The sequence below is a fragment of the Pseudomonas sp. S3E17 genome, assembly GCF_024168685.1.
Taxonomy (GTDB): domain Bacteria; phylum Pseudomonadota; class Gammaproteobacteria; order Pseudomonadales; family Pseudomonadaceae; genus Aquipseudomonas; species Aquipseudomonas marginalis.
Genome location: NZ_JALJWE010000001.1, coordinates 4,847,501 through 4,962,843 on the forward strand (window position 1 = coordinate 4,847,501; position 115,343 = coordinate 4,962,843).

At 59.7% G+C, this 115,343-nt stretch carries 100 protein-coding genes, 1 tRNA gene, 3 rRNA genes and 2 pseudogenes (2 of these 106 running past the window's edge); 75 read left to right on the forward strand and 31 right to left on the reverse strand.

Annotated elements, in window-relative coordinates; genetic code table 11:
• From J3D60_RS21950 to J3D60_RS21965, 4 genes are all read left to right on the forward strand, one after another.
• A 23S ribosomal RNA gene (locus tag J3D60_RS21950) occupies positions 1-1,729 on the forward strand (it extends 1,163 nt beyond the left edge of the window).
• 152 nt (positions 1,730-1,881) lie between these two features.
• A 5S ribosomal RNA gene (gene rrf, locus J3D60_RS21955) occupies positions 1,882-1,997 on the forward strand.
• Between the two features lie 109 nt (positions 1,998-2,106).
• Positions 2,107-2,222: ribosomal RNA gene (gene rrf / locus J3D60_RS21960) — 5S ribosomal RNA — on the forward strand.
• Between the two features lie 377 nt (positions 2,223-2,599).
• A complete protein-coding gene (locus tag J3D60_RS21965; protein WP_027608051.1) occupies positions 2,600-4,480 on the forward strand; it encodes a methyl-accepting chemotaxis protein in 1,881 nt (626 codons plus the stop codon).
• A gap of 38 nt (positions 4,481-4,518) precedes the next feature.
• On the opposite strand, the gene J3D60_RS21970 is transcribed toward J3D60_RS21965, so the two are convergent.
• From J3D60_RS21970 to J3D60_RS21990, 5 genes are all read right to left on the reverse strand, one after another.
• Positions 4,519-4,983, reverse strand: a complete 465-nt coding sequence (locus tag J3D60_RS21970) for an SRPBCC family protein (RefSeq protein ID WP_065940988.1) — start codon at positions 4,981-4,983, stop codon at positions 4,519-4,521.
• Positions 4,984-5,002: 19 nt separating this feature from the next.
• The gene (locus J3D60_RS21975) at positions 5,003-8,380 is read right to left on the reverse strand and encodes an amino acid adenylation domain-containing protein (RefSeq protein WP_253492736.1); all 3,378 of its coding nucleotides are present in this window, start codon (positions 8,378-8,380) and stop codon (positions 5,003-5,005) included.
• The gene (locus J3D60_RS21980) at positions 8,377-9,315 is read right to left on the reverse strand and encodes a diiron oxygenase (protein WP_253492737.1); all 939 of its coding nucleotides are present in this window, start codon (positions 9,313-9,315) and stop codon (positions 8,377-8,379) included. The genes J3D60_RS21975 and J3D60_RS21980 overlap by 4 nt, the downstream gene beginning before the upstream one ends.
• Positions 9,312-10,070 carry a DUF3050 domain-containing protein gene (locus tag J3D60_RS21985; RefSeq protein ID WP_065940991.1) on the reverse strand — a complete coding sequence of 253 codons (759 nt, stop codon included), beginning with the start codon at positions 10,068-10,070 and terminating at the stop codon, positions 9,312-9,314. The genes J3D60_RS21980 and J3D60_RS21985 overlap by 4 nt, the downstream gene beginning before the upstream one ends.
• A gap of 337 nt (positions 10,071-10,407) precedes the next feature.
• Positions 10,408-11,115, reverse strand: a complete 708-nt coding sequence (locus J3D60_RS21990) for a GntR family transcriptional regulator (protein WP_065940992.1) — start codon at positions 11,113-11,115, stop codon at positions 10,408-10,410.
• Positions 11,116-11,380: 265 nt separating this feature from the next.
• Here J3D60_RS21990 and J3D60_RS21995 point away from each other — a divergent pair, with 265 nt between their 5' ends.
• From J3D60_RS21995 to J3D60_RS22045, 11 genes are all read left to right on the forward strand, one after another.
• A complete protein-coding gene (locus J3D60_RS21995) occupies positions 11,381-12,274 on the forward strand; it encodes a TauD/TfdA family dioxygenase (protein WP_065940993.1) in 894 nt (297 codons plus the stop codon).
• Positions 12,275-12,288: 14 nt separating this feature from the next.
• A complete protein-coding gene (locus J3D60_RS22000) occupies positions 12,289-13,314 on the forward strand; it encodes an ABC transporter substrate-binding protein (RefSeq protein ID WP_065940994.1) in 1,026 nt (341 codons plus the stop codon).
• 1 nt (position 13,315) lies between these two features.
• A complete protein-coding gene (locus J3D60_RS22005; protein ID WP_253492738.1) occupies positions 13,316-14,167 on the forward strand; it encodes an ABC transporter ATP-binding protein in 852 nt (283 codons plus the stop codon).
• 12 nt (positions 14,168-14,179) lie between these two features.
• Positions 14,180-15,028 (forward strand): ABC transporter permease, encoded by an 849-nt coding sequence (locus tag J3D60_RS22010; protein WP_253492739.1) that lies wholly within the window; start codon positions 14,180-14,182, stop codon positions 15,026-15,028.
• Between the two features lie 59 nt (positions 15,029-15,087).
• Positions 15,088-16,008, forward strand: coding sequence for a LysR family transcriptional regulator (locus J3D60_RS22015; RefSeq protein ID WP_027608061.1), 921 nt, complete (start codon positions 15,088-15,090; stop codon positions 16,006-16,008).
• Positions 16,009-16,242: 234 nt separating this feature from the next.
• Positions 16,243-17,778, forward strand: a complete 1,536-nt coding sequence (locus J3D60_RS22020; protein ID WP_253492740.1) for an MFS transporter — start codon at positions 16,243-16,245, stop codon at positions 17,776-17,778.
• Positions 17,779-17,793: 15 nt separating this feature from the next.
• Positions 17,794-18,852, forward strand: a complete 1,059-nt coding sequence (locus tag J3D60_RS22025; RefSeq protein ID WP_253492742.1) for an HlyD family secretion protein — start codon at positions 17,794-17,796, stop codon at positions 18,850-18,852.
• The gene (locus J3D60_RS22030; protein ID WP_065940999.1) at positions 18,849-20,294 is read left to right on the forward strand and encodes an efflux transporter outer membrane subunit; all 1,446 of its coding nucleotides are present in this window, start codon (positions 18,849-18,851) and stop codon (positions 20,292-20,294) included. The genes J3D60_RS22025 and J3D60_RS22030 overlap by 4 nt, the downstream gene beginning before the upstream one ends.
• 73 nt (positions 20,295-20,367) lie before the next feature.
• On the forward strand, positions 20,368-20,877 hold the full coding sequence (locus J3D60_RS22035; RefSeq protein WP_141605216.1) for a sigma-70 family RNA polymerase sigma factor: 510 nt from the start codon (positions 20,368-20,370) through the stop codon (positions 20,875-20,877).
• Positions 20,874-21,824: a FecR domain-containing protein gene (locus J3D60_RS22040; RefSeq protein ID WP_253492744.1), complete on the forward strand. Its 951-nt coding sequence runs from the start codon at positions 20,874-20,876 to the stop codon at positions 21,822-21,824. The genes J3D60_RS22035 and J3D60_RS22040 overlap by 4 nt, the downstream gene beginning before the upstream one ends.
• Positions 21,825-21,916: 92 nt before the next feature.
• Complete coding sequence (locus J3D60_RS22045) at positions 21,917-24,367, forward strand: TonB-dependent siderophore receptor (RefSeq protein ID WP_253492747.1); 2,451 nt, start codon at positions 21,917-21,919, stop codon at positions 24,365-24,367.
• A 105-nt stretch (positions 24,368-24,472) separates the two neighbouring features.
• Here the strand turns inward: J3D60_RS22045 and J3D60_RS22050 are convergent, their stop codons facing one another.
• Together J3D60_RS22050 and J3D60_RS22055 are read right to left on the reverse strand one after the other, a co-directional pair.
• Complete coding sequence (locus J3D60_RS22050; RefSeq protein WP_141605219.1) at positions 24,473-25,177, reverse strand: DUF3142 domain-containing protein; 705 nt, start codon at positions 25,175-25,177, stop codon at positions 24,473-24,475.
• Positions 25,174-27,336, reverse strand: coding sequence for an outer membrane assembly lipoprotein YfiO (locus J3D60_RS22055; protein ID WP_253492749.1), 2,163 nt, complete (start codon positions 27,334-27,336; stop codon positions 25,174-25,176). The genes J3D60_RS22050 and J3D60_RS22055 overlap by 4 nt, the downstream gene beginning before the upstream one ends.
• 179 nt (positions 27,337-27,515) lie before the next feature.
• On the opposite strand from J3D60_RS22055, the gene J3D60_RS22060 reads away from it, so the two are divergent.
• The 23 genes and pseudogenes from J3D60_RS22060 to J3D60_RS22170 all read left to right on the forward strand — a co-directional run bounded on the left by J3D60_RS22060 (position 27,516) and on the right by J3D60_RS22170 (position 50,987).
• Positions 27,516-29,120 (forward strand): glycosyltransferase family 39 protein, encoded by a 1,605-nt coding sequence (locus tag J3D60_RS22060; protein WP_253492751.1) that lies wholly within the window; start codon positions 27,516-27,518, stop codon positions 29,118-29,120.
• Between the two features lie 33 nt (positions 29,121-29,153).
• Positions 29,154-29,399 (forward strand): DUF2789 domain-containing protein, encoded by a 246-nt coding sequence (locus J3D60_RS22065; protein WP_253492752.1) that lies wholly within the window; start codon positions 29,154-29,156, stop codon positions 29,397-29,399.
• Positions 29,400-29,499: 100 nt separating this feature from the next.
• Positions 29,500-30,993: a Fic family protein gene (locus tag J3D60_RS22070; protein WP_253492753.1), complete on the forward strand. Its 1,494-nt coding sequence runs from the start codon at positions 29,500-29,502 to the stop codon at positions 30,991-30,993.
• A 74-nt stretch (positions 30,994-31,067) separates the two neighbouring features.
• Positions 31,068-31,295, forward strand: a complete 228-nt coding sequence (locus J3D60_RS22075; protein WP_253492755.1) for a hypothetical protein — start codon at positions 31,068-31,070, stop codon at positions 31,293-31,295.
• A 624-nt stretch (positions 31,296-31,919) separates the two neighbouring features.
• Entirely contained in the window at positions 31,920-32,330 is a 411-nt protein-coding gene (locus J3D60_RS22080; RefSeq protein WP_065941015.1) for a MarR family winged helix-turn-helix transcriptional regulator, read from the forward strand.
• Complete coding sequence (locus J3D60_RS22085) at positions 32,327-34,405, forward strand: FUSC family protein (RefSeq protein ID WP_253492756.1); 2,079 nt, start codon at positions 32,327-32,329, stop codon at positions 34,403-34,405. Before J3D60_RS22080 ends, J3D60_RS22085 begins: the two co-directional genes overlap by 4 nt.
• The gene (locus J3D60_RS22090; RefSeq protein WP_012721577.1) at positions 34,402-34,611 is read left to right on the forward strand and encodes a DUF1656 domain-containing protein; all 210 of its coding nucleotides are present in this window, start codon (positions 34,402-34,404) and stop codon (positions 34,609-34,611) included. The genes J3D60_RS22085 and J3D60_RS22090 overlap by 4 nt, the downstream gene beginning before the upstream one ends.
• Positions 34,608-35,498 carry an efflux RND transporter periplasmic adaptor subunit gene (locus tag J3D60_RS22095; protein ID WP_065941017.1) on the forward strand — a complete coding sequence of 297 codons (891 nt, stop codon included), beginning with the start codon at positions 34,608-34,610 and terminating at the stop codon, positions 35,496-35,498. The genes J3D60_RS22090 and J3D60_RS22095 overlap by 4 nt, the downstream gene beginning before the upstream one ends.
• Entirely contained in the window at positions 35,495-36,937 is a 1,443-nt protein-coding gene (locus J3D60_RS22100; protein WP_253492757.1) for an efflux transporter outer membrane subunit, read from the forward strand. The genes J3D60_RS22095 and J3D60_RS22100 overlap by 4 nt, the downstream gene beginning before the upstream one ends.
• An 81-nt stretch (positions 36,938-37,018) precedes the next feature.
• The gene (locus J3D60_RS22105) at positions 37,019-37,651 is read left to right on the forward strand and encodes a hypothetical protein (protein ID WP_027608077.1); all 633 of its coding nucleotides are present in this window, start codon (positions 37,019-37,021) and stop codon (positions 37,649-37,651) included.
• A 148-nt stretch (positions 37,652-37,799) separates the two neighbouring features.
• Positions 37,800-39,296 (forward strand): YdgA family protein, encoded by a 1,497-nt coding sequence (locus J3D60_RS22110; RefSeq protein ID WP_253492758.1) that lies wholly within the window; start codon positions 37,800-37,802, stop codon positions 39,294-39,296.
• Positions 39,297-39,596: 300 nt separating this feature from the next.
• A complete protein-coding gene (pgaA, locus tag J3D60_RS22115; protein WP_065941020.1) occupies positions 39,597-42,077 on the forward strand; it encodes a poly-beta-1,6 N-acetyl-D-glucosamine export porin PgaA in 2,481 nt (826 codons plus the stop codon).
• Positions 42,078-42,089: 12 nt separating this feature from the next.
• Positions 42,090-44,087: a poly-beta-1,6-N-acetyl-D-glucosamine N-deacetylase PgaB gene (gene pgaB / locus J3D60_RS22120; protein WP_253492760.1), complete on the forward strand. Its 1,998-nt coding sequence runs from the start codon at positions 42,090-42,092 to the stop codon at positions 44,085-44,087.
• A 2-nt stretch (positions 44,088-44,089) separates the two neighbouring features.
• The gene (pgaC, locus tag J3D60_RS22125) at positions 44,090-45,430 is read left to right on the forward strand and encodes a poly-beta-1,6-N-acetyl-D-glucosamine synthase (RefSeq protein ID WP_027608081.1); all 1,341 of its coding nucleotides are present in this window, start codon (positions 44,090-44,092) and stop codon (positions 45,428-45,430) included.
• A gap of 2 nt (positions 45,431-45,432) precedes the next feature.
• Positions 45,433-45,915, forward strand: coding sequence for a poly-beta-1,6-N-acetyl-D-glucosamine biosynthesis protein PgaD (gene pgaD / locus J3D60_RS22130; RefSeq protein WP_065941022.1), 483 nt, complete (start codon positions 45,433-45,435; stop codon positions 45,913-45,915).
• Positions 45,916-46,372: 457 nt separating this feature from the next.
• Positions 46,373-46,849, forward strand: a pseudogene (locus tag J3D60_RS22135) (POTRA domain-containing protein); the annotation flags it as partial.
• 7 nt (positions 46,850-46,856) lie between these two features.
• Positions 46,857-47,525 (forward strand): hypothetical protein, encoded by a 669-nt coding sequence (locus tag J3D60_RS22140; protein WP_253492762.1) that lies wholly within the window; start codon positions 46,857-46,859, stop codon positions 47,523-47,525.
• A 233-nt stretch (positions 47,526-47,758) separates the two neighbouring features.
• Positions 47,759-48,238: a hypothetical protein gene (locus tag J3D60_RS22145; RefSeq protein ID WP_090401192.1), complete on the forward strand. Its 480-nt coding sequence runs from the start codon at positions 47,759-47,761 to the stop codon at positions 48,236-48,238.
• 52 nt (positions 48,239-48,290) lie between these two features.
• Complete coding sequence (locus J3D60_RS22150) at positions 48,291-48,752, forward strand: Imm6 family immunity protein (protein WP_065941025.1); 462 nt, start codon at positions 48,291-48,293, stop codon at positions 48,750-48,752.
• A gap of 22 nt (positions 48,753-48,774) precedes the next feature.
• Positions 48,775-49,224 carry an SMI1/KNR4 family protein gene (locus J3D60_RS22155; RefSeq protein ID WP_253492764.1) on the forward strand — a complete coding sequence of 150 codons (450 nt, stop codon included), beginning with the start codon at positions 48,775-48,777 and terminating at the stop codon, positions 49,222-49,224.
• Positions 49,225-49,263: 39 nt separating this feature from the next.
• Positions 49,264-50,049: a signal peptidase I gene (gene lepB, locus J3D60_RS22160; RefSeq protein WP_253492767.1), complete on the forward strand. Its 786-nt coding sequence runs from the start codon at positions 49,264-49,266 to the stop codon at positions 50,047-50,049.
• Positions 50,046-50,462 carry a hypothetical protein gene (locus J3D60_RS22165; RefSeq protein WP_253492771.1) on the forward strand — a complete coding sequence of 139 codons (417 nt, stop codon included), beginning with the start codon at positions 50,046-50,048 and terminating at the stop codon, positions 50,460-50,462. Before lepB ends, J3D60_RS22165 begins: the two co-directional genes overlap by 4 nt.
• 90 nt (positions 50,463-50,552) lie before the next feature.
• Entirely contained in the window at positions 50,553-50,987 is a 435-nt protein-coding gene (locus tag J3D60_RS22170; protein ID WP_253492772.1) for an RDD family protein, read from the forward strand.
• A gap of 33 nt (positions 50,988-51,020) precedes the next feature.
• On the opposite strand, the gene J3D60_RS22175 is transcribed toward J3D60_RS22170, so the two are convergent.
• Positions 51,021-51,278: a hypothetical protein gene (locus J3D60_RS22175; RefSeq protein WP_253494027.1), complete on the reverse strand. Its 258-nt coding sequence runs from the start codon at positions 51,276-51,278 to the stop codon at positions 51,021-51,023.
• 502 nt (positions 51,279-51,780) lie between these two features.
• Between J3D60_RS22175 and J3D60_RS22180 the strand changes: the two genes are divergently transcribed.
• Complete coding sequence (locus J3D60_RS22180) at positions 51,781-52,173, forward strand: DUF2846 domain-containing protein (RefSeq protein WP_174562754.1); 393 nt, start codon at positions 51,781-51,783, stop codon at positions 52,171-52,173.
• Between the two features lie 212 nt (positions 52,174-52,385).
• On the forward strand, positions 52,386-53,006 hold the full coding sequence (locus tag J3D60_RS22185) for a hypothetical protein (RefSeq protein WP_253492773.1): 621 nt from the start codon (positions 52,386-52,388) through the stop codon (positions 53,004-53,006).
• 91 nt (positions 53,007-53,097) lie between these two features.
• Here the strand turns inward: J3D60_RS22185 and J3D60_RS22190 are convergent, their stop codons facing one another.
• Positions 53,098-53,685: a hypothetical protein gene (locus J3D60_RS22190; RefSeq protein WP_253492774.1), complete on the reverse strand. Its 588-nt coding sequence runs from the start codon at positions 53,683-53,685 to the stop codon at positions 53,098-53,100.
• 16 nt (positions 53,686-53,701) lie between these two features.
• A complete protein-coding gene (locus J3D60_RS22195; RefSeq protein WP_083236476.1) occupies positions 53,702-54,313 on the reverse strand; it encodes a hypothetical protein in 612 nt (203 codons plus the stop codon).
• Positions 54,314-54,486: 173 nt separating this feature from the next.
• On the opposite strand from J3D60_RS22195, the gene J3D60_RS22200 reads away from it, so the two are divergent.
• From J3D60_RS22200 to J3D60_RS22230, 7 genes are all read left to right on the forward strand, one after another.
• Positions 54,487-54,849 (forward strand): hypothetical protein, encoded by a 363-nt coding sequence (locus J3D60_RS22200; RefSeq protein WP_065941033.1) that lies wholly within the window; start codon positions 54,487-54,489, stop codon positions 54,847-54,849.
• 43 nt (positions 54,850-54,892) lie between these two features.
• Positions 54,893-55,573, forward strand: coding sequence for a CsgG/HfaB family protein (locus J3D60_RS22205; protein WP_253492775.1), 681 nt, complete (start codon positions 54,893-54,895; stop codon positions 55,571-55,573).
• Positions 55,574-55,602: 29 nt separating this feature from the next.
• A complete protein-coding gene (locus J3D60_RS22210; protein ID WP_253492776.1) occupies positions 55,603-55,965 on the forward strand; it encodes a DUF4810 domain-containing protein in 363 nt (120 codons plus the stop codon).
• Entirely contained in the window at positions 55,962-56,612 is a 651-nt protein-coding gene (locus tag J3D60_RS22215) for a DUF799 domain-containing protein (RefSeq protein ID WP_253492777.1), read from the forward strand. Before J3D60_RS22210 ends, J3D60_RS22215 begins: the two co-directional genes overlap by 4 nt.
• 121 nt (positions 56,613-56,733) lie before the next feature.
• Positions 56,734-58,356: a VWA domain-containing protein gene (locus J3D60_RS22220; RefSeq protein WP_253492779.1), complete on the forward strand. Its 1,623-nt coding sequence runs from the start codon at positions 56,734-56,736 to the stop codon at positions 58,354-58,356.
• Between the two features lie 92 nt (positions 58,357-58,448).
• Positions 58,449-59,021 (forward strand): RNA polymerase sigma factor, encoded by a 573-nt coding sequence (locus J3D60_RS22225; RefSeq protein ID WP_253492783.1) that lies wholly within the window; start codon positions 58,449-58,451, stop codon positions 59,019-59,021.
• Positions 59,018-59,623 (forward strand): hypothetical protein, encoded by a 606-nt coding sequence (locus J3D60_RS22230; RefSeq protein WP_253492785.1) that lies wholly within the window; start codon positions 59,018-59,020, stop codon positions 59,621-59,623. The genes J3D60_RS22225 and J3D60_RS22230 overlap by 4 nt, the downstream gene beginning before the upstream one ends.
• A gap of 181 nt (positions 59,624-59,804) precedes the next feature.
• Here J3D60_RS22230 and J3D60_RS22235 read toward each other — a convergent pair whose 3' ends face one another.
• Complete coding sequence (locus tag J3D60_RS22235) at positions 59,805-60,440, reverse strand: LysE family translocator (RefSeq protein ID WP_027607878.1); 636 nt, start codon at positions 60,438-60,440, stop codon at positions 59,805-59,807.
• A 649-nt stretch (positions 60,441-61,089) separates the two neighbouring features.
• On the opposite strand from J3D60_RS22235, the gene J3D60_RS22240 reads away from it, so the two are divergent.
• A complete protein-coding gene (locus J3D60_RS22240; RefSeq protein ID WP_227451536.1) occupies positions 61,090-62,154 on the forward strand; it encodes a 2,3-butanediol dehydrogenase in 1,065 nt (354 codons plus the stop codon).
• 109 nt (positions 62,155-62,263) lie between these two features.
• Here the strand turns inward: J3D60_RS22240 and J3D60_RS22245 are convergent, their stop codons facing one another.
• Complete coding sequence (locus J3D60_RS22245) at positions 62,264-63,169, reverse strand: DMT family transporter (protein ID WP_253492788.1); 906 nt, start codon at positions 63,167-63,169, stop codon at positions 62,264-62,266.
• Between the two features lie 103 nt (positions 63,170-63,272).
• Positions 63,273-64,049, reverse strand: coding sequence for an AraC family transcriptional regulator (locus J3D60_RS22250; RefSeq protein WP_253492790.1), 777 nt, complete (start codon positions 64,047-64,049; stop codon positions 63,273-63,275).
• Between the two features lie 652 nt (positions 64,050-64,701).
• Here J3D60_RS22250 and J3D60_RS22255 point away from each other — a divergent pair.
• The 4 genes from J3D60_RS22255 to J3D60_RS22270 all read left to right on the forward strand — a co-directional run bounded on the left by J3D60_RS22255 (position 64,702) and on the right by J3D60_RS22270 (position 71,054).
• Entirely contained in the window at positions 64,702-65,952 is a 1,251-nt protein-coding gene (locus J3D60_RS22255; RefSeq protein WP_253492793.1) for a lysozyme inhibitor LprI family protein, read from the forward strand.
• A gap of 561 nt (positions 65,953-66,513) precedes the next feature.
• Entirely contained in the window at positions 66,514-67,089 is a 576-nt protein-coding gene (locus tag J3D60_RS22260; RefSeq protein WP_253492795.1) for a mobilome CxxCx(11)CxxC protein, read from the forward strand.
• A 264-nt stretch (positions 67,090-67,353) separates the two neighbouring features.
• Complete coding sequence (locus tag J3D60_RS22265; RefSeq protein WP_253492798.1) at positions 67,354-68,313, forward strand: hypothetical protein; 960 nt, start codon at positions 67,354-67,356, stop codon at positions 68,311-68,313.
• A gap of 224 nt (positions 68,314-68,537) precedes the next feature.
• The gene (locus J3D60_RS22270; protein WP_253492801.1) at positions 68,538-71,054 is read left to right on the forward strand and encodes a tetratricopeptide repeat protein; all 2,517 of its coding nucleotides are present in this window, start codon (positions 68,538-68,540) and stop codon (positions 71,052-71,054) included.
• Positions 71,055-71,196: 142 nt separating this feature from the next.
• On the opposite strand, the gene J3D60_RS22275 is transcribed toward J3D60_RS22270, so the two are convergent.
• Entirely contained in the window at positions 71,197-71,919 is a 723-nt protein-coding gene (locus tag J3D60_RS22275) for a hypothetical protein (RefSeq protein ID WP_253492804.1), read from the reverse strand.
• A gap of 1,155 nt (positions 71,920-73,074) precedes the next feature.
• Here J3D60_RS22275 and J3D60_RS22280 point away from each other — a divergent pair.
• Complete coding sequence (locus J3D60_RS22280) at positions 73,075-73,623, forward strand: SMI1/KNR4 family protein (protein WP_253492807.1); 549 nt, start codon at positions 73,075-73,077, stop codon at positions 73,621-73,623.
• Between the two features lie 366 nt (positions 73,624-73,989).
• On the opposite strand, the gene J3D60_RS22285 is transcribed toward J3D60_RS22280, so the two are convergent.
• From J3D60_RS22285 to J3D60_RS22295, 3 genes and pseudogenes are all read right to left on the reverse strand, one after another.
• Positions 73,990-74,625 (reverse strand): hypothetical protein, encoded by a 636-nt coding sequence (locus J3D60_RS22285; protein WP_253492808.1) that lies wholly within the window; start codon positions 74,623-74,625, stop codon positions 73,990-73,992.
• 71 nt (positions 74,626-74,696) lie between these two features.
• Positions 74,697-75,559, reverse strand: a pseudogene (locus J3D60_RS22290) (DUF927 domain-containing protein); the annotation flags it as partial.
• Between the two features lie 206 nt (positions 75,560-75,765).
• Positions 75,766-75,842: transfer RNA gene (locus J3D60_RS22295), tRNA-Arg, on the reverse strand.
• A 370-nt stretch (positions 75,843-76,212) separates the two neighbouring features.
• Between J3D60_RS22295 and gabD the strand changes: the two genes are divergently transcribed.
• Positions 76,213-77,655 carry an NADP-dependent succinate-semialdehyde dehydrogenase gene (gene gabD / locus J3D60_RS22300; protein ID WP_027607874.1) on the forward strand — a complete coding sequence of 481 codons (1,443 nt, stop codon included), beginning with the start codon at positions 76,213-76,215 and terminating at the stop codon, positions 77,653-77,655.
• A gap of 181 nt (positions 77,656-77,836) precedes the next feature.
• A complete protein-coding gene (gene gabT / locus J3D60_RS22305) occupies positions 77,837-79,114 on the forward strand; it encodes a 4-aminobutyrate--2-oxoglutarate transaminase (RefSeq protein ID WP_065926318.1) in 1,278 nt (425 codons plus the stop codon).
• A gap of 410 nt (positions 79,115-79,524) precedes the next feature.
• Here gabT and J3D60_RS22310 read toward each other — a convergent pair whose 3' ends face one another.
• On the reverse strand, positions 79,525-80,526 hold the full coding sequence (locus tag J3D60_RS22310) for a sensor domain-containing diguanylate cyclase (protein WP_065941053.1): 1,002 nt from the start codon (positions 80,524-80,526) through the stop codon (positions 79,525-79,527).
• A 188-nt stretch (positions 80,527-80,714) separates the two neighbouring features.
• Positions 80,715-81,899, reverse strand: coding sequence for a delta-9 fatty acid desaturase DesA (desA, locus tag J3D60_RS22315; protein ID WP_253492809.1), 1,185 nt, complete (start codon positions 81,897-81,899; stop codon positions 80,715-80,717).
• A 166-nt stretch (positions 81,900-82,065) separates the two neighbouring features.
• On the opposite strand from desA, the gene dibA reads away from it, so the two are divergent.
• From dibA to J3D60_RS22345, 6 genes are all read left to right on the forward strand, one after another.
• On the forward strand, positions 82,066-83,976 hold the full coding sequence (dibA, locus tag J3D60_RS22320; protein ID WP_253492810.1) for a phosphodiesterase DibA: 1,911 nt from the start codon (positions 82,066-82,068) through the stop codon (positions 83,974-83,976).
• 238 nt (positions 83,977-84,214) lie between these two features.
• A complete protein-coding gene (oscA, locus tag J3D60_RS22325; protein ID WP_003170956.1) occupies positions 84,215-84,397 on the forward strand; it encodes a sulfur starvation response protein OscA in 183 nt (60 codons plus the stop codon).
• Positions 84,398-84,463: 66 nt separating this feature from the next.
• Positions 84,464-85,474, forward strand: coding sequence for a sulfate ABC transporter substrate-binding protein (locus J3D60_RS22330; protein WP_027607869.1), 1,011 nt, complete (start codon positions 84,464-84,466; stop codon positions 85,472-85,474).
• A gap of 140 nt (positions 85,475-85,614) precedes the next feature.
• Positions 85,615-86,433: a sulfate ABC transporter permease subunit CysT gene (cysT, locus tag J3D60_RS22335; RefSeq protein WP_027607868.1), complete on the forward strand. Its 819-nt coding sequence runs from the start codon at positions 85,615-85,617 to the stop codon at positions 86,431-86,433.
• 13 nt (positions 86,434-86,446) lie between these two features.
• Positions 86,447-87,319, forward strand: coding sequence for a sulfate ABC transporter permease subunit CysW (cysW, locus tag J3D60_RS22340; RefSeq protein ID WP_027607867.1), 873 nt, complete (start codon positions 86,447-86,449; stop codon positions 87,317-87,319).
• A gap of 3 nt (positions 87,320-87,322) precedes the next feature.
• Entirely contained in the window at positions 87,323-88,303 is a 981-nt protein-coding gene (locus tag J3D60_RS22345; protein WP_253492811.1) for a sulfate/molybdate ABC transporter ATP-binding protein, read from the forward strand.
• Between the two features lie 126 nt (positions 88,304-88,429).
• Here J3D60_RS22345 and J3D60_RS22350 read toward each other — a convergent pair whose 3' ends face one another.
• Positions 88,430-88,957, reverse strand: coding sequence for a DUF962 domain-containing protein (locus J3D60_RS22350; protein WP_253492812.1), 528 nt, complete (start codon positions 88,955-88,957; stop codon positions 88,430-88,432).
• Positions 88,958-89,040: 83 nt separating this feature from the next.
• On the opposite strand from J3D60_RS22350, the gene J3D60_RS22355 reads away from it, so the two are divergent.
• Both J3D60_RS22355 and J3D60_RS22360 read left to right on the forward strand, forming a co-directional pair.
• A complete protein-coding gene (locus J3D60_RS22355) occupies positions 89,041-89,727 on the forward strand; it encodes a Crp/Fnr family transcriptional regulator (RefSeq protein ID WP_253492813.1) in 687 nt (228 codons plus the stop codon).
• Positions 89,728-89,765: 38 nt separating this feature from the next.
• Positions 89,766-90,131, forward strand: a complete 366-nt coding sequence (locus tag J3D60_RS22360; RefSeq protein ID WP_253492815.1) for a response regulator — start codon at positions 89,766-89,768, stop codon at positions 90,129-90,131.
• A 127-nt stretch (positions 90,132-90,258) separates the two neighbouring features.
• Here J3D60_RS22360 and J3D60_RS22365 read toward each other — a convergent pair whose 3' ends face one another.
• On the reverse strand, positions 90,259-91,263 hold the full coding sequence (locus J3D60_RS22365) for an AraC family transcriptional regulator (protein ID WP_253492818.1): 1,005 nt from the start codon (positions 91,261-91,263) through the stop codon (positions 90,259-90,261).
• A gap of 101 nt (positions 91,264-91,364) precedes the next feature.
• Between J3D60_RS22365 and J3D60_RS22370 the strand changes: the two genes are divergently transcribed.
• Positions 91,365-92,444, forward strand: a complete 1,080-nt coding sequence (locus J3D60_RS22370) for a fatty acid desaturase (RefSeq protein ID WP_253492820.1) — start codon at positions 91,365-91,367, stop codon at positions 92,442-92,444.
• On the opposite strand, the gene J3D60_RS22375 is transcribed toward J3D60_RS22370, so the two are convergent.
• The 3 genes from J3D60_RS22375 to J3D60_RS22385 are packed head-to-tail and all read right to left on the reverse strand — an operon-like array spanning position 92,416 to position 96,447.
• Positions 92,416-94,026 (reverse strand): arylsulfatase, encoded by a 1,611-nt coding sequence (locus tag J3D60_RS22375; RefSeq protein WP_253492822.1) that lies wholly within the window; start codon positions 94,024-94,026, stop codon positions 92,416-92,418. The two genes, J3D60_RS22370 and J3D60_RS22375, sit on opposite strands and share 29 nt — an antisense overlap.
• Before the next feature lie 16 nt (positions 94,027-94,042).
• A complete protein-coding gene (locus J3D60_RS22380; RefSeq protein ID WP_065941060.1) occupies positions 94,043-94,858 on the reverse strand; it encodes an ABC transporter ATP-binding protein in 816 nt (271 codons plus the stop codon).
• Positions 94,855-96,447, reverse strand: a complete 1,593-nt coding sequence (locus J3D60_RS22385; RefSeq protein WP_253492824.1) for an ABC transporter permease — start codon at positions 96,445-96,447, stop codon at positions 94,855-94,857. The genes J3D60_RS22380 and J3D60_RS22385 overlap by 4 nt, the downstream gene beginning before the upstream one ends.
• A 288-nt stretch (positions 96,448-96,735) precedes the next feature.
• Here J3D60_RS22385 and J3D60_RS22390 point away from each other — a divergent pair, with 288 nt between their 5' ends.
• The gene (locus tag J3D60_RS22390; protein ID WP_253492827.1) at positions 96,736-97,737 is read left to right on the forward strand and encodes an ABC transporter substrate-binding protein; all 1,002 of its coding nucleotides are present in this window, start codon (positions 96,736-96,738) and stop codon (positions 97,735-97,737) included.
• Positions 97,738-97,790: 53 nt separating this feature from the next.
• Here the strand turns inward: J3D60_RS22390 and J3D60_RS22395 are convergent, their stop codons facing one another.
• Entirely contained in the window at positions 97,791-98,711 is a 921-nt protein-coding gene (locus J3D60_RS22395) for a LysR family transcriptional regulator (protein WP_253492830.1), read from the reverse strand.
• Between the two features lie 179 nt (positions 98,712-98,890).
• Between J3D60_RS22395 and J3D60_RS22400 the strand changes: the two genes are divergently transcribed.
• On the forward strand, positions 98,891-99,796 hold the full coding sequence (locus J3D60_RS22400) for a TauD/TfdA family dioxygenase (protein WP_065948532.1): 906 nt from the start codon (positions 98,891-98,893) through the stop codon (positions 99,794-99,796).
• A 258-nt stretch (positions 99,797-100,054) separates the two neighbouring features.
• Here J3D60_RS22400 and J3D60_RS22405 read toward each other — a convergent pair whose 3' ends face one another.
• Together J3D60_RS22405 and J3D60_RS22410 are read right to left on the reverse strand one after the other, a co-directional pair.
• Positions 100,055-101,662, reverse strand: coding sequence for an alkaline phosphatase family protein (locus J3D60_RS22405; protein WP_253492833.1), 1,608 nt, complete (start codon positions 101,660-101,662; stop codon positions 100,055-100,057).
• Between the two features lie 100 nt (positions 101,663-101,762).
• A complete protein-coding gene (locus J3D60_RS22410; RefSeq protein ID WP_065941066.1) occupies positions 101,763-102,707 on the reverse strand; it encodes a LysR family transcriptional regulator in 945 nt (314 codons plus the stop codon).
• 155 nt (positions 102,708-102,862) lie between these two features.
• Here J3D60_RS22410 and J3D60_RS22415 point away from each other — a divergent pair, with 155 nt between their 5' ends.
• A complete protein-coding gene (locus J3D60_RS22415) occupies positions 102,863-105,178 on the forward strand; it encodes a TonB-dependent receptor (protein WP_253492836.1) in 2,316 nt (771 codons plus the stop codon).
• Here the strand turns inward: J3D60_RS22415 and J3D60_RS22420 are convergent.
• On the reverse strand, positions 105,149-106,336 hold the full coding sequence (locus J3D60_RS22420; RefSeq protein ID WP_253492838.1) for a CynX/NimT family MFS transporter: 1,188 nt from the start codon (positions 106,334-106,336) through the stop codon (positions 105,149-105,151). The genes J3D60_RS22415 and J3D60_RS22420 overlap by 30 nt on opposite strands.
• 108 nt (positions 106,337-106,444) lie before the next feature.
• On the opposite strand from J3D60_RS22420, the gene J3D60_RS22425 reads away from it, so the two are divergent.
• The 4 genes from J3D60_RS22425 (at position 106,445) to J3D60_RS22440 (ending at position 109,528) form a co-directional block, all read left to right on the forward strand.
• Positions 106,445-107,311, forward strand: coding sequence for a LysR family transcriptional regulator (locus tag J3D60_RS22425; protein ID WP_253492840.1), 867 nt, complete (start codon positions 106,445-106,447; stop codon positions 107,309-107,311).
• A gap of 224 nt (positions 107,312-107,535) precedes the next feature.
• Complete coding sequence (locus J3D60_RS22430; RefSeq protein WP_012721645.1) at positions 107,536-108,351, forward strand: energy transducer TonB; 816 nt, start codon at positions 107,536-107,538, stop codon at positions 108,349-108,351.
• A gap of 51 nt (positions 108,352-108,402) precedes the next feature.
• A complete protein-coding gene (locus J3D60_RS22435; RefSeq protein ID WP_092358687.1) occupies positions 108,403-109,125 on the forward strand; it encodes a MotA/TolQ/ExbB proton channel family protein in 723 nt (240 codons plus the stop codon).
• Position 109,126: 1 nt separating this feature from the next.
• A complete protein-coding gene (locus tag J3D60_RS22440) occupies positions 109,127-109,528 on the forward strand; it encodes a biopolymer transporter ExbD (RefSeq protein ID WP_010565408.1) in 402 nt (133 codons plus the stop codon).
• A gap of 84 nt (positions 109,529-109,612) precedes the next feature.
• Here J3D60_RS22440 and J3D60_RS22445 read toward each other — a convergent pair whose 3' ends face one another.
• From J3D60_RS22445 to J3D60_RS22455, 3 genes are read right to left on the reverse strand one after another with little or no spacing between them, the layout of a single operon-like run.
• Entirely contained in the window at positions 109,613-110,560 is a 948-nt protein-coding gene (locus J3D60_RS22445; RefSeq protein ID WP_065941069.1) for a LysR substrate-binding domain-containing protein, read from the reverse strand.
• Positions 110,560-111,408 (reverse strand): EamA family transporter, encoded by an 849-nt coding sequence (locus tag J3D60_RS22450; RefSeq protein ID WP_065941070.1) that lies wholly within the window; start codon positions 111,406-111,408, stop codon positions 110,560-110,562. Before J3D60_RS22450 ends, J3D60_RS22445 begins: the two co-directional genes overlap by 1 nt.
• A 53-nt stretch (positions 111,409-111,461) precedes the next feature.
• Positions 111,462-112,409, reverse strand: coding sequence for a TauD/TfdA family dioxygenase (locus tag J3D60_RS22455; protein ID WP_253492842.1), 948 nt, complete (start codon positions 112,407-112,409; stop codon positions 111,462-111,464).
• Positions 112,410-112,868: 459 nt separating this feature from the next.
• Between J3D60_RS22455 and J3D60_RS22460 the strand changes: the two genes are divergently transcribed.
• The 4 genes from J3D60_RS22460 to J3D60_RS22475 form a co-directional block, all read left to right on the forward strand.
• The gene (locus tag J3D60_RS22460) at positions 112,869-113,117 is read left to right on the forward strand and encodes a hypothetical protein (protein WP_065941072.1); all 249 of its coding nucleotides are present in this window, start codon (positions 112,869-112,871) and stop codon (positions 113,115-113,117) included.
• 142 nt (positions 113,118-113,259) lie between these two features.
• Positions 113,260-113,841, forward strand: coding sequence for an alpha/beta hydrolase (locus J3D60_RS22465; protein WP_024072766.1), 582 nt, complete (start codon positions 113,260-113,262; stop codon positions 113,839-113,841).
• Between the two features lie 49 nt (positions 113,842-113,890).
• Positions 113,891-114,811, forward strand: a complete 921-nt coding sequence (locus tag J3D60_RS22470) for a sigma 54-interacting transcriptional regulator (RefSeq protein WP_253492844.1) — start codon at positions 113,891-113,893, stop codon at positions 114,809-114,811.
• A gap of 150 nt (positions 114,812-114,961) precedes the next feature.
• Positions 114,962-115,343, forward strand: partial view of a MetQ/NlpA family ABC transporter substrate-binding protein gene (locus J3D60_RS22475; RefSeq protein ID WP_027607851.1) — the 5' end (the start) only. The gene runs 401 nt beyond the window's last position; the window shows 382 of its 783 coding nt (coding positions 1-382); its start codon is at positions 114,962-114,964; the stop codon falls past the right edge of the window.

Consider the following 115,343-nt stretch of genomic DNA (forward strand, 5'->3'; position numbering starts at 1 on the left):
TAAGTGATGCGGTAGAGGAGCGTTCTGTAAGCCTGTGAAGGTGAGTTGAGAAGCTTGCTGGAGGTATCAGAAGTGCGAATGCTGACATGAGTAACGATAATGGGTGTGAAAAACACCCACGCCGAAAGACCAAGGTTTCCTGCGCAACGTTAATCGACGCAGGGTTAGTCGGTCCCTAAGGCGAGGCTGAAAAGCGTAGTCGATGGAAAACAGGTTAATATTCCTGTACTTCTGGTTATTGCGATGGAGGGACGGAGAAGGCTAGGCCAGCTTGGCGTTGGTTGTCCAAGTTTAAGGTGGTAGGCTGAGATCTTAGGTAAATCCGGGATCTTAAGGCCGAGAGCTGATGACGAGTTAACTTTTAGTTAACGAAGTGGTTGATGCCATGCTTCCAAGAAAAGCTTCTAAGCTTCAGGTAACCAGGAACCGTACCCCAAACCGACACAGGTGGTTGGGTAGAGAATACCAAGGCGCTTGAGAGAACTCGGGTGAAGGAACTAGGCAAAATGGCACCGTAACTTCGGGAGAAGGTGCGCCGGTGAGGGTGAAGGACTTGCTCCGTAAGCCCATGCCGGTCGAAGATACCAGGCCGCTGCGACTGTTTATTAAAAACACAGCACTCTGCAAACACGAAAGTGGACGTATAGGGTGTGACGCCTGCCCGGTGCCGGAAGGTTAATTGATGGGGTTAGCTAACGCGAAGCTCTTGATCGAAGCCCCGGTAAACGGCGGCCGTAACTATAACGGTCCTAAGGTAGCGAAATTCCTTGTCGGGTAAGTTCCGACCTGCACGAATGGCGTAACGATGGCGGCGCTGTCTCCACCCGAGACTCAGTGAAATTGAAATCGCTGTGAAGATGCAGTGTATCCGCGGCTAGACGGAAAGACCCCGTGAACCTTTACTATAGCTTTGCACTGGACTTTGAATTTGCTTGTGTAGGATAGGTGGGAGGCTTTGAAGCGTGGACGCCAGTCTGCGTGGAGCCAACCTTGAAATACCACCCTGGCAACTTTGAGGTTCTAACTCAGGTCCGTTATCCGGATCGAGGACAGTGTATGGTGGGTAGTTTGACTGGGGCGGTCTCCTCCTAAAGAGTAACGGAGGAGTACGAAGGTGCGCTCAGACCGGTCGGAAATCGGTCGTAGAGTATAAAGGCAAAAGCGCGCTTGACTGCGAGACAGACACGTCGAGCAGGTACGAAAGTAGGTCTTAGTGATCCGGTGGTTCTGTATGGAAGGGCCATCGCTCAACGGATAAAAGGTACTCCGGGGATAACAGGCTGATACCGCCCAAGAGTTCATATCGACGGCGGTGTTTGGCACCTCGATGTCGGCTCATCACATCCTGGGGCTGAAGCCGGTCCCAAGGGTATGGCTGTTCGCCATTTAAAGTGGTACGCGAGCTGGGTTTAGAACGTCGTGAGACAGTTCGGTCCCTATCTGCCGTGGACGTTTGAGATTTGAGAGGGGCTGCTCCTAGTACGAGAGGACCGGAGTGGACGAACCTCTGGTGTTCCGGTTGTCACGCCAGTGGCATTGCCGGGTAGCTATGTTCGGAATAGATAACCGCTGAAAGCATCTAAGCGGGAAACTAGCCTCAAGATGAGATCTCACTGGGACCTTGAGTCCCCTGAAGGGCCGTCGAAGACTACGACGTTGATAGGTTGGGTGTGTAAGCGCTGTGAGGCGTTGAGCTAACCAATACTAATTGCCCGTGAGGCTTGACCATATAACACCCAAGCAATTTGCGTCGAAAGGCCAGATTGCGGTGTGTGAAGACGCAATGAACCGAAAGTTCGAGATTTCACAAAACACCGACAGCTGTCACATACCCAATTTGCTGAAGCGAGGCCCGCTGGCCACGACTCAGTACCCGAATTTCTTGACGACCATAGAGCATTGGAACCACCTGATCCCATCCCGAACTCAGCAGTGAAACGATGCATCGCCGATGGTAGTGTGGGGTTTCCCCATGTGAGAGTAGGTCATCGTCAAGATTAAATTCCGAAACCCCTGTTTGCTAACGCAGACAGGGGTTTCGTTTATGTAGAAGTCCATGAATTTCATCGGCACGTTGCTAAAGCAACGCTCCGGTACACAGAATTTCTTGACGACCATAGAGCATTGGAACCACCTGATCCCATCCCGAACTCAGCAGTGAAACGATGCATCGCCGATGGTAGTGTGGGGTTTCCCCATGTGAGAGTAGGTCATCGTCAAGATTAAATTCCAGAACCCCTGTCTGCTTATGCAGACAGGGGTTTTGTCGTTTAGAGGGTTTATGAACTCTGTAAGCGAACAGCAACTACGCCTACCCAACTCCCAAATCATGTTCATGGCACTGATCTGCTTTAAGAGCACGACACAGGTAGTAGGAAAGAATTTTTTACTTTTAAATCTTGTACGACAACCTTTGGTCGGTTTCCAACGTAAAAGGGCAATTCATCCCACAATTTTCTAAGCTTTCCTCCCGCTTGGCCGAAAGCCTGATGAGCCATGCGTGCACCGAAATAGAGCGGCTCGAGACGCCGCCTATACCGTTACATGGAATGTTCCTCTCGGCACGCTCACCCCCATTTGGCAAAAAGAAGTCGATGAAATGAATCTCAAATTCAGTCATAAAATTCTGTTGGCCGCGTCAGGCGTTGTGGTTCTGGCCTTCGCGTTATTCACGCTTTACAACGATTACCTGCAGCGCAGCACCATCAAACAGAATCTGGAGTCGTCTATCCAGCAGTCCGGTGAGCTCACCGCGAGTAGTGTGCAGAACTGGCTTAGCGGTCGAATACTGGTGCTCGAAAGTCTGACGCAAAACGTTGCCCATCAGGGTAGTGCTGCTGATCTCCCAGGGTTGGTCGATCAACCGGCGTTCACCTCGAACTTCCAGTTCACCTACGTTGGCCAAACCAACGGTGTGTTCACCCAGCGCCCGGACGCAAAAATGCCTGACGGCTACGACCCTCGTCAGCGTCCTTGGTACAAGCAAGCCGTGGCTGCCGATAAACCCATGCTCACGCCGCCCTATATGGCCGCCGTAGGTGGGCAGATCGTAACTATTGCTATGCCGGTGAAAAAGAACGGCGAGTTGCTCGGCGTGGTCGGCGGAGACCTGAGCCTGCAAACCCTGGTAAAAATCATCAATTCGGTGGACTTCGGCGGCATCGGCCATGCGTTCCTGGTCAGCGGCGACGGCCAAGTCATCGTAAGTCCTGACGAAGACCAGGTGATGAAAAACCTCAAGGACATCTACCCAGGCACTAACGTCCGTATTGAGAAAGTTAATCAGGACGTAGTTCTCAAGGGCCAGGATCGCATCCTGTCGTTCACACCTATCAGTGGCTTGCCCGGTGCAGATTGGTATATCGGCCTGTCGATTGATAAAGACAAAGCCTACGCACCGCTGGGCAAATTCCGTACGTCTGCATTGATCGCCATGCTGATCGCCGTAGTCGCGATTGCCGTGCTCTTGAGTCTGTTGATTCAAGTGTTACTGCGGCCCCTGACCACCATGGGCATTGCCATGCAGGACATTGCCCAAGGTGAGGGCGACCTGACCCGCCGCTTGACGGTCACCAGTAAAGACGAGTTCGGTGAGGTGGGTAGCGCGTTCAACCGGTTCGTGGAGCGTATCCACGCCTCGATTTCCGAAGTGTCTTCTGCAACACGTCAGGTGCATGACCTGTCTCAGCGTGTGATGGCATCATCCAACGCCTCGATCATCGGCTCTGATGAGCAAAGCGCGCGCACCAACAGTGTGGCCGCTGCAATCAACGAACTGGGGGCTGCCACCCAGGAAATTGCGCGTAACGCCGCCGATGCTTCACAGCACGCCAGCGGTGCCAGCGAGCAGGCCGATGATGGGCGTAAAGTGGTCGAGCAAACCATCCTGGCAATGTCGGAGCTGTCGCAGAAAATCAGCCTGTCCTGCACTCAGATCGAAACCCTGAACGCCAGCACCGACAATATCGGCCACATCCTTGATGTGATCAAAGGCATCTCCCAGCAAACCAACTTGCTGGCACTGAACGCTGCGATTGAAGCAGCACGTGCCGGGGAAGCTGGACGTGGGTTTGCCGTGGTCGCCGACGAGGTGCGTAACCTGGCTCACCGTACCCAGGAGTCGGCTGAGGAGATTCATAAAATGATCACTTCGCTGCAAGTGGGGTCGCGTGAAGCAGTGACCACCATGAATGCCAGCCAGACCTCCAGTGAGGAAAGTGTCCAGGTGGCCAACCAGGCCGGTGAGCGCCTGGTCAGCGTAACGCAGCGAATTGTCGAGATCGACGGCATGAACCAGTCCGTCGCTGCGGCCACCGAGGAACAAACTGCCGTGGTGGAAACCCTCAACGTCGATATCAACCAGATCAACCTGCTGAACCAGCAGGGCGTGACCAACCTCAACGAGACCCTGAAAGACTGCGATGCGTTGTCGCAACAGGCCAATCGGTTGAAGCAACTGGTCGATAGCTTCAAGATCTGAGCCGCTGAGTGTACGGGTAGGAGCGAGCCGTTTCGCTCCTACTGCTTACCCAGCAAACGGCGAACATTGTCCAGCGCGCTGTCTGCGAAGCCTTGTACAAACTGTTCAAATCCTTCCTGTGCCGTCTCCAGGGGGTCGGCAATGATGGTCCAGGTTACCTTGGAGCAGTGTGCTCCAAGCGCTTCCACTTTGATTGCGGCCCACAACCTGGCCACGCCCAGGGTGTTGTAGATCGTGGTCCAGGTCATGTGCATCGCTTGCTCATCCCGGCTATTGAGTTGTTCTACGACGCGGTTGCCATCGCGGAAAAATTTCGTGCGTAAAGCGCCCACTCCGGTGCCGATCATTTCGATATGCGTCAAGGAAGGGATGAACGCATCGAAGCCTGCAAACTGCCCCACCATGTTCCATAGACGATTGGCATGGCAGTCGATCACCACAGAGGACACTATCGGCTGGCCGTTCGGGTTATGAATTAACGTATCGGGTTGCAGCGGTTTCATGAAGTTGTCCTGAAGCGGTTCAAAGAAAGCCGATGGCCTTGAGGTAGTTGCAGCCTTTACTCAGCAGTGCCGGGTCTTTTTCGGGGTATTGCTCACCCATCTGCTGAACGCCGCGTTGCGCGTTGTGATGGAGGATCATCGAGGTGTCACCGATGTCTTCATCCAGTCGATCAAGGTAAAACCCGAGGACACCAAACATCGCATTGTCCTGGCTTACCGTTCGCAGCGCCTGCTGCCAATGCGCAGTACTTACCCGCTCGAACCGGTGGCCCGCCCGGTTGAATGCATCCAGGTAGTGCTCCCAGCTCAGTGGTTGTGGGTTATGCAGGTTGAATACGCTTCTATCGGCTTGAAAGCGATTGCAGTGGAACGCAATGAAGCGAGCCAGAAAGTCCACGGGCATCAGGTCGAAATTCAGGTCCAACCTCGGCAGCAAGCCCAACTGCAGCGACCCCTTGAGCATCAACATCAGGCGATTCTTTTGTGGCTGGCAGATACCGTTATGGCTGTTGAAGCTGATATTTCCAGGACGATGGACGTTCACCCAGGCTCCTTGCTCCACTGCACGTCCCAGGACCCGCTCGGCGACCCACTTGGACAGGTTGTAGCCATTTCGGATGTACAGCGGCAGGGTGGCTGCCGCCGGAGCTTCGAGCACATGCCCCGTCGTGCCGATGCTGCTGGCGGCCGACAACGTCGAGACAAAGTTGAAGACTTTCTTGCAGCGGGTTTCGCACAGGCGCAGGCATTCGAATATGGGGTCGACGTTGTCCCTGGTCAGTGAGGCGTAGTCCAGCACGTGGTTGACCCGTGCTGCGTTGTGCACCAGGGCGCCAAAGTCTGTGGCGAGTGCGTCATACGCGTCACCGGCCAAACCCAATCGTGGCAGGCTGACATCGGCGGCGAATACTCGCACCCGGCTCAAGTCCAGATGTTCCAGTTGGTAGTCACGCAACGCCTGGGTAAAACGAGCCATCGCAGGACTCCCCGGCAAGTCACGCACCAGGCAGGCCACCTCGGTGGCACCGGCGTTCAACAACGCCTCGACAATATGGACGCCGACGAAGCTGTTCGCCCCCGTCACGATCACCTTGTGCGGATTGCCTGCGCGGTCCCCTCGCAACGGATTGATTTCCCACTCCCGTTGAGCGTCCATGGCCGCTTGGGCAGAGGATGCGTCTGGCAGTTCACCATCCTCCATCAGCGTTGCGAGCGTACGAATAGTCGGTACTTCAATGAAATGGCTCAACGCGAAACTACGGCCAAATTGCTCGCGAACGCGCAACAACAGCGTCGACAGCAAAATCGAATGGCCGCCCAGTGCAAAGAAGCTTTCATCGATGGGCAACTGGCTGGTGGGCAAGCCCAGCAGCTCACCCCAAAGGTCGCTCAATCGCGCTTGAAGCGGCGTATGTGCGGCGCGGGGAGTGGCCTGCAAAATGGGAAGGAAGGGTCGCAACAGCAGCCCCTTGCGGTCAACTTTGCCGTTGTCGCTGTGCGGCATGGCTGGCAGTTCCACCCAGAAACCAGGTTGCATGTAGTCCGGTAGCCACTGGCGCGCATGCTGCTGCAAGGCCACCAGCGAAGCGTTGGGTTCGGGCTGGGCGACAAAGGCGCAGATCCTGCTTCCATGGTCGATCACCACGGCCAGCTCGCGATACAGCCTGCTGCTGCGCAGGCATTGTTCAATCTCCCGAGGGTCGACCCGAAAGCCGCGGATCTTTACCTGATCGTCGCGACGCCCACCCAGCACAATCCCTTCGGCGGTCCACTGCGCCAAGTCACCGCTGCGGTAGGCCCGAAGCGTTTGGCCGCCCGGCACCAGCAGTTCGACGAACGGGCTGTCAGCCTGCGGCGGCGCATTCACATATCCCAGGCTTACTCCGGGCCCGACGATGTATAGCTCGCCCATCACCCGCTCATCCACCGGTTGCAGATCGTCATCAAGGATCAGCACCTGGCTATTGGCGATGGGGTGGCCGACATTGCGATTATTGTCGTCGGGGGCGAACGTCCGGTGCGTAATCAATACTGTGGTTTCGGTGGGGCCATAGAGGTTGTGCAACTGACACTGTCCTGCCAGCCGCTCGATTACATGGGGTTCGCAGGCATCGCCACCGGTGAGCAGGTGCGTCAGGCCCAGAGGGGGAACCAGCGGCAGGATGTTGAGCAGTGCAGGCGGCAGGAAGGCATGAGTGACGCGCTGTCGGCGGAGCAGTTCCACCAGTTGCCCAGGGTCGCGTCGCTGTTCCTCACTGGGGACGATCAACTCGGCGCCAGCAATCAGGGCGGGGAAGATTTCGATCAATGACGAGTCGAAACCCAGGGGCGAAAACTGCAGGACGCGGCTCCGTTCATCCAGTGTCATGCAGGACCCGAACCAAGCGGTGAAATGCGCCAGGTTACCTTGGCTGAGCAGCACACCCTTGGGCTGGCCCGTACTGCCCGATGTATAGAGCACCATGCACGGCATATCCGAGCAGGGGCGATCGTGCATCAGCGAGGATGGGGAGCTGGCGTTGTGCGGCTCGACTGTGCTGACATCCAGTGAAATGAAACGCTCCCGTAATGGATGTTGGCCGGCATCCAGCAATACGCGGGCCCCGGCGTTTTCGAGCATGACCCGATGGCGTTGTGTGGGTTGATCAGGTCCCAGTGGCAGGTACACCGCGCCACTGCCCAGTATGGCAAGAATGCTGGCATACAATTCCACGGATTTTTCCAGGCATACAGCGATCACCGGTGGCGCCTCAAGCGCCTCCAGCAGCGGGCGCAATCGCAGCTGAATCGCCATGGCCTGCAGGTGCAGTTGGCGGTAGGTCACGGTGTGCCCCGCAATGTTCAGCGCCTGCCGGTCGGCGAACAGGTGAAGGCTGGCCTGCACCCGTTCGATCACCGGTACCTGGGCTTCCTGGATCAGGGCAGGGTTTGCCGTACGATTGAATCGATGCATAAATGCCAACGGCTCAAGCTCGTGCAGGCCGTGCTCGGGCCAGTCAGTGGCAATCGCGCGTGTAGACAGAGACTCGGGGTCACGTGAGAAGCCACTGACCAGCAGCGCGATCCAATCCACCAGCGCGGTTGTTGCCTGCCGACGCAATCGCTGGCCGTTGCCACTGGGCTCCTCGGCGATGTCCAGCAAGGCGAACAAGCGTCGGCCATGGCCATAGGCGCGCACTTGCAGCGCAGGCAACCCACCGTCGCTCAACGGGCCTATCCCCAGGCGCAGACTTATACAGGTGGTTTCGCCCACGTCATCCGGCAACGGCAGGCTGCCGTCTTCAATCCACAGGTCGGTGGCCTCATGCCCTGAAACATGGCCGTACTGTTCCAGCATTGGCCTGATTTCGCCCAGTGCCTTGCTTGTGCCGCACCAGCCGATGGTCAGGCACCTCATGGCGACACCGACAGGTAGTCGTTCAGCACTTGCCCCACACTCGGCGTTTGCAGCAAGCCGCTGTGTTGCAGGAAGCCCATGATGTTGCCCATCAACGGGTGCTGGCGGGTGATGGGGAACGCCAGCGCTGATATTTCATCGCGCAGCACACCGCGCAGGCGCTCGTTGATGTCCAGGTGTTCGATCAGGTGCAGGTCGAAGTTTTTCTGCAGGTCGTTGGTCAGGTAATGTGCCAGGAATGTCGGCAGTACGTGAGCGATGCTGTCACGGTCCTCCGGGCTCGCGGCTTGCCAGTAGATGCGCACCAGCCGCGTCCAGAACTGCGCGTGGCGACCTTCGTCAAACAGGTGGTCGTCCATCAAGCCTCGTATGGAGGCCTTGACACTGAGGTCCTTGGAAAACGCTGCGACATCGTGGGTCACGGTGTTTTCGGCGATGGCTACGCCAATCAGCTCCACAGCATCGCTCAGGTGTTCCGGAGCTTGCGCCTGCGCCGCCGGCAGCGCGCGACTCAGTTCGATATGCCCGGGCAGGTCAATCGGTTGTATGCCCGTCATTGCGACAGTCTGTTGCATGAAATCCAGGGCCACCAAGGCGTGGTAGTCCTCGTCTACCACAACCGTCATCGCATCAACGCGACAGGCAAGCGGGAAGGGCACCGAGAAGCGATTCTTGGCAATGCTGCGCGCGGTCTTGTCGACGATTTCGGTTTCGAAAATCACCACATCGTGGATGAACTTATAGAAGCTTTGCACCAGCACGAAGTCGCGCCATTGCGAGCAATGTTCCATGAAGGTCGCGTTGAGTACCAAGGGCTGACGGCACAGTGGGTAGATCAGCTTGTCGTCGTCTTCCAACAGGCGACGAGGACGGGTTCGGATGGTGGCGCGGCGTTCCCAGTCGTCGGCGATGGTGGTGTAGCCGGCGGTATTCATGGGTACACCTCGTGCAGCGCGGCGCGCACCTCGTCCCAGAACGTGATACGGCTTTCTACGGCGGCAAGGGCTGCGTCATGGGCCTGTTGCGGATAAGCCGGGTCTGCACCCACCAGGCGTTCGAGCAGTTCTTCAGCTGCTGGCCCGTGATGTTCAGTGTCCAACTCGATGTGGCGCCTGAAGTAGCCACACAAGGCCGGTGCCTGGCGATGGATGAGCGTATCGGGCTGCAGGAGGTGTTCGAACATACTTGGGATGACACGCTCACGCCCATGAAGGAATGCGGCTGCTACGCAATGGGTAGGGGCTTGCAGCGCAATGTGCAGCGTGTCGCTGACGAAGCGCGCGGCCCCAGCAGGAACATCGGCCATGCGCAGGGCTGTGCTTGCTTCCACCTCCTGGTGCAGCAGTGCAATGAAACGGTGTATCGCCGAGGTGCTGGCGCCGACTTCGACCATGGCTTCCAGGTACCATTCGAAGTGGCTGCAATGGCCTTGCCTGGGGTGTGAGTCTGATTCTTCGCCCAGCACAATCTCATTGATCAGGCGTGCAGCTTGCGGGTCGGCCGGTGGCAGCCAGGGTAGCCGAGTGCAGGTCAGGTCCTGCTGCAGGCGTTTGGTGAGCGTCATGAAGTCCCAGACAGCGAATACATGGTTTTCCATGAACAGTCGTAACTTTTCCAGCGAAGTTATTTCCAGAAATAACGGATGGCTGCACAACAGCCGTTTTCTTTGTTCCAGTAAAGGTGGGTACATAGTTGATGCCTATAAATTATTGCGTCGCCGCTAAAACAACGTTGGGCTTTTGTGTGCCGCAGAAGATAAAAAAGATGTAAACCAGGCTTTGCGCGCACGAGCGCTCACGCAAGTGGGACTGCACGGTCGAATTAAGTGGCTGGTTTAGTGATGAAAGATAATAAGCGGGTTAAACAAGTTGGCCAGTATATGAATGCATTAGATGTTTTTCTAAATAATATAAGCTGTCGGCAACTTACTTTATAAGAGTGGGAAGTTTCTTCTGCGCGGGGCGCTACTTGGCCAGGTAGGGCACCCCGCAGTGCTCGACGGGCAAGCCGAGCGACCTGACGCCTTGTTAAAGCGTCTTCTTTGCGGCGGCGTCGAGATTATCGAGATAGGTTGTGATCACGTCCATCCCGCGCATCAAGTGATTACGCAGCGTCAGGATGCTTTCCTCGACCTTCTTTTGTGTCACCAGGTTCAGCAGTTCACGGTGGTCTTCCTGGGAGGTCTCGCCGAGTCCCATCGCCTCGAGGTTGAAACGCAGGAAGCGCTCCTCCTCATTCAGCCCGTGCTCCACCAGCTTGAGCAGCCGCTGGTTGGGGGCCTTGCCATACAGGGTCATGTGGAACAGGCGATTGAGACGACCAATCTCGGTGTAGTCTTTTTCCTGTTCCAGGGCACAGATGAGCGTGTCTGCCTCGGTGATATCGGCTTCGGTCAGCAAGGGAATCGACAAACGCAGGGCTTCAGACTCCAGCAACATTCGCAGCTCATAGGTCTCAGCCGAATTGTCTTCGATCAACGGTGCAACCACGGCGCCCTTGTGGGTGACCACATGCAGCAGTGACTGCGCCTCCAACTGGCGCAAGGCTTCACGCACCGGCATGCGGCTGACCCCGAACAGGCTGGCCAGCTCCTGCTGACGCATGGCGGTACCGCAGGGCAAGCGGCCATCAAGGATGGCATTGCGCAAGGTTTCTTCAATCACGGAGCGAGCAAGATGGGCAGGAATAGGGCCGGTGATCTTGATGCTGTTCAACGGGTTCGGCTTCTGCGTCACGGTTACGCTATCCTCCTTATTAAAATAGGGTGGCTAATTGGATCCAATGCACACTAGAGGCTGCCCATAGGCTTGTCAAACGGGCACGGTTTCGGCTTGTAAGCGTTTCAACGTGCGACTCCGGCGGCCCACGCGCGGGTTTTGCCAGGTCTGACACGCCGCTGACGTATTGCGACATTACCGCATATATATATTCCCTAACGGTATTTAAATTACCGTTCTTATGCCTATAAAGTCACTCTCCTGTCTGACCGGGAGTGAACTCATGTCCGCCACCTCTACTGTTCCAACAGCGACCCTTGCCACTCAAACGTTCGAGATTCGACCACTGCCCGGCAGCGTCGGTGCCGAGATTGTCGGCCTGGATTTGTCCCGGCCAGTCAACGACCAGGATTTCGCCCGCATTCATCGCGCGCACCTGGATCACCACGTCGTGGTGTTCCGCGACCAACGCATCACCCCCGAACAACAGATCGCTTTCAGCCGCCGCTTTGGCGTCCTGCAGATCCACGTGCTCAAGCAGTTCCTGCTGGCCAACCACCCGGAGATCCTGATCGTCTCCAACATCATCGAAAACGGCCAATCCATCGGCCTGGGTGACGCAGGCAAATTCTGGCACTCGGACCTGTCCTATAAAGAGCTGCCGAGCTTGGGCTCGATGCTCCACGCCCAGGAGCTGCCGTCCGAAGGCGGCGATACCCTGTTTGCCGACATGCACAAAGCCTGGGACCAACTGCCCGAGCACCTGCGCAAAGCCGTGGAAGGCCGCAGTGCCGCGCACTCTTATACCGCGCGCTACAGCGAAACCAAATTCGAAGGCAACTGGCGCCCGACGTTGACGCCCGAGCAGCTTGCCCAAGTCGCGGAAGTGGTTCACCCCATCGTGCGCACCCACCCGGAAAACGGCCGCAAGGCGCTGTTCGTCAGCGAAGGGTTCACCACCCGCATCGTCGGCCTGCCGGAAGACGAAAGTCGCGACCTGCTGGCCCAGCTCTACGCCCACAGCGTGCTGCCGCACAACATCTACCGCCACCAATGGCAGCCCCACGACCTGGTGTTCTGGGACAACCGCTCGCTGATCCACCTGGCCGCCGGTTGCCCGAGCCATCTGCGCCGCAAGCTGTTTCGCACCACCATCCAGGGCGACGCGCCTTTCTGATTCGGAGCATGACCATGTCCAGGAAAACCCCATTTGCGCGGCTGGCCGCGACCGTCGGCCTCGGTATCAGCCTGTTGGCCGGCAGCCTGCTGGCGCCGACGGCTGCGCAGGCCGAAGGCGAGATCCGCATCGCCGAACAGTTCGGTATCGTCTACCTGCTGCTTAACGTGGTGCGCGACCAGAACCTGATCGAAAAATACGGCAAGCAGGAAGGTCTCGACATCAAGGTCGATTGGACCCAGCTGTCCGGCGGCGCAGCGGTCAACGACGCACTGCTCTCCGGCTCGATCGATATCGCCGGTGCCGGCGTCGGCCCGCTGTTGACCATCTGGGACCGCACCCGTGGCAAGCAGAACGTCAAGGCCGTGGCCTCCCTGGGCAACTTCCCCTACTACCTGGTCAGTAACAATCCCAAGGTCAAGACCATTGCCGACTTCACCGACAAGGACCGTATCGCCGTGCCGGCGGTGGGCGTGTCGGTACAGTCGCGCTTCCTGCAATACGCCGCCGCCAAGCAATGGGGCGACAAGGAATTCAATCGCCTCGACAAGTACACCGTCGCCGTCCCGCACCCGGATGCCACCGCTGCCCTGATCGCCGGCGGCACCGAACTGACCGGGCACTTTTCCAACCCGCCGTTCCAGGACCAGGCCCTGGCCAACCCGAACGTGCATGTGGTGCTGAACACCTACGACCTGCTGGGGCCGAACTCGCCAACGGTGCTGTTCGCCACCGAGAAATTCCGTAACGACAACCCGAAAACCTACAAGGCATTTGTCGAGGCGCTGACCGAAGCCGCGCAATTCGCCCAGAACGATAAAGGCGCGGCGGCCGACACTTACATTCGCGTCACCAAGGCCAAGATCGACCGCGCTGAGTTGCTGAAAATCATCGACAACCCACAATTCGAATTCAGCGTCACGCCGAAAAACACCTACCCGCTGGCGGAATTCCTCTACCGCGTCGGCGCCATCAAAAACAAGCCTGAATCGTGGAAGGACTACTTCTTCCAGGACGCCAAGCCCCTGCAAGGAAGTTGAGATGAACGCGCCCTTGCAAGGCCACACGGCCAGCAACCTGCACACCCCCTTGCCATTGCTGGCAGTGGACAACGTCAGCCTGGAATACCGCACCCCCGAGCGCGTGGTGCGCGCCACTCACCAGGTCAGTTTCGAAATCGACCCGGCGGATCGCTACGTGTTGCTCGGCCCCTCGGGTTGCGGCAAATCCACGCTGCTAAAGTCAATTGCCGGGTTTATCAAGCCCTGCGAAGGCGAGATCCGCCTGCTGGGGCAAAAGGTCGAACAGCCGGGCCCGGACCGCATCGTGGTGTTCCAGGAATTCGACCAGCTGCCGCCGTGGAAAACCGTCAAGCAGAACGTGATGTTTCCGCTGCTGGCGTCGAAGACCTTACCGCGGTGCGAAGCCGAAGAACGGGCGCTGCACTACCTCGACAAAGTCGGCCTCAGCGCCTTTGCCGACGCTTACCCGCACACGCTGTCCGGCGGTATGAAAGCCCGCGTGGCCATCGCCCGCGCCCTGGCCATGCAGCCGAAGATCCTGCTGATGGACGAACCCTTCGCCGCCCTCGACGCCCTGACCCGGCGCAAGATGCAGGAAGAATTGCTGCTGCTCTGGGAAGAGGTGCGCTTCACCCTGCTGTTCGTCACCCACTCCATCGAAGAAGCGCTGGTGGTGGGCAATCGCATCCTGTTGCTGTCGCCGCACCCGGGGCGCGTGCGCGCGGAAATCCACAGCCATCAATACGACCTGCACAGCCTCGGTGGCGTGGAGTTCCAGGCGTCGGCGCGGCGGATTCATCGCCTGTTGTTCGATGAAGCGCCCGAGGCCGAACGTGAGTTGGGTTTCGCCGACATCCGCATCGCTTACTAAGGGGACAACCCAATGCGCCAGGAATACGAAGTTACCCTTGAGCCGCTGCTCAGCGTCCCCGTTGAACGCGAACTGCCCCTGCGCCAACGCCTGTGGCAGCAAGGCTGGCTGCGCAAGGGCCTGATCCTGATCGTGCTCGCGATCCTTTGGGAAGCCGTCGCGCGCTACCAGAACAACGACCTGCTGCTGCCCAGCTTCCTGCAGACCTTTCACGCGCTCTATGACGGCCTGCTCAGTGGCGAACTGCTGGGCAAGGTGAGCATCTCGCTGGTGGTACTGATCAAGGGCTACCTGATCGGTATCGTGCTGGCGTTTGCCCTGACCACCCTCGCGGTGTCGACGCAACTGGGTCGTGACCTGCTGAGCACCCTGACCTCGATGTTCAACCCGCTGCCGGCCATCGCCTTATTGCCGCTGGCGCTGCTGTGGTTCGGCCTGGGCCAGAACAGCCTGATTTTCGTGCTGGTGCATTCGGTGTTGTGGGCGCTGGCGCTCAACACCTATTCCGGGTTTCTCGGCGTGTCCGAAACCCTGCGCATGGCCGGTCGCAACTATGGCCTCAAGGGCATGCGTTTCGTGTTGTTCATCCTGATCCCGGCGGCACTGCCGTCGATCCTCGCCGGGCTGAAAATCGGCTGGGCCTTCGCCTGGCGCACCCTGATCGCCGCCGAGCTGGTGTTCGGTGCGACCAGCGGCAAGGGCGGCCTGGGCTGGTACATCTTCCAGAACCGCAACGAGCTGTACACCGACAAGGTATTCGCCGGCCTGGCGGTGGTGATCCTGATCGGCCTGCTGGTGGAAAACCTGGTGTTCGACACCTTCGAGCGGCTCACCGTGAAACGGTGGGGCATGCAGCGCTGATACCCCCAGCCTGCTACGATTGCGGCCAGCTCACTCCCGACTGACCACGAGTGCTTGGCATGCAACTACCCGACATGAACCTGTTGGTCGCCCTCGACGCCTTGCTCGACGAGGGCAGCGTGGTGGGCGCCGCGCGGCGGATGAACCTCAGCCCGGCGGCCATGAGCCGTACCCTCACACGTATTCGCGAAGCGGTAGGCGACCCGATCCTGGTGCGCGCCGGTCGCGGCCTGGTGCCGACGCCCAAGGCCTTGCAGCTGCAAGGCCAGGTGCGCAACGTGGTGGAGCAGGCCGCGCTGTTGTTTCGCTCGGCGGATCAGGTTGACCTGAGCACCCTGCGCCGTCGCTTCAGCGTGCGCGCCAATGACTTTTTCATCGGTGTGTATGGCGGTCGGCTGTTCGACACAATGGAGCGCATGGCGCCCCTGTGCGAGCTGTGTTTCGTGCCTGAAGGCGACACCGATGATGAAGCCCTGCGCGAAGGGCGGCTGGACCTGCGCGTGAGCAACACCATGCCGGTCACTCCGGAAGTGAAGGTGCAGAACCTGTTTTCCACCACCTTCGTGGGCCTCGCGCGGGAGGACCATCCGTTGTTTGACGACGAGATCACCGCCGCGCGCTTCGCCAGCTATTCCCATATCAGTATCTCGCGGCGTGGCATCGCCCGTGGGCCGATCGACACCGCGTTGAATGCCCAGGGCCTGGAGCGGCGGGTGGCGATGATCGCCCCGGGGTTTCACGGTGCGATGTTCATGTTGCCCGATTCCGACCTGATTCTGCCGGTGCCCAAGGAAGCCCTGTTGAGCGCCAACCGCTTGAAGCTGCCACTGCGCGCGTTTGCGCTGCCGATCTCGCTGCCGACGTTGGTATTGGCTCAATCCTGGCACCCGCGCTTCGACAAAGACCCGGCTCATAAGTGGCTGCGCGAAACCATGCGCGAAAGTTGCCACGCCACCTGGCTGGAAGCCCAACCCACCTGATCTACAAGCCATGCACGGTAAAAATGTGGGAGGGGCTTGCTCCCGATTGCGGTGGATTAGATAGAAAATCTGGGTCTGGCACACAGCAATCGGGAGCAAGCCCCCTCCCACAAGGGTTCTATAGTGAATCCAGGATTGCGCCTGGCGCACTTATACCCTGCCAACATGTAACTTTTTGTCATGCATGTGTCTGATTAAACTGCTCGGGTATTTCTAATTCCGAGCTGCCTGTTCATGACTTCCCTCGCTGCCCCCACCCTTGCGGCCGCAGCCAGACCCACCGCCATCACCCCGCCTGTATTTGGCCCGCGCATCATCATCGGCCTGGTCGGCGTGTTGCTGGCGGTGCTGGTGTCCGGCCTCAACGAGATGGTCACCAAGGTGGCCCTCGCGGATATTCGCGGCGCGCTGTACATCGGCTTTGACGAAGGCACCTGGCTGGTGGCCGCGTACACGGCCACTTCCGTGTCGGCCATGGCCTTCGCGCCCTGGTGTTCGGTGACGTTTTCCCTGCGGCGCTTCACCCTGTGCGCCATTGGCCTGTTCACCGTGCTCGGGATCCTGTGCCCGTTTGCGCCGAACTACCAAAGCCTGCTGCTGCTGCGTACCGTCCAGGGCCTGGCCGGCGGTGCCTTGCCGCCGATGCTGATGACCGTGGCGCTGCGCTTCCTGCCGGCCAACGTCAAGCTGTATGGTCTGGCTGGCTACGCACTTACCGCCACGTTCGGGCCGAGCCTCGGCACGCCGTTGGCGGCGCTGTGGACCGAGTATGTCGGCTGGCAGTGGGCGTTCTGGCAGATCGTCGGGCCGTGTCTGTTGGCCATGGCCGCCGTGGCCTACGGTTTGCCGCAAGACCCGCTGCGCCTGGAGCGCTTCAAGCAATTCAATTGGCGCGGCCTGCTACTCGGGTTTCCGGCGATCTGCATGCTGGTGATCGGCATTCTGCAGGGCAATCGCCTGGACTGGTTCGAGTCGGGCCTGATCACCTTCCTGCTATGCGGCGGCAGTGTGCTGCTGGTGCTGTTCATGCTCAATGAATGGCCGCACCCGATGCCGTTTTTCAAATTGCAGATGCTCGGCCTGCGCAACCTGGCGTTTGCCCTGGTCGTGCTGGCAGGCGTGCTGATGGTGCTGACCTCGGTGATCATCATCCCCTCGAGTTTCCTCGCCCAGGTCCAGGGTTATCGCCCATTGCAAACCGCGCCGGTGATGCTGCTGATGGCGCTGCCGCAATTGATCGCGCTGCCGCTGGTGGCGGCGTTGTGCAACCTGCGCTGGGTCGATTGCCGCTGGGTTTTGGGGATCGGGCTGGGGATGTTGGTGCTGTGTTGCGTGGGCAGCGCGCACCTGACCTCGGCGTGGATTCGCGATGATTTCTACGGCCTGTACCTGCTGCAAATCTTCGGGCAGCCCATGGCGGTGTTGCCGCTGCTGATGCTCTCCACCGGCAGCATTCAACCGGCGGATGGGCCGTTCGCTTCGGCCTGGTTCAACACCGTCAAAGGCCTGGCTGCCGTGATTGCCACCGGCGTGCTGGATGCGCTGACCACCCAGCGCCTGCACTTTCACTCGACCATGCTGGTGGACCGCCTGGGTAACTCGCCCCTGGCCGACGGCGATGCGCCGGGCCTGGCCCACCGCCTGCACGAGCAGGCCGTGGTGCTGACTTCTTCGGACCTCTATTACGTCATGGCCGCTGTCGCGGTGGCGTTGATCCTGCTGATTTTCTGGATGCCCACGCGGATTTTTCCGCCTCGCGCACCGACCTAGCCACAAGGACTTCCCATGAAACGCAAAGACAAAATCTCCGTCTCCGTTATCGCCGTGTTTGCCGTCGGGGTGCTGGTGTACCTGGTCGCGCCCGGCCTGTTGGGCAACAAGCGCCAGGCCACCAACGACGCCTTCGTCGCCGCCGATTTCACCCTGGTGGCGCCACGTGTGGCAGGCTTTATCAAGGAAGTGCTGGTGGAAGACAACCAGCGCGTCAAGGCCGGGCAACTGCTGGCGCTGATCGACGACCGCGATTTTCGCGCCGCCGCCCAGGCCGCCGACGCCGACACCCTGGTCGCTCAGGCCCAGCTGAAAAACGCCACCGCGACCCTGGAGCGCCAAAGCTCGGTGATCGCCCAGGCCCAGGCCACCGTGGCGGCAGACCGCGCCGAAGTGGCCTTCGCCGAACATGAACTGAACCGCTACAACCACCTCGCCGGCGTGGGTGCGGGTACCGTGCAGAACGCCCAGCAAGCCAAGACCCGCATCGACCAGGCCACCGCGCGCCTGGCTAACGCCACGGCGGTGTTGGCGGCCGAGCGCAAGCAGGTGGAAATCCTCACGGCCCAGCGCGATGCCGCTGAAGGTGGACTCAAGCGTGCCCAGGCCGCGTTGGAAATGGCCAGCTATCAGCTGTCCTACACGCGCATCGTCGCGCCGGTGGATGGCATGGTTGGTGAGCGCGCGGTGCGGGTCGGTGCCTATGTGACCCCGGGCAGCAAGATCCTCGCGGTGGTGCCGTTGGCCGAGGCCTACGTGGTCGCCAACTTCCAGGAAACCCAGCTGTCCCATATGCACGCCGGCCAGGCCGTGCAGGTGCGGGTCGACAGCCTCGACGGGGAGTTGCTCAACGGCCACCTGGAGAGCCTCGCACCTGCCACGGGTGTGACCTTCGCATCGGTCAAGCCGGACAACGCGACCGGCAACTTCACCAAGGTGGTGCAGCGTATCCCGGTGAAAATCGTCCTCGAACCCAACCAACCGCTGACCGAGCGCCTGCGGGTCGGCATGTCGGTCGAGGCCAGCGTCGACACCCAGCCGGTCGCGCCGCAGCGTGAGGTGGCCCAGCAATGAGACACCTTGCCTGGCTCACCCTGAGTGTTATCAGCCTGAGTGCCTGCACTGTCGGGCCGGATTTTCAGCGCCCGCACACGCCGCAAGCCACGCGGTGGAGCGAACCTCAAGGGCGACAAGCCGCCAGCCGAGCAGTGAGTGATCCGCTGCAAGAGCGCTGGTGGGACGTGTTCCACGACGAGCAACTGTCGGCCCTCACGCGCCGCGCGCTGACCGATAACCTCGACCTGAAACTGGCCAGCAGCCGCCTGCAACAAAGCCGTGCGGTGCGCCAGGTGACTACCGCCGAGCGTTATCCCACTGTCGACGCCACGGGCGCCTACCAGCGTAAACGCAACAGCGGCAAAGGCTTGAACGACCCCTCCGGCGAAAACGGGCGTTCCGCGTTCAACCAGTGGGACGCGGGCTTCTCGGCGTCCTGGGAGCTGGACTTCTGGGGGCGGGTCAAACGCGAAACCGAAGCCGCCGACGCCACCCTGCAAGTGGCGGAAAACGATCGCCGCGCCGTGTTGTTATCGGTACTGGCCGAGACCGCCCAGGACTACATCCAACTGCGTGGCGTGCAAAATACCCGCGCGGTGACCGAGCAAAACCTCGACGTCGCCCGCCACAGCCTCAAGCTCTCGCAACTGCGCCTGGCTGACGGCGTGGCCACCGACCTGGACGTCGCCGAAGCCGCCGCCCAGGTCGCCGCCATCGAAGCGCGCCTGCCGGATCTGCAGCAACGCCAGGACCAGTTGATCAACGCCCTCAGCCTGTTGATGGGCGAGCCACCCCAGGCCCTGCACGCGCAATTGTCCAAGGACGCCGCCGTACCGCAGACCCAACGCCAGGTCGCCATTGGCCTGCCATCGGAACTCGCCGAACGCCGTCCGGATATCCGCCAGGCGGAAGCGCGGCTGCACGCCGCCACCGCCAGCATCGGCGTAGCCAAGGGCGATTTTTACCCGCGTATTACCTTGTCCGGCAGCCTCGGTTCCCAGGCCATGCAACTGTCGGATTTCGGCTCCTGGGGCTCCCGCGCGTTTGCCTTCGGCCCGCAAGTGAGCCTGCCACTGTTCAACGGCGGCCGCCTGCAAGGCATGCTGGACCTGCGCGAAGCCCAGCAACAGGAAGCGGCCCTGGCCTACCAGCACACCGTGCTGCGAGCCTGGCATGAAATCGACGACCAACTGACCCGCTACAACGCCAGCCAACTGCGTCGCGACAGCCTCGCCGAAGCCGTGCGCCAGAACCAGATCGCCCTGACCACCGCGCAGCACCAATACGTTGAAGGCGTGGTGGATTTCGTCAACGTGCTCACCGTGCAGAGCGCGCTGCTGGCCACGCAGGAGCAGTGGGTGGAGAGTTCCACCGGCGTGTCGTTGGCCATGGTCGGCCTGTACAAGGCGTTGGGCGGGGGGTGGGAATCGGTGTATCCGCTGCAAACCGCCGAGCGCTGAACCACAAAGAGTTTTGCCAGCCGCGAAACAAGGTGTAATGATAATTGCTCTCAATAATGCATCTGAGCTTTTCATGGACACCGCGACTGACGGCCAGCAACAGCTTCACCTCCTGTACCGCGACCATCACGGCTGGCTGCAAGGCTGGCTGCGCAAGCGCCTGGGCGACCGCGAACACGCCGCCGATGTGGCGCAGGACACCTTCCTGCGCCTGCTGGTCTCCGGTCGCTACCCCGGTGACAAGGAAAGCCGCAGCTACCTGGTGCAGATCGCGCGCAACCTGGTGATCGACCAATGGCGCCGCCTGCGTATCGAGCGCGCCTATCTGGAAAGCATCGCGCACCTGCCCGAGCCCGAGTCGCCGAGCCTGGAAACCCGTGCGCTGATCCTCGAAACCCTGATGCAGATCGACGCCATGCTCGACCGCATGCCCGACAACGTACGTCGCGCGTTCCTGCTCTCGCAGTTCGAAGGCCTGAGCTACGCGCAGATCGCCGAGCGCCTGGGCGTCACGGTCAGTTCGGTGCAGAAGTACATGACCCGCGCGATCATCGCCTGCTACCAGGTGGCGTACGCAGAATGAGGCCCGACGCCCCCATCTCCCCGGCCATTGTCGAGCAAGCCAGCGAATGGCTGATGCTGCACTGGAGCGGCGAGCTGCAAGACGAGCAACGCCTGGCGTTTGTGCAATGGCAGGCGGCGGATCCGGAACACCGTCGCGCCTGGCAACGTCTGCAGCACCTGCAACAAACCCTTGGCAGCGTGCCCATCGACAGCGCCCGTGCGGTGTTGCGCGACACCCCGGACACCCAGCGCCGCGCCGCGTTGAAACTGCTCGGCCTGCTGCTGGTGGCGGGTGGCAGCGGCTACCTGGTGCAGCGCAGCGAACCCTGGCAGGCAGCCTTTGCCGACTACCGCACCACCACCGGCGAGATTCGCCACATGACCCTCAGCGACGGCACGCGCCTGGACCTCAACAGCGACAGTGCAGTGGACCTGCGTTTCAGCGCCAGCGAGCGGCGCATTCGCCTGATCCGTGGCGAGATCCTGTTGACCAGCGGACACGACCCGGTGCGCCCTTTGATCGTCGAAACCCCGGCCGGTGACGTGCAGGCGCTGGGCACCCGTTTTGCCGTGTGCGAACTGCCCGATGGCAGCCGCGTCGACCTGTATGAAGGCCGCGTGCGGGTCACCCCGTTGCAGGGTCCTGCGGTGCAGATGAATGCCGGCGACAGCCTGTGGTTCAACTCGCGCCAAAGCTCGGCGTTGCCTGCGGTAAGTGCCAATGCCAGCAGTTGGACCGCGCATCGGCTGATCGCCGAGCGCCAGCCATTGGGCGAGTTTGTCGCGCAACTGAGCCGCTATCGTCCAGGCCTGTTGCGTTGTGATCAGGCGGTGTCAGGCCTGCTGCTGACGGGGGTGTTCCCGTTGAACGATACCGACGCGATCCTCGCGGCCCTGGAGCGTTCGCTGCCGGTGCAGGTGCAGTCGGTGACGCGCTACTGGGTGACCATCAAGGCGCGGGCCTGAAAATTTTTTTATCGATGCTTGTCGGTTTGCGCGCCCCGTTCGGGATACCTCTTGAAAGCCAATCAAGAAGCGTTCTCACGGGGAGTCCTGCAATGCCGCACCACCCAATCCAACCCTTGGCCCGCGCCTTGCGCCGTGGCCTGTTTGTCAGCCTGCTGGCGACGGTGCCGCTGCTGCCGACCCAGGTGCATGCCGAAGACAGCACCGAAGCGCTGCGTGCCTACAACATTCCGGCGGGCAGTCTCGATCAGGCCTTGAACCAGTTCGCCAGCGCGTCGGGCATCTTGTTGTCGGTCGATGCCTCCCTTACCCAAGGCAAGCGCACCACAGGCTTGCAGGGAAGTTATGGCGTCGGGTCCGGTCTGGAGCGGCTGCTGGCGGGCAGCGGCCTGGTGGCGGTGCAGGCCCAGGGCGGTTGGTCGTTGCAGGCGATGCCATCCGCCGGGCCGTTGCAGCTCGGCGCGACTCAGATCAGCGCCCAGCAGGCCGAGGAAAGCGCCTGGGGCCCGGTGGACGGCCTTGTCGCCACGCGCAGTGCGTCCGGCAGCAAGACCGATTCGGCATTGGTGGAAATCCCCCAGACCATCAACGTGATCACCGCCGCCGAGATCAAGGCTCGCGGCGCCCAGAGCGTCACCCAGGCGTTGCTCTACACCCCAGGCATGACCGCCGGTGGCTTTGCCGACCGGGTCAAGTTGTTCGACGAACCCACCTCGCGCGGCTTCACCCCCACGCCCTTGTACCTTGACGGTTTGCACCTGCCCTACGGCGGCGGCAGCACGGGTGGAGCGCTGCAGATCGAGCCCTACTCCCTGGAGCGCATCGAAGTGCTCAAGGGCCCGGCCTCGGTGTTGTATGGGCAGAACCAGCCGGGCGGTATCGTCAATATGGTCAGCAAGCGCCCCAGCGAAACCCCGGTGCACCAGGTGGTGCTGGAAGCGGGCACCTACGAGCACAAGAGTGCGGCCATCGACCTCAGCGGCCCGCTGGATGAACAGGGGCAATTCCTCTACCGCCTCACCGGCCTGGCCAACGACGGACAGGACGAGATCAACTACGTCGAGAACAAACGCCAGTTCATTGCCCCCAGCCTCACCTGGCGCCCCAACGACGACACCCGTGTGACGCTGTTCGCCCAATACCAGAAGGACAAGGGCGTGCCCGAGGCCCAAGGGTTGCCGGCGTCCGGCACCTTGTGGGCCAACCCCAACGGCAAGATCAAGCGCGATGTGTTTATCGGCGAGCCCGGCGTCAACCAGTACAACCGCGAGCAGTACGTGCTGGGCTACGAGATTTCCCATCGCCTCAACGATACCTGGACCCTCAAGCAGAACGCGCGCTACGCCGAAGTGGACGACCGCTACACCGCACCGCTGCACGGCTACCGCTTCGTCGCCAACCCGGCCACCGGCGTGCAGGACCAACGCTACCTGCAACGCTTCGGCGTGGACTGGGCGCAGAACAACAAAGTGTTTGGCGTGGACAGCATCGCCCAGGCCGAATTCGACACCGGTGCGTTGTCCCATACGGTGATCGTCGGCCTGGATTACTACCACTCCGGCTCGCTGTTCCATGGCCTGTATGACCGCAACCCGCCGGTGATCGACCTGTTCAAGCCGGTCTACGGCCAGCGCCTGAATTTCGGCCAACCGTACCGCTGGGACCGCACCCTGAGCCAGACCGGCCTGTATGTGCAGGACCAGATCAAACTGGATAAGTGGGCCCTGGTGCTCGGTGGGCGTTATGACTGGGCCAGCGTGGTGAACAAGGAGCCGCTGCAAGGCACCCGCTTTGCCAGCAAGGACGAGGCCTTCACCGGCCGTGCGGGCCTGGTGTACCTGTTCGATAACGGCCTGGCGCCTTTTGTCAGCTATTCCGAATCGTTCCTGCCGCTGACCGGCACCGACGCCCAGCGCAAACCGTTCGACCCCTCCACCGGCAAGCAATACGAAGTGGGCATGAAGTACCAGCCGCCGGGCCAGAAGAGTTTCGTGCAGGTCGCGGTCTACCAGCTCGACCAGGAAAACGTGCTCACCACCAACCCCAACGACACCTTCAGTACTCAGAGCGGCGCCATGCGTTCCCGCGGCGTAGAGCTGGAAGCCAAGGCCGCCCTCAGCGACGCCTGGGAGATCATCGCTTCGGCTGCGCGCAACGACATCAAGTACACCAAGGACGAAGAAGGTCGCCAAGGCCGCCACCCCGCTGGTATCTCGCCGCTCACGGCGTCGATGTGGGTCAACTACACCGTACTGGGCGACACCCCGCTCGCCGGCCTCGGTGCCGGCCTGGGCGTGCGCTACGCACGCCAAAGCCTGGGCGACTACTACGAAGGCGCGTTCAGCGTGCCGTCGTACAGCGTCTACGACGCCAGCCTGAACTACGACCTGGGTACCTCGCCGCTCAAGCTCAAAGGCGTGAAACTGGCGATGAACGTGCAGAACCTCACCAACAAGACCTATGTCTCGCAGTGCACCAGCGACCTGGATTGTTACTACGGGGAAGGGCGTACGGTGGTGTCCAGCCTGACCTATGACTGGTAACCACCTTCCAATGTAGGAGCGAGCTTGCTCGCGAAAAACGTTAACGATGACGCGGGTCTTTCTGAATGCTCGCGGCAATCTCAGGTTTTCGCGAGCAAGCATCCATCAAGGATTGCGTAAAAACACCACATACCCCCGAAACCACTCACTCCCCTGCAAATACCCCGGCTCCTCCCACTCTCCACCCTGAATCAAACCGATCTTGAACGGCAGCCCCATCCGGTTCATCCGTGGCAGATACGCCGCGTAATCCGGGATGCTCTGGCGGCCCTGATAGGTCTGCACCACCACCTCATCCACCACGCCTTTGAGCTGGCTGATGGCGGTGGGGTCGGCGTTGCTGCTCCAGTCCATCAGGCCGGTGATGCTCAGTTTCAGATCGGCCGGCAGGCGCTGGCGCAGGTCGCGCAGGAAGTCGGCGTATTCGTGCAGGTATTGGGTGCGGGCGTCGAAGTCGATCTGGATGCCGACCACCGGGTTGCCTGCGTCGCGCCAGCGTTGTACCTGGCCGAGCAGTTGGGTGTAGACCTGTTCGGGCCAGCGCAGGGTGTGGGCGCGGTAGACCACCCAGACGTCGCCTCGGGTGAGGCGCGGCACGCTGATGCCTTGGGCGATCAGTTGCACACCGCGCTGGGGCGCGCGGCGGGTGGCGTTGATCTGGCCCTGGAGGATGTACAGGGTCTTGGCCTGCTTGAGTACCGGCTGGGGCGTGACGCCGCTCCACAGCCAGAAGGCGTCGTAGTCGCGGGCATCGACGGCACCGAATGCCGGGCTTGCCAGCAACAGCACGCCCAGCCACAGGTGTTTCACCAGTAGTACTGCAGCGATTTGCCCCACTGGGTGTCGGCGAAACCACTTTTCAGTTGGCGGAACCAGGCTTTGCGCACGCCGGGTTCGATGTCCTTGCCTCCGCAGCTGTTGTAGCCGGCCGGCGCGTAGCAGTTGATGGCGCGGAACAGGGCGTAGGCCTTGTCGTTTTTCGGCGCCTTGGCGTTGCCGATGACCTGCTGGTAACCGTCGAGCCGCGAGAAGGTTTCACCCTTGAAGTCCGAGGCGGTGCTGCCCAGGCTGCCGGCGGCGCGGGCCTGCTCCAGAGGCATGCCGTCCAAGTTGTTGCGCAGGATGAATTCGCCGAAGCAGTTCAAGGCCTGGGGGTTCTTCGCGTCGGTCTGCAAGGTCGCTGCGGTTTGCGCGATGCTCGGGCAGGCGTAGCCGGATTCGGCCTTGTCGCCGTTCCACTGGAACAGCTTAAGCGTCTGGCTGGCGCTGTAGACATAACCCAGGCTGGTGCCCAGTTTGTCCTCGGGGGCCTGGGCCGGGAGCTGCTTGAGGTCTTCGGCGAAGGTGGCGAACTGGCCGTGCAGCAGGTCTTTGTAGAGCAGCACGAATTGCGCGGTCTGGCGTTCCAGCGGATCGCTCGCCTGGGCAATCTGCTGGCGCAGCAGTTCAGGCCCGGCAACGTTGCGCAGCAGGATGTAGCGCACCTGCCTGGCACCGATCGGCGAATCGCTGGCGAACACCTTGGCCAACTGGCCGCTGCGCTCGTAGTTCATGGCCAGGGCCAATTCCAGCTGGTCGCGTTGCAGCGGCAGTTTTGCCAGCGGCAACAGTTGCAGCCACAGCGCTTCGGCGCCTTTCCAGTCCTGCTTGGCTTCCAGGGCCAGTGCGCGCAGGGTCTGTTGGCTGAAGGCGAAGTAGTTGAGGCTTGCCGGCACGTTTTGCGGCAACTGCTTCAGGGCAGCATCCGGTTGATGCTCGATGTACAGCGCACACACGGCCAGCAAGTACTCATAGAGCTCCGGCTCGCTGGCGAACGCGGCTTTTTGCTTCTCGAGGTCTGCGCGGCTGAGGGCCGGCTGGTTGCCGCCGCGCATCACCATCAGGTCGCTGACGAGCTGGATCATCGGGGTCTTGACGGTATCGCTGTTGACCATCAACAGCTTGAGGTCAGCTTCTTCTACCAGCTCATCCTCAGACACATTGCGCTGCTCGTCGGTGGCCGTCAGTGCCCAGGCGAACGCGTCGGCGAGCTGGGTGTTGTCGTCGGCCAGCCAGTACACCCGGCGCAGCAGACCGTGGGCCGAGGCCGCGTATTCGCCCTGTGGATAAGTCTTCAGGTAGGCCTTGAAGCCCTGCTCGGCCGTGGCCAATGCGGGTTTATCCACACGGTCCAGGTGCGGTACGCCGTCTTCGTCATAGGTGTCGGCCTGGGCCTGGTTGAGCGCTGTGCGGGCGGTCATGTACAGCGCGGTTTCCTTCAGCCACGGCGACTGTGCACTGTCGACGCCAGCAAAGCCTTGCGCGGCCTCGGCGAAGCGGCCGCTGTAGAAATCGGCGGCGGCTTGCAGGTAGGTGCGAAACAGTTGGCCGTCGGCTGACTGGATCTGCTGCGGCTCGGCGATCACCGGGCCATCCCAGGTGCAGGTGGTGAGCAGTTGCAGCCGCGCCTTCGCCAGCAGCGCGCGCTCGGCCGCCGGCATGTCGGCCTTGACCACCTGGCGGATAAACGCCGTGGCGCTGTCATCGTCGTTGCTGCGGCAGCGGCTGCCTTCGCCATTGAGGAAGGCTTCGCCGGCGGTTTTGTACGCCTCGCGCTTGATGCCCAGGGGCGTCAGCAGGGTGTCCAGCTCAGCGGTAGGCGAATCGTCCGAGTCGGGCTCGGTCTCTGCACTGGAGGCAGCGGCCAGGCGATACACCGGGAACGGCACCGGGCCGAAACCCTGGGCCAGGTCATCTTCGCTCAACGCCTTGGGCGCCAACGGCGCGGCCTTTTTGTCCGCCAGCAACAGGCGCAGGTTGGCCCGGCTGTCATTGCCCGGGCTCAGGAACGGCACGTTGTTGCAAGGGTCGAGGCTGTCACGCGAGACACGCCAATCGGGGTAGCACGAATCGTCGGAACTGGCCTGGGCCTGCTGGGAAATACCGGCCAGCAGGGCCAGTGCCAGGGGGGAGAGAAAACCGATGCGCATGACGTGTCCTTGATCCTGGGTCCTTGGAGGGCGGCAATCATAGCGTGTTCCTGTGGGCGCTTCGGTGAAGCCCTACACAAATTGCTGATTTGTCCGATTCCAGAAGCGAACCGGGGGCTTTTGTCCTAGAGTGGCGGTGTTTGCGCTGAGGCACTCAAGGCAACAGCGGGGGAATCGAGGTGCGCCGGTCTGTGGTAGAGCAAAACGAAAAGGTCGGGGCGTTGCCCGCATTCAATCGTCTTACGTGGGAACGCGTCGGTTGGCTGAGCCAACTGTGGTGGGTGCCGATCCTGGGACTGGCCATGGCCCTGCGGTTTTACCGCCTGACATCGGCGGCGATCTGGGGCGACGAGGGCTCCAGCCTGCTGCTCAGTGAATACGCCGCTGCCGACCTGTGGTTTCACGCCGCTCACGATGTGCACCCGCCGTTGTACTTCTTCATGCTGCGCGGCTGGATCGAGCTGTTCGGCGACAGCATCTGGTCGATTCGTGGCATGAGTGCCATCCCCGGCGTGGTTGCCGTGGGCCTGGGTGTCTGGCTGACACGGCAACTGTCTACCCGGCGTGCTGCCGTGCTGGCGGGGATCCTGCTGGCGCTGCTGCCCACGGCGGTGCGCTACAGCCAGGAAGTGCGCATGTATTCGCTGCTGGGCGTGTGGCTGCTGGGGGCCACGCTGGCGCTGGTGTACTGGGTACGCCAGCCCGAGCGGCTGCGCTACCTGGCCATGTATGTGGCGTTGATGAGCGCCGGGTTCTACACCCATTACTTCACCGCCCTGTGCGTGCTGGTGCATTGGGCTTACCTGGGGGTGCTGTGGCAGGCGCAGCCGCGAGGCCGACGGCTGATCGCACGCCCGGCCTGGTGGGTAGCCAATGCCGCGATTGTGCTGTTGTACGTACCGTTGCTGCCGAACCTGCTGGACCTGGTGCAGCACGTCGAACAACTCAAGGTAGGCGGAGACATAGGCTGGGAAGAACCGGTCAGCCTGTTTTCCCTGCCTTCGATGGTCTGGCAGTTCGTGTTACAGGATGAAGGTATCGGCTTCTGGCCACCGCTGTTCTGGTTTGTCCCGCTGTTACTGATGGCCGTGGTCGTGATGACTGCCGCGCGAGACCGCGAACGCCATCGGCCCGCTTGCCTGCTGGCGCTGTTTTTCCTGCTGCCGTTGTTGCTGGTCTACGGGGTATCGTTTATCTCCCCGGTGTTTATCGAGCGCTACCTTACGGTGTACGCCTTGGGTTTGCCGATCCTTGTCGCCATGGCTATCGACCGCCTGCCTGCGCGCTTGTCGCTGCTGGGTGCGGCGCTGTTCGTGCTGTTTGTCGGCGTGGAGCTGGTGGGCCTCAAAAACAACTTCACGGTGGATGAGCACGACCAATTCAACGTGCCGGTGGAGTTCGTCAATCGCAATTACCAGGAAGACGATCGCATCGTCCTCAGCGACATGATGTGGTACCTCAGCTACGTGTATTACGACCAGACCGACGCCCAACTGCAGCTCTACACCCCGCCCAAGCCCGATGGCACGCCGACCCGGCCCAACGCCTACGGCTTCGGCACCCTGGTGGACCAGGACGGCGGGCGCATTTACCTCGACCGTCTGTCGGCACTGCCCGCCGACACCCGCCGCGTATGGCTGATCAGCAGCAACGAAGCGCCGGACGATTTTGCGCCACTGCCCCAGGGCTGGCGCGAACTCAGTCGCCAGGACGGTGGTGGTGCCAGGGCGCGTTTGTTCGTGTTGTGCAACGTGCCGCCACCACAACCCGAGGACTGCCGCTAGACTCGGTTAAATACCTTTTTTCAGGAGCCCGTCATGGAATCGCCCGTGCACAGTTTGCCGTCTTTGTTCAAACAGCTTGGCCTGGAGCATGACCCGGTCAGCATTGATCAGTTTGTGACCGCCCACTCGCCACTCAAGCCGGATTTGAAGTTGGCAGAGGCGTTTTTCTGGACAGACAGCCAGAAAGTGTTTTTGCGCGAGGAAATCTTGGACGATGCGGATTGGGCGGAGGTGGTGGATGAGTTGAATCTGATGTTGCGGGGTGGGCGAGGGGTGTAAAAAAATCTTTTGAAAATCGTGTTTTTGTAAAAAAAAAAGGTGAGCAGTAAAAAAAACTGGGCTCTAATCGCCTGAGTTATTTTTTCTTGGGGGATTCACCTTGGCAACAGTCGGATATGCCCATCTATGTGAAGTCCTGGACCTAAAGATTATTGCGCCCTCCCGTGTTGCGATGATTAAACCCGTGACCAGAATCACTCGAATCGGCACTTGTCTGGCTGTGCCGGCCGCTGTGGCGCCCGCGCATGCTGCGTTATTTGAGCATGTGCTATTTGCTCTCAAGCATGAAGGCGTGAACCTGGCGGTGCTCGCCCAGGTTTTTGAACGGCTTGGTCCTGAGCCCTTTTTGGTTGCCTTGGCGGATTCGCCCAATGGTGCGTTCATTCGCAAAGCTTGTTTTCTATGGGAGGGATTTACCGGGCAGGCCCTGGATTATTCAAAGCCCGTTCGAGGCCGCGTCGTTGCCTTATTCGATCCCGAGCGCTACGTAACCGGACCCAGCATCCGCAACAGCCGCTGGCGCGTGGATTTCAACGGCTTGGGTTCTTTGCATTACTGCGCCACCGTGGAGCGAACGCCTGAGCTGGACGCGTTGTTGGCGCTCAATGTGCTGGCCCGCGCCAAATCCTTCATGGCCACCCTCCCACCCGAAATGATGGACCGTGCCATCCAGTGGGCCTACCTCCACGAAACCCGTGATTCGTTTGCCATCGAAAAAGAACAACCCAGCGAAGAAAAATCCCGCCGCTTCGTTCAACTGTTACGCCAGGCCCACGAAGGCCGCTTGCTGACCGAGGAATACCTGGTAGACCTGCAGAACAGCACCGTCTCCAACCCCTTCGACAAAGCTGTCGCGTTTCGCCATGAGCAGAATCATCTGCACAACGGCCTGCGCGGCGCGGCGGGCGTCAGCTATGTTCCTCCAGCCCCTGAACTTTGCCAGGAACTGATGGAAGAGCTGATGGCCTTCGCCAATCAGCCAGTACGTGAAGTCGACCCCCTGGTAGCGGCGGCAGTCACTGCCTTCGGCTTCGTATTCCTGCACCCGTTTATGGACGGCAACGGGCGATTGTCGCGCTTCCTGATCCATCAGACGCTCTGCCATTACGGTGCACTGGAAAACGGCCTGCTGCTACCGGTGTCCGTCGCGATGAAGCACGAAGAGCAAGCTTATCTGGCGGCTCTCAAAGCCTTTTCCCAGCCGACGCGGGAATTCTGGAACGTCACGTGGCTGGACGGCGATCAAATGGCCTTCGACTTCATCGGCCACCCCTCGATCTACCGCTACTGGGACGCCACCCACTGCGTCGAATTCACCCTGCAAATGGCCCGCCGCGCGTTGGAAGTGGAACTGCGCGAAGAAACCGAATTTCTCGACCGCTACGACCGCGTGATCAAGGCCGTGAACCAGCGCTTTGATGTGCGCGGCAGTGATCTGTCGAAGCTGGTGATGATGTGCCTGGATAACGAGGGCAAGGTTTCCAAGCACCGACGCAAGCAGTTTCAGTACAGCGTATCGGAGGAGGTGTGTGAGTTTATTGAGGAGGAGGTGGGGCGTGCTCTGCGCGAAGTAGGGGAACGTTCTATCGACTAAACGGAAGTGGACGATAGTGGCCGGTGGGAGGAGCTCGCTATTAACAGGCGCTAACTCCCTGCTCTGGACACAACATGAAACGGCTGGTTTTTTGGTTTTGGGGAGCCATGGATGCCCTTTATCTGATTCGGTATGCAGTGGCCAGCACACTAGAGGGAAGGATTCCTTATTTAAGCGATTTTGAAAGTGCTTTATGGGTGCTGCGTGATCATAGTGTTGTGCAGTTATACATGTTCGGCTTTGCCATGCTGCTGCAAGTTTCCATCGTAATCTCGTGCCTTCTGTTTCGCTGTTGCTGGTAGGTGCTCAGTTTTTCCCTAACTACAACTTGGTGTTAATGGCTGCGTTAGTCGTTGCGTCCGAGGCAGTGAAAATTTGGAGCGTCTGGCGGTGGAGCAAAAGGTGCTGACGTTTACCAGCAGGGCCGCTTAGGAGAATGAGCGGTCAATAAGCCGGGTGCACAGACCCAACCATCCACTTGGTCACGGCCACACGGATCCCCCTGCACGATGTGATGGGCCAAAACCAGCGCCGCCTGGATGGCCAGGCCGCACAGCAACCCTGAAGCCGACACCGATCCGATTGTGGGAGGGGGCTTGTCCTAATGCCAGTCAGTTAAGGCTTTTTGTAGGAGCGAGCTTGCTCGCGAAAAACTCATAGGCGCCGCGTTCATTCAGGAAGCACGCGTTATCGTTGGCGTTTTTCGCGAGCAAGCTCGCTCCTACAGGAGGCGATGTACGCCTAACTGACTGGCCTTAGGGCAAGCCCCCTCCCACATTCGTCCTGCGGCGTTGCCACTGAATCGCTCCACCCATCCGCTAAATTGTTTCAAAACTTGACGCAATTCGATCCCTCGGCCATATTGATAGTTAGCAAACTAACTGTATGCGAACTATCCAGTGCCTCAATCCCTCGAACAACTTCAGATGAACCTCAGCAGCAGCATGGTGGTGGGCGCCCGTAACTGGCGCAAAATCTGCCAGAGCACGCTGGTCAGCTATGGCATCTCCGAAGCCTGCGCCGTGCCGCTGCTGATGATCGGCCGCCTGGGCGACGGGGTGCATCAGGTCAAAGTGGCCCAAGCGTCGGGGATGGAAAGCCCGTCCCTGGTGCGTCTGCTCGACCGGCTGTGCCATGACGGCTATGTGTGCCGTACCGAAGACATCCACGACCGCCGCGCCAAGGCCCTGAGCCTCACCGAGCGTGGTCGCGAGTTGGTGCAGGCGGTGGAGGTGCAACTGGTGCGTCTACGCCGCGAAGTGCTGGCGGACCTTCCGACTGCCGACATGGAAGCCGCGCTGCGCGTACTGCGGGCCTTTGAGGCGGCGACGCTTTGAACGGATTTTTTACCGGCTTTCCGCCCGCCCGTGACTGGTTCTATGGGGTTCGTACCTTCGCCGCGTCGATGATCGCGTTGTATATCGCCATGCTGATGCAAATGCCGCGTCCGTACTGGGCGATGGCCACGGTGTATATCGTCTCCAGCCCATTTGTCGGGCCTACCAGTTCCAAGGCGTTGTACCGCGCCATCGGCACCTTGATGGGGGCGGCGGCGGCGGTGTTTTTTGTGCCGATGTTCGTGCAGTCGCCGTACATCCTGGTGGTGGTGATCGCACTGTGGACGGGCACCTTGCTGTTCCTCTCCATGCACCTGCGCACCGCCAACAACTATGCCTTGATGCTGGCCGGCTACACCTTGCCGCTGATCGCCCTGCCGGTGGTGGATAACCCGCTGGCGGTGTGGGATGTGGCCGAGGCGCGGACCGAGGAAATCTTCCTCGGCATTGCGGTCGCGGCGGTGGTGGGCGCGATGTTCTGGCCGCGGCGGCTGATGCCGGTGTTCGATGGTGCGGTGGCCAAGTGGTTTGGCGACGCCCAGGTCTACAGCCAGCGTTTTCTTTCCCGCAATGTGCAGCCGGAAGAAGTCAGCGCCCTGCGCGGCGGCATGGTCGCCACCTTCAATACCCTTGAATTGATGATCGGCCAGTTGCCCCACGAAGGCGCGCGGCCGCAGACGGTGCGCAATACCAAGGAATTGCGCGGGCGCATGATCCACCTGCTGCCGTTGGTGGAGGAACTCGACGATGCGCTGTATGCCGTCGAACAGCGTGCGCCGCAGTTTCTCGAGCAACTGACGCCGCTGCTGGAAGCCACCCGGCAGTGGCTGGAAAACACCACCGAAAGCGCACCGCTGGAACGCTGGCGTGCCCTGCGTGACCAGGTCGACGCCCTGCAACCCCACGGCGAAGTGCTGGACGAGCGCCACACGCTGCTGTTCTCCAATGCCCTCTACCGCCTGGGCGAGTGGATCGACCTGTGGCAGGACTGCCGCAGCCTGCAAGCCGCCATCCAGTGCGAAAGCCAGGACACCTGGCGTGCCGTGTACCGTCACTGGCGCCTGGGCCGGCTCACGCCGTTCCTCGACCATGGCCTGATGCTCTACTCGGCGTTTTCCACCGTCACCGCGATCATCGTCGCGTCGGTGCTGTGGATCCTGCTGGGCTGGACCGATGGCGGCAGCGCGGTGATCCTGGCAGCCGTGGCCTGCAGCTTTTTCGCTTCTATGGACGACCCGGCGCCGCAGATCTATCGGTTCTTTTTCTGGACCGCCATGTCGGTGCTGTTCGCCAGCCTCTACCTGTTCCTGGTACTGCCCAACCTGCACGATTTCCCGATGCTGGTACTGGCGTTCGCGGTGCCGTTCATCTGCATCGGCACGCTGACCGTGCAGCCGCGTTTTTACCTGGGCATGCTGCTGACGCTGGTGAACACCTCGTCGTTCATCAGCATCCAGGGCGCCTACGACGCGGACTTCCTCAACTTCGCCAACGTCAACCTGGCCGGGCCCGTGGGCCTGCTGTTCGCCTTTGTGTGGACGTTGATCGCACGGCCCTTCGGCGCCGAACTGGCGGCCAAGCGCCTGACCCGTTTCAGCTGGCGTGACATCGTCGGCCTGACCGAGCCCGCCACCCTGAACGAACACCGGCACCTCGCCGCACAGATGCTCGACCGCCTGATGCAGCACCTGCCGCGCCTGGCGATGATCGGCCAGGACACCGGCATCGCCCTGCGCGACCTGCGCGTGGCGCTCAACCTGCTCGACCTGCTGGCCTATTCGCCGCGCATCCTCGGCGTGCCGCGGGTGCTGCTCAACCAGGTGGTGGAAGGTGTGGGCGGTTACTTCAAGGCCTGCCTCAAGGCGGGTGAACGCTTGCCCGCGCCCAGCGGTCTGCTGATGACCCTCGACCGCACGCGCCGCGCCCTCAACGGCCAGGGCCTGCAAGACGAAGACGATACCCGCCTGCACCTGCTGCACGCGCTGGCCGGCCTGCGCCTGGCACTGCTGCCGGGTGTGGAATTCATTGGCGGCACTGAGATGGAAGCGCCGCTACCCGATGGAGCGCCTTTATGATCGGTGATCTGGATATCAGCGGGGTGTTCCTGCCCACGCTGCTGGTGCTGATGGGCATTACGTACGTGTTATTCCTGGTGGTGCACGGGCTGTTGACCCGCGTCCACTTCTATCGCCTGGTCTGGCACCGGGCATTGTTCAATGTGGGGCTCTACGCGCTGTTGCTGGGCGCGGTGGACTCACTCAGTCGATACCTGATGACATGAAAAAACCTTTTTTGACCATCGGCCGTGTAGTCCTGACGTTGTTGATCGTGAGCTTCGCGGTCGTCGTTGTGTGGCGCATGGTCATGTACTACATGTTTGCGCCCTGGACCCGTGACGGTCACATCCGTGCCGACATCGTGCAGATCGCGCCGGACGTGTCCGGGCTGATCCAGCGCGTCGATGTGCACGACAACCAGCTGGTGACCAAGGGCCAGGTACTGTTTGCCGTCGACCAGGACCGCTTCAAGCTGGCCCTGCGCCAAGCCCAGGCCGCCGTGGCCGACCGCCAGGAAACTCTGGCCCAGGCAAGCCGCGAGTACAAGCGTAACCGTGGCCTCGGCAACCTGGTGCCCAGCGAGCAGTTGGAAGAAAGCCAGTCCCGTGTTGCCCGCGCCCAATCGGCCCTGGCCGAAGCGCAAGTGACGGTGGATTCGGCCCAACTCAACCTCGACCGCTCGGTAATCCGCAGCCCGGTGGACGGCTACGTCAACGACCGCGCACCGCGTACCCAGGAGTTCGTCACCGCCGGGCGGCCGGTGCTGTCGGTGGTGGACAGCAATTCCTTCCATATCGACGGCTACTTCGAAGAGACCAAGCTCGACGGCATCCACGTCGGCATGGGCGTGGACATCCGTGTGATCGGCGACAACGCTCGCCTGCACGGGCATGTGCAGAGCATCGTCGCCGGTATCGAAGACCGCGACCGCAGCAGCGGCTCGAACCTGCTGCCCAACGTCAACCCGGCGTTCAGCTGGGTGCGCCTGGCCCAGCGGATTCCGGTGCGTATTGCCTTTGACGATGTCCCGGCGGACTTCCGCATGATCGCCGGGCGTACGGCCACCGTATCGATCATTGGCGACAAACCCAATGAGGGAGCCAAGCCATGAAGCAGTTGTGGGCAACCGCTGCGCTGGGGTTGTTGCTGTCGGCCTGCCAAGTGGTGGGGCCGGATTACAAGCTGCCGCAAACGTCTGCCGTCAACCGCGCTGACCTGCAAGGGCAACTGGCGGGCAAGGGCAACGACGTGGTGTCGGCGCCGGTGCCGGCCGACTGGTGGAAGCTGTACAAAGACCCGCGCCTGGACGAGCTGGTACGCCAGGCCATGGCCTCCAACACCGACCTGCGGGTGGCTGCGGCCAACCTGCAGCGCGCCCGTTATCAGACCCAACAGGCTGAATCCGCCGGCGGCTGGAGTGCCGGCGCCAAGGCCGAGGTGCAGCGCCTGCAGGAATCCGGCGAAGCGTTTTTGCAGGCGGACAAAGTGCCGGTGGATAACATCGGCAGCGTCGGCATTACCACCTCGTATCAATTCGACCTGTTCGGCACCTTGCAACGTGGTATCGAAAGCGCCCAGGCCAGCGCCGATGCGGCCCAGGCCGCCGCCGATACCGCACGCATCACCCTGGTGGCCGATGTGGTGCGCTCCTACACTCAAGTCTGCGCGGCCAACGAAGAACTGGCGATTGCCAACGAGTCCCTCGACCTGCAAGCCCAGAGCACCAAACTGACCCAACGCCTGCGTGACGCGGGCCGTGGCGATGAAACCCAGGTCACCCGCTCGCAAACCCAATACAAATCCTTGCGCGCCGACATGCCGCGCTACGAAGCGGCGCGCCAGGCCGGGCTGTTTCGCCTGTCGATGCTGCTGGCCAAGCCAGTGGACCAACTGCCGGCGGGCACCGGCACCTGCGCCGAGCTGCCGCACATCGCCCAGCTGTTGCCGGTGGGCGATGGTGCGGCGCTGCTGAAACGTCGCCCCGACGTGCGCCAGGCCGAGCGCCAACTGGCCGCCGCCACCGCGCGTATCGGCGTGGCCACCGGCGCCTTGTACCCGGACATCGCCATCGGCGCCACGGTGGGCACCGTGGGCCTGCTCGACAACCTCGGCCAGCCCGCGACCAACCGCTGGGGCTTCGGCCCGATGATCAGTTGGACGGTGCCGACCAACGGCGCCCGTGCGCGCATCCACGAGGCCGAAGCCGCGACCCAGGGTGCCCTGGCGCATTTCGACGGGGTGGTCCTCAACGCCATCCGCGAAACCCAGACCGGCCTGGCGCAATACACCGCCGTGCTGCAACGGCGCGCAGCGCTGGCGGACGCCGAGCAATCGGCCCAGGAGGCGGCAGACCAGACCCACCGCTTCTTCCAGGCCGGCCGCGAATCGTTCCTCGCCGACCTGCAAGCCACCCGCACCTACACCGCGATGCGCGCGCAACTGGCGGCGGCGAATACCCAGGTTGCCATGAGCCAGATCGATCTGTTCCTGGCCCTGGGCGGCGGCTGGGAAAGCGGACGAACGCAAGCGTCACAGCCCGGCAAACCCTGAGCGAATAGCTATGCTTGGACAGGCGGGTCGCCGTGACGACTCGCCTGACACTGCTCGCGTTTGCTCATGGGGATTCCAATAATGAAAAACCCTTATGCTCCCGCTTTCTGGTGCGTGCTCTTCGCACTGGTGTTGTTATCGGCCGCGTATTTCTACGGCGTCATGCTCGCCCATCAACTCGACAAGGCCATGGTGTTCCTCGACAGCGCCTGCCTGGTGATCGGCTCCCTGTCCATCGGCGTGGTGGCCTGGGCGTCCTACCAGAACCAGCGCGTGAAGAAAAAACTCCTCGAACAAGGCAAGACCCGCGTCGCGATCTGGGACACCAAGGTCGCCCTGCGTCGGGTCGAAACCGTGTTCGACCGCTATTTCTGGGGCAGCTATTGGCAGCCGGGGCGCACCTTCCAGGAAGTCATGGGCGACCTTACCGGCACGCCCCTGGAAAAAAGCCTCGAAGTCCTGAAAAAACAGTGTGTGGCCCTCGATCGGCAGGTCGCCGATGGCCGGCATTGGCTGAATAACGCGCGGGAATTGTCCGACGTCGCCACGCAGATGGCCCGGGAGCGCTACCAGCTGGACTTCTGCGACCCCAAGTCCGACACCCCCGGCAATGCGGTGATACACCGCGAGTTTGAGGTGCTGGTGTACACCTGGACGGCGCGCCTGAAGAGTTTTGACCACCAGCTCGACGAGATCGAGTTGGAGTATTCGTGAACCAACTGCACGCCTGACCCCTCTGAGAAAGCTGGGCCGTTTGCGGCCGCCAGTGCTAATCTTCCCCCGTTTTCGGCGGGCTTGAGCCAACCCTTTCGGGGTTCAAGGAAGACAGCCCACTTCTCACAGGATTTGATCAGGTCACTTCATGAATAAGCCAGCAGTCGTTCTTTTGGGTTTAGTTGTCGCCGTAGGCGTCGTCAGTGCAGGCGGCGCCTGGTACACCGGTAAACAACTGGAACCGGTGCTGCAAACCGCGATCCAGAACGCCAACAAGGAACTGCAGACCTCCATGGCCGGCGTCGACGGCACCGTGGCCCTGGAGCTGGTGTCCCTGGAGCGTGGCGTGTTCAGCAGCACCGCCCACTACCGCCTGAAGGGCCAAGGCTCGGTGTTCGGCGAAGAAAACCCTAATCCGGAATTGCTGTTCGTCGACCATATCGAGCACGGCCCGCTGCCGTTCTCGCGCCTGGTGACGCTCAAATGGCTGCCGGTCATGGCCACCAGTCACTACGAACTGGAAAAGAACCCCACCACCGAGAAGTGGTTCGCCGCCGCCAAAGACGTGTCGCCGCTCAAGGGCGTGGCCAATATCGGCTACAGCCGCTCGGTCAACGGCAACATCGAATTGCTGCCCTTGACGTTCAAGGACGACACGTCTTCGGTGAACTTCTCCGGCGCCAACCTGAATTTCGACAGCACCGCCGAAGGCCAGAAGGTCAAGGCCGACGGCTTCATGAACAGCCTCAAGATCGCAGCGGTAGATGCCAAGGGCGACGCCTTCGAGGCCGAACTGGCTGGCCTGACCATCGCCAGCAACCTGGAAAAATCCACCTTTGGCTTCTACACCGGGCAAAACACCGTTGAGCTGACCGACAGCACGTTCACCTTCGGCCCGCAGAAATCCGTGCTGACGGTCAAAGGCTTCGAGCAGAAAGACTCCAGCGAAACCAAGGACAACAACCTGGCCGGCCGTGTCGACTACAAGATCGACGAGATCGGTTACCAGGGCAAACCCGTGGGTTCGGCGGCCATGGCCCTGAGCATGAAGAACGTCGACATCCCGGCCATGCTGGTGTTGACCAAGCTGTACCAGGACAAGATGCAGCCGGTGCAAGCCGCTGCCGCAGCGGGCCAGCCCGCGCCTGAGCTGCAACTGACCGAAGCCGAGCAGGCCTTGGCCGAAGCCAACGTCAACCAGGTATTGGCCGCCAAGCCGCAGATCGCCGTGGAAAACCTGTCGCTGAAAACAACCCATGGCGAAAGCAAATTCAACCTGCTGGTGGACCTGGCCAAGCCGGCCTCCATGGAGTTGCCGCCGGTTGAGCTGGGCAAGCAGATGATTGCATTGCTGGATGCCAACCTGACCCTGTCCAAGCCGATGATCGGTGACGTGGCTGCCCTGCAGGCGCAACTCGGTGGCGTGACCGACCCGAAAGCCATCGAGCAGCAGTCCCAGATGGCCGCCGAGATGGTCAGCGGCATGGCGGTCGGCACTCAGTTGGCGACCCTGGTCGGCAGCGATGTGGTGTCCAAGTTGCACTACGCCAACAATGAAGTGACCTTCAACGGCCAGAAGATGACCGTCGAGCAGTTCATTGGGTTTGTGATGGCCAAGTTCGGCGCGGTCAGCGGCGCCCAGTAAAGCGTTCGCCATCGCCCGGAAATAAATAATGTGGGAGCGCAAGTGCCCGCGATAAGGGTCAAACAGTCGACGCACGTACTGACTGGCACCCCGTTATCGCAGGCAAGTCCGCTCCCACATTCCCATTTCAGGCGGGCCGCGCAATTCTGAACAATTGTTCCGGATTGGTCTTTTCCCTACTTTCCTGAGAGATAGTTCACACAGGAAAGCTAGGCCGGGTCATTGGACGCCGGCACCCTGCGGCAATTCGCTCAGGACCACCTATCGTTACAGCTTTCCGTGTGTAAGGAAGCTCACGATATGTTGCGAAACCCACCACTCAGTGCATCAGGCCGGTTGCGACTGCTCGTCGGGGCCGCCTTATGCAGCCAATTACTGATCCCCGCCTTCGCCATGGCCGATCCGGCCTATGACGCGCTGATCATTCAGGCGCGCAACGGCAACTTCACCCCGGCCCTGACTCAATTGCGCCAACTGTCCGCCGAGCGCCAGACGCCAGGCCAGGTCAGCGATCATGTGGTGATCGCCGGCTGGGCCGGCCAGGACGCCGAAGTGCTGAAGGTGTACGAGGCCCAGGGTAAACATCGCAACCTCAGCACCCAGGCGCTCGCCACCGTCGCGCGGACCTATCGCAACCAGAAGCAATGGGCCCAGGCTGAGGCCGTCTATCGCCAGGCGTTGCTGCGTGAGCCGAATAACGTTGACCTGCAACTGGGCCTGGCCCTGACCCAGGCCGACGGCGGCAAGGCGGACGAAGCGGTACAACGTACCCGCGCATTGGTCGCCGCCAAGCCCGATGACCCCAACCGTCGCATGGCCCTGGGCTATGCACTGACCCGCGCCGGCTTGAACTACGACGCGCTGTTCGAGTTCGACCAGGCGTTTATCCGCGCCGGCGACAAGCCTGACGTCGCCCGCGAATACATCGTCGCCCTGCAAAAGGCCCGCCTGCCGGAAGCCGCGTTGCGCCTGTCGGCCCAGCGTCCTGGCCTGCTGGACCCGGTGACCCAGCGCCGCCTGGAAGGCGACCTCGCTGCCGAGCGTGTGCGCATGGCCGAGTTCGCCACACGCAGCGAAAAAGAACGCTACGTGATTGCCGACCGCGCCCTGGCGGATTACGACAAACTGCTCGCCCGCTGGACCCCGGACGCCAGCGCCCATGACGATGTGGTGCGCTGGCGCATCGACCGCCTCGGTGCACTCAAGGCGCGGGCGCGTACCGCCGAGGTGATCCGCGAATACGAGACGCTTAAGGCCGAAGGCGTGCAACTGCCGACCTACGCCGTGCGTTGGGTGGCTGCGGCCTACCTGGACCAGCGCCAGCCGGAAAAAGCCGAGCCGCTGTATCGCCAGGCCCTGAGCGCCCCCGACGCCGAGCCCGATGATCGGGTCGAAGACACCACTGCGCTGTTCTACGCCTTGCAGGAAAGCGATAAAGCCGAGGACGCCAACGAGGTCGCCAAGAGCCTCGCCAACAGCCAGAACCCGCGGGTCGAGCTCAAGGGCTTGCCCATCGGCAACCCCAACGATGCGTGGATGGACGCCCAGCAACTGTCGGCCCAGGCCGGCGTCTACGGCGGCGACCTGCCGGGCAGCGAAGCCGGCCTCGAAGCGCTGGTGGCGAAAGCCCCGGGCAACGTTGGCCTGCGCCTGGCCCAGGCTGACATGTACCGCGCCCGCGAACTGCCACGGCGTGCCGAAGGCATTCTGAAGGAAACCGAAGCCCAGGCCCCTCGGGATATCGGCCTGGAAGTGAGCCAGGCCTACACCGCCATGGACCTGCAGGAGTGGCGCCAGCTCGACGTGCTCACCGATGATGTGCTCGCCCGCAACCCGGACAATCGCCAGGTGCAGCGCTTGAGCCGCCTGCGCGACGTGCATGACATGGCCGAACTGCGCGTCGAGGCGTACACCGGCAAAAGCTTTGGCGGCGGCAATGACAGTGACGCGGGTGCCGTCGCGGGTAGCCGCGATTGGGGCATTGAGAGTCGGATCTACACGCCGCCCATCGACGAAGACTGGCGTGTATTCGCCGGCGCCGGGTACGCCAAGGCCGATTTCAGCGAAGGCACGGGCCAGCATCGCTGGCAGGTCGTGGGCGTGGAGCGGCGTACCCGCGACATGACCATTGAAGCCGAGGTGTCCAACCACTCCTACGGCGATGGCTCCAAACAAGGCGCCGCGGTGTCGATTGCCCGCGACATCAACGACAACTGGCAATACGGCGGCAGCCTGGGCTACCTCCTGAGCACCACGCCGCTGCGGGCGTTGAATGACGGTGTCACGGCCAACGGTGGCAGCGGCTTTATCCGCTGGCGCGCCAACGAAAGCCGCGAATGGAAACTGACCCTCAGCCCCTCCCATTTCAGCGATGGCAACGACCGCTTCGAAGCCTTGCTCAGCGGCCGCGAAGGCCTCTACAGCTCACCGAAGGTGCAAGTGGACCTGGGCCTGGAAGTCGGCGCCAGCCGCAACAGCAAGGAGGACACGGTGTACTTCAACCCGAAGTCGGATTTCACCGTGCTGCCCGTCCTCAACATCAACCATGTGCTCTATCACCGCTACGAGACCCAGTGGAGTCAGCAGTTCCAGGTCGGTGCGGGTACCTATAGCCAGCGGGATTATTCCACCGGTGGCATCGGTCTGGTGGGCTACGGCCAACGCTTTCGCTGGAATGACGTGCTGGACGCCGGCGCCAACCTGAGCCTGATCAGCCGACCTTATGACGGGGATCGCGAACGCGATCTGCGTCTGCTCGTCGACCTCACTTACCGTTTCTAAAAGAGCCTGACCATGACCTTCCTCAGCCGTTGCTTGTTGGTTCTGGGCGTATTGCTGGCCAGTGCCTGCGCCCAGCAACCCGCGCCTTTCACTCCACCCGCCGAGCGGCCGACACCGGCCAACGAGACGGCGTGGCCGAAAAACCATTTCCTGGGCATTGCCTACCATGACGTGTCGGACCGTGACCCTGACCAGGCCGTGGTGGCGGTACGCACCGAGCGATTGATCGAACAGTTGGCCTGGCTGCGGGAGAACGGCTACCAGGCGGTCAGCGTTGACCAGATCCTGGCTGCCCGCAGTGGCGGCCCCGCGCTGCCGCCCAAAGCCATCATGCTCAGCTTCGATGACGGCTATTCGAGTTTCTATACCCGCGTGATGCCGATCCTGCGCGCCTATCGCTGGCCGGCCTTGCTGGCGCCGGTGGGCTACTGGATCGACACGCCGATGAACAAACCGGTGGACTTCGCCGGCTCGCCACGGCCGCGCGGCGAGTTCCTCACCTGGCAGCAGATCCGCGAAGTGTCCCAGTCCGGCCTGGTGGAAATCGCCGCGCACACCGATGCCAGCCACACCGGGATCCTCGCCAACCCCCAGGGCAATCTCGAGCCGGCGGCGACCTCGCTGCGCTATGACCCGGCCACGGGCCGCTATGAAAGCCAGGCCCAGTTCCAGGCGCGGATGCGGGCGGATGTCTCGGCGATCTCCAACAAGATCCAAACCGTGACCGGCAAGAAACCACGGGTATGGGTGTGGCCGTACGGCGCCGCCAAGGGCACCTCGCTGGCGATCGTCAGCGAGCAGGGCTACCAGATGGCCCTGACCCTGGAAGACGGCCTCGACAGCTCCAGTGACCTGATGAACAGCCCCCGCTTCCTGGTGGCCTCCGACCCGGACGGTGAACATTTCGCCAACAGCATCGTCGCCGTGCAAACCCCGGCACCGCTGCGGGTGCTGCATGTGGACCTGGACAACGTCTACGACCCGGACCCGGCCCAGCAGGCGCGCAACCTCGACCAACTGGTGCAGCGCGTGGTGGACATGGGCGCCGGTACGGTGTTCCTGCAAGCCTTCGCCGATCCCAAGGGTGATGGCCTGGTGCACGAACTGTACTTCCCCAACCGTCACTTGCCGGTGCGTGCCGACCTGTTCAACCGCGTCTCCTGGCAGTTGCACACCCGTGCCCATGCCGCCGTGTATGCGTGGATGCCGGTGTTGAGTTTTGCCCTCGATCCCAAGCTGCCCCGCGTGACGCGCTGGGACCCGCAAACCGGCCAGGTCGCCACCGACCCTGACCAATACAAACGCCTGTCGCCGTTCGACCCGCAGGTGCGCAAGATCATTGGCGAGATCTATGAAGACCTGGCGCGCAACAATGCCATCGACGGCGTGCTGTACCACGACGACGCAGTGCTCTCGGACTTCGAAGACGCCAGCCCCGCCGCGCTCAAGGCCTATGCCGCCAACGGCCTGCCGGGCAGCATCCAGGCCCTGCGCGCCGACCCGGCGGTGATGCAACGCTGGACGCGCTTCAAGAGCCGCTACCTGATCGACTTCACCAAAGAGCTGACCGCCAAGGTCCACGCCATCGGCGGGCCGCAGGTGCAGACCGCGCGCAATATCTTCGCCGAGCCGATGCTCAACCCGGCGAGCGAGGCCTGGTTCGCCCAGAACCTCGATGATTTCCTCCAGACCTATGACTGGACCGCGCCGATGGCCATGCCGCTGATGGAAGGCCAGGAGTACAAGACCTCCAATGCCTGGCTGGAGAAGCTGGTGGCGACGGTCAAGGCGCGTCCCGGCGCGATGGAACGCACCGTATTCGAACTGCAGGCCAAAGACTGGCGCACCAAGACCGCGCCGGATATCGACGCTGTGCAGATGGCGGAATGGATGGGTGTGCTCAAGCGCCAGGGGGTCACGAGTTTTGGCTACTACCCGGACAACTTCCTGGAAAATTCCCCGGACCTGAAGACTGTGCGTCCGGCCCTTTCCAACCAATGGAATCCTTGACCATGTTCGACAGAATCCTGGCGTTATTCGTGCTGGCACTGGTATTAGGCGTGCCCCTGGGCCTGATCTTCCTGGTCACCGGGCAGTTCCTGATGGACTTCGTGTTTTTCTACCCGCTGTTCATGTCGGCGCTGTGGATCGCCGGCGGTTTGTACTTCTGGCTGCATTGGGAGCGCCACTGGCCCTGGGAGGAAGACACTCCGGCACCGACCCTGGCCGGCAACCCGCTGATCTCGATCATCATCCCTTGCTACAACGAGGGCGATAACGCCGCCGACACCATTCATGCGGCGCTGGGCCAGCTGTACCCGAACATCGAAGTGATCGCGGTCAACGACGGCTCCAAGGACAACACCGCCGCCGTCCTCGATGCCCTGGCACTGGAGCATCCGCGCCTGCGGGTGCTGCACCTGGCGCAGAACCAGGGCAAGGCCGTGGCCTTGCGCATGGGTGCGGTGGCCTCGCGCAGCGAATACCTGGTGTGCATCGACGGCGATGCGCTGCTGGATAAAAACGCGGCGGCCTACATGGTCGCGCCGATGCTCGACAACCCGCGCCTGGGCGCCGTGACCGGCAACCCACGCATCCGCACACGCTCGACCTTGATCGGCCGCGTGCAGGTGGGCGAGTTCTCCTCGATCATCGGCTTGATCAAGCGCACCCAGCGCGTGTTCGGGCGGATCTTCACGGTGTCGGGTGTGGTGGTGGCGTTCCGTAAAAAGGCGCTGGACCGCATCGACTACTGGAGCACCGACATGATCACCGAGGACATCGATGTCAGTTGGAAGCTGCAGCTCGATCACTGGAGCATCTTCTACGAGCCGCGCGCGCTGTGCTGGATCCTGATGCCCGAGACCGTCGGCGGCCTGTGGAAACAGCGCCTGCGCTGGGCCCAGGGCGGTGCCGAAGTGCTGTTCAAGAATATCCGTGGCATCTGGCAATGGCGCCATCGCTACCTGTGGCCGCTGCTGTTCGAATACTGCCTGTCCACCGGTTGGGCCTTCACCTTCCTGCTCTCGGTGATTTTCTGGGGCCTGGGCAAATTCATCGTGCTGCCGCCGGCAATCACGGTGGACTCCCTGGTCCCGCCGGCCTTTACCGGCCTGGTGCTGGCGATGGTGTGCCTGGTGCAGTTCGCGGTGAGCATCCTGATCGACCGCCGCTACGAGAAAGACCTGTGGAAAACCCTGTTCTGGACCGTGTGGTACCCGATGGTGTTCTGGCTGGTCAGCCTGTTCACCACCCTGGTCAGTTTCCCCAAGGTGCTGTTCAACCAGCACCAGAAGCGCGCGCGCTGGGTCAGCCCGGATCGCGGTATCAAACCTGTTGAAGAGGAGGCGTGAGCATGAAACTGGTCAGAACTCGCCAAAGTACCGTGATGTGGATCATCGACGTGATCCTGACCTTGATGGCCTGGGCCGGACTGGTCTGGCTGCTGGCGCGCGGGATCACTTCGATGCTTGAAACCCACGGCGGCCCGCGTATCGAGGCGCCGATTTTCGCGGCGCTCAATACCTTGCAGATCTACCTGTGGATCGCACTGTTCAACGCGGTGATCCTGGTCACCTGGGCACGCTACCAGCAACGCAAGGGGCGCAAGTTCGCCCAACGCCGCGCCGAGGCCAAGGCCCTCACCGACCAGAACCTGAGCGACAGCTTCAGCCTCGCCGAGGGCGACCTGGAGCAACTGCGCCGGCCTGGTGTGCTGGTGATCCACAACGACGAAGACGGCGGCGTGTCGGAAGTCAAAGCCCACGTCTCCCGCGACGTGGAAAAACCAGGCTTGACCCTCGTGCCTGGCGCGTCTCAGAACAAAGACGCCAGCTAGTGGTGTAAACCACAATCCAATGTGGGAGGGGGCTTGCCCCCGATTGCGGTCGATCAGCTAATGAATACTTGGCTGACACCCCCCTATCGGGAGCAAGTCGAATCGTCGCACCGCCCCCCACATGGGACTCTTACCCTGCCGATCCCGATTATTGGGATCCAATTCACAAAACTCCCGCGAACTTATCTGTTTTTTTCGGTACTAACTTATCTCGGAAAGAACTTGATGGCCAAGTAATGGCAACTTATAAGTTCTCCGACGAATCGCTATCAGAACAGCTGCCGCCTGTCGGAATAATATTTTCAGTTTCAGGTCGTGTATCTTTTTTATGATTTTTTATTGTTATTAATCAACGTGTTGCGTGAATAGCTGGCGCGGACATGCAACTGACTCTGTTTCTTGGGTTACTGCTAGTTCGATGTTAGTTTCGCGGCCCCTGATTTTCGACGGACCGAACATGTCTTTTTTATTGCCACGGACTCGGTATTTGCTATGCACTTTGCTGCTTGATTATTTGAGCGGCAACAGTGCCTTGGCCGCCCCTACGCCGGGGGATCAGGACCTTATCCGCGACCGCCAGAACCGGCTTCTCGAAGAGCAGCGTCGGCGCCTGGAAGAGCTCCAGGGCCTGCCCGGCAAGAGCAATCAGCCACAGGCCTCGGCACAACCTGCGGACTCACGCTGCTTCCCCATCCAGGACATCGAACTCAAGGGCGCCGACAGTCTCTCCGCTGCCGACCGTAACCGCCTGCTTAAACCCTATATCGGCCAATGCCTGGGCGTTACGCAGCTCAATGAACTGCTCAAGGTCATCACCGATTGCTACATTGCCCAGGGCCGCGTCGCCAGCCGTGCTTACCTGCCGCAGCAGGACCTTTCCAGCGGCCACCTGCAAGTGCTGGTGGTCGAAGGCAAACTCGAAGGCCTGAAGGGGCACCCTGATGACTACGCATAAGCTTGAATTTCGTCACAGGCCAAAATTTTCAGAGCCTATTGAAAAGCGGCACCAAAATTTTCTGGAAAAGTTGTCCTGCTTAGGCAAGCCCTGGGACTTGGCCGGTGCTGTAGAAGTTTCCGATATTGAAGGCGAGCTTGTTGTTGCTGTTTCTTTAGATAAGTTTCTTCCCAAGGGAATAAAAGGCCGAATTGCATATGCTCTTAGAAGTGAGAAATATCTAGAAGATGATGCTCAATTTGATGACTCTCTATTCGTTGAGTTTTCGAATGCTAAAGTTGATTATTCCGACTTGTTGAAAAGGATTTTCCCTGCATACGTACATGCTTTTGGTGCCTATAGAGCTGCACTGCATGATTGGTCGGTTACTAGACGCGACTGGCCGGAAGTAGTAGCTGCATGCGATGCTACAAAAAAAGATGTTAACGGGAGAGATGGTGTTTTTCGTATAAATGCGGTTAATTATTTTGATGAGGCATTGTGCATTCGCGCATTTGGGAAAAGTCCTCAACAGATTATTAGCTGTCTCAAGGGGCACGTTGAGGAGGCGTCGGAACTGGCCGGAGGTGTGCTGATTGTTGTTAGCTATACACCGCTGTCCACCAGTGAGATAACTACTGCTGGAGAACGATTAAAAAAACTTTTGGTTGGGTGATGCGAGGGGCTAGGAGCAAAAGAAGTACGTGTTTCAACTCTAGCCTCAGAGCTTGCCGGTGTACTTCATCGCGCACCAATAGCTCCATATCCGCCAATCTCGAGCGGGACAATCCGGTGGGAATTCCTCAGGGTCAGGTCCCTCTTTCCTCTGAGTGTCGGAGGCGGTATGACGAATCGTCGCATGTATGTTCCCATCGAGATAATTGGAAATCGCAACAGGAGTGTTTGGTGATGACTGAATGGGCACTGTTACGCGAGCTTAAAAAGGGTGATGCGCTTGCTGTGCCCGAAGCAGGACTTTTACTCATCGATGAGGGAGTGTACAAGATTTCGGTCACTCAGTACTGCTTGGCAGATGCGATTAAAGAGGACGGGCAGGATAAGCTGAAAGTATTGTCATTTTACTGGGCGGCCAGTGACGCAGCATTTCAGCGAGCCTATTACAGAGACGTCGAAAGTGATGATGGGGCTGTTTGCCCTCCGCCCTTTGAGTTGATGCCAGAGGAGGCAGGGGCGACCTATATTGAAATAAAGCGAGCGTTGGAGACTGCCGGTAATATTCGAGAGTATGCCTCTTATCGTGTGATGTCTGATGGCGCTTTTGTTCATAAGAGTTTGGAAGGTCCGTCAGCGGTCTATTATTTTCGCTCATTGGGGTTGTTGAATGATGAGGTGCCTTACGCAATTTTGTGGAAGTGTCAGGGAGTTTGATAGAAGTGAGCTTAATTGTTTTCTGTGTTTGAGCTAAAAAGGATCGGGTTCTATGAGTTACTCGGAAAGTCTGTCTGTTTTAGAGGGGCAAATGTGGGTTAAAAGAGCGGCTATTTTTCTTTTGATTCTCGATCAAACTTTAGATAATCTATCGTCAGCTCCCGCTACCTATACTAAATGTAGTGAGGCTATTGAGTTGTGCTGGTCATGGTTAACCGATAGAAGTTTAAGCCCTGAGCAGTTGGCCTACTATTTAGACTCGGATGAAATGCAAAATGGTCCTTTGGGAGAGCATCATTTCATTACGGAAAGCTTAGAGCAAGACAGCTTGATTCTGATACTTCTGGTCATTGGCTTTTTTGCACATCAGGCTTATAAGGTTTCAGGTCGGCAAGAAAGAATGTCCGCCTCAGTCAACGAGGCAGGTGAGCAGGCTGTTGAATACATAGTCGAATATATCTATAAGGTCGGAGCGGGTGGCGTGTTAGACGTTTATCTATCTAAAAAGGGTTAATGTTCAGATGCAAGGAGTGGCGATGAAAGGCGCGTCGGAAGTTGGCGTTCTTATAAGAGAAATAGTGTCCGGTGCGTTGTATGAAGGTGATTATGGAAGCTGCATAAGTAACCGTGAATTAGTCTTGAGAGGTGTTGAGGTTCTCGACCGCGTAGGTGTGCCACTCGACTATCTTGAGTTCCTTGAACAGTTTGGATTTGGTGAGCTGGATAGCGCACTTTACATCGAGGATGGTCCAACAAAGTATTCAGTTGTTGCCGGATGTGATGTGGTTGCTTATCGTAATATGTATGTATTTGCCAGCACCGGGAGCGGTGTCCTTTATGCATTCGATGCTGCGAATAATTGGTCAATTGTCGAAATTGATCCTGAATTGAATGATGCGGAAGTCTTATATGAGGATTTTTCCAGCTTCATCCTTAGCCAGTTAACGGTGATTAAAGGTTATGTGGATTGGCGAGCCCAGCAGTAATATGCGCGGCGCCAGCATTTGCATTATTAAGGACGATCAATGAAACCCGCAAAATTCTCCCTCCAGGCCTTCCTGATGGCCTGCCTCATACCCGGCTGGGGTTTGGTGTATGTAGGCCGTACGCAGTGGGGTATCCGGGTCGCAGCGTTGTTGCTCGGCGGGGTCGCGCTGATGGGCGCCTTGGGGTTGGTCGCTACGCCCCTTGGGCTGTATGCATTCTTCGCTTTCGTCATCACTGTCAAACTGACCTCTGCCATCGTGTCCGCCGTGTTGGCCCGTCGCTACAGCGGTCCGCCCAATGTGCCGCGTAAACGCTTCCATGCTCTTTACGTCGGCGTGGTGCTGATCCTGGTGCTGACGCTCGACGTCTTTCGGGTGCCGTTGCTGGGCTTCAAAAACTATTACATTCCATCGGGGTCGATGGTGCCGACGTTGTCGATTGGCGACTACATCATGTCTGACCTGCGGGCTGGCGTGCCCAAAGTGGGGGATATCGTGGTGTATCGCTGGAACGGCACCGAGGCGGTCAAACGGGTGGCGGGAATCGGTGGTGACACTCTGGCCATCGTCCATGGCGAGGTGATCCGCAACGGTGAGAACCTGGGTTTGTTTCACGCACCGGCTGAGCGCGTCAAAAAGGACTACTCCCTTGAGTTGGCGCCACTCCAGGTAGCGCCGGGGCATGTGTACCTGTTGGGCGACAACCGTGATGTCAGCAACGACAGCCGCTTCATGGGGCAGGTCGCGGTTGAGGATGTGGTGGGCAAGGTCACCGGCATCTGGTTCTCGAATGAACGAGCGCGTATCGGGACGACGTTTCCATGAGCTTTTCGAGTATCGGCTGTCGGATCGCCCAGTGGCTGTGCCTGCTGCTGATGTGCGTCAGCGCCATCGCGTTCATCCTGGCCTGGGCCTACCTCGATCGTGATTCGTCTTGGTTGGGCACGGCCGCGGCGGGTTTCGTCTGGGGTGGGATCGGGTTGTTGTTCGCGTGTGTGTTTGAACGGTCTCGAACCGCCGCGGCGATGCTGCGATTCATGCTGACTTGGACATCGGCGTTGCTGGTGCTTGCAGCGGGGGTGGCCTATCTGGTTGGCCTGCTGTGGGTCGGGCCGGAGCAGGACTTTATGGACGCTCAACTAAAGGGCGCGTCGTGCGGTAAGTACACGGGCACGATTGAGAAAGGGTGGGAGCAAATCTGCGCCCGTTCACATTCAGAACCGCCACAAACGCCGTGAGGTTAGAGCCACCGCGTATGGACACGAGCGGGCATGTACAACGTGTGCCGTCCTCGATGACATCTCTTCGACTTTTGGATAAATGATTGTATGAGCGAATCAGTATCGGCCGCCGGTACCTGGAACCTCGCCAGCCCAGGCAAGCGCCTGCTCGGCTATTTCATCGATATGGCCGTGGTGCTTTCCCTGCTGTTTTTGAACCGAAACCTGGACTATGCCTATTTCTATCTGGGCTCTGCAGGAGGCCCGGCATTGTTTGATGGCCTCCACTATGTGCTGCTGTTTTCAGCCTTCGGGTACTACCTGTTTTGCGATGCCTTGCCCAAAGGCCAGAGCCTGGGCAAACGGGTGTGCCGCACGGCCGTGGTGGGTTACCCGTACCCCACGAACTGCACGCTGTTCCAGTCGTTCCTGCGCAATGTTCCGAAGCTGCTGTTCAGTGTGTTGGACGGTCTTTTTGTACTGTTCGGCCTGCGTCGTCGCTTGGGCGATATGTTGGCCAAGACGATTGTCATCAATACCTGAGCAGGGCGGCCTGGCCGGGCCGCCCGGTTTAACTCAGGACGGGTTGGCGTTCAGCCTGCGACTGATCGCATCCAACAAATCACAGCCGTCGCGCAGCGGAATCGCCAGCAGATGGGCGAAGTCCTGCAGCACCACGGCATCGCTGCTGAGCTGATCGCGGAAGGCCAGGTTTTCCAGCAATTGGGTGACGGCTTGGATGCGGTGCACGGCGGCGTCTTGGAGAACGTCGAGGGGGGCTTGGGTGTCGATGAGCAGGGCGGGGACGGTGCAGTCGTGGCCGGTCAGGGGCATGTAGCGGTTCATAGGTAAAACCTCGGTCAGTAGAGTGAGGCTGTCACCTATCGTCGCCAAACGAATGGGTGACAGCTGTACGCAGGTTGGCGAACCGGGACCGAGTTCCGGCAGACCCGAAGGTCTCCCGCGCACAACTGCCATAAAGCAGCGATGCGGGTACGAAAGCCCCTGCAAGCAAGCAGAAAGCTTTCGCATACGGTCAACGGATCGCCAAATCCGATCGCCCTGTTGGACGACGGCCGGACTATAAGCCCCTCACCCAAAACCGCGCAAGGCATCAGAGTAATGGCACAATGCCTCATGCAATGCCACCCACTGCCGACACACTGGCGATGCCCAGACGCATCAAAAATCTGAATCGGCCTTCGCCAGCGTTTTCGAAACCGCCCCACCGCTACCCACAAGGAAGAAATACATGATCAAGTTGTTCTGCAAAGCCGCTGTCCTTCTGTCCCTGGCCACGCTGTTTGGCTGTTCTTCGACGCCGTCGGTAGAGAAGATGCAGGCTGACGTGGCGAGCTATGCGCTGCCCAAGGCTGCCGTGGCCGATAAAGGCCTGGTGTATGTCGTACGCCCTAGCAACGTCGGGATGCTGGTACGGTTCAACGTGTTCCTGGATGACAAGGAAGCCGACTCGGAGATGGGTTACAACCGCGGTAACCAATACATCTATTTTTTCGTGACGCCGGGCAAGCACGTGATCAGCTCCAAGGCTGAAAACTGGGCGGACATGCCAATCGACGTCAAGGCGGGTGAGGTGGTTTACCTCAAGCAGGAAGTCGAAATGGGCTTCGCCGTGGCGCGCAACAGTCTCAAAGTGCTGAGCGATCTGGAAGGCCGTTATCTGGTCAAGGATGCGTCCTTGGGCACCGTGGCAAAAGAAAGCAAGTAACTAAAAACGCTTAAGACGGCCGGGCTCGAGCTCGGCCGTTGTCGCTGTTCATCCGCCCTGCACACTTAGCTTGGTAAGGGGCTGACACGCGATTCTTCAACTCTCGTTGATTGACCACGACATAAGCCGGAGTGGCACCGTATGGACGCAAATCCCCCGGTATGCGCCTGACCTTTCCGGCCCGCAATTATTTAGACCCAAGGAAGCTGTCAATGAAACTGCATCGTCTGTTTATCTCACTCACTGCGCTGGCGACCTGCACCAGCAGCTTCGCCGCGGCGCCTGTCCTGCAAAGTTTTCTCGCCTGCGACCAGAACTCCCTGGCGGTGGTAAGCCAGCCAGGGCTCAAGGAACGTGTTGCCCATAAGCTGGAGAACGGCAAGATCACGCTCAGCGGCGGCACAAAGTCCGATATGGGCCAGCGCTGGATGTTCGACACGCCACTGACGCTTGACGGTATGACCTTGACCGGCTTTTTCGCCGAAGACCAGGACCTGATGGGTTCGCGCATCATCAACTGGGGTTTCTACACCGAGCAGGCGCCCGACGCGCTTTACGCACAGCTGAGTAAAGTACCGGGTACGGCGTTGGAGAAAGCCAACGGTATCTACGCGCGTGCGCAGATCTGGTCTCACAAGCAATCAGCCTGGGTGCCGGAAGGCGGCGATGACAACGCGGGCAAGCTGGTCACCGATACGGCCGAACGCATCTTGATGGTCGAGCCCGCACCCGGTGACCTGGCCAAGACCAGCAATGGCATGATCACCTGCTCGGTTCAGGGCGCGGTGAGCGCAGCGATGCTCAAGACCACTCGACCTGACCTGATCAAGTGAGCTGAGGCTGGCAGCGATACCGCGGGCATGTTGAATGCCTGCGGTGTTCTCCGGTTTTTCGCGAGCAAGCTCGCTCCTACAGAGGGCGGGGTTACAGCAACTTGCGCTGCACCGCTTCATCCAGCGTACTGCGCGTCAGCGCCTCGACCACTTCCCGCGTGTCCGCCTGGAACGGGATGCCCACGATCAGTACCAGGTGCATCCAGGTGCGCACTGATTCGCTCTTTTTGACGCGGCCCAGCTCCTTGCCATCCTTGTCCTTGAACACTGTCTCCAGGGTGAAGGTGTTTTTCGCTGTGCTCGGGATGATGAAGAACGTCGCGCCGGTGATGATCGCCGAGGCCATGCTGAACTGTTCGTTGTTGTGCAGCGTGGCATCGACGTAGATATCCGATTCGACCTTGTCAGTGCTCACCCGCGAGAAACGGTTGGACTGGCGAAACGAATCGGCCACGGCCTTTTCCCACAGCGCCATCGGGGCGCCGACTGCAGCGTTGCCAGGGCCGCCGTTGACGTGGTTCTGCGCGGTGGTGTGCACGTACGCCGTGGGCTTTTGCACCGGCGCGTTGGCGGTCGGTGGCCAGGTCTGTACGGCGGGCAACTCGTGCTGCGAGTAAGACACGCAGCCAGTCAGCAGGACGGCGGCGAGTACCAGGCTGTGTTTGATCAATCCTTTCATGCATCACTCCTTGAAATTACGGTTTGGCCAGGTTGGCGGTGGCGGTGTCGAGCAGTTGCCCGACCAGTTTGGTCAGCTGTTGGCCGCCCATCGACGGTGCCCAGTATTGGCCGCTGTAAAGCCCGACGTTGTGTTCGAATTTGATCGAATCCTTGGCCTTGGCCAGTTCCTTGCCGTTGCGGTCGACGATCACCAGGTCGCCGGCCACCTCGAAGCTGTCCACGTAGATCGGGCCGTTGACCCAGATCCAGATGGTCAGCGTCAGCAGCGCGCCGGGTACGTACGCCGGGTGTGGCGCGCGATGGCCCTTGAGGGCGGTCATGTTGAATCTGAGTGTCACGTCCTGCTCGCCCAGGCGCACCGGATACTCGGTGACCTGCTTGAAGTAACCCCCGGTGCGCACGTACTGAGTGATCTGGGCCGTCAAGGAGCTGCTGATGGCGGCCTTGTTGGCTTCGTTGACGTCGGCGGCGCTCACCGTCACGTCGGCGATTTGCGCACTGCGCGGGCTGCTGACAGCGACCGGGTGGAGCGGGGCGGCGATGGGGCCGGTAACGGTGTAGGAAACGCAGCCGGTCATCGACAGCGCAGCGATCAGGGCCGTAGCCCGAAGCAGAGTATTAAGCACGCAATGTCCCTATAAGTGAGCAAGCCAAGTTACTGTCTCGACCCGTATCCCCATAACTTGAGGGAATGTGCGCCACCGCACGGCAACCGACGAAACACCTTGAGAACCGCTCTCAACTCCGTAAAATGCCGCGATTGTTTAAAGCACGATACTTTTCAGGGATGAATTCAGACATGCGCGCGTTTGCCGTATTCCTCTGCGTCTGCCTACTGTCGGGCTGCGCCTCCAAGCCGGAGTACTACATCTCTCCGGCACCGGTCACCATTCCCAAGGCTGCCACTGACTGGCTCGACACCTTCAACGTTGAGGTGAAGGGCAAGAGTAAGCACCTCATGTCGGATGAAAAAGCTCGCCAGCAGCTCGGTGCCGAGGTGCTGCACTTCGCCCAGAATCGCCCCAGCCTGGAGCCCAGCAACTGGCGAGGCCAGGCGCGGCAATGGAAGAGCCTTGGCGGCATTTCCAGTGTCGAGCGGTATTTCACTCGCGGGCTAAGCGACTACACCCGCGACGACCTGCGCGATATTCCGTCTTGCTAGCGTCAGCTGCTATAACCCGATTCCCCCATTTTAGGAGCACTCCTTGAAAACACTGTCCAACATCCTGCTGTCCGGCCTTGCCGCCGCAGCACTGCTGACCGTGGCCGGTTGCGCCACGGAGAGCAACCGCGCCATGCCGGTGGAACAAGTCGCCAGCGCCAACGTGGCCTATTCCGGCGTGCGCGTGCCCATCGCCGTGGGCAAGTTCGACAACCGCTCCAGCTACATGCGAGGCATCTTCTCCGACGGCGTCGACCGCCTCGGTGGCCAGGCCAAGACCATCCTGATTACCCACCTGCAGCAGACCAACCGCTTCAGCGTGCTGGACCGCGACAACATGGGCGAAATCTCCCAGGAAGCCGCGATCAAGGGCACCGCGCAGAAGCTCAAGGGCGCTGACTACGTCGTGACCGGCGACGTGACCGAGTTCGGCCGCAAAGAGACCGGCGACCGCCAGCTGTTCGGCATCCTTGGCCGTGGCAAGACCCAAGTGGCCTACGCCAAGGTCGCACTGAACATCGTCAACATCAGCACCTCCGAAGTGGTGTATTCCACCCAGGGCGCCGGTGAGTACGCGCTGTCCAACCGTGAAGTGGTCGGCTTCGGCGGCACCGCCAGCTACGACTCCACCCTCAATGGCAAGGTCCTCGACCTGGCCATGCGCGAAGCCATCAACCGCCTGGTCGACGGCATCAACGCCGGCGCCTGGAACCCGCGCAACTGATCAACAGCACCTCAAGGAGCAGTACACGGATGAGCAAGGCAGTGAAGTTGGCGCTGATGCTGACAGCAATCGCAGTAGTGAGCGGGTGCCACACGGCGCCCCAGCCCCTGTATCAATGGGAAAGCTACCAGCCGCAGGTTTACGAGTACTTCAAGGGCGAGCCCAAGGAAGCGCAGGTCGAGGCGTTGGAGCGTGATCTGCAAAAGATCAACGCCAGCGGCCGCAAGGCGCCGCCGGGTTACCACGCGCACCTGGGCATGCTGTACCTGAGCATGGGCAAGGATGACCAGATGGTGCAGGAGTTCCGCACCGAGAAGGCGCTGTTCCCCGAGTCTGCTTCGTACATGGACTTCCTGCTGAAAAACGCCAAGACCGGAGTGGCCACTAAATGAGCCTGTTGAAACTCACCGGTGCCTTGCTGGCCCTGGCTTTGCTCGGCGGTTGCGCAGCCCCCAAGACCATTGACTACACCGCGTACAAACAGGCGCGGCCCAAGTCGATCCTGGTACTGCCGCCGATCAACGAGTCGCCGGAAGTGCAGGCCTCGTACAGCCTGGTCTCGCAAGTGACCTACCCGCTGGCCGAAGCGGGCTACTACGTGCTGCCGATTGCCCTGGTGGACGAAACCTTCCGCCAGAACGGCCTGACCACCGCCAACGATATCCAGGGCGTGCCACCGGCCAAGCTGCACGACATCTTCGGCGCGGACGCGGCGCTGTACATCACCGTCAGCGAGTACGGCACCAAGTACATGCTGATCTCCAGCGACACCGCCGTGACGGCCTCGGCCAAACTGGTGGACCTACGCACCGGCACCACCCTGTGGACCGGTTCGGCTCGGGCCTCCAGCGAAGAAGGCAACAACAACAGCGGCGGACTGGTGGGCATGCTGATCACCGCGGCGGTCAAGCAAGTGATCAACAGCTCCACCGATGCAGCCCACCCGATTGCCGGCATCACCAGTGCACGCCTGCTGTCGCCGGGCCAACGCGCGGGGCTCCTGTACGGCCCGCGCAACCCGAAGTACGGCACGGACTGATATCCGGATTCTGAGAACACCACAGACCAACTGTGGTGTTATTTGAATCAGGGTTAACCCGAACATCCCGCACCTTGCGTCTGACCTTGTGAACGGATCATTCATTCACGAGGTTCAGCCCATGTCCCGTCCTCTGCTCTTCCTGCGTCCTGCTGCCCAAGGCTTTGCCGTCACCCTGGTGGTGGCGCTGGCCGGGTGTGGGCTGTCTTCGTCCCCTGAGTTGGCCAAACCGGCCGAGCCCGTTGCCGAGTTGCAACGCGCGTCGCCCCAGGGCGCCATGGTCAAGCGCATGGCAATGCCCGCGCCAATGCGCATGCAGGAATCAGCGGCGATGGACTACCGCAGCGAACCCCGCGAGCAATACGCCAACCTGCCGGACAACCCGGTGCATCGCGTGGCCGAAACGCCGGTGTCCACCTTCAGTGTGGATGTCGACACAGGCAGCTACGCCAACGTCAGACGCTTCCTCAACCAAGGCAGCCTGCCGCCCGAAGGCGCTGTGCGACTGGAGGAAATGGTCAACTACTTCCCCTACAACTACGCCTTGCCCACCGACGGCTCACCGTTTGGCGTGACCACCGAGGTCGCCGCCACACCGTGGAACCCGAATACCCAACTGCTGCGCATCGGCCTCAAGGCGTCCGACCGCGCCGTGGCGGACCTGGCGCCGGCCAACCTGGTGTTCCTGGTGGATGTGTCCGGCTCCATGGACCGCCGCGAAGGCTTGCCGTTGGTGCAAAGCACCCTGAAACTGCTGGTGGACCAGTTGCGTGATCAGGACCGGGTTTCATTGGTGGTGTATGCCGGCGAATCCCGCGTGGTGCTCAAGCCTACGTCGGGTCGCGACAAGGCCAAGATCCGCAATGCCATCGATCAACTCACCGCTGGCGGTTCCACGGCAGGCGCATCCGGTATCGAACTGGCCTACCAGATGGCCCGCGAAGGCTTTATCGACAAGGGCATCAACCGCATCCTGCTGGCCACCGACGGTGACTTCAATGTGGGCGTCAGCGACTTCGACAGCCTCAAGCAAATGGCCGTCGAGCAGCGTAAAAGCGGGGTGTCCCTGACCACCCTTGGCTTCGGTGTGGATAACTACAACGAACACCTGATGGAACAACTGGCCGATGCCGGCGATGGCAATTACGCCTATATCGACAACCTGCGCGAAGCCCGCAAGGTGCTGGTGGACCAGCTCAGTTCAACCCTGGCGGTGGTCGCGCGGGATGTGAAAGTGCAGGTGGAATTCAATCCGGCACAGGTCAGCGAGTATCGACTGCTGGGCTATGAAAATCGTGCCCTCAAGCGTGAGGATTTCAACAACGACAAAGTCGATGCCGGTGAGATCGGCGCAGGGCATACCGTGACCGCGCTGTATGAAATTGTGCCGAAGGGCCAGAAGGGCTGGTTGGAGCCATTGCGCTACGCCACTGCGCCTGCGGCCGAAGGTCAATCCGATGAACTGGCGATGCTGCGCGTGCGCTACAAGCCCGCCACGGGCGGTGACAGCCGCTTGATCGAACGGCCCATCCGCCACGAAACCACCCAGGCCAGCGACGATCTGCGCTTCTCGGCGGCGGTGGCCGCCTTCGCCCAACAGCTCAAGGGCGATGGCCGCTACACTGGCAGCATGAGTTTGAAGGACACCGCCGCACTGGCCCGTTCGGCCCGGGGCGATGACCCGTTCGGCCTGCGCAACGAGTTCGTGCAACTGGTAGAGCTGACCCAAAGCCTGAAACCTTGATCTCGACCACGACACGGATCAAATGTGGGAGGGGGCTTGCCCCCTCCCACACTTGAACAGCGTTAAATTTATAAAAGGAGTTCGCCCCCTGCATGGCTGTTCCAGATGATCCATCCAGCGACGAATCGCTGCTGGCCCGTTACCGAACCGGTGACGCCGCCGCGTTCGAAGCCTTGTACGCGCGGCACCGTCAAGGCCTCTACCGCTTCCTCGTGTCCCTGAGCAACAAAGCCGAACTGGCCGAGGAAATCTACCAGGACACCTGGCTCAGCCTGATCCGCAGCAACACCCAGCCACAAGGCCGGGCGAGTTTTCGTACATGGCTGTTCCAGATCGCCCGCAACCGCCTGATCGACCACTGGCGCAAGCACGGCATCCACAACCCGCTGCACGACAGCTACGATGAGCAATTGCACGCCCAGGCCGACGACAGCGCCGGCCCCGAGCAACAGCTGAGCCTGAGCCGCGACCAGGCGCGCCTCGACGCCGCCCTGCAAGACTTGCCCGAAGACCAGCGCGAAGTCTTCCTGCTGCGCCTGCACGGCGACCTCGACGTGCCGCAAATCGCCGCCCTCACCCAAGCCCCGCTGGAAACCGTCAAAAGCCGCCTGCGTTACGCCCAGCAGAAACTGCGCCGCCTGCTGGCCGAGGAGATACTTGCATGACCGACTCCCGACACACGCCCGACACCGACGACGTGCTGCTCCAGCATTACCGTCAACACAGCAGCGGCGAGCCGCCCGCGCCCCTCGACGCCTTCATCCTCAACGCCGCCCGCCGCGAAGCCCCGGCACCGCCACCGAGCCTGTGGCAACGCTGGCTGCACGCCTGCCAACGCCCGCGCTGGCAAATGGCATTCGCCACCGTGGCCGGCTTGGCGCTGATGATCGGCGTGGTCACGCGCTCGCCCGTGCCGCAACCCGAAATCTCCACGGCGACCTTCTCCGCCATGCACGAGGAAGCCGCCCGCCCGGCGCCGCAAGCGTTGTCCGCACCGGCGCCGATGGCGCGCATCGCCGCCGCGCCCAAGGCTGAACGTGCGCCGGTTCAGGCTGAGATGGCAGGTGCGCTGGCAGATGAATCGAGCGCCAGACTCAGCAAGCGCGCACCGTCAGCGTTGCCGTCGCTGGAGCAAGAGTTACAGGCGATAGTGCGCTTGCGTGAAGCGGGTGAAAGCAAAGCCGCGGATGAAAAATTGCTGGCGTTGCACGCGCGCTTCCCCGAGGAAGACCTGCCGGCGCGGCTGGAGGCGCTGCGCAAGCATTGACCAAGAAAGAATGGGCCACCGGTAATCTGTGGTGAGCGGGCTTGCCCCGCGCTGGGGTGCGAAGCACCCCCAATGAAGACAAATGCGGTATACCCGATAGCGCACAGCGTCTGGTTTTGGGGCTGCTGCACAGCCCAACGCGGGGCAAGCCCGCTCACCACAGTGCCCTCAAACCCCGTCTTCAACGCCGCGCATCAAAAACCATGCGCACCGCCAGGCCAGCCAGCACAGTCCCCATCAGCCAGCGCTGCACCAGTTGCCATACCGGCTTGGCCGCCAGGAACGTCGCGATGGAACCGGCCATGATGGCGATCACCGCATTCACGCTCACACTGATCATGATCTGGGTAAACCCCAGCACGATGGATTGCGTCAGCACGCTGCCGTGGCCAGTGGGGGAGATGAATTGGGGCAGCAATGACAGATACATCACCGCGACTTTCGGATTCAACAGGTTGGTCACAAAGCCCATCATGAACAGCTTGCGTGGGCCGTCCCTGGGCAAGTCGCGCACATGAAACGCCGAGCGCCCGCCGGGCTTGACCGCTTGCCAGGCCAGGTACAACAGGTAAAGCGCACCGCCGAGCCGGAGTGCGTCATACGCATACGGCACTGCCATCAGCAACGCGGTAATCCCCAGCGCCGCGCACAGCATATACACGACGAAACCCAGCGCCACGCCGCCGAGTGAAATCAACCCGGCCAGCGGCCCCTGGCAGATCGAGCGCGAAATCAGGTAGATCATGTTCGGGCCGGGCGTCAGCACCATGCCAAGGGAAATCAGACCATACGCCAGCAGGCTCGACAGTTCGGGCATGGGTTAACTCCTGTAGGTTGAGCGCGTCGTTGCGCAGGTTGGATGCGCCTGATGGTAGGGCGGGAGCAGGGCGTGCGTTAGATACAGATCGGCTGACAAAACGTCATACAGGTGGCTTGGGCCGCTTGAGCACCCTTGGTTGGCGCCGGTTCGTCAGTTAAGGGCGAACACCCTACTTGTGGTGAGCGGGCTTGCTGTGATGAGCGGGCTTGTTGTGGTGAGTAGTCCTCGATCACGTGGGGCGTGGAGGTGCAATCTCGAATGGGTTATCGGGTGAGCCTGCGCAAGCTTATTGTGGTGATCGGGCTTGCTGTGGTGAGCGGGCTTGCCCCGCGCTGGGGTGCGAAGCGCCCCTATTGAAGACGACTGCGGTGTATCAGGCACGCCCCTGGCATCAACGCTTGCAGTGAGACGCAACGTCTCACGGTCTCGTCGCTACCGCGTGCGATCTGGCATGGCGCGTCTCGTTTGACCTCAATGCCGGCCACCCTGAGGTTTGCATTCGGCGGCTCTAGGAGAGGGGCGTCCAGGCGTTTTTGCACAGCTGGCACCGGCCTTGCTCTGGCCACTGGCAACCCACCCGGCGCGCCAGTGCCAACCGTTTCAAGGAGACTTCGCTATGAGCCTTTCGAGCAACTCGCAACGCAGCATGCGTGCCGCTGTCTGGCACGGTCGTAACGACATCCGCGTCGAAGACGTGCCGCTGCCCGTTTCGCCGCCTGCCGGTTGGGTGCAGATCCGCGTGCAATGGTGCGGCATTTGCGGCTCCGATCTGCATGAGTACGTGGCCGGCCCGGTGTTCATTCCGGTCGACGCCCCGCACCCGCTGACCGGGATCAAGGGCCAATGCATTCTCGGTCATGAGTTTTGTGGCGAGATCGTCGAACTCGGTGCCGGCGTACAGGGCTTCAGCGTCGGCGAGCCGGTGGCAGCCGATGCCTGCCAACATTGCGGCACGTGCTACTACTGCACCCATGGGCTGTACAACATTTGCGAGAACCTGGCCTTTACCGGCCTGATGAACAACGGTGCGTTCGCCGAACTGGTCAACGTGCCCGCCAACCTGCTGTACAAGCTACCGGCGAACTTCCCTGCTGAAGCCGGGGCGCTGATCGAGCCTCTGGCCGTCGGCATGCACGCGGTGAAAAAAGCCGGAAGCCTGCTCGGGCAAAACGTCGTGGTGGTCGGTGCCGGCACCATCGGCCTGTGCACCATCATGTGCGCCAAGGCGGCGGGCGCGGCCCAGGTGATCGCGCTGGAAATGTCCGGCGCGCGCAAGACCAAGGCCCGGGAAGTGGGGGCGACCCATGTGCTCGATCCGAATGAATGCGACGCCCTGGCCGAGGTCCGCCGCCTGACCGGCGGGCTCGGCGCGGACGTCAGTTTCGAATGCATCGGCAACAAACACACGGCCAAACTCGCCATCGACCTGATCCGCAAGGCCGGCAAGTGCGTACTGGTGGGCATCTTCGAAGAACCCAGCGAGTTCAACTTTTTCGAGCTGGTGGCCACGGAAAAACAGGTACTCGGTGCGCTGGCCTACAACGGGGAGTTCGCCGACGTGATCGCGTTTATCGCGGATGGGCGGCTGGACATCTCGCCACTGGTGACGGGGCGCATTCAGTTGGAGCAGATCGTGGGGCAGGGCTTTGAGGAGCTGGTTAAAAACAAGGAACACAATGTGAAGATTATCGTGTCGCCTGCCAGGGTCTGACGCGCACGCTGACCGCCGCAGTCTTTGCCCCGCTCCCGACTCCTCAAGCAAGACAGAGAAGGGGAGTGGGGGGCGTGTGGGCACGACTGAAAAACTCGGCCCGTCGAGATCACCGTGAGGTCGTGCGTGAGCGTGAAGTGGCGATGACCGCCCCCGTAATGATCAACACCGCGGGAATCATCAAGATCGGCTTGGCATCGCTTTGCCCCACGGCAATCAGCAGCAGCGTGGAGAACAGCGGCGCCAGGTAAGACAGGGCGCCCAGCATCGATAGGTTTCCGTGCTTGGTCGCGTGGTCCCAGGCGAAAAAAGCCAGGCCCACCGGGCCCAGCCCCAGGGCAACGATTGCGGCCCACTGGCCCGGCTCAGGCCGCACCGTGGTTTCGAAAGCCAGGTGACAGAGCCCGCCGGCCACTGCCACCAGCCCGCAAATCCCCCCGATGATGTTGCTCGGAACATGGCTGAACCGCCGGTTGAACACCGAATACATCGCCCAGACCCAGGCACACGCAAAGGCGGCGGCGTAACCGATAACCGGCATCGACGCACTGTCACTCCGGGCCCGCAGTTGCATGATGAAGGCCGTCCCCGCCAGGCCGAGCAAGGCGCCCAGCAGCTGGCGCTTGCGCAGCGACTCGCCGGTGGCAAGGCTCGACAGCAGCACGATCAGCAGTGGCCACAGGTAGGCAATCAGGCTGGCTTCAGCCGCAGGCGCGGCCTTCAGGGCAAAGAAATACAACGCGTGATAGACAAAGATCCCGGCAAACCCCGTGGCCCACACAGGCCAGGGCTGGCGCCAGCTGCTGAACCCAGCAGCGCCACGCAGCCCCAGCACGCACAGGCTGGCCACGAACGCGACCGCGAAACTCGAAGCCAGCAACTGAAAGGCCGGGATGCCGGCGGTCAAGGTGGTCAGAAGCGCCAGGCACGCCCACAAAAACACGGCAATCACCCCGATCAGCGTCGCACTGGCGGCGCCCTTGGCAAGGGTGATGGATGGGTTGGAAGTGCTCATGCAAGCCCCGTCTGCGGATAATCCTCAAGCGGGAACAATAGAAAGGTCGAGAGAGCGAGTATTGATCAGACCCGCCGAAGAATTGTTCGGGACTGCTGTTTTTTCAGTGATCTCGCCCTTGTTTTCGCACCACGGCCGGCGTCAGATGGCGGGCTTTCTTCAGGGCATGGGTTAACGCACTCTGGTCGGCGTACCCGGCGCGATGCGCAATATCAATGATCGACAAAGATGTTTGGCGCAACAGGTCAATGGCCAGATTCAGACGCAAGTTCGCGATATGCGAGAACGGCGTTGTGTTCAGGTGCTGCCCAAATAGCACATACAAGCGCCGCTCACTGGTGCCCGCATAACGCGCAATATCATGCGCCGTCAGGGCCGTGCCCAAGTGCTGCTCGATGTAGGCCAGCGCGCGAGCAAGAATGAACTGACCGGGATCGCTCCGCGCAACCTCGGGCTGCAATAACGAACACAACAACAACCGACTCCAGGACTCGGCCATCGCGAGCGACCCGACCAACTGTGGCCCGTTGCTGCTGGCGTAATCGAGCAAATGCCGTATATCGGGCCTGACCGCAAAAAAGCGCTTGTCGTTGAGTGGGTCAAATGACGCAACCGTACCCTTCTGCGCCTCGCCACGCTCGGTCGAGACGTCCAGCACCAGGAAACGGTTATGGGTGTTGGCCAGGAACGTATGCCGGGCCCCAGCAGAAATCACCACCCCCTGACTCGCATCGACCTTGCCACCTCGTCCGTCGACCTCAATCTCCATTGACCCGGATTGGGGGAGTACGACTTGATGAAAGTCGTGCTGGTGAAGCTCGACCTGACCGGAGTAGGAGCGCAATGAGAGGGAGAGCGATTGGGGGGTGGGGGTGCTCATCCGTGAGTCTCCGGGGGTGAGGGGGGTATCGTATGTCAGGGTTCTGGCTGGATGCCAGACTGTTTCTGGGGGGAGGGATTTTGCTGGGCTTGGGGTTGTGTTTATGAGGACGTTAAGGCGTGTGATTCAAAGGTGCGAGAGGGGGGGATTTGCGGGGGGAGGACAGCGGTAAACCGTCAGAAACAAGAAAGCCCGCACGGGGCGGGCTTCTTGGGGTGTTTCGTAGACTGTCTGAGACAGTCCGAGACTGCTATATGGTGCCCCGGCGTCATTTGAATTCAGACCATAAGCAAATGATTCATATAGAGATTATTAGGTCTATAAATTCTAGGGATGCATACGGGGATACAAAGAGATTCCTACTAGCTTATGTTGATCTGGCCATTGAGTACTAAATTCCGCTCTAGCTGGATACCAAGCCCTAGCGAGCTTTGCTTGCGGGATCAGGCTGTCCTGAGCCCGAAGATACCGTTTAGGGTCGGATTTTTACGTTGATTCCGGACAATACTGGCAAGACGCGATTTCTTCGTAGTTCATGCACTTGATGCGGTCATCAACCCGTATGTTTTGTCAGAAACGGCGGAGTGATGGAAGGGCGCAGTTTTATCCAGCTATATTGGACAATAAATCTCGATCTAGCATCGGAGGCACAGTGGCACTTCCAGAACCAGATCCTTTTCAGTGGGAGGGCGCACTCCAGTGGATTGAGGCGCTGATCAGCGGTAAATGGGGAGGATGGCTCATTCTTCCTCTGGTCTACGGAATTTTCCGATTCGGCGAGTATATGCTCAAGCGAAAGGTCGAGAGCAAACCTGAAACGGAGAAAATTGCGCAATACAGTCAACTCGCCGACCTTCAAAAGAAGCTCGACGAAAATGACATGTCGATCGGTGACCTTCACAGACTGCGAAGTCAGGTTCTTGGCGAAGAAGCGGCGAACGCGGTCATAGTGGCTACGCAATACGCCGATGTAGCAAAACAGTTAGTTATGGACGTCAAATGCATTGAACATGAACTTAAGGAACCTAGTGAACAAATTTCTGAGTATTGGGAGAAGACATTAACGCAAGCTGACATGAACTTACTGTCTGCGGTAAAGGCACAAGAAGCCGATCATGATCTGACCGCATTGGTGCTCGATTTGATGCAGCGCCTATCTACCGAGGAAGCTGCATGGCTACAGAAAGCCCAAGATCAGTGGCAATCGTTTAGAAAGGTGGAGGCGGAGCGGGAAGCGATAGCTTGGGAGGGCGGGTCAATTCGACCCCTAATGACTAACGCTAGGTTTGAGGCCATAACCCGTGAACGAATCGCCTCGTTGCAAGGCGAGACTACAGGCCCTGATGGTTCTAAGCTGGAGCTCCACAGAGTAAAAACACCACAAAATTTACTCCAACACTTGGAGCGTGGGGTGCCCAGGGCGCGTGTTAGCGACTTATTGGGGACACCTACGTACATTCATGGAAATATCTGGCTTTTCCGATATGAGGAGACTCAGGTTGAGCTTTCCTTTGACGAAAACGGAGGTATTGCTGACGTTGTTGTTGCCTTGTGTCACGGAGAAACCTATGGGGGATACAATCCTTTCGTTGATATTCCGCTTGGGAAGCTAACGCTCGCTGACATTCTTGAAATAGATCCGCAAATCACCGTAGGCCACCGTTGGAGCATGCGAACGGAGGAGTTGACCGTGCATATTGGTATTGGTCCCCCGGGCGTATGGATGGGCTATTATTTTGGAGCGCTGTCTATTTTCAGCGGTGCGGGTAGTTTGCAGGAAGTTCTCTTTGAATGGGATCGTGAAACGGAAAGGCTGGTCACAGACCCCAAAGATGTTCTAATAAACTGGATGGGTACCTCTAACTCACTCGAGGCTCCTTATTTCAGTTGGTTTATCAAGTAGAAATGGAAGGCTTAAGCCGGATGAATGTCGACCCTGTAGTTCACACACCGATCTGTGAACCCTGAACCTAAATATAAACTTATGAAGCGATATTAGGCTATTTAAAAGGTCGTGAGATACATACTGCCCTTTTTTGGTGGCGTTTGATCTATTTATGCGTGATTAGCAAAGTACTTTGGCTTGAGGTATAGCACTCGCTTCAACGCTTAGGCACCAGAGTTGCGGTTGGGCATTTATAGCGCGTTGTGAGCAGGTGGTATGACAAAAAAACCTCGGCCAGTTATGCCGATCCGGGCACTCAGGTGCGATGGTGCGGCAAAAGATAGCTGTTTCACAAAAAATGTTCGGCTAGCCACCGTTTGGATTGTCTTCCCCCCGTTTCCCAGGCTACCCTCACCTTCTAGAAGCAGCCAGGAAGCCTATTGCCCCACGGATAGGGAATGCTGCTCATATTGGGGGAAATTGCTACGAGGCTATAGCATCGCTCGAGGTGCAAGGCGTAGAAATAATTTGATTCCTCTGAGAGAACGCTTGAAATTATGGAGTTACACAGGAGTGGACATGAATAATGGAGTGTTACAAGGCAGAACAAACGCCCTAGTAGCAGAATATATATATACAAGTAAGTTAAAGCTACTTGAAACTCTGTCTTTGACCATAAGCTGTTTAACAATTTTAGTGCCTATTTTGTTTTCCGCAGCAATTTTAATTGCGAAAGGAACCCCGTACGAAAGCGCTCTGAATGTCGTATCTATAATGCTGTCAGTACTGCTTTTGACTTTGTCAGTTTTTTCGTTGATTTTAAAAATTGATCAAAGGCGAGAAAATTATTTAATCGCAAGGAGATCAAATATTTATGTGGGTAGTGAAGCTCTAAAGTTACTTCATAAGGACGATTCGGAGCTTTCATGGTTCTATAATTATCTTGTTGAAATGGATTCAAGAGATCAAGAGAACCTCGGGAGTGTAAGTGGGGTTCTCAAAAAGGAAGCCTATCGCTACTCTTTGAGTAAGTTGGTTCCTGGAGACGCAAATGTAGTTTGCTCCTTTTGTGAGTCATCTCCATTTAATTTTATACCTGGTGAGTGTCAGGTATGCGGTAACACACCTGTAAGGAGGCAGCATGTCAGTAATTAGACAATTTGATACTTGGTATGAAAAACTTTCTGATGCAGAGAAAAGCGAAATACTAAAGCACGTGTTAAATACAAAGTGCCAGATAGCATGCGAAGGATTTCACGCGGGTCCGGCCGGGTTGTTAAGTAAAGGGCTCTTTGTAGCACCGTCAGGAAATCTTGCTGAAAAAGTGTGTGCACTTTGTGGTAAGTGAGATAGTTGTTTAACCTTCGGCTGTTTCGATTACTGATGCCCCTAAAATCCAGGGCTACTAAGAGCTAAAAAATGCCTAAGCCGCCTCCGCTCACCAAATATCAGACCAATAAACTTGCGGTTTTAGAACCGCGATTAAAGCTGTGTGTAAGATCTGCGAATTTAGATCTAGCGAAGCAGATTACTGCTGAAATCCAACTTCTACTTCGGCCTACCGGGCATGAGGTAAGGCTTTTACAATCAAAAAACTGGCTATTTGAAACGGCTATGGAAGCGAATAGTATTTTGTTTGCAAAGCTGGGTTTTGAAGGCGTCATGAAAAAAAGCTCCGAAGGAACAAGGCTTAATCTCGAAGCAACATCCTTGTTGGCGATCTGTTATTTGCGCGAAAAAAATTTAATAAAGGCTCGCGAGTTAATTATTAAGGCCATTCGAAATATTGGCAATATAAAGTCTGATGAGCGCAGAAAACAGTTTCATAAGAGATTAATCGAGCGGTTGGAGGAGGAGAGTATTTTAGTAGGGCTTCAGACTGAAGGTGAAGCGCCTCTTGATATATCGAAGGTTAATCAAGAGGCGATAAATCTTATAATGAGTAAGAATGAAGATCAAATCTTGATAGAAATGGGGAAAGCTGTTCCAAAAGATTCAATAGATATATTGAAGGAAGTCCGAGATACTTATCAGCTTAATCTTCCCAAACCAGATGTCAAGTTCTTGCCTCCCCCACTGACCGAAGAAACTAAGCTTGAACTTGGAAAAAGAGCAAGCTCGGCCCTTAAGCGCGTTGCTTGGCGGGCCATATGCAACCCAGAGAGCGAGGTTTATAAGGCATGGAGCCAAGGGCTTTCGGTTGTATACGATAAAAAATACATCGCTGGAGCGATTGTTACATCGTTCTCTTCATTTAGCATCTCCGCAACTATGATAGCCGCTAGTGCGGTCGCGCTCGCAATTAAGTTTGGAGTTGAAGTTTTTTGTGAAACATTCGTGCCGAGCGGTTTGATGATAGATAAAAAAGAAAAACCTTAATGTTGTTTTGTAGTGTAGGCGAGAATTGGTGATTTAATTGGGGGGGCTATTGATTGATAGCGTACAAGGGAGTCAGCGTTATGGTGGTCTTGCCCAATTTTTATAATCGTTCCGGGTGGTTTTATTGGCTTGAGAGAAGTAAGTATGCTGCAGATTCTGACTGTCAGAAGATACCAGTTAGGTTAATAGAACGAATTTATTAATTCTGAGACAAGGAAAGCAGAATGAAAGCATTTCTTTCACATTCATCAACCGATAAACCGTTTGTCGAAGAAGTTGGAAAGCTACTAGGGCGTCAACATTACTTACTTGATCGGCATCAATTCGATATAGGTCAAGATTTTAAAAACGAAATTTCCAAATGTCTTACCTCTGCTGAAACGTTCGTGCTTTTTGCAAGTAGGGAAGCTCTAAAATCACATTGGGTGTCATACGAAATAGACATCGCTGAAGACAAACGTTTAACAGGGCTTTTGAGTGACGCTTTAGTTTTTCTCCTTGATGACGTGACACATTCTGATTTGCCTCCTTGGCTTAGCAAAGGGTTAGTTGTTAACGCGAAATCACCTAGCGCGGTTGCGCGAGAGATTGCGCAGGTATTAGACAAGAGACTTGGAGCCACACGTTCTACGTATTTTTTTGGTAGAGGCGCGGAACGTGACAGAATTAGTAAAGCATTGAACCCTGTAGCTAGGGAGCTCCCGAGAATTTTGGCCTTGTGGGGATTGCCTGGTATAGGTCGAAAGACATTACTTGAAGATGTAGCGCGTAGTTATTTGCAATATAAAGATTTCGTTGCGTTGGAAGTTGAAAATGGCGATGAGCTTCCTGACTTACTATTTAAGCTGGCCGAGGAAAAAGAGTTTTGGGCAGATATTAAGTCCTTGAAGGTTCTTGGAGATACTATACGTGGGGAGTCCGAAAATGCTTCACTTGAACGCTTAGAGAAATATCTTACAAATTCAAGCGATAGATCTTTCTTAACCTTAGTTGATGCTGGAGGGCTGGTTACGGAGGATGGAAGTATATCGAAAGTTTGTCGTGCGATAATAGATGTGGCCTCTAGGAATAAGGGGCTCTATCTTGGCATGGTTTTAAGAAGAATGCCTAGTGGTTTAACCGGTCCTCAAGCTGCCTATGATGGAGTGGTATGTGAGCCAGTAAGAGCGCTTTCAGGTGATGATATAGAACATCTCTTGGTTAAAGTTCTGAGTGATAAAGAAGTTCGCTTTGATGGACCTCAAATCAAGATGCTTGCTGAGTTCGTCAGAGGATATCCTCCAGCTGCGTATTACGCTGGAGAGTTGGCTGCAAGTGGTGGGCTCGATTTGCTACTGAGTGAGCCACGGCCAATGATAGACTTTCGTACTAGAGTTCTCTCTGCTGCGTTGAACGGTGTTGAAAGTAGATCATCTAAAGCTAATGTACTTGAGGTGCTTGCTTTTTATAGTCCGCTTCCTTACGCGGTCGTGGGAGAGTCCACAGGACTTGGTGCTGCCGTACTGGCGCAGATACTGGGTGAACTGATTAACCATTCTGTTTTGGAAGTTAATGAGGACGGTTTCTATCGCCTTTCGGACCCTCTCCTGGAGGCGGCTCAACATCTATTTGATCGGTGGAAAACTCCGCATTTAAAAGTAGCCAAGGCATTACAGAAGTTTGTAAAAGATGTAGGCGTCGAGCGCGGTGGTTTAACAGTTCTACGTAGTCTTTATCGCGCGCGGCAACTTGCAAGATTAGAGCCGACTGACGATGAGATTAGTTTTCCAGCAGACTTAGTAAGGCTAACAGAGGATTTTTATCATCAGCGTGAGTATGATCGCGCGATCGAAATAGGTGAGCAAGCCTTGAACATTCGACCTGATAATATTGATGCTCGAAGCTTCCTTGTTCGTTCACACGCGCAGCTCGGAAATTTTCCGGAAGCAGTAGTTCAGGTTCAAAAGCTAAGAGACTTAGGAGCGCTCAAGGAATATTATTTCTTACTCGGCTTCAGTGCGCGCCTGCAATCCGATCTCCCAGAAGCAATTCGTAATTATGAGGAAGCCGTAAAACGTGGAAGAAAGGGGGTTGCAATAAATCGTGAACTGGCCAGTTGTTATTTCCATTCTGGAAACTTTCCGAAAGCAAAAGAACATCTCCTTTTGGCTCAGGGAAGCAGTGATAGAAAAAATAGATACGTGGTCGATCTGTTGGTTACAATTGCGGTGGCCGATGGAGATGAAGCTGTAGCGAGAAAAGCTTTAATTGATCTTGAAGAAGTAGATAAGCGAGGATTTTTCCTTCATAGGTCCTCGACCGTAGAGTTCAGGTTTGGCAACAAGGTAGTGGCACGTGAAATGGCTCGGCAAGCTATTGAGGCAACTAGTCGTCCTCCTTTTGCGATGCTCTCTCAGCGGATCAAGTGCGAAATTGCTACTGACGAACTTCCTGAGGCGGCAACTCATCTTCGTGAGGCGGAGCAACGATTTAATATTACTCAGCGCGATTCTATTTTAGCCCTTAAATGTAAATGGGAATTGGCAAACGGTGAGGTATTGAATGCTGAGACGCTGTGGCAGCAAATAGCTAACAAAGAAAAACCGTCAATGAAAGCTTTGAGGCGTGAGGTTGTAATTGCCTTGCTGTCTGTTGTGAGAGTTGATACTGGTGGGAACTCACAGCTTGAGATGGAACTGTCTTCTCTTACCCAGGCACTCGGGCAATTGGATTGGGATGCTTTTGGTGAAATGATAGACTAGTTTATCGAAGGACGGCCATCCAATATTGGATGGCTGTAGGGGTTTTTATTATAGTTAATTTTGTTGATGAGTTTTCCAAGGGACGGAGTCTTTTTTTTGAGATTGCTTCCCCGATTATTTGGTGCTGGGCACATGGTTTGAATTAAGTTGAAGTGCCCAGAAGTTTTCTAATCGATTCTGGTAATAACATTTGAACAATTGGCGTAGCTACTGTGACTGCATCCGCTAGCCCGCCAAGGATGCTCATTAGTTTTGACCCCTCTTTTGTATTGGACAGCGCGTTAGCATAATCTTTATCAAAAAAGCCATGTCCGAGTATTTGCTCTATTGAGTTTGTAATTGGGATTGAACCCGCCAACCTGTATTCCTCAAGAGCTATTACTATTTTTCGCAGTGATCTGACCATGTACTCCTTAACTTTTTCCTCCAATGAAGAATTTAAAATTTCTGCGATTAGCTCGTTTATTTTCTTCGTGTAGTCTTCTATTTCTTCGGCGCTTAGAATGGTCGGCTGCTTGGATTCTAGTAAGTCTACCGCAGCTGTAAGATGATCAATTGCAGTATTATCTATATAGTCAATGAAGGAATTAAAGTTTGCGAGCATATTTTGGCCCGCAAAAGCTTGGTCTAATGCATTCTTCCAAGCGTCGGTAGGTCGAATCTGTCTGGGGAAAAGGCTTTTTACAGTCTCACATGTCTCTTCAGATAACTTTATAACTTTAGCCAGTCTTTCGTGCGTCAGCGCTAGATTATTTTCACTTTTGAGGATTTTCTCCCAAACTATTAGAGTGTTTGCGTTTTTGTTTGCGTCTTTTGCTTCTAGTATTATTTCTAGAAGTCTTGCGGCCGGATTTCCATTCAGCATTTTATTGTCCGTCGAAAGTGCGATATATTTTAATTGGGTTAGTGAGGTTGATTAGGGTTGGTTGTCTCATTCTATTTTTTAGGCTTCAAATAGCTCGATACCTTTATGATTGATGCGTGGTGAATATGTATGCTTTAGTAGTTTACTCACTTTACAAGTAAAGTTGTCGTTTCGTCAATTTTCCACCTAACCATGCACCAAATTTATGGGGTTGTATATATGTATAAATGGGTAGCGCAACGCGGCGGGCTAAGGTGCGCAGAATGACAGTCCCTCGTTTCGGTAGTGATCATGATTTTGACGCAGATTTAGAGCACGTTGCTAAGATTTATTGTTGACGCAATGCGTTGAGTGAGCTGTGTCCTGGAGCTTGCAAACTGCGCGCGTAAGTCAGTAGATGCGGTACGTGCCCTAATCTACGCCGTTTTCATTTTGCTCCATATCTTTAGATTACGATAATGGTGGACCAATGCCCTAGCTGCGCTGCCCTTGTTATTAGGATTCAAAGAAACGAGCGGAACATCTGATTTGGGGTTGGGGTGTTGAAGATTCACTCATCCCGAGCCCCTCCATCGGTATCACCTCCAGCGAGTGCTGTTGAGGCGACCGCCCAGGCCCATTGCTCCGCCTGACACCGCAACAGCACTAGTAAGAACTGGCAAGGTTTAGCTAGGCTGTCTCGGCTATCTACTAACCTAATACTCAACCGGATACGGAACCCCCTAAAGCCACTTGAATCTGTAAAAAGATCGGGGTTCGAATTACCCCAATCCAAATAACCTCCCAAAGGACCCATGAACAGCGCGAAAAGGTGTTGTTTTGCCTGCTGTCTAGACGCTTGGCGGCAGGCGTGTGGTGACCCTCTGATGCTCGCTGAAGGCGCGCAATGCGATGGGGTGATGGAGGTTAAAAACCGATACCCCTCAAAAAACGGTGTTCCAGGTGTTCCACTAAGGCTGAAAGCCACGAGTTACGGGGCTTGCAGAGTGGAACACCTTTTTATTTGAGCTGGAACACAGGTGTTCCAGCGGCAAAAGGTGTTCCACGTTGATAGTCTGTTGATTCAGTCCGAGAGCCGCTCCTCAACGGTCGGCAAGGTTGCGTCAGGAGTGATTTGTGTGAGGATAGATGTAGTAGATTCGGTCTGGCATGTGCGTGGCAAACCCCGCTGCTGCCCACGTTGTATACGGCAATACTTTCCGTACAAAACCTAGAGAATATTGGCAGTGGCGTGTAAAAAACAGTGAGGTTGGTATGTCAAGCTTAGAGATGGTAAGGAGTCGATTTGAGTCGTTGAATGGTATTCGCGCAGTGGCCCCGGATTTTATTGAAAAGCTGGAGCATGAGTTGAAAGTATCACTTCCCAGTAGCTTCAAATTGGTGGGGGAGTTTTTTGACGGAAGTGGTATTTATGTTTTACCGCTGTACCAGATCGGTTGGGAATCTCCAACTAATGTTCTTGTTGAAACGAAGCGCTTGAGAAGCAGTGGCCCACTTTCTTCAAATTATCTTGTGTTGGGGGAGCCTGCTGAAGGTCTAATCGTGATGGACTGCAACTCCCAGTTGGGGCAGGTGCTCTGGTGTGATGCGATTGATGTTAACCGCATTGGTAAAGAAGCATTGATGACAGCACCTGAAGTATGGGGTTCCTACTTGGATTTTGTTGAGTATTTGGTGTCGGAGGAAGAGTCTGATCGGCTGTAAGCAGCGCGTAAAGGCGTGTTCGATGTCGACCCATCCTCTGCTCGGGAAAAACCAGATCCTTGATCAATTCCCAAGATGCATCGGAGAGTTCGTAACGCTTTGACATGCGGGCCTCCAGCCAATCATGGCGCGATTCTAACCATACGGACTTTTCTTACAGAACCTCGCTGACGGCGCCGAATGTGACGGGGTGACGGAGCTTAAAAACCAATACCCCTCAAAAAACGGTGTTCCAGGTGTTCCAGGTGTTCCACTAAAGCTGAAAGCCACGGAGTACGTGGCTTTCAGGCTGGAACACCTTTTTATTTGAGGTGGAACACCGCGTGTTCCAGGGGAAAAAGGTGTTCCACGTTGATGCTGTGTCATTCAGTCCAACAGCAGTTCCTCAACTGTCGGCCTCGCAGGGCCTGGACTGATTGTGAGAGGGCCGACGTATTGAAATCGGTCTTCCCTGTGAGTGGGAGGCATGGGAATCCGAATGTCCTGCAAGGAACCGTGTAGCCCCATGAGCTGTGCGACTTGCTGATACCGTTTGGCTACTGCCACGAACTCATTAGCGCTGCTTCTTATTTGCTCCGCTCGTTTGTACATGATTGCTCTCAAGAGCTCTTTGTTTGAAACCTCCAACTCTTGGGCGCACTGTTCAAGTCGTTGGTCGATTTCAACCACTTCCTGTTCAAGTTTAGCGATGGCAGCAGTTCGAGCCAGATGCTTGCCACGGCTTCTGTTCGACTCGCCAAGGATTGATTGCAGAGCTGTGTCTGCTTCGGCTTCTGCAGCCGTATCGCCGGCAGCAATAGCCGCACTGTAGGCTTTGAGCGCCTTGTCATGCGCCGATGCTCTTGCTTCCTTGTCCAGAGTGTCCTCAGCAACCAAGGCCGTTAACTTGTGGGTTAGCTGCTTCTTGGTCCTCTCCAGTTCGTGGAGCGTTTCACGTTGAGCTGCGTATTTGTTCTGAGCCGCTTTAATTTCGGGGGTTGAAATCGAGTTTCTGTTAGACATGCGGGTATCTCCATTTATATATGGTGCTGCGAAAGGCTTGCCGGAATGGCAGGCTAAAATGGATAACTAATTTATGCGGCCTCGAAGGAGTGCCCGCTGTCATCCGCCATGAGTGCGGAGGAGTTAAAAACGTAGGCACGGGCTTTAGGCATGCCCGGCAGCCTTACCGATTGAGCCGCTTTGCCATCGCTGCCAGGCTCTAAAATGGCGCGGCTCAATAGCTCTTTGTTCACGGCGTTCAGGTTCATGCCTTTGAAGACTTCGGAACACCAAGCCTCGGGCAGTACGTAGTAGGTAGTGGTGGTGTGCGGCGCATCACCCAGGCCATGCTCCAGCGTCTTGCGAAAGCCCAACCGGTCAATGGTGCGAGGGCCGTGCTCGTCGATCTTGGCGGCGGCGGATTCCCAGCGAGTGAAACGGCTCTCTCCAAAACGCTCGATCACTTGGCGAAGCCGCGCCACGATGGCATCACTCTCGAAGTTTCCGGCGCCGCCGCGCTCATTCAGCCAGGCATTGAGACAAACCTTTGCCGCAGTGGTCGCTCCACCCTCAGGCCAACCTGTTATCCCCAAGGCGGTGGCCAACTCTCCAGCGGCAGCGGCCAACCCAAAACGAGTGGCAGCACGTTGGGCCTGTCCGCTTGCTGATTTAGGTAGTGACGTCGAGACAAACCGCTCAATGGTGTGGCGCAATATGGTCGACCACCCGAGCCTTCCCCGGTCGAGAGAAACAACAAACGCTATTCCTGAACGTGACGACCGGCCTGGCTTCGATCATTGACGCGTGCTTTGCCACTGCCATTACCCAGCATGTAAACCGTTTCGCCAATGATGCGTGGATCGCACATGTCGATTTCATCGAGCACCAATAAGCCATCTGAGTGCGCGGCGGCGATGGACTCCAGGGCATTGTCAGTCCAGCGCCAAGAGCGAACGCAAAGACGCTAAAACCGTGACTGACAATGGAAGACGTTTGATTTCAGAGCATTCAATGGGCCTGTATCCCCGAGTTCTATTTTTTATCCACGCAGTGGGAAGGTATAGGGGGACAGAGGTGAACAGCCAGAAACAAGAAAGCCCGCACAGGGCGGGCTTCTTGGGGTGTTTCGTAGACTGTCTGAGACAGCCAGAAACCAGTATGTGGTGCACCCGGCGGGATTCGAACCCACGACCCCTGCCTTCGGAGGGCAGTACTCTATCCAGCTGAGCTACGGATGCTTGTGCGGGCGACATCATACCCATGTCGACCTTGGGCGTCCATGCCGGTCTTTGGCCGTTTCCCAGTAGGAATTTGCCGCTGGAAGGCCCTGCGCCGGGCGCCGTTGGTCAACGCGGCGGAACGCGCTCAAATCACGCTGATCAGAAAAATCCGGCAAATGCGCCGTTTTCGTTCTTTTTTTCGAACAGACTATTGCCCTGTACCCCCATTGATCCTAGGATTCGTTTGAGATTTCAAACGCTCTGTCTCTCGTGCGCTATTCACTGATCGCGCGCGCGGGGGCTGATTTCCCTGACGGCAGCCCACAAGGCGCCTTTCAACAACTCTAATTCGCTCCGCGTGCGCGCGGTGCTGTTAAGGAAAGCCGACATGCAGCTCAAAGATTCCCAGTTGTTCCGCCAGCAGGCCTTTATCGATGGCGCTTGGGTGGATGCAGACAACGGCCAGACCATCAAGGTCAACAACCCTGCCACGGGCGAGATTATCGGCACCGTGCCAAAGATGGGCGCCGCGGAAACCCGCCGCGCCATTGAGGCCGCCGACAAGGCGCTGCCGGCCTGGCGTGCGCTGACCGCCAAGGAGCGCGCCAACAAGCTGCGTCGTTGGTTCGAGCTGCTGATCGAAAACCAGGACGATCTCGGTCGCCTGATGACCCTGGAACAAGGCAAGCCATTGGCCGAAGCCAAGGGCGAAATCGTCTACGCCGCGTCCTTTATCGAGTGGTTCGCCGAAGAAGCCAAGCGCATCTATGGCGACGTGATTCCCGGCCACCAGCCCGACAAGCGCCTGATCGTGATCAAGCAGCCTATCGGCGTGACCGCCGCCATCACCCCGTGGAACTTCCCGGCCGCGATGATCACCCGTAAAGCCGGCCCGGCCCTGGCCGCCGGTTGCACCATGGTGATCAAGCCGGCTTCGCAAACCCCGTTCTCGGCCCTGGCCCTGGTTGAGCTGGCGCACCGTGCCGGTATCCCGAAAGGCGTGCTGAGTGTGGTTACCGGCAGCGCCGGCGACATCGGCGGCGAGCTGACCAGCAACCCGATCGTGCGTAAATTGTCCTTCACCGGTTCGACCGAAATCGGTCGCCAGTTGATGGCCGAATGCGCCAAGGACATCAAGAAAGTTTCCCTGGAGCTGGGCGGCAACGCGCCATTCATCGTGTTCGACGACGCGGACCTGGATAAGGCCGTCGAAGGCGCGATCATCTCCAAGTACCGCAACAACGGCCAGACCTGCGTCTGCGCCAACCGCCTGTACATCCAGGATTCGGTGTACGACGCGTTTGCGGAAAAACTGAAAGTCGCGGTGGCCAAATTGAAGATCGGCAACGGTCTGGAAGAAGGCACCACCACCGGCCCGCTGATCGACGAAAAAGCCGTGGCCAAGGTCCAGGAGCATATTGCTGATGCCCTGAGCAAAGGCGCCAAGCTGTTGGCCGGTGGCAAGGTCATGGAGGGCAACTTCTTTGAGCCGACCATCCTGGTCGACGTGCCGAAAAACGCCGCCGTCGCCAAGGAAGAAACCTTCGGCCCGCTGGCGCCGCTGTTCCGCTTCAAAGACGAAGCCGAAGTGATCGCGATGTCCAACGACACCGAGTTCGGCCTGGCGTCCTACTTCTACGCCCGCGACCTGGGCCGTGTGTTCCGTGTGGCCGAGGCCCTGGAGTACGGCATGGTCGGGGTCAACACCGGGTTGATCTCCAACGAAGTGGCGCCGTTCGGCGGCATCAAGGCCTCGGGCCTGGGCCGTGAAGGCTCCAAGTACGGGATCGAGGATTACCTGGAAATCAAATACCTCTGCCTGGGCATCTAAGCCGGGAAGGGATTGCAGTAAACGCAAAGGGCACGAGAGCGCTGACCCTTTGCGTGTTTCACACCGTTATTCGTAGTGGCCGGGAAAGCTGTGGCAGTCGATCATCGCATGCTGCCGTAGTTGCCTCCCCGCCACGTATTCCTTGAGCAACGCCACCCGATGAGTGGCGAATGAGGACTTTATGAGCAAGACCAACGCTTCCCTGATGAAACGCCGCGAAGCCGCTGTACCGCGCGGTGTTGGCCAGATTCACCCGATCTTCGCCGAGTCCGCGAAGAACGCCACGGTGACCGACGTTGAAGGTCGCGAGTTCATCGATTTCGCCGGCGGTATCGCCGTGCTGAACACCGGCCACGTGCACCCAAAAATCATCGCTGCCGTGACCGAACAGCTGAACAAGCTGACCCACACGTGTTTCCAGGTACTGGCCTACGAGCCGTACGTCGAAGTGTGCGAAAAAGTGAACGCCAAGGTCCCCGGCGATTTCGCCAAGAAAACCCTGTTGGTCACCACCGGTTCCGAAGCCGTTGAAAACGCCGTGAAAATCGCCCGTGCCGCGACTGGCCGTGCCGGCGTGATCGCTTTCACCGGCGCCTACCACGGCCGCACCATGATGACCCTGGGTCTCACCGGTAAAGTCGTGCCTTACTCGGCCGGCATGGGCCTGATGCCAGGCGGCGTGTTCCGCGCGCTGTACCCGAACGAACTGCACGGTGTCAGCGACGACGACTCCATCGCCAGCATCGAACGCATCTTCAAGAACGATGCCGAGCCGCGTGATATTGCCGCCATCATCATCGAGCCGGTCCAAGGCGAAGGCGGTTTCTACGTCGCGCCGAAGCCGTTCATGAAGCGCCTGCGCGAACTGTGCGACAAGCACGGCATCCTGCTGATCGCCGATGAAGTGCAAACCGGTGCCGGCCGTACCGGTACCTTCTTCGCCATGGAACAGATGGGCGTTGCCGCCGACCTGACCACCTTCGCCAAATCTATCGCTGGCGGTTTCCCCCTGGCCGGTGTGTGCGGCAAGGCCGAATACATGGACGCCATTGCCCCTGGTGGCCTGGGCGGCACCTACGCCGGTAGCCCGATCGCCTGCGCCGCTGCGCTGGCGGTGATGGACGTGTTTGAGGAAGAGCACCTGCTGGACCGCTGCAAGGCTGTCGGCGAGCGCCTGGTGACTGGCCTCAAGGCGATTCAAGCCAAGTACCCGGTGATCGGTGACGTGCGTGCCCTGGGCGCGATGATCGCGGTCGAGTTGTTCGAAGACGGCGACAGCCACAAGCCAAACGCTGCGGCCGTTGCCGCCGTGGTGGCCAAGGCGCGTGACAAGGGCCTGATCCTGCTGTCCTGCGGCACCTACGGCAACGTGTTGCGCGTACTGGTGCCGCTGACCTCGCCGGACGAGCAGTTGGACAAAGGCTTGGCGATCATCGAAGAGTGCTTCTCCGAGCTGTAAGCGGCAGTTGGCCTGATCGATAAGAAAAACCCGCTTCGGCGGGTTTTTTTGTGCCTGAAGCAAGCCAGCTCTTATCAAATTTAAAATAACTTACTGATTTTAAAGGGTAAAAAATTTCACTCTAAAATCCTGAGTCTTGCATAAACAATTTCAGGCAACCGCATTCTTGTGGTGAGCGGGCTTGTCCCGCGTTGGGGTGCGAAGCGCCCCTAATAAAGACGAATGCGGTGTATCAGGCACTCCTCCGCGCTTGGTTCTGGGGCTGCTGCGCAGCCCAACGCGGGCGGTGCGACGCTTCGACAAGCCCGCTCGCCACAGAGGTTCCAGTTTGCTGCGCGACAGCGCTACGTCGAGAGGTCGTGGGGCCTCCCAGATTGGATTTCTGTTGCTGCAACCGGAAGTGGTCGGCGTCAGCCCGCGATCACGCGATTCTTGCCCAGGCGCTTGGCCTCATACATGGCGGCATCGGCGCGGGCGAACAGGCTGTCCAGGGTGGAGTCTTCCTCGGTCAGGCTGGCCAGGCCCTGGCTGATGGTCACGCTGAACGCCTGGCCCTCATAGCTGAAGCTCAGCGCCTGAATCTCCTTGCCCAGGCGCTCGGCCACCTGCAGCGCCATCTCCGGCGCGCAACCTGGCAGGACTGCGGCGAACTCTTCGCCGCCAATGCGCCCGAACAGGTCGCCACGGCGCAGGACCCCGCGACCGCTCTCGGCGATACGCCGCAGCACCTGGTCGCCCTCTAGGTGGCCGTAGGTGTCGTTGACGTCCTTGAAGTCATCGATGTCCAGCAGCAGGAAGGCCAGCGGCGCGCCTTGGGCGCAGGCGCTGTCGAAGGCCTGGTTGGCGCATTCGAAGAAGTGTCGGCGGTTGCTGCTCTGGGTCAGCACGTCGGTGGTGGCGAGACGGTGCAGCTCCAGTTCCAGCTGTTTTTTTTCCGTGATGTCTTCGGCCATGCCGACGACGATCACCGGCTCGCCGGGTTCGACCTGCTGGTTGATGTAGCACTTGTCGCTCAGCCAGCGGATCTGCCCGTCGGCGGTGATGATGCGGTACTCGCGGTCTTCCACGGCACCCTGCTCCAGCACGCGCGCCAGGCTGTGTTCGGCGTAATCGAGGTCTTCGGGGTGAATGCTATTGCGCCATTCGCGGTGGTCGGCCAGCAGCAGGCCGGCGGAACGTCCAAAAATCCGCTCGTATGCCGGGCTGACGTAGAGCACGCGGCGGGTCTGCCAATCGATGGCCCACAGCACGGCGTTTACGCTGACCAGCAGAGAACTGAGCAATTGTTCGCGCTCACTCAGTCGCTCGACTTCGCCCTGGGCATGTACCAGTGCCAGCAGGGTTGCTGCCGCGGCCGGACGCGGAGGGTCAGCGGTAGGGCTGTCGGCGGTGAAGGGCTTTTCGAGAACCATCGGCACAACTCTCTCTGGGCGCGCCGCAAGATCGAGCAGCGGTCACTACAAGGGGCCACCATGATGGCGAAGTGTTCATTGAGAGAGGCGAATTGCAGTGAAGTTCCGTCAACAGGCTCGATTGGCGGTGTCCGAGAAATGGCGCCAAAAAGCTGATGGGTGGGAGGGCAAGCCCTCCCACGCGACTGTCAGACCGCCGCAGGACGCAGCGAATAGGTCTTCAATTGGTGGGCAAAATCCCGCAGGGACTGGATGCCGCTGGCCTCGGCCTCGTGCACCCATTCCTTGATGGCGGCGAGCATATCGTGGCCGTTGGAGCTGGTCTTGAGCCAGATCTGCTGCAGCGCCAGGCGTTTTTCGTAGATCACTTTCAGCGCCTGGCTGTGTTCCAGCATGCTCTGGATCCGCAGGTGGTGGCGGTCGTCCAGCAGGCTGGTTTCCCGCGACAGCAGGCGTTTGGCGCGGTGGAACTGGTGGCGCACCGAGTGATCGACTTTTTCCAGTTCCTGCTTGACCAACGGGCCGATCACCAACTTGCGGTACTGGGCCATGATCTGGAAGCGGTTGTTGAGGATCGCCATGGCGGTGTCCATGTCCAGGTGGCCCTTGCCTTCCACGCGGTGGGCAATCGGTGCCACGCGCTGCACCTTGGCCAGGCGCAGGAAGCTGAACACCTTGATCCATGCCCAGCCCAGGTCGAACTCCCACTTCTTCACCGACAGCTTGGCCGAGTTGGGGTAGGTGTGGTGATTGTTGTGCAGCTCTTCGCCGCCGACGATGATGCCCCACGGCACCAGGTTGGTGGCGGCGTCACGGCATTCGAAGTTGCGATAGCCCACGGCATGGCCCAGGCCGTTGATCACGCCGGCGGCCCAGAACGGAATCCACATCATCTGGATTGCCCAGATGGTGATGCCGATGGTGCCGAACAGCAGCAGGTCGATCACGCCCATGATCGCCACACCCAGCAGCGGATAAGGAGTGTAGATCTTGCGCTCGATCCAGTCGTCCGGGCAGTTCTTGCCGTAGATGCGCAGGGTCTCGGGGTTTTCGGCCTCGGCACGGTACAGCTCGGCGCCTTTGCGCAATACGGTGGACAGGCCCTTGATCACCGGGCTGTGCGGGTCGTCGACGGTTTCGCACTTGGCGTGGTGCTTGCGGTGGATGGCGGTCCACTCGCGGGTGTTCTGCGCTGTGGTCAGCCACAGCCAGAAGCGGAAGAAGTGTTTCAGGCCGGCATTGAGCTCCAGGGAGCGATGGGCTGAATAGCGGTGCAGATAGACCGTGACCCCAACGATGGTCACGTGGGTCATCAACAGAGTGACTGCCACCAGTTGCCAGGCCGACAAGTCAAGAAAACCGTTGTACCACATAGGCTGTATGGCCCTCAGATAAAGAAAAGAACAGCACACGCATTATCACTAAGCCTACAGAGAAAACCAGCGGCCCTTTCAGATAAGACTTACGAGATGTTACATATCCTATAATCCCCATTCTTTGTAGGACGATTCTGGGTTTTTAGTAAGGATTACTGGGCATATGCTGTTTTCATACCGAGGAGCCCTGCGTGCTGGGCTGGTATACCTGCTGGCTTCGAGCGTCTGGATAGGCCTCACTCATCGGGTATTGATCGAGTTTCTCGATAATCCGACCGACCTGCACCGGTGGTTGCAGGTGCGCGGTTACGTGTGGGTGGCGCTCAGTGCCTGGTTGATCTACCTGATCTGTGCCCGATCTGCCCAGGCCGACCAGCAGCAACCCTTGAAAGAGAACCGCGAGCGCCTGCGCCAGGCTGCTGCCGTGTTCGATTGCACCCGCGAAGGAGTGTTGGTCACCGACGCCAAGGGCCTGATCGTGCATGTGAACCGGGCCTTCATGGAAATCACCGGCTACCAGCGCGATGACGTCATGGGCCGGCAGCCGAGCCTGTTCAAGTCCGGTCGCCATTCGTCGAATTTCTATCAACAGATGTTCCAGACCCTGGAACACACCGGTGAATGGAGCGGTGAAATCTGGAATCGGCGCAAAAGCGGTGAGATTTATCCACAGTGGCAAACCATTCGCGTGATTCGCGATGACCTGGGCCATATCAGCCATTACGTCGCGGTGTTTTCCGACATCAGCGCCATCAAGGATTCCGAGCACGAACTGGCCCACCTGGCCCACCACGACCCGCTGACCGACCTGCCCAACCGCCTGCTGTTCACCGACCGCGCCGAGCAGGCGCTGGCCTCGGCGCAACTCCACAAGCGCGGCTGCGCCCTGCTGTTGCTGGACCTGGATCACTTCAAGATCATCAACGACAGCCTTGGCCATAATGTGGGCGACCAGTTGCTCAAGCTGGTGGGCGAGCGGCTCAAGGCGCTGTTCGGCCCCGGCGTGACCCTGGCGCGCTTGGGCGGGGATGAGTTCGCGGTGCTCGCGGAAAACTGCTCACAGGTAGTGCAGGCGGCGGCTTTGGCGCAGCGCATGCTGGATGTGATGAAGCAGCCGTTCATCTTTGACGGCCATCAGCTGTTTATCAGCGCCAGCATCGGCATCAGCCTGTTCCCCAATGATGCCCTGAGCGCCGAGCAATTGTTGCGCAACGCCGATTCCGCGCTCTTCAAGGCCAAAAGCGTGGGCCGCGAAGGCTACGCGTTGTACACCGAAGAACTCACCGCCCACGCGCAGAACCGGGTGGAAATCGCCAGCGAACTGCGCCGCGCCCTCGAACAACAGGAGCTGCGCGTCTACTACCAACCGGTGCACGACTTGCACACCAGCCGCCTGATCGGCGTCGAAGCACTGGTGCGCTGGCAACACCCCGAGCGTGGCCTGGTGCCGCCGGGTGATTTCATCCCCATCGCCGAACGCACCGGGTTGATTGCCGAGATCGATGGATGGGTGATGGACCAGGCCTGCCGACAGATGTGCCGATGGCTGGCCGACGGCGCGCCGCTGAGCTTTATTGCAATCAATGTATCCAGCCGCCTGTTTGCCCGGCGCGAACTCTACGATCAAGTCGCCCAGGTGCTGCACGCTACCGGCCTGGATCCGGCCTTCCTGGAGTTGGAAGTCACTGAAAGCGCGGTGATGGACGACCCCGAAGTGGCCCTGGAACAACTGCACCGCCTGCGTGAACTGGGCTTGCGCCTGGCCATCGATGACTTCGGCACCGGCTATTCCTCCCTGCTGCGCCTCAAGCGCCTGCCGGTGCAGAAACTCAAGATCGACCAGGGCTTTGTCGCCGGGCTGCCGTGGGACGAAGACGATGCCGCCATCGTGCGGGTAGTGATCGCCCTGGCGAAAAGCATGGGCATGCAGGTGCATGCCGAGGGGATCGAACAGGTGGAGCAGGCGCGGTTCTTGTTGGAGCAGCACTGCGATATGGGCCAGGGGTACTGGTTTGGGCGGCCGATGCCGGCGCAGGCCATTGACTGGGACTGCGCCCCCGCCATCCAGGCTTGAAATGCATTCAAATGTGGGAGGGGGCTTGCTCCCTCCCACATTTGGATATTCACAAGGCGTTATTTCAGCGCTCGGTCGCAAAACCCGCGTGCAACCCCACGTCCTGCCAGAAAATTCTTTCTGGTTATATAAACATTCTTAAATAGTATTTTTAAGAATATCCGCGCTTATCTACTATCGCCCTACGCCGCAAGCAGTGCCGCCACTGCGAGGCACTATTCATTTCAGGAGCGAGACCATGAGCGCATCTCTACGTAGCGTCGACGGCCAGGACGAAGCAGCCATTTTGCGCGAGATCCAGAGCGCCTTGCGCGATCTGCGGTTTGGCGCGGTGGAAATCACTGTGCACAACGCTCAAGTGGTACAGATCGAACGCAAGGAAAAATTCCGTTTGCAGAACCCGGGTAACAAACCGAGCTAAGCAATAACGGCGATAGACCCCGTCACTATAAGAAAAAGCCAACACCCAGAATTTTCAGGAGCTTCTATGTCGTCGATTCGCCGTTATGCCCTGGCCGCCCTGGCCAGCGCCGTGTTTGCCGGTTCCGCCGTTGCCAAGGACTACGAGTTGCTCAACGTCTCGTACGATCCTACCCGTGAGCTGTACCAGGACTACAACGCTGAGTTCACCAACTTCTGGAAACAGTCCCACCCCGGCGACACCGTCAAGATCCAGCAATCCCACGGGGGTTCGGGCAAGCAAGGCCGGGCGGTGATCGACGGCCTGCGCGCCGACGTGGTGACTCTGGCCCTGGCCGGTGACATCGACGAAATCGCCAAGCTGGGCAAGACCCTGCCGGAAAACTGGCAGACCCGCCTGCCGGACGCCAGCACCCCCTACACCTCGACCATCGTGTTCCTGGTGCGCAAGGGCAACCCTAAAGGCATCAAGGATTGGGGCGACCTGATCAAGAAAGACGTGTCGGTGATCACGCCCAACCCGAAAACCTCCGGCGGCGCGCGCTGGAACTTCCTTGCCGCCTGGGCCTACGGCCTGAAATCCGGTGGCAGCGAAGCCAAGGCCCAGGAATACGTCAAGGAGCTGTTCAAGCACGTGCCGATCCTCGACACCGGCGCGCGCGGCTCGACCATTACCTTCGTCAACAACGGTCAGGGCGACGTGTTGCTGGCCTGGGAAAACGAAGCCTTCCTGGCCCTGAAAGAAGACGGCGGCGCCGACAAGTTCGACATCGTCGTGCCGTCCCTGTCGATCCTCGCGGAGCCGCCGGTGGCCGTGGTCGACAAGAACGCCGAGAAAAAGGGCAACACCGAGATCGCCACTGAATACCTCAAGCACCTGTACAGCCCGGCTGGCCAGGAGATTGCGGCGAAGAACTTCTACCGCCCACGGGATGCAAAAGTGGCCGCCAAATACGCCCAGCAGTTCCCGAAACTGGACCTGGTGACTATCGACAAAGACTTCGGCGGCTGGAAAACTGCCCAGCCGAAATTCTTTAACGACGGTGGCGTGTTCGACCAGATCTACACGGCGCAGTAAGCCAAAGTACCGGTAGGAGCGAGCTTGCTCGCGAAGATCGTCAACGATGACGCGGGCATTCTGAATGAGCGCGGTGCCCTTGAGGTCTTCGCGAGCAAGCTCGCTCCTACAGTGGTTTCTACCTTTAACCAAGGACTCTTATGTCGCGTCGTATTTCCCCCGTCATACCCGGCTTCGGGCTGACGCTGGGCTACACCGTGGTGTACCTCAGCCTGATCGTACTCATCCCCCTCGCGGCGATGTTCGTACACGCCGCTCAACTCACCTGGGATCAGTTCTGGAACATCATCTCCGCACCCCGTGTGCTGGCGGCGTTGAAACTGAGCTTCAGCACCGCGCTGTACGCCGCCCTGATCAATGGCGTGATCGGCACGCTGCTGGCCTGGGTGCTGGTGCGCTACACCTTCCCCGGCCGCAAGATCATCGATGCGATGATCGACCTGCCGTTCGCCCTGCCCACCGCCGTGGCCGGTATTGCCCTGACTGCGCTGTACACGCCGACCGGCCTGGTGGGCCAGTTCGCCGCCGACCTGGGCTTCAAGATCGCCTACAGCCCCTTGGGCATCACCCTGGCGCTGACCTTCGTGACCCTGCCGTTCGTGGTGCGCACGGTGCAGCCGGTACTCGCCGATATCCCCCGGGAAATCGAAGAAGCCGCCGCCTGCCTGGGCGCCAAGCCGTTGCAGGTGTTCCGCTACATCCTCGTCCCCGCGCTGCTGCCCGCCTGGCTGACCGGCTTCGCCCTGGCGTTTGCCCGTGGCGTCGGTGAGTACGGCTCGGTGATTTTCATCGCCGGCAACATGCCGATGAAAACCGAGATCCTGCCGTTGCTGATCATGGTCAAGCTCGACCAGTACGACTACCGCGGCGCCACCTCCATTGGCGTACTGATGCTGGTGGTTTCCTTTGTCCTGCTGCTGCTGATCAACTTGTTGCAGCGGCGCATCGAACGTCCATAAGGAGGCGCGGAACATGTCCCAATCGTCTATTTCCGCGGCATCCTCGGCCAACGCAGCCCGCCGTGGCAGCGCTGTTTCCCGGCGCATCCTGATCAGCCTGGGCTGGCTGGTGTTCTTCCTGTTCCTGCTGCTGCCGCTGTTTATCGTGGTGTCCCAGGGCTTGAAGAACGGCCTCGGTGCGTTTTTCACCGCGATCCTTGAACCGGACGCGTTGTCCGCACTGAAACTCACGGTGATCGCCGTGCTGATTTCGGTGCCGCTCAACCTGGTATTCGGCGTCAGCGCGGCCTGGTGCGTGAGCAAGTACTCGTTCCGTGGCAAGAGCATCCTGGTGACGCTGATCGACCTGCCGTTCTCGGTCTCCCCGGTGATCGCCGGCCTGGTCTACGTGCTGATGTTCGGCGCCCAGGGCCTGTTTGGCCCTTGGTTGCAGGCGCATGACATCCAGATCGTGTTCGCCTTGCCCGGCATCGTGCTGGCGACCATCTTCGTCACCGTGCCGTTCGTCGCCCGCGAACTGATCCCGCTGATGCAGGAGCAGGGCACCCAGGAAGAAGAGGCCGCGCGCCTGCTGGGCGCCAATGGCTGGCAGATGTTCTGGCATGTCACCGTGCCGAATATCAAATGGGGCCTGATCTACGGCGTGGTGCTGTGTACCGCGCGGGCCATGGGGGAGTTCGGCGCGGTGTCGGTGGTGTCCGGCCATATTCGCGGCGTGACCAACACCTTGCCGCTGCACGTCGAGATTCTCTACAACGAATACAACCACGTTGCCGCGTTTGCGGTGGCGAGTCTGCTGCTGATCCTGGCGCTCTTCATCCTGCTGCTCAAGCAGTGGAGCGAGAACCGTATTAATCGCCTGCGCGCCAGTGCGGCTGAGGAATAAGTCATGTCGATCGAAGTCCGTAACGTCAGCAAGAACTTCAACGCCTTCAAGGCCCTGGACAGCATCAACCTGGATATCCAGAGTGGCGAGCTGGTGGCCTTGCTTGGGCCTTCCGGCTGCGGCAAGACCACCTTGCTGCGCATCATCGCCGGCCTGGAAACCCCGGATGACGGCAGCATCGTGTTCCACGGTGAAGACGTCTCCGGCCACGACGTGCGTGATCGCAACGTCGGTTTTGTGTTCCAGCATTACGCGCTGTTCCGCCACATGACCGTGTTCGACAACGTCGCCTTCGGCCTGCGCATGAAGCCGAAGAACCAGCGCCCGAACGAAAGCCAGATTGCGGCCAAGGTTCACGAACTGCTGAACATGGTGCAGCTGGACTGGCTGTCCGACCGTTACCCGGAACAACTCTCCGGTGGCCAGCGCCAGCGTATCGCCCTGGCCCGCGCGTTGGCGGTCGAGCCGAAAGTGCTGCTGCTGGATGAACCCTTCGGCGCCCTCGACGCCAAGGTGCGTAAGGAACTGCGCCGCTGGCTGGCGCGCCTGCACGAAGACATCAACCTGACCTCGGTGTTCGTGACCCACGACCAGGAAGAGGCCATGGAAGTCGCCGACCGCATCGTGGTGATGAACAAGGGCGTGATCGAGCAGATCGGCTCACCGGGCGACGTCTACGAAAACCCGGCCAGCGATTTCGTCTACCACTTCCTCGGCGACTCCAACCGCCTTCACCTGGGCGAGGACAAGCATGTGCTGTTCCGTCCGCATGAAGTGTCGCTGTCGCGGCATGAGCTGGAGGATCACCATGCGGCCGAGGTGCGTGATATACGCCCGCTGGGCGCGACTACGCGGGTGACGCTCAAGGTGGAAGGCCAGTCCGAGCTGATCGAAGCCGAAGTGGTGAAGGACCACGACAGCCTGACCGGTTTGGCCCGTGGCGAGACCCTGTTCTTCAAACCCAAGGTCTGGCAAAAAGCCTGAGTTCACCGCAATTCCAACTCTGAAACTGGGACCAAATGTGGGAGGGGGCTTGCCCCCGATAGCAGTGGGTCAGCAGCAGATAAGCTGACTGAAACACCGCCATCGGGAGCAAGCCCCCTCCCACATTCAGACCTGTCTCGGCTTCAGATCGCGGCGAACCACCGGTCCCGAGCGCTCTTCGATCTGCTGCTTCAAACCCTTGCGCAGCCCCAGCAAAAACGCCACCTCCGCCACCACAAACAACGGCCCCACAATCAGCCCCGACACGTCGTCCACAAACGCCGGCTTCCTGCCCTCGTAGTAATGCCCGACAAACTGAATCACCCAGCCCACCACAAACAGGCCGACGCCGCTGCTGAGCCACACCATCGTGCTCTGCGCCGCCAACGCATGCCCGGCCCATACAGACAAGCCCATCAACACCGTCATCAGCGCGCCCAGGGCCAGTTCAAGCCGCAGGTAAAACCACGCGGAAAACAGCGCCACTATCACCGCCGGGGAAAGCCACAGCCCGCCCACAGCCCATTCAGGGCGTGACAGCAGCACGGCCACGGCGACAACAATCAGCGGGATGCCAATGAAGTGGCTGGCGATATTGCGTGGGTCGCGGTGGTAGGCGGCGTATTGACTGAGATGATCGACGAGGCTTTTCATTGTTGTTCCTCCTGTAGGATGTTTGATCATGCCCTGTCAGCCTGGGACTAACTGTCAGTTGGGCGACAATCTTCGGAGTTCTCATGGATGCGACGCATTGGCACGCCCGGTTGGCCGTCGGTCACTGGTTCAGTCACCTGCCCGTACCTTTCCAGCATAGTCTGCTGGCCCATGCGCGGCTGCGGCAGCTGACGGCGGGACAGTACCTGTTCAAGCGCGGCGACCCGCCCTGCGGCTTGTATGCGGTGCTCGAGGGCACGTTGCGTGTCAGTGCGGTGAATGAGCACGGCAAGGAAGCGCTGTTGAGCCTGGTGGGGGCGCCCTACTGGTTCGGCGAGATCTGCCTGTTCGACGGCTTGCCGCGCACCCACGACGCCTGCGCCACGGGGCCGTGCACGCTAGTGCAGGTGCCGCAGCAGGCGCTGCTGAAGATCCTCGAGGAGTCCCCCCGGTACTGGCGCGACCTGGCGTTGCTGATGAGCCAGAAGCTGCGCCTGAGTTTTATCGGCCTCGAACAGCTCAGCCTGATGCCCGCGTCGGTGCGCCTGGCCCACCGGCTGTTGATGATCGTTGAGGGCTACGGCGACATGGCGCCTTCAAAACGCGTGCTGCAACTGCCCCAGGAAGACCTGGCGGCGATGTTGAGCCTGTCGCGCCAGACCACCAATGCCTTGCTCAAGGACCTGCAAGCCCAGGGCATCGTGCGCCTGGGCTACGGCGAGATCGAAATCCTCGATGCGCAGCGGCTACGAGAGGCGGCGCACACCTGAGGGTGTTAGCCTGCAAACCTGATCAATCGAGGTGTGTTATGCGTGTGCTGTTAGTGGAACATGAATCCGAAGAGGCACAGCGGATGGCCCGGGGCTTGAACGAGGCCGGCTACACCGTGGAAGTCGCGGCCAATGGCATGGCGGCGCAGCGCTTTGTCGAAAGCGCCGAATACGACCTGGTGATCCTGGATGTGATGTTGCCTGGCCTGAATGCCTGGAAGCTGCAGCAGGCGATCCGGCAGCAGGGTGAGACACCGGTGTTGTTCCTGACCACGCCGGGCGGGATTGAAGATCGCCTGCGCGGGCTGGAGTTGCATGAGGATGACTACCTGCTCAAGCCGTTTGAGGCCAAGGGGTTGGTGATGCGGGTCAGGAAACTGTTGCGGCGGGATCGGGGTCGCTGATTGATCCCGTCACTGTAGTGCCTGAAAGATTGCCATCGGGAGCAAGCCCCCTCCCACATTTGAAATGCGTTCCCCTGTGGGAGGGGGCTTGCCCCCGATGAGGCCTTCAGCCTCCCCACATATTTCCTTACCGCAACCCATCCCGAAACTGCCCCGGCGTCATCCCCGTCCAGCGCTTGAACGCCCGATTAAAGCTGCTGGTATCGGCAAATCCCAACAAATGGCTGACCTCGGCCAATGAACACTGTGGATCACGCAAGTGGAGCAACGCCAAGTTCTGGCGGCACTCATTGAGCAACGCATCAAACCGACACCCCTCATCCGCCAGATGCCGCTGCAAACTGCGCAAACTCAAGTGCAGTGCCTGGGCAATCCGCTCGGCACTCGGCTCGCCATCGGGCAGTTGTGCCTCGATGGCCGCGCGCACCTTGCGTTCCCAGGTCAGCGGTTGCAGTTGCGCCAGGGTGCGTTTGAGCACGGTTTCGTTATGTTCGGCCAGTTCCGGGTTGGCGTCGTCCAGGTGGCTGTCGAAATCGCTGGCGGCGAATTCGAGGCGGTCTTCCTCGGCGCCGAAAAACACCGGTGCGCGGAACACCGTGTGCCAGGGCTTGGGGTCGGCGGGTTGCGGGCGCCGCAGGTAAACCGCCAGCGGCGCATAGTCGCGGCCCAGGCGGTTGCGGCACGTGCGTACATAGATCGCGGCAAACGCGTCGATGGCTTCCAGCGCCGGCGCCGGGCTGCCCGGCGGTTGCAGCAGGCGAAAGCGGTAGCGCTCGCCATCGCCGCTGAGTTCGAGGGTCAGGGCATCGCTGACCACCTGGTGATACCGCACGATGCGCTCGAACACCTCGCGCAGGCTGCCGCTCGCCACCAGCGCATAACCCAGCGCATGAAAGGTGGTCGGGCTGACAAACCGCGACACCCGCAACCCGATGGCCGGATCGCCGCTGGCCTGCACCGCCAGTTCCCACAGGCGCGTGGTGGCCGACAGCGGGTAACGCGCGTTGGGGTCGTCCATCTGCTGCGGATCGAGCCCGGCCTGGGCGCACAGCGCGGCACTGTCGAGGCCCAGGGCATCGAGCTGCTTACGCAGGGCGCGGGTCCAGCTGGCGAGGGAAGTCGGTTCGGTCATGGCGATTGGCGCTTGCGGTCAACAGGTTGGCGTGTGGGGCTAGCGTCCTGCAAGAAGCCCTGGTGCAGGATGTAACCATCAATGAATAAGAGGATGGGAGCATGGACGGTACTTCTGCAAGTCCCCAGCAGATGAACGCGCAACAGCGTTCGGCGCATATCCGTGAAGTGGTGCTCGCCGAAGGCGTACGCTTGCGCCGCCGGCACCCGTGGTTGCAGCATCAGGACGCCCTGGGCGCGGGCATCCTGGCCTTTGCCCTGCTCGGCATGATCGGCTCGGCGGCGCTCTATATCAGCGGACACATGGCCTGGTGGGCCTGCCTGCTGCTCAATGCGTTCCTGGCCTCACTGACCCACGAGCTGGAACACGATTTGATCCACAGCATGTACTTTCGCAAACAGCGCGTGCCCCACAACCTGATGATGGGCCTGGTGTGGCTGGCGCGGCCGAGCACCATCAACCCGTGGATCCGTCGCCACCTGCACCTCAATCACCACAAGGTCTCCGGCACCGAGACCGATATGGAGGAACGTGCGATCACCAACGGCGAGCCCTGGGGCTTGGCGCGGTTGCTGATGGTGGGCGATAACGTGATGTCGGCGTTTATCCGCATGCTGCGCGCCAAGACCTGGGGCCACAAACTCAAGATCCTCAAGCGCTCGCTGCTGGTCTACGCACCTTTGGCGCTGCTGCATTGGGGCGCGTGGTACCTCTTCCTCGGTTTCCATGCCGCCAACGGCATCGCCAGCCTGCTGGGCACGCCGATCGGCTGGTCCACCGGCACCTTGCAGATGATGCAGGTGATCGACATCGCCGCCGTGGTGATCATCGGCCCCAATGTGCTGCGCACCTTTTGCCTGCACTTTGTCAGCTCCAACATGCACTACTACGGCGATGTGGAACCGGGCAATGTGATCCAGCAAACCCAAGTGTTGAACCCGTGGTGGCTGTGGCCGTTGCAGGCGTTCTGCTTCAACTTCGGCAGCACCCACGGGATTCACCATTTTGTGGTGAAGGAGCCGTTCTACATCCGCCAGATGACGGCCAAGGTGGCGCATAAGGTCATGGCCGAGATGGGCGTGCGTTTCAATGATTTCGGCACGTTTGCGCGGGCCAATCGGCTTGAGCCCATCTCGTCGCCCCAGGCCCGGCTCAATCCGGCTGAAACGGCGACGCGCTGAGCACCACGCCGGTTTCGTCGACGTACTGTTGCCAGTGGCCGATCAACGTGGCGAGCTTGTCCGGATGACTCAAGGCCAGGTCGTGGATTTCGCCAGGGTCCTGGCCCAGGTCATACAGCTGCCAGGTCGCCGGGCCCACGGGGCCGGGGATATACACGGCTTTCCACTGGCCCTGGCGAATCGCGCGGCGGCCAAACAGTTCCCAGCCGGTCACCGTGTTGTCGTCGTGCACCTGGGCGGTCTCGCCGGAGAGGAAGCCCAGCCACGACTTGCCCCGCAGCGGCGCCACCGGCTTGCCACGCCATTGTTTGCCCGGATGGCGCACGCCGGCCAGGTCGAGAATGGTCGGCGTGATGTCCATCACCGTGCCGAACCCATGGCTGATACGACCTTTGAGCGACAACTGCGGATAGTGCACCAGCGCCGGCACGCGAATCCCGCCCTCGGTGGTGAATGCCTTGAACAACCGCGACGGCGCCGTTGCCACCTGCGCCCATGACGGGCCATACCAGACATAGGAATTGGCGCGGCCGATATTGTCCAGGCTGTTGTCGTAATGCTGGTTGAGGTAGGTGAGCAACTGCGGCCCGAACTTGGGGAACGCCTCCAACAGCGCACCTTCGGCGCCGTTGTCGGACATGAACACAATGAACGTATTGTCCAACTGCCCCTGCTGGCGCAGGTAATCCACGACCCGGCCGATGTTCCAGTCCATGCGCTCGACCATCGCCGCATACACCTCCATGGCCCGCGCCGACACCTGGCGCTGTTCGTCGCTCAAGGCGGCCCACTGGGTGTTCAGTTCGATCAACGGATGGGGTTCGACATTGGCGTCGATCAGCCCCAATGCCTTGAGTTTTTCCAGGCGTTCCAGGCGCAGCACTTCGGGGCCGGCGTCGTAGCGGCCACGGTACTTTTCGACGATGTCCGCAGGCGCCTGCAACGGCCAGTGCGGGGCGGAAAACGGCAGGTAGGCGAAGAACGGCCGGGCCTGGTCGCGCTCCTTGAGGTAGTGCAGCAGCTTGTCGCCGAAGGCATCGGAGGAATAGAAGTCCTTGGGCAGTTGCTCGACGAACCGGTCGTCTTCGATGTACAGCGCCGGGGTGGATTTGAGCAGGCCCGGGGTGTGCTCGTCATAGGTCGGCTCGAAGCCGTAATGGTTGGCGGCGCCCGGTAGCAGCGAGAACGAGCGCTCGAAACCGCGGGCGTGGGGCGCGAGTTCGGCGGTCAGGCCCAGGTGCCACTTGCCGCTCATCAATGTCTGGTAGCCGGCCTCGCGCAGCAGCTCCGGCAGTGCTACCACCTTGTCATTCAAGTAGCCCTCGTAGCCGGGCTTGCCGATCAGCTCCGGCGTCAGCGCCTCGGCCATGGTGCCGATACCGGCGATATGGTGGTCGGTGCCGGTGAGCAGCATCGAGCGGGTAGGCGAGCACGTCGGGGCGGTGTGGAAGTCGGTCAGGCGCAAGCCGTTCAGGGCGAGTGCGTCCAGGTGCGGCGTGGAAATTTCCCCGCCAAACGCACCGAGGTCGGAGAAGCCCATGTCATCGGCCAGGATCACGAGAAAATTGGGACGTTGCGGCATCAAGGCACTCCTTTTTTCAGCAGGCAATAAAGGCCAATGGCAGATCGCGGATCTGTTCGCGCACCGGCGGCTGGTAGTGGCCATCGTTGGTCAATTCATGCAGCAGTTCTTCACGCAGTTGATGGAATTCAAAACTGCTGCGCTGACGTGGATGTGGCAGGGCGACGTCCACCACCTGCTTGATCCGCCCCGGCCGGGGCTCCATCACCACCACGCGGTCGGCGAGGAAAATCGCTTCCTCCACATCGTGGGTCACCAATACCGTGGTGATTTTGGCGCGGGCACGGATCGCCAGGAGTTCGTCCTGCATCTGCTGGCGGGTCAGGGCGTCGAGGGCGCCGAAGGGTTCGTCCAGCAGCAGGATGCGCGGGCTGGCCACCAGGCCGCGGGCAATCGCCACCCGTTGCGCCATGCCGCCGGACAGTTGGTGCGGATAGGCGCGGGTGAAGTCGGTGAGGCCGACCAGTTCGATAAAATCGCTGATGCGCCGATTGCGCTCTGCTTCGCTCAGTGGCTCGTTGACCAGGCCCAGGCCGATGTTTTCCGCCACGGTGAGCCAGGGGAACAAACGATGCTCCTGGAACACGATGCCGCGCTCGCCGCCAATGCCGCTTACGGCCTTACCGTCGACGCGGATCTCGCCGCGAAACTGCGTATCCAGCCCCACCAGCAAACGCAGCAGCGTAGATTTGCCGCAGCCGCTGGAGCCGACAATCGCGACGAATTCGCCTTCGGCAATCTCCAGGTTGAATTCGCGGATGGCTTCCAGCTCGAAGCCGTCGACGTCGAAGGTCTTGCCCACATGGTTGAAGCTGACGATAGGTGCGTTCATGCGTGTCTCCAGCGGGTGGCGCGGGTTTCGATGCGCTGGCCGATCAGGTTGAGGGCCGCGCCGGTAAGGCCGACCAGGAGCATGCCGCTCATGATCAGGTCCATGCGCAGCAGTTGTTGGGCGCCGATCATCAGGCTTCCGATACCGCCGTTGGACGGCATGAAATACTCCGCACCGATGGTGCCCAGCCAGGCGTAGATCAGGCTCAGGCGCAGGCCGGCGAAAATGCCGGCTGCGGCACCTGGCAGTACCAGGCGTCGCAGCCGTTGGAACAGGTTCAGGCGCAACACCTGCGCCGCTTCGTTGAGCTGCGGCGACAGATTCAGCACGCTGCGTTGGGTGGCGATAAACAATGGGAAGAAGGCGGCGAGGGCGATAAACACCCACTTGGCCAACTCGCCCAGGCCAAACCAGGCAGTGAGCAGCGGCACCCAGGCGAAAATCGCGATCTGGCGCAAGGCGCTCAGGGTCGGCCCGAGTACCCGCTCACTGCGCCGTGACAGTCCCAGCCACAGGCCCATGGCAAAGCCAACGCCGCCACCGAGCAGCAAGCCGCCCAGGCTTCGCCCCAGGCTGGTGCCCAGTGCACCGCTGAGGTTGCCATCCACCACCCCGGCGACGGTGGTGTGCAGCACCACCCAAGGGCTGACCAGAATGTTCGGGTCGACCCAGCCTTGTTGCGTCGCGACCTGCCACAGCGTCAGCAACAGCAGGGGCAGCAACCACGGTTGCAGGCGCTGCCAGCCTTGATAGCGCGGCCCGCGACGAATCTGCGCCGTGGCCGGATGGGGCCAGTGCACCCATTTGCGGTCCAGCCAGCCAATGCCACGGTCCATCACCACGCCGAATACGCCGATGACCACGATGCATACGAAGACGATATCGAGCATGAACAGCTGGCGCGCCCACACCATCAGGTAGCCGATGCCTTCGCTGGAGGCCAGCAACTCCACCGCCAGCAGCGAGGTCCAGCCGGCCGCCAGGGCCAGGCGCACGCCGGCCATAAAGGCGGGCAGCGCGGCAGGCAGGATCAGGCGCCGGATCAACAGGTGCGTGGGCAGGCGCAGCACGCGGGCGGCTTCACGCAACTGGGGTTGGGCGTCGCGCACGCCCACCAGGGTATGCAGGGTCACGGGCACCACGATCGCCTTCACCAGCACCACCAGTTTCAGGGTTTCGCCAATGCCGAAGAACACCATGAACAGTGGAATCCAGGCCAGGGTCGGTACCTGCGACAACGCGCTGAACGTCGGAAACACCAGGCGCTCGGCGCGCGCGCTGAAACCCAGCACCGCCCCCAGCAGCGCCCCGGCGCCAATGCCCGCCAGCAACCCCCAGAACAGGCGTTGCAGGCTGATCGCCAGGTGGCTCCACAGCTCGCCGCCCGCCAGTTCCACGGCGCTGCTCCACACCAGGGACGGTGGCGGCAGGATCTGCTCGCTCATCCAGTGATTGCGGCTGGCCAGCCACCACAGCGCAAACAGCGTCACCGGCAGCAACCATGGCAACAGCCGTTCACTGCGCAGCGGCCAACGTGGCGTGGCGCCGGGAGCCGCGAGCGGGAGGCTCAAAAGTGAGATTCGGGCCATGGAGGACCTCCGTTGTCGCCAAGGGCGTTATATGATTTCGATCTTATAAAAACGTAATCAAGATGATTGGGGGATAAGAAAAGCCATTTAAAGCCGCGCCCCGGCACGCATCCAATGCATTCGAAGAATATTTTCGATGCTATTCATGCATAGCCCTCTGGAGCCTGCGTTTCCCTTCGCATAGTCCTAAAAGCTATTAAATTGTGAATTTATAGTATTTAAAGTTTTGACCAGGTTGTGCCTACTTTCTGCTCCCCAGGCGACCCTCGCCCACAAGGAGCTGCGCTTATGAAACTGCCGTTCAAACGTCTGATCACCCTGGTCGCAGGCACCGCACTGGCGGGCCTGGTTCAGGCTGCCGACCTCAAGGAAATCCGCATCGCCGTGCCCGACCTCAGCGCAGGCAGCCAGCACAGCGGCGGGGGCATAACGGACGTGCTGCGCGAGCAGCAGATCTTCGAAAAAGCCTTTGCCGACCAAGGCATCAAGATCCAGTGGAATTACTTCAAGGGCGCCGGCCCTGTGATCAACGAAGCCTTCGCCAACGGGCAGGTGGACCTGGCGTACCTGGGCGACCTGGCGGCGATCATCGGCCGCTCCAATGGCCTGGAGACGCGCCTGCTCAGTGCCACCGCACGGGACATCAAGCAGTACCTCGGCGTGGTGCCGGGTTCTGGCATCAAGACCTTGCAGGACCTCAAGGGCAAGCGCGTCGCGGTGTTCCGTGGCACGGCCAGCCAGTTGTCGTTCAACAGTGCATTGGCCAGCCAGGGCTTGAGTGAGAAGGACTTCAAAGTCATCAGCCTGGACTACAACGCCGCCAATGCCGCGCTGGCCGCCAAGCAGATCGACGCCACCTGGGGCGGTTCGAACCTGACGGCGTTACAAGCCAAGGGGCTGGCTGAAATACCGCTGACCACCAAGGACCTCGGTGGCGCCGGCAGCATCCAGGCGGTGCTGGTGGGCAGCAAACAGTTTGTCGACGAGCACCCCGACGCCGTCGCCAAGCTGCTCAAGGCCCAGCAGCAGGCGGTGCACTGGTTGACCGATGACAACAACAAGCAAGCCTACATTGCGCTGGTGTCCGGGCTGGCCAGTTACCCGCCGGTGATCCTCACCAATGACTTGAAAGACCAGACCCTCAGCGAGATTTTCCCGTCGACCCTGGACCCGGTGTTCCTGGCTAAATTGCAGGGTTCGGTGGACCTGGCCTCCAAGGAGAAGCTGATTCGCAAGCCGTTCCAGGTGAGTGACTGGGTGGCGCCGAGCCTGGCGGCGGCGGGGCTTTGAGTCGGGTGGTGCCTGGGCTATCGCCATCGGGGGCTTGCCCCCGATGAGGCCCTTCAAACCGCCACACTCACCTCCTGCCTGTCCACCTCTACCAGCGTCTCGATCATCGCCTTCGCCGCAGGCGACAACCGCGAACCGGTGCGGCTGACAATCCCGCAGCGGGCGCTCATGGTCTCCATGTTCTGCGGGAGGTTGCGCCAGTGCAGCAGCTTCAGCGTGCCGTGGGCGATGTCTTCGGCGAACGCCTCCTCGGTGCCCACGCCGATGGCATTGGACTGCAGCACGATCTTCACCAGCGCCGGGAAATGTTCGGTCTGGATGCTCGGGGAAAAATCCATGCGCCCGCTCAGGTTCGCCAACAGTTTGCGAATGCCCTGTGAGATCAGCGGTGCCGCCAGCGGGTAGTCGAACATGTCGTTGGTCGACAGGCTGTCCTTGGCCAGCAACGGGTGCCCCGGGCGGCAAAAAAATACCCCGCGCTTGGGGGTCAGCGCGCGGGTCTGGAAATTCGGGTCGGCTTCGAATTGGCGGATGTCGGCGATAAAGAATTCGATCTCTTCACGGCTCAGGGCACGGCTGAGTTTTTCCCAGTTATCCACCTGGAAACTGGTGCGGATTTTCGGGTGGGCGCTGATAAAGTGCGCCACCGCATCCGGCACCAGTTTCACCGCCGGTGCCGGGCCGCAGCCGAAGCGCAGGTCGCCGGCGTCGAGCTTGGTCATGCGCGTCACTTCACTGCTCAGCAACGCGGCGCCGTGCACCAGGGACAGGGCATGTTGCAGCACCACTTGGCCCTCCGGCGTGGGGCGCAGGTCCTTGTGGCCACGGTCGACCAGCACGCAGCCGAACTCCTGTTCCAGCCCCTGGATGCTGCGGCTGAACGCCGGTTGGGTGATGCCCATGGCGTCCGCCGCACGCACGAAACTGCGGTGTTCGTTGAGGGCGATGAAGTAGCGCAGTTGGCGAAGATCCATATGCTTTCCCTGCATCTTAAAAATAGGTCGAAGGCATTTGCGACCACGGGAGCAGAGGTTTTAAATGCAAGCTCTTATTCCGTCAATGAAGCATTCGTTCATTTGCTAGACCTAAATTGCATATGGATAGAGCGTTGTCGGAAAGCGTCCCCATCAGCAGGCACAAGAGGGTCATCACCATGAGCAACGCCGCATTAGCTGTTCAACCCGTCGCCCAGGCGCTGGATATTCACCCGGTCGCCGGCCGCATCGGCGCCGAGATTCGCGGTATCACACTGTCCGGCGATCTGGATGCCGCCACGGTCGAAGCCATCCAGCAGGCGCTGGTGCAGTACAAGGTGATCTTCTTCCGTGAGCAGACTCACCTCGATGACCAGAGCCAGGAAGCCTTCGCCCATCTGCTCGGCGAGCCGATTGCCCACCCGACGGTGCCGGTGCGTGACGGCACGCGCTTCCTCATGGAGCTGGACGGCACCCGTGGGCAGCGCGCCAATTCCTGGCACACCGATGTGACCTTCGTCGATGCCTACCCGAAAGCCTCGGTGCTGCGGTCGGTGCTGGCGCCCAAGTCCGGTGGCGACACGGTCTGGGCCAACACCTCGAGCGCCTACAACGACCTCAGCGTCGAATTGCGCGCCCTGGCGGACAACTTGTGGGCGGTGCACAGCAACGAATACGACTACGCCGCGCTCAAGCCGGATGTGTCGGCCGAGCGACTTGAGGCATACCGCAAGGTGTTCACCTCGACGGTGTACGAAACCGAGCACCCGGTGGTGCGCGTGCATCCGGTCAGTGGCGAGAAAACCCTGCTGCTGGGGCACTTCGTCAAGCGCCTGAAAGGTTATTCCCAGGCGGACTCGACCCAGCTGTTCAACCTGCTGCAAAGCCACGTCACCCGCCTGGAAAACACCGTGCGCTGGCGCTGGAACACCGGCGACGTTGCGATCTGGGACAATCGCGCCACCCAGCATTACGCCGTCGACGACTACGGCACCCAGGAACGCATCGTGCGCCGGGTGACGCTCAAGGGCGATGTGCCGGTGGGCGTGCAAGGGCAGCGCAGCCAGACCACCAAAGGTCTCTGATGTGGGAGGGGGCAAGCCCTGATGCCAGTCAGGCAAGGGTGAACACCGTACCTGTGGTGAGCGGGCTTGTCCCGCGCTGGGCTGCGCAGCAGCCCCAGAACCAGGCGCAGAGGAGTGCCTGATACACCGCATTCGTCTTCATCAGGGGCGCTTCGCACCCCAACGCGGGGCAAGCCCGCTCACCACAGAGGTACCCGTTTGCTGCGCGACAACGCTACTTCGAAGAGGCAGTGGAGCCCCCAACATTCGATGTGTGGTTTACCACACGCCGATCTGCACCACTTTCTCCGCTTCCGGCTCACCGTAACGAAACCGTTGGCCACGCAGATCGATCTCTGCGTGGCTGATGGTGGTGCGCCGCTTCAGCCCGCGCAGCCATTCGAACAGATACCCCACATGGGTTTCGCGCACTTCGGCATAGGCCGGGTCGTTGCCCAGGTCGTGCAGTTCCTGCGGGTCGTTTTCCAGGTCGAACAGCTGTGGGCGGAAGCCGTCGTAAGCCAGGTATTTCCAGCGTTCGCTGCGCACCATGGTCATCCGGCAACGGTCGATGGGTTGCGCCAGGCGTTCGCGGGCCGGGGCCTGGAAGGCGTAGTCGTACTCGGCGATGGCGTAGCGGCGCCAGCGGGTTTCCTGGCCGTGCAACAGCGGGATCAGCGAGCGGCCTTCCAGGCGATGCTCGGCCGCTGGCAAACCCAGGGCGTCGAGGAAGGTCGGCAGCGCATCGATGGTTTCCACCAGACGCGCGTCCACCGTGCCACGGCGGGTATCGGCGGCGGCGCGTGGGTCGCGCACGATCAGCGGAATGCCCACCGCAGGTTCCAGCAGAAATTCTTTTTCGCCGAGGAAGTGATCGCCGAGGAAATCGCCGTGGTCGCTGGTGAACACGATCAGGGTGTCGTCCCAACGGCCATTGCCTTGCAGGAAATCGAACAGGCGCCCGAGTTGGTCGTCGACCTGTTTGATCAAGCCCATGTAGGTGGGAATCACCGTGAGCCGTACCTCGTCACGGGAAAAGTTAAGGCTCTCCTGGTGCTGGCGGAACGCCTGGTACACCGGGTGATCGCTGGTCTCCCCTGGCTGGATCGGTGCCTGGATATGCTCGGCGCCATACAGCGCGTGATAGGGCGCCGGTGCGATGTAGGGCCAGTGTGGCTTGATATAGGACAGGTGCAGGCACCACGGTTGTTCGGCCTGCTCACGGATAAAGTCGATGGCGCGGTCGGTGGTGTAGACGGTTTCCGAGTGTTCCTCGGCCACGCGCGCGGGCAGGCCTGCATTGCGCATGTGCCAACCGCTGAGGACTTCGCCGTTTTCACCGGCTGCCGCATTGGCCCATTCGTGCCACGGGTTGGCGCCACTGTAGCCCTGCTCGCGCAGGTAATGGGTGTAGGGCGCGGACTCGCGTTTATCCTCGAACAGCGGGCTGTCGGGGTAGATGCCGTCGTGACGCAGGTACGCCTCGAAGCCGACCTCGTTCAACGGCTCGGCCTGCTTGCTGTCAGGGTCGATATTCAGGCGTTGCAAGGCGTCCACATTGGGCGTGGCGTGGGTCTTGCCGACCAGCGCCGTGCGGATGCCGTGGGGGCGCAGGTAGTCGCCGAGGGTCAGTTCTTCCAGGGGCAACGGCACCGCGTTCCACGCCACCTGGTGGCTGCTGACGTAGCGCCCGGTATAGGCCGACATGCGCGAGGGCCCGCAGATGGTGCCTTGGGTATAGGCGCGGCTGAAGCGCACACCGGCGGCAGCCAGGCGATCGATGTTCGGCGTGTGCAAGTGGGCGTGGCCGTAGCACGACAAGTAATCGCGGCGCAGTTGGTCGCACATGATGTACAGCACGTTGCGCACGGGTTTGGGGTGGGACATGGGGCTTCACCAGACGGAGGACAGGTGAGGTTTTTCGCCGTTCGGGCAGGGGGCTGGCAAGTGCATTTGGGGACTGGCTTTGATGCAGTGAATGCATGGGCTAGACCGCGACGTTCTCCAGCGCGCACACCTCTTCATCCAACTCATCGATCTGCTTGATCTGCTCGATCATCGCTTCGGCCAGCGGCGACAAGCGATACCCCGCACGGCTGACGATGCCGTAGCGGGTGTAACGCTCCTCCAGATCCTCCGCCAGGCCCTCGATCGTCAAGCACACCAGTTCGCCCCGGGCCATGTGCAGCACGTCGCTGTTGGCGCTGACGATGCCGATGGCGTCGGAGCGCAGCACCACGCCCATCAGGCTATAGCCGTTCTCGCATTCGACATTGGGCAGGAAATCGGGCCGGCCGCTGAGGTCGACGATGACCTTGCGCAGGTTGGGCGGGCGGATGGTCACGGCCAGCGGGTAACTCATCAGCTCGGCGGCGCTTACGCTGCCACGCCCGGCCAGGGGGTGGCCGGCGCGGCAGCAAAAATACCAGCGGCGCGGGCGCAGGCGGTGAGTGTGATAGTCCGGGTTGGCCTCGAAGTGGCGGGTGTCGGCGACGAAAAACTCGAACTCTTCACTGAGCAGGCGTTTGCTCAGGCTTTGCCAGTCGTCCACCTGGTACTGCACCCGTGCCTTGGGGTAGCGCCCGATAAAACTGCCGATGGCGCGGGGGATCAAGCCGCCGGCCGGTGCCGGGCCGCAACCGAAGCGCAATTCTCCCGCCTCCAGGCCATTGAACTGGCTGATCTCATTGGCCAACTGCTGCGCACCGCTGACCAGGCGCCGGGCATGCTCCAGCAATACCTGGCCTTGTTTGGTCGGCGCCAGGTCTTTGCGGCCACGGTCAATCAGCTGGCAACCGGCGCTGTGTTCCAGGGCCTGGATACTGCGACTGAACGCCGATTGCGACAGGTTCACCGTCAACGCGGCGGCGACAAAACTGCGTTGTTCGGCAAGGGCGATGAAGTGACGAAGCTGGCGCAGATCGATATGCATTTTTCACATCAAAAATATCCGGGAAATGCATTGGCTATGCATTAGGTCGACTCCTTATAAAGGCTATCTCTTATGCAGTAAATGTTCGTAAAAACATAAATAAATAACCTAAAGGAATATATCTCGATGGATATTTCCGGGTTCCGGAGCCGCTTATGAGTCTGTTGAAGTCCTTGCCCCTGGCCATTCTGGTGGCCGGCAGTTCCAGTTGGTCGCCGACCCAGGCCGCCGAAACACCCGCGCCGGTAAGCAAGGGCGAGAGCGCCGGCGGCGAGTTGGAGACGGTCACCGTCACCGCCCGGCGACGCACCGAAAGCGCCCAGGCAGTGCCGACGCCCATGAGCGTGATCGGCGGGCAGGCGCTGGAGAGCCAGCGGGTGTACCGGATTCAGGATTTGCAGCAACTGGTGCCCAGCGTCAACGTCGCCTACATGCATGCGCGCCAGTCCAGCGTGTCGATCCGCGGGCTTGGCAACAACCCGGCCAGCGATGGCCTGGAAGGCAGCGTAGGGCTGTATATCGACAACGTGTATCTCGGGCGGCCGGGCATGGCGGTGTTCGACCTGATGGACATCGAGCAGCTTGAAGTCTTGCGCGGCCCGCAAGGCACCTTGTTCGGCAAAAACACCACCGCCGGGGTGATCAACATCAGCACACGCACGCCGAGTTTTACCCCGGAGCGCAGCATTGAAACCTCGCTGGGCGAGGACGGCTACTTCCAGACCAAGGGCACGATTTCCGGCCCGCTCACCGATGACCTGGCGGGGCGTTTCTCGGCCTATCGCACCCGCAGCGACGGCGACATCAAGAACGAATACAACGGCCATGACCTCAACGGCGGCTCGCGCCAGGGCTTTCGCGGGCAACTGCTGTACAAGCCCAGCGAGGTGTTCAACCTGCGCTGGATCGGCGATTACAACGAAGAGGATTCCAGCGCCGGCACCCGGGTGCTGTACAGCACCGGGCCGACCATCAACGGCACCAACCTCTACCAGTCGCGGGCCAACGCGGCAGGCGCGACCCTGGTCGATGGCACCCACCGCAAGGTCAACCTGGACAGCGACCAGCACGTCACCGTGTTCCAGGGCGGTACGTCGCTGGAGGCCAACTGGACGTTGCCGAGTGATTTCACCCTGACCTCGGTCAGTTCCTATCGCTTCTGGAATTTCACCCCGCGTAACGACGACGGCCTTAACGTGCCGGCGTCGTACAACGCCGGGGTGTCGGTGGAAGATAAGCAGTGGTCCCAGGAATTCCGGCTGGCTTCACCCACCGGCGGGTTCTTCGATTACGTGCTCGGTGCCTACTACTTCGGCAACTCCCTGGACAACAAATCCTTTTCCTATTACGGGCCCCAGGCCGACATCTGGAACGGCACGCCAGCCGGCGCACTGGCCAACGTCAGCAGCGTCGGCAACGGGCACATTCGCACCGACAGTTTTGCCTTGTTTGCCCAAGGCACCTGGCACCTCACCGAGCGCCTGGATTTCACCGCCGGCCTGCGCGGCACCTATGAAGAAAAAAGTGCCTGGGTCACGCGCAACGCTCCCCTTGGCGGTGCGGCGGTCACCGGTGCTGCCGCGACGGCTCGACGCGGCCGCGCGGGGGCGTACGATTCCGGTGACCTCACGCAATACAGCACCAGCCCCTCGGGTTTGCTCAACCTGAGCTACCGCTTTAACGAAAACCTGCTGGGCTACGCGACGCTGTCCCATGGCGAGAAGTCCGGCGGGGTCAACCTGGCGGTAGGCTCGGCACCGACGGCCGGGGCCGACTCGCTGTTGATCGGCACAGAGCGCGCCAATAACGCCGAACTGGGTTTCAAAAGCACCCTGTGGGACCGGCGGCTGCAGCTCAATGCCAACCTGTTCTGGACCCAGGTCAACGGCTACCAGACCAATGCCTATGACCAGGACAACCGTGTGCAGTACCTGACCAACGCCGGTTCGGTGCGCTCGCGGGGTGTCGAGGTGGAAAGCACCCTGGTGCCGATCAAGGGCCTGACGCTGAACCTCAACGGCTCGTTCAACGATGTGAGCTACCTGTCTTACAAAGATGCGCCGTGCCCGCCGGAAGTCAGTCTGCGCCCCGGTGCGCCGGCCTCCTGTGACCTGAGTGGGCACCAAGTGGTGGGGGCCTCGAAATGGATCGCCAACGCCAACGGCGAATACAAGTGGAACCTGGATAACGGCTTCGAACCCTACGTCACCGCCAGCTATGCCTTCCGCTCCAAGGCCGTGGGCACGGTAGAGGACTCCGACTATGGACAGATTCCTGCGTACGCCGTGGTCAACCTGTCCACCGGCCTGCGTGGCAACTATGAGCAAGGGCAGTGGGACGTGTCGTTATGGCTGAAAAACGCCTTCGACAAGACCTACTACACCACGCTGTGGACGGGGGGGAACGGCGGCTACGAAGGCCTGCTCGGTACGCCGCGTACGTTAGGAGTGACCGGGCGCTATGACTTCTAGCCCCGTGCGATAGGTGGCCGGGCTGAACACGCGCGTCACCACCAGCATCGCCACCGCCGTGACCGTCAGCACCACCCAGGCGCTGACAAAGTTGCCGGTCAGCCCGCGCAGCCAGCCGGTCAGCCACGGCGACACCGCATTGATCAAGAAGCCCACGCCTTGCACAAAGGCCGCCAGTTGCCCGGCCTGGCGTGGGTCGCGATGGTGGTCGAGGGTCAGCAGCAGGCTCAGGGCGAAACACGCGCCCAGGCCGAAGCCGCACAACGCCACCCAGAGGTGCGGATATTCCTGCGGCGCGACGATCAGGCCGAGGTAACCCACGGTCTGGGCCAGCAGGGCGATGCCCAGCAGCGGCCGACGGTCGATACCGCGCTGCGCCAGCACCGGCATCAACAGCGCGGCGATCACCTGGAAGATGGTCATGAACGCCAGCAGCGAACCGCTGGGCAGCACGCCCCAGCCCAGTTGCTGATAGTAGGCCGGCAGCCACGCCACCAGGCTCATGTAGCCGCAATTGACCAGGCCGAAATACAGCGCCAGCAACCAGGCGCGACGATTGCGCAGGTCCTTGAAGGCCGGCACCACCTGTGGATTTCTGGCCGCGCCCAGGGGCAGCCAGGCCCATAGCAGCAAGGCGCCCAACGCCGGCAGCAGCCACACCCCCAACCCCGCCTGCCATTCCTGGAAATGCGTGGCGACCAGCGGGCTGAGCAGCGCTGCCAGCCCGCCGCCCGCCATCAGCGAAGCCGAGTACACACCCATCGCCACCGGCACGCGATGACGGAATTCGCGCTTGATCATCGCCGGCACCAAGGCCTGGATCAGCGCCACACCCGCACCGCCGAGCAACGCCGTGACCAGCAGCGCCGACGCCTGGCCCATCAGCCAGCGTGCCAGGCATGCCAGCAGGATCATCATCAGGCCCAGGGCGATGCCACGCCGTTCGCCGAGGCGGGCTTCCACGCGCACGCCCACCAGCGCCACCAGCCCCATGCATACCACCGGCAGGCTGGTCAGCAGGGCGCTGCTCTGGAAACTCAGGCCGGTGGCCTGGCGGATTTCGCCGAGCAACGGGCTGATGGAACTGAGGATCGGCCGCAGGTTCAGGCCGAGCACCACCAGCAGGCCCCAGCCGGCGAGGGATTTATTCAGGGTCATGCAACGCTCTTGCAGTCGGCAAATGAGGCGTGAGTATGGCCAGCACCCAAAGTATTCTGAAATTAAATATAACCATGCCAACCAGTGGCAAAGAGAATGGTGACGCTGATGTTCGATCCCGTGTTGTTGCGCAGCTTTGTCGCCGTGGTGGACTGCGGCAACTTCACCCGCGCCGCCGAGCGCCTGCACGTGACCCAGTCCACCGTGAGCCAGCAGATCCGCCGCCTGGAAGAGGCGGTGGCGTGCCAGCTGCTGGACCGCGACCAGCGCCGCGTGGTCGCCACCGCCGAGGGCGAACGCTTGCTGGCCTATGCGCGGCGCATCCTCGCGCTGCATGAAGAAGCCACCGATGTGTTGATCAACCAACAGAGCGACGGCGTGCTGCGCCTGGGGGTACCGGAAGACTTTGCCGCCGAGCGCCTGATGCCGTTGCTGTCGGCATTTGTGCTGGCCTATCCACGGGTGCGCCTGGAGGTCGCCAGCGGCCTGGGCCCCGAGTTGCAGCGTCAATACCGCAGTGGTGAATTCGACGTGTTGCTGGTCAAGCAGATGGGCAGCAGCGATGACTGCCTGGCGTCGTGGCCCGAGCCGCTGTGTTGGGTCGACAGCCGCAGCGCGCCGTGCCTGGGGCGCGACCCTCTGCCGTTGGTGGCATTCCCGGTGGGCGGCCTGTACCGCAATGAAATGCTGCACCACCTGGAAGTGGGCGGCTGGCGCTGGCGTATCGGTTATTCCAGCGCCAGCCTGGCCAGCGTGTGTTCGGCGGTGGCGGCGGGGTTGGGTGTGAGTCTGTTGCCGCGACGGGTCGTGCAGCCAGGGCATGTGGAACTGGGGCCGGACAGCGGTTTGCCTGTGGTGCAAGGCGTGCGCCTGGCGTTGTATGCCCGTCATGGCCTGAGTGCTGCGGGGCAGTGCTTACAGGCCGAACTGTTCGATTTGTGCGCAAACAGCCCTGTTGAGCCATGCCTTAACTGAATATTTTGTATGCCTGAAAAGCATCAAAAAAAACCACCTCGGCGCCAGGCCACGCCGGCCGGGGCTTTGGTGTTTGCAGAGCATTCGTTTATTCAAATTTGATCTATCTATAACTTCAAAGATTACTTTAAGGGATAAGCGTCTGGCCCCGATGATTCAGCCCTCGACGGCCTTCCACGCAGGCCCGTCGGTTTTTCTGTTTCGAAACCGTAGGGAGTCAATCAATGGGCAATGTCCAGACCGCCGCCAGTGCACCCGAGGCGCAATGGCGCCAGGCACCGAGTGGTGAGTTGGTCGACCTTGGCCGGCCGCACCGCGCGCCGTTGGGGCAATTGCGGACGCAGCAAACCCCGAAGCGCTTCTCCAGCCGCCGCGAAGGGATCCTGCTCGGTTTGTTGGTACTGGCTCTGCACGGTGCAGTGATTTATTGGGTCAGCCAGAAACCCACGCCGGTGCTGCCGATTGTGCCGCCGGAAATTCCGCCGATGACCATCGAATTTTCCCAGCCGGCACCGCCCGTGGTGGAACCGCCACCGCCTGTGCCGCCACCACCGCCACCGCCTGTTGTCGAGCCACCGCCGCCGGTGGTGGATGAGCTGGCCGCCAAGCCGGCGCCGCCCAAGCCGATTCCAAAGCCCAAGCCCAAGCCGGTGCCAAAGCCTGAGCCCAAGCCCGCACCGAAACCGGTGGAGCAGGCGCCCACGCCACCGCAACCGGCGCCACCGGCCCCCGCGCCCGCTCCGCCCGCGCCAGCCCCGGTGACACCGGCTTCGGCCAACGCCGCGTACCTCAAGAACCCGGCGCCGGAGTACCCGTCACTGGCGCAGCGTCGCGGTTGGGAAGGCACGGTGTTGTTGCGGGTGCATGTACTGGCCAGCGGTAAGCCGGGGGAGATCCAGGTCCAGAAAAGCAGCGGTCGCCAGCAACTCGACGATGCCGCACTGACCGCCGTGAAGCGGTGGAGCTTCGTGCCGGCCAAGCAGGGCGATGTGGCCCAGGACGGCTGGGTCAGCGTACCGATCGACTTCAAGATTCACTAACTATTGCGCTGCGGTGTGCAGCACACGCCGCGACTTGTACAGAGGGAAAACATCATGGCATTAGCATCTCCACTTGAATCCATCGAAAGCGCGGTGATCTGGCTGCTGGTAGTCTTTTCGGTCGCCACCTGGGGCCTGGCCCTGCTCAAGGGCGTGCAGTTCGGTCGCCTTAAAGCGCAGGATCGCAAGTTCCACAAACAGTTCTGGGCGGCGTCGAGCCTCGACTCGGCCGCCGAGTTGGCCGAAACCCAGCCTGGCGCCGCTGCCCGTGTGGCCCAGGCCGGTTACGCCGCGATCCAGGTCGGGGAAGCGCCGCACGCGGCCGACCTGAGCCAGGCGATCAACCACCAGGACCGCCTCGAGCGTGCCCTGCGCCAGCAGATCGTACGTGAACGCCGCTCCCTGGAAACCGGCCTGGCCGTGGTCGCCAGTATCGGCAGCACCTCGCCGTTTATCGGCCTGTTCGGCACGGTGTGGGGGATCATGGAAGCGCTCAAGGGCATCAGCGCCGCCGGCTCCGCCAGCCTTGAAACCGTGGCCGGCCCCATTGGTGCAGCCCTGGTCGCCACGGGAGTGGGGATCGCCGTCGCGGTGCCGGCGGTGCTGGTCTACAACTACTTCCTGCGTCGCCTCAAGCTCACGGCTGCCGACCTGGATGACTTTGCCCACGACTTCTACAGCTTGGCGCAGAAGAACTCTTTCCGTGTGCTGCTGCACCCGGCCCTGACTAAACATGCGCCGGGTAACCCGCAAAAAGTGAAGGAGGCATCCTGATATGGCCTTCTCCACGCAAGACAGTGATGAGGTACTGAGCGAGATCAACGTCACGCCGCTGGTGGACGTGATGCTGGTGCTGCTGGTGGTGTTTATCGTCACCGCGCCGCTGTTGACCAACGCGATCCCGATCAACCTGCCCAAGACCGAGGCCGTAGCCCCGGTGGAGCAGAAGGACCCGCTGGTGGTGAGCATCGACGGCGCCGGCAAACTGTTTATCAACAAGGACGAAATCCAGCCGGACCTGCTGGAATTCAACCTGCAGGCGGCCAAGGCCAAGGACCCCGATGTGCGGGTGCAACTGCAGGCTGACGATGGTGTGAACTACGGCGAAGTGGCGCGAGCCATGGCGTCTATCGAGCGCGCGGGGATTACCAAGCTGTCGGTGATTACCGCACGTTAGTTGCAAAAGCCTCGACAATTTTTTGGCCGTTTCCTTGGCAGGGTGCGGCCTTTTTTTTGCCTCCGTTTCAGTAACATCACACGATCAAAGTGCGCCAACCCCAGCGATTTGCGGATACCGGATTTCAACTTCTTGCTGAAACTTTCTAGCGCTCTCTTTAAGCCAGTCAATCAACCGAGCGATATCAGGTTCCGACTGCCGCCCATTCCTACAAATAACGTAGTACGCCGCCGGCGACATCATCAGCGGGCCGCCTAGTGTGACTAACGCACCTTCTTCCAACTGGTCATACACCAACGCTGTCCTGGCCAGCGCAATCCCGCCACCCTTCACCGCCAGACTGATTGCCAGGCTTGAGTCCGGAAAGCGCGGCCCATGGTGATAAGGCGCAGCTGCCACGCCCTGGAACGCAAACCAGCTTTCCCACCCTGGACACACTTGATCGTCCACACGGTGAATGAGTGGATACCGCGCGATATCCGTCAGCGAAATATCGCCATTCATGCGTTGAAACTCCGGTGAGCAAACCGGGAACACGGCATCGCGCATCAGAAGCTCGGCATGATGATCCGGGTAGTCGCCGTACCCCATCACAATCGCAACATCGAATTGATGGGCACCGAGATTGGCGCTATTCATATCCGCACTGGTCAATACCAGGTCGAGATTGAATGAAGCGTCGGTATGGGAACCATGCATTCTGGGGATTAGCCAGGTCGAACACAGGGACGAAGTGCACGAAAGATAAAGGGGCTGAGATTTGCGCGGATTCAGCGAGTGCAACACCGTCTCAAGGGTTTTGAAAAAATCATCGGTCACCGGCAACAAAGCCTGCCCGGCGGTTGTGAGGTTGACGCCCCGCGAATGGCGCTCGAACAACTGAACGCCCCACCACTCTTCCAGACCTGCGATCTGATGACTGATGGCACTGGCGGTGAGGCTCAACTCTGATGCTGCGCGGGCGAAACTGCCTGTTCGTGCAGCACTGACAAAGGCTTGCAGCATGGGTGTAGGTGGCGGACGTTGGCCCATCAGGTGCTCACTTTGATCAGGATGATCCCGCAAACAATGACGAACGCCGAAAGCATCCGCCGCCAGCCGAACCGCTCGTGAAAAAACAGCGCGGCAATAATGGCGCCGATAATAACACTGGTTTCCCGCAACGCTGAGACCTTGGCCACCGCATCCAGCGACAGCGCGAACAGCACCAGGCCGTAGGAAGCGAGGTAAAAAACGCCGCCCATTACGCCGACTTTCCAATGGTTGCGAATGGCCTCTGCGAATTCCAGACGTTTCTTGAAAAACGCCAGCGCCGGAATCGGAATGCTCTGGAATACCGTCAGATAGATGATGTATTGCAGCACCGTCTCACTGGCTCTGACACCTTTGGCATCCACCACTGTGTAGGACGCGATGAAAGCACCTGCGCACACCGCCATCAGAATTGGTTTGAACATACGCGCGGACATCCTGCGCACGAATGTCAGGCTGATAATGCCTACGCAAATCAGCAACACCCCCGCCATGGCATGAAACGATAGCTGCTCGTGCAGCAGGAAATAGGAAAACAGCGCGACTAAAACCGGTGGCACCCCGCGCATGACCGGGTAGACCTGCCCAAAGTCGCCGGTTTCATACGCTTTGATCAGAAACAATCGATAGGCCGTGTTGAGCACCACGGAAACCAGCACGTAGCCCCACACCTGCAGGCTTGGCGTATTCACCAGCGGCAGCGCCGCCAGGCAGATCAGCAACGCCGTACCATCGACCATGGCCAAGGTCATGAAGCGACTGCTCCCCGCCCGGACGACCGCGTTCCAGGTGGCGTGCATGAAGGCGGAGATCAAAACAAGGGTGATCGCGATGTTGGAGTTGTCCATGGGGCTCGGCTTGTGATGGGAATATGAAGTTGTGCCTTATGGCCAGCGAGGGATCATCGTTTGCGCAACCACATTCGTAACATGTATCGATTGAGATCTTTCAAAGAGACTGAGTCATCAATCTCTAAGCGCGGAGCGCTCTTATCGATGAAATGCGTTCGGGTATGGAGAAACTTGTTGTCAGCTGAAATAAGAACCTGCCCTGGTTCAAGCAGCACTCGATGTTGAACTGACGATTGATCAAGGACTGTATCTAGAAAATCCAATGCATGTATTTGCGCCAGGGTTAATGGCGCTCCCGCTTTGATGTGGGCCGATTCGATATAGACGCGGAAGTACCTAATCAAAGGGATGCCCTCATTTGAAAAGCTCAAGATTGGCGCTCTGAATAATTGTTCTTCCTGCGCCATACCTCGATTTTCAAAATAGAAATCGCACTTAAGTTCTTCCAGTACCTCAGGGAATGCCATTAATTCAGCGTATACCGCACTTGCGTCTATCAGAATACTTTCGCCGCCGAGTAAGGCTTTCTGGCCACAAGCCAGAATCAAATAATCGATAGGGAGCGGATCGCTTACGCCATCGTTATGGACATATGCGCCCTGACGGGTCTGATGATATCTCGCACCTTCTTCAATGCTTTTACCTCCCCGGTCATACACCTCAATAACCCTATGGCCAAGATGGTTCTGCACCATTGGCGCTCCCAGCAAAGAGCCGAACGTCCATATCAAAGATTTGAAACCTGCAAGATCATCGACTTTAAATCCATCTAGGATAAGGACGTGTTTTTCGTGATCAACGATTTTTCGTATATTGCGCAGTTCTGCGCTGAGGGTCTGCGAGTGATGGGGGGCGATGTAAGCAGGCTTTGCATCGAATCGATTAGTTTGATCATCCGGTTCGGAGCTGGCTTTTGCGCTCAGTAGTTCGTTGAATGCGGTTTTAGAAAGCCTGACTTTAGAAATTTCGTGGTGGAAAGTACTTATATTTATATTCATTGCGATTATTTACGGGGTTGGTTGGAGTCAATATTTAACTAACCTCACCACTCTCCAGAAAAGCGAAAAGTCGTCAGCGGAGCCATAAAAAACCGTCATGGAAGATATTTCCTACAAGAAGGTTCATCAGGTGATCGATGCTGGCATTTCGTCATGATTTGTAAAGGGCCAGCAAGCCGTGTCCCTTTAAATTGCAGGACGTTTCCGAGACAATCCCCGCCGCCTTGTGACTGTTGGAATGGATGGCTAGTCTTCGGCCCGTCGCTGGTTTTCAGCGATCGGGTTTAGCAGCCTGAGTTCAATAGGCACACGGTTCACATCCGCGTTTATGGTGGCTGTGCGTGGGGCACCCTCGGGTGCGCTGGTGTTCCTATTGGCCAGTCTGCTAACCCGCGTACAGCTGCCACCTATCGTTTAGCAGCGTTAGTGGTCGCTCCCGTGTTCAATAGGAGTTACACCATGACCAAAGCACTTCCCGACCCACCCGTTGACTGCCTTGTCGCCAACGAAAACCTCTGTTTCGAAGACGCCCAACTTTATATCGCTCCCCTGATCCACAGCGCATCGGCCACCGTATGGGACTGCTGTGAGCACCTGCAGCCGCACGACCGCGCGAAAGTCCATGCGGTGTGGCATTTGCTGGACATGGCCAAGACCGTGGTGGATCGCACCATCGACTGCATGCCTCGTACCAATCACGTCATCTGAAACCACTGCAAATTGAATGTGAAATCGAGTCAATGTGGGTTTGAGTTTTTGGTTATTAATAAATAGCTTCTTATTCCTTAACGAATATAACCCTCGTCCCTATACTGTCCTACAACGTTAAACGCTGCAGGAGGGCACACCCATGCACAGCGAGTTGATTCGTTATCTGATCGTGCCGGGCTGGCAAGGATCGCCAGAAGATCATTGGCAAAGTCACTGGCAGAACAGCCTGCCCAACAGCGCACGCGTGGAGCAGGCCGATTGGCTCACACCGCGCCGTGAAGATTGGGTCGCCGCGCTGGCCGAGGCGATCGCCGCCGACAGCACCCCGGTAATTCTGATCGCCCATAGCCTGGGCTGCATCACCGTGGCCCATTGGGCGGCCACTGCCCCTGTGCAGTTCCTGCGGCAGGTGCGCGGTGCCTTGCTGGTGGCTCCGGCGGACGTCGAACGTCCGGCGTGCTCGCCTGCCCTGCGCAACTTTGCGCCGATCCCGACCGACCTGCTGCCGTTTCCCAGTCAGGTGGTCAGTTCCGATAACGACAGCGCCGTCAGTGCCCCCCGGGCCCTGGAGCTGGCGCGTAACTGGGGCGCCGAAGCCGGCATCCTGTCGGGGGCCGGGCATATCAATGTGAAGTCCGGTCACCAGCGCTGGGAGCAGGGGTTTGCCTACCTGTATCGCCTGCAAAGCCGCCTGGAGCATCACGCCCGGCGCACCGCCTGATATTTTTTCAACGCCCCGTCCCTGAGTGGATTTGGGGCGGGAGCCTGCCATGAGTCTGCATGAAACCTTCGGTCAGCCACTGCTGACCTTCCCCGACGCCGAAAAAAGCCCGCTGAGCATCCGCGCCAAGGCGCTGGTGTTTGTCGACCCGCGCTCGCGCAAGCTGCGCGAAGACCTTGAAAATCTCGCCCCGCGCGCCTTGCCCGTATTGATTCGAGGCGAGACCGGCAGCGGTAAAGAATTGCTGGCGCGGCATATTCACCGGGGCAGCGACCGCTCCGGTTTGTTTGTCTCGGTCAATTGCGGTGCCATCAGCCCAACCTACGCCGACGCCGAATTGTTCGGCTACGCTGCCGGCGCCCACAGTGGCGCGGCCAGCAGCCGGGCCGGGTGGTTTGGCTCGGCGAATGGCGGCACTTTGTATCTGGATGAGATCGGCGACTTGCCGCTGCCGATCCAGGTGAAACTGCTGGCGGCCCTGGAAAACCATGAAGTCACCCGCGTGGGCGCCCACCAGCCGAGCCCGGTGGACGTGCGCCTGGTGGCCGCCACCAGCATCGACCTGGCCCAGGCCGTGGCCGCCGGCAAGTTTCATGAGCGGCTGTTCCATTACCTGAGCGAAGGCCAGCTGGACTTGCCGGCATTGCGTGAGCGGGTGGGCGATATCCTGTCGTTGGCCGAGTACTTCCTTGGTATCTACAGCCAGCGCCTGGACCTGCCGGTGCCGCTGATCAGCGATGCGGCCCAGCGCGTCCTCGAACACCATAGCTGGCCGGGTAACACCCGCGAGCTGGAGAACGTCATTCACTTCGCCTTGCTGGTGAGCAGCGGCGACGAAATTCTGCCCGAGCACCTGAACCTGCCGGTGGCGGGGTCGCCCTTGGAGCAAGTGCAGCGCATCTTCGCCAATGCCAGCCCGGCTGAGCGGGAAACCTTGCGCAGCTTTTTACAGAAACAAGCCGCTACATGAGCAAAATGGAATATCAAAGTGAATAAAAGATATTGTTCGGGAATAAAAAATATAGGTATTGTCCATTCCACGCCGCGATAGCACTTCGCTGGCACACCACCTAAAAAACGGTCGTCAGAGACGCCCCCGGAATTCCGATAAGGACACTGCATGAAAAAGGTTCTGTTGTTTACCGCACTGGCGGCTGCCCTGACTGCAAGCTTCGCCCAGGCCAACGAGAAACTGGTGGTGGCCGCCACCCCGATCCCGCACGCCGAGATCCTCGAACTGGTCAAGCCAACCCTCGCCAAAGAAGGCGTGGACCTGGAAATCAAAGTTTTCACCGACTACGTACAGCCAAACGTACAGGTTGCCGAGAAGCGCCTGGACGCCAACTACTTCCAGACCCTGCCGTACCTGGAAAACTTCAACAAGGGTAAGGGCACCAACCTGGTCACCGTGGTTGGCGTGCACGTTGAACCCTTCGGCGGTTACTCGAAAAAGATCAAGAATATTTCCGAGCTCAAGGATGGCGCCACCGTGGCCATCCCGA

Bases quoted from the DNA above. Each gene is read 5' to 3' on its own strand.
- J3D60_RS22095 (WP_065941017.1), top strand. From the start codon at position 34,608: ATGAAAAAACCTTTTTTGACCATCGGCCGTGTAGTCCTGACGTTGTTG.
- J3D60_RS22380 (WP_065941060.1), bottom strand. From the start codon at position 94,858: ATGAACGCACCTATCGTCAGCTTCAACCATGTGGGCAAGACCTTCGAC.
- J3D60_RS22180 (WP_174562754.1), top strand. From the start codon at position 51,781: ATGCAGGCTGACGTGGCGAGCTATGCGCTGCCCAAGGCTGCCGTGGCC.
- J3D60_RS22450 (WP_065941070.1), bottom strand. From the start codon at position 111,408: ATGGACAACTCCAACATCGCGATCACCCTTGTTTTGATCTCCGCCTTC.
- J3D60_RS22190 (WP_253492774.1), bottom strand. From the start codon at position 53,685: ATGAAAGGATTGATCAAACACAGCCTGGTACTCGCCGCCGTCCTGCTG.
- J3D60_RS22385 (WP_253492824.1), bottom strand. From the start codon at position 96,447: ATGGCCCGAATCTCACTTTTGAGCCTCCCGCTCGCGGCTCCCGGCGCC.
- J3D60_RS21975 (WP_253492736.1), bottom strand. From the start codon at position 8,380: ATGAGGTGCCTGACCATCGGCTGGTGCGGCACAAGCAAGGCACTGGGC.
- J3D60_RS22005 (WP_253492738.1), top strand. From the start codon at position 13,316: ATGAACGCGCCCTTGCAAGGCCACACGGCCAGCAACCTGCACACCCCC.
- pgaC (WP_027608081.1), top strand. From the start codon at position 44,090: ATGTTCGACAGAATCCTGGCGTTATTCGTGCTGGCACTGGTATTAGGC.
- cysT (WP_027607868.1), top strand. From the start codon at position 85,615: ATGTCGCGTCGTATTTCCCCCGTCATACCCGGCTTCGGGCTGACGCTG.
- J3D60_RS21965 (WP_027608051.1), top strand. From the start codon at position 2,600: ATGAATCTCAAATTCAGTCATAAAATTCTGTTGGCCGCGTCAGGCGTT.
- J3D60_RS22010 (WP_253492739.1), top strand. From the start codon at position 14,180: ATGCGCCAGGAATACGAAGTTACCCTTGAGCCGCTGCTCAGCGTCCCC.
- J3D60_RS22140 (WP_253492762.1), top strand. From the start codon at position 46,857: ATGACTACGCATAAGCTTGAATTTCGTCACAGGCCAAAATTTTCAGAG.
- desA (WP_253492809.1), bottom strand. From the start codon at position 81,899: ATGTGGTACAACGGTTTTCTTGACTTGTCGGCCTGGCAACTGGTGGCA.
- J3D60_RS22430 (WP_012721645.1), top strand. From the start codon at position 107,536: ATGGGCAATGTCCAGACCGCCGCCAGTGCACCCGAGGCGCAATGGCGC.
- J3D60_RS22175 (WP_253494027.1), bottom strand. From the start codon at position 51,278: ATGCCCCTGACCGGCCACGACTGCACCGTCCCCGCCCTGCTCATCGAC.
- cysW (WP_027607867.1), top strand. From the start codon at position 86,447: ATGTCCCAATCGTCTATTTCCGCGGCATCCTCGGCCAACGCAGCCCGC.
- J3D60_RS22015 (WP_027608061.1), top strand. From the start codon at position 15,088: ATGCAACTACCCGACATGAACCTGTTGGTCGCCCTCGACGCCTTGCTC.
- oscA (WP_003170956.1), top strand. From the start codon at position 84,215: ATGAGCGCATCTCTACGTAGCGTCGACGGCCAGGACGAAGCAGCCATT.
- J3D60_RS22345 (WP_253492811.1), top strand. From the start codon at position 87,323: ATGTCGATCGAAGTCCGTAACGTCAGCAAGAACTTCAACGCCTTCAAG.
- J3D60_RS22030 (WP_065940999.1), top strand. From the start codon at position 18,849: ATGAGACACCTTGCCTGGCTCACCCTGAGTGTTATCAGCCTGAGTGCC.
- J3D60_RS22220 (WP_253492779.1), top strand. From the start codon at position 56,734: ATGTCCCGTCCTCTGCTCTTCCTGCGTCCTGCTGCCCAAGGCTTTGCC.
- J3D60_RS21985 (WP_065940991.1), bottom strand. From the start codon at position 10,070: ATGTACCCACCTTTACTGGAACAAAGAAAACGGCTGTTGTGCAGCCAT.
- J3D60_RS22405 (WP_253492833.1), bottom strand. From the start codon at position 101,662: ATGTCCCACCCCAAACCCGTGCGCAACGTGCTGTACATCATGTGCGAC.
- J3D60_RS22415 (WP_253492836.1), top strand. From the start codon at position 102,863: ATGAGTCTGTTGAAGTCCTTGCCCCTGGCCATTCTGGTGGCCGGCAGT.
- J3D60_RS22400 (WP_065948532.1), top strand. From the start codon at position 98,891: ATGAGCAACGCCGCATTAGCTGTTCAACCCGTCGCCCAGGCGCTGGAT.
- J3D60_RS22210 (WP_253492776.1), top strand. From the start codon at position 55,603: ATGAGCAAGGCAGTGAAGTTGGCGCTGATGCTGACAGCAATCGCAGTA.
- J3D60_RS22310 (WP_065941053.1), bottom strand. From the start codon at position 80,526: ATGGTTCTCGAAAAGCCCTTCACCGCCGACAGCCCTACCGCTGACCCT.
- J3D60_RS22395 (WP_253492830.1), bottom strand. From the start codon at position 98,711: ATGGATCTTCGCCAACTGCGCTACTTCATCGCCCTCAACGAACACCGC.
- J3D60_RS22200 (WP_065941033.1), top strand. From the start codon at position 54,487: ATGCGCGCGTTTGCCGTATTCCTCTGCGTCTGCCTACTGTCGGGCTGC.
- J3D60_RS22040 (WP_253492744.1), top strand. From the start codon at position 20,874: ATGAGGCCCGACGCCCCCATCTCCCCGGCCATTGTCGAGCAAGCCAGC.
- J3D60_RS22240 (WP_227451536.1), top strand. From the start codon at position 61,090: ATGCGTGCCGCTGTCTGGCACGGTCGTAACGACATCCGCGTCGAAGAC.
- J3D60_RS22420 (WP_253492838.1), bottom strand. From the start codon at position 106,336: ATGACCCTGAATAAATCCCTCGCCGGCTGGGGCCTGCTGGTGGTGCTC.
- J3D60_RS22045 (WP_253492747.1), top strand. From the start codon at position 21,917: ATGCCGCACCACCCAATCCAACCCTTGGCCCGCGCCTTGCGCCGTGGC.
- J3D60_RS22265 (WP_253492798.1), top strand. From the start codon at position 67,354: ATGCCTAAGCCGCCTCCGCTCACCAAATATCAGACCAATAAACTTGCG.
- J3D60_RS22170 (WP_253492772.1), top strand. From the start codon at position 50,553: ATGAGCGAATCAGTATCGGCCGCCGGTACCTGGAACCTCGCCAGCCCA.
- J3D60_RS22055 (WP_253492749.1), bottom strand. From the start codon at position 27,336: ATGCGCATCGGTTTTCTCTCCCCCCTGGCACTGGCCCTGCTGGCCGGT.
- J3D60_RS22460 (WP_065941072.1), top strand. From the start codon at position 112,869: ATGACCAAAGCACTTCCCGACCCACCCGTTGACTGCCTTGTCGCCAAC.
- J3D60_RS22365 (WP_253492818.1), bottom strand. From the start codon at position 91,263: ATGACCGAACCGACTTCCCTCGCCAGCTGGACCCGCGCCCTGCGTAAG.
- J3D60_RS22260 (WP_253492795.1), top strand. From the start codon at position 66,514: ATGAATAATGGAGTGTTACAAGGCAGAACAAACGCCCTAGTAGCAGAA.
- J3D60_RS22100 (WP_253492757.1), top strand. From the start codon at position 35,495: ATGAAGCAGTTGTGGGCAACCGCTGCGCTGGGGTTGTTGCTGTCGGCC.
- J3D60_RS22455 (WP_253492842.1), bottom strand. From the start codon at position 112,409: ATGAATATAAATATAAGTACTTTCCACCACGAAATTTCTAAAGTCAGG.
- J3D60_RS22465 (WP_024072766.1), top strand. From the start codon at position 113,260: ATGCACAGCGAGTTGATTCGTTATCTGATCGTGCCGGGCTGGCAAGGA.
- J3D60_RS22105 (WP_027608077.1), top strand. From the start codon at position 37,019: ATGAAAAACCCTTATGCTCCCGCTTTCTGGTGCGTGCTCTTCGCACTG.
- pgaD (WP_065941022.1), top strand. From the start codon at position 45,433: ATGAAACTGGTCAGAACTCGCCAAAGTACCGTGATGTGGATCATCGAC.
- J3D60_RS22425 (WP_253492840.1), top strand. From the start codon at position 106,445: ATGTTCGATCCCGTGTTGTTGCGCAGCTTTGTCGCCGTGGTGGACTGC.
- J3D60_RS22080 (WP_065941015.1), top strand. From the start codon at position 31,920: ATGAACCTCAGCAGCAGCATGGTGGTGGGCGCCCGTAACTGGCGCAAA.
- J3D60_RS22000 (WP_065940994.1), top strand. From the start codon at position 12,289: ATGTCCAGGAAAACCCCATTTGCGCGGCTGGCCGCGACCGTCGGCCTC.
- J3D60_RS22075 (WP_253492755.1), top strand. From the start codon at position 31,068: ATGAAACGGCTGGTTTTTTGGTTTTGGGGAGCCATGGATGCCCTTTAT.
- J3D60_RS22150 (WP_065941025.1), top strand. From the start codon at position 48,291: ATGAGTTACTCGGAAAGTCTGTCTGTTTTAGAGGGGCAAATGTGGGTT.
- J3D60_RS21980 (WP_253492737.1), bottom strand. From the start codon at position 9,315: ATGAATACCGCCGGCTACACCACCATCGCCGACGACTGGGAACGCCGC.
- J3D60_RS22370 (WP_253492820.1), top strand. From the start codon at position 91,365: ATGGACGGTACTTCTGCAAGTCCCCAGCAGATGAACGCGCAACAGCGT.
- gabD (WP_027607874.1), top strand. From the start codon at position 76,213: ATGCAGCTCAAAGATTCCCAGTTGTTCCGCCAGCAGGCCTTTATCGAT.
- J3D60_RS22355 (WP_253492813.1), top strand. From the start codon at position 89,041: ATGGATGCGACGCATTGGCACGCCCGGTTGGCCGTCGGTCACTGGTTC.
- J3D60_RS22225 (WP_253492783.1), top strand. From the start codon at position 58,449: ATGGCTGTTCCAGATGATCCATCCAGCGACGAATCGCTGCTGGCCCGT.
- J3D60_RS21970 (WP_065940988.1), bottom strand. From the start codon at position 4,983: ATGAAACCGCTGCAACCCGATACGTTAATTCATAACCCGAACGGCCAG.
- J3D60_RS22025 (WP_253492742.1), top strand. From the start codon at position 17,794: ATGAAACGCAAAGACAAAATCTCCGTCTCCGTTATCGCCGTGTTTGCC.
- J3D60_RS22445 (WP_065941069.1), bottom strand. From the start codon at position 110,560: ATGGGCCAACGTCCGCCACCTACACCCATGCTGCAAGCCTTTGTCAGT.
- J3D60_RS22390 (WP_253492827.1), top strand. From the start codon at position 96,736: ATGAAACTGCCGTTCAAACGTCTGATCACCCTGGTCGCAGGCACCGCA.
- J3D60_RS22375 (WP_253492822.1), bottom strand. From the start codon at position 94,026: ATGCCGCAACGTCCCAATTTTCTCGTGATCCTGGCCGATGACATGGGC.
- J3D60_RS22090 (WP_012721577.1), top strand. From the start codon at position 34,402: ATGATCGGTGATCTGGATATCAGCGGGGTGTTCCTGCCCACGCTGCTG.
- J3D60_RS22020 (WP_253492740.1), top strand. From the start codon at position 16,243: ATGACTTCCCTCGCTGCCCCCACCCTTGCGGCCGCAGCCAGACCCACC.
- dibA (WP_253492810.1), top strand. From the start codon at position 82,066: ATGCTGTTTTCATACCGAGGAGCCCTGCGTGCTGGGCTGGTATACCTG.
- J3D60_RS22155 (WP_253492764.1), top strand. From the start codon at position 48,775: ATGAAAGGCGCGTCGGAAGTTGGCGTTCTTATAAGAGAAATAGTGTCC.
- J3D60_RS22165 (WP_253492771.1), top strand. From the start codon at position 50,046: ATGAGCTTTTCGAGTATCGGCTGTCGGATCGCCCAGTGGCTGTGCCTG.
- J3D60_RS22350 (WP_253492812.1), bottom strand. From the start codon at position 88,957: ATGAAAAGCCTCGTCGATCATCTCAGTCAATACGCCGCCTACCACCGC.
- J3D60_RS22470 (WP_253492844.1), top strand. From the start codon at position 113,891: ATGAGTCTGCATGAAACCTTCGGTCAGCCACTGCTGACCTTCCCCGAC.
- J3D60_RS22235 (WP_027607878.1), bottom strand. From the start codon at position 60,440: ATGCCCGAACTGTCGAGCCTGCTGGCGTATGGTCTGATTTCCCTTGGC.
- J3D60_RS22285 (WP_253492808.1), bottom strand. From the start codon at position 74,625: ATGTCTAACAGAAACTCGATTTCAACCCCCGAAATTAAAGCGGCTCAG.
- J3D60_RS22270 (WP_253492801.1), top strand. From the start codon at position 68,538: ATGAAAGCATTTCTTTCACATTCATCAACCGATAAACCGTTTGTCGAA.
- J3D60_RS22185 (WP_253492773.1), top strand. From the start codon at position 52,386: ATGAAACTGCATCGTCTGTTTATCTCACTCACTGCGCTGGCGACCTGC.
- J3D60_RS22145 (WP_090401192.1), top strand. From the start codon at position 47,759: ATGACTGAATGGGCACTGTTACGCGAGCTTAAAAAGGGTGATGCGCTT.
- J3D60_RS22440 (WP_010565408.1), top strand. From the start codon at position 109,127: ATGGCCTTCTCCACGCAAGACAGTGATGAGGTACTGAGCGAGATCAAC.
- gabT (WP_065926318.1), top strand. From the start codon at position 77,837: ATGAGCAAGACCAACGCTTCCCTGATGAAACGCCGCGAAGCCGCTGTA.
- J3D60_RS22230 (WP_253492785.1), top strand. From the start codon at position 59,018: ATGACCGACTCCCGACACACGCCCGACACCGACGACGTGCTGCTCCAG.
- J3D60_RS22410 (WP_065941066.1), bottom strand. From the start codon at position 102,707: ATGCATATCGATCTGCGCCAGCTTCGTCACTTCATCGCCCTTGCCGAA.
- J3D60_RS22330 (WP_027607869.1), top strand. From the start codon at position 84,464: ATGTCGTCGATTCGCCGTTATGCCCTGGCCGCCCTGGCCAGCGCCGTG.
- pgaB (WP_253492760.1), top strand. From the start codon at position 42,090: ATGACCTTCCTCAGCCGTTGCTTGTTGGTTCTGGGCGTATTGCTGGCC.
- J3D60_RS22110 (WP_253492758.1), top strand. From the start codon at position 37,800: ATGAATAAGCCAGCAGTCGTTCTTTTGGGTTTAGTTGTCGCCGTAGGC.
- J3D60_RS22360 (WP_253492815.1), top strand. From the start codon at position 89,766: ATGCGTGTGCTGTTAGTGGAACATGAATCCGAAGAGGCACAGCGGATG.
- J3D60_RS22275 (WP_253492804.1), bottom strand. From the start codon at position 71,919: ATGCTGAATGGAAATCCGGCCGCAAGACTTCTAGAAATAATACTAGAA.
- J3D60_RS22245 (WP_253492788.1), bottom strand. From the start codon at position 63,169: ATGAGCACTTCCAACCCATCCATCACCCTTGCCAAGGGCGCCGCCAGT.
- J3D60_RS21995 (WP_065940993.1), top strand. From the start codon at position 11,381: ATGTCCGCCACCTCTACTGTTCCAACAGCGACCCTTGCCACTCAAACG.
- J3D60_RS22215 (WP_253492777.1), top strand. From the start codon at position 55,962: ATGAGCCTGTTGAAACTCACCGGTGCCTTGCTGGCCCTGGCTTTGCTC.
- J3D60_RS22035 (WP_141605216.1), top strand. From the start codon at position 20,368: ATGGACACCGCGACTGACGGCCAGCAACAGCTTCACCTCCTGTACCGC.
- J3D60_RS22065 (WP_253492752.1), top strand. From the start codon at position 29,154: ATGGAATCGCCCGTGCACAGTTTGCCGTCTTTGTTCAAACAGCTTGGC.
- J3D60_RS22250 (WP_253492790.1), bottom strand. From the start codon at position 64,049: ATGAGCACCCCCACCCCCCAATCGCTCTCCCTCTCATTGCGCTCCTAC.
- pgaA (WP_065941020.1), top strand. From the start codon at position 39,597: ATGTTGCGAAACCCACCACTCAGTGCATCAGGCCGGTTGCGACTGCTC.
- lepB (WP_253492767.1), top strand. From the start codon at position 49,264: ATGAAACCCGCAAAATTCTCCCTCCAGGCCTTCCTGATGGCCTGCCTC.